Origin of the sequence: Paenibacillus apiarius (assembly GCF_017052585.1) — a bacterium.
In the GTDB taxonomy this organism is placed as follows: Bacteria; Bacillota; Bacilli; order Paenibacillales; family Paenibacillaceae; genus Paenibacillus_B; species Paenibacillus_B apiarius.
In genome coordinates, this window is the sequence record NZ_JAFFHZ010000001.1 from 4203014 (window position 1) to 4318356 (window position 115343).

98 protein-coding genes, 1 pseudogene, 2 CRISPR repeat arrays and 1 other annotated feature (1 of these 102 cut by a window edge) are annotated in these 115343 nt (G+C 51.5%); of the genes and pseudogenes, 83 read left to right on the forward strand and 16 right to left on the reverse strand.

The window, feature by feature from the left end; all coding sequences use genetic code 11:
* Positions 1-893 precede the first annotated feature (893 nt).
* The 14 genes from JSQ80_RS18810 to cas2 all read left to right on the forward strand — a co-directional run bounded on the left by JSQ80_RS18810 (position 894) and on the right by cas2 (position 15134).
* A complete protein-coding gene (locus JSQ80_RS18810) occupies positions 894-1610 on the forward strand; it encodes a hypothetical protein (protein ID WP_206096305.1) in 717 nt (238 codons plus the stop codon).
* A gap of 19 nt (positions 1611-1629) precedes the next feature.
* A complete protein-coding gene (locus tag JSQ80_RS18815; RefSeq protein WP_206096306.1) occupies positions 1630-2328 on the forward strand; it encodes an ATP-binding cassette domain-containing protein in 699 nt (232 codons plus the stop codon).
* Positions 2329-3029: 701 nt separating this feature from the next.
* Positions 3030-3527: direct repeats of the CRISPR family, unit length 32 nt; unit sequence GTCGCATCCTACGCGGATGCGTGGATTGAAAT.
* 276 nt (positions 3528-3803) lie between these two features.
* Positions 3804-4313, forward strand: a complete 510-nt coding sequence (locus JSQ80_RS18820; protein WP_206096307.1) for a PH domain-containing protein — start codon at positions 3804-3806, stop codon at positions 4311-4313.
* Positions 4297-5520 carry a PH domain-containing protein gene (locus tag JSQ80_RS18825; RefSeq protein ID WP_206096308.1) on the forward strand — a complete coding sequence of 408 codons (1224 nt, stop codon included), beginning with the start codon at positions 4297-4299 and terminating at the stop codon, positions 5518-5520. The genes JSQ80_RS18820 and JSQ80_RS18825 overlap by 17 nt, the downstream gene beginning before the upstream one ends.
* Entirely contained in the window at positions 5424-5777 is a 354-nt protein-coding gene (locus tag JSQ80_RS30040; RefSeq protein ID WP_418888878.1) for a PH domain-containing protein, read from the forward strand. Before JSQ80_RS18825 ends, JSQ80_RS30040 begins: the two co-directional genes overlap by 97 nt.
* Positions 5778-5876: 99 nt before the next feature.
* Positions 5877-6080: a helix-turn-helix transcriptional regulator gene (locus JSQ80_RS29785; protein ID WP_336245792.1), complete on the forward strand. Its 204-nt coding sequence runs from the start codon at positions 5877-5879 to the stop codon at positions 6078-6080.
* Between the two features lie 27 nt (positions 6081-6107).
* Entirely contained in the window at positions 6108-6833 is a 726-nt protein-coding gene (locus JSQ80_RS18835) for a helix-turn-helix transcriptional regulator (protein ID WP_336245793.1), read from the forward strand.
* Between the two features lie 91 nt (positions 6834-6924).
* A complete protein-coding gene (gene cas3, locus JSQ80_RS18840; RefSeq protein WP_206096310.1) occupies positions 6925-9405 on the forward strand; it encodes a CRISPR-associated helicase Cas3' in 2481 nt (826 codons plus the stop codon).
* A gap of 251 nt (positions 9406-9656) precedes the next feature.
* Entirely contained in the window at positions 9657-10376 is a 720-nt protein-coding gene (gene cas5c / locus JSQ80_RS18845) for a type I-C CRISPR-associated protein Cas5c (protein WP_206097658.1), read from the forward strand.
* Positions 10373-12292 (forward strand): type I-C CRISPR-associated protein Cas8c/Csd1, encoded by a 1920-nt coding sequence (cas8c, locus tag JSQ80_RS18850; RefSeq protein ID WP_206096311.1) that lies wholly within the window; start codon positions 10373-10375, stop codon positions 12290-12292. The genes cas5c and cas8c overlap by 4 nt, the downstream gene beginning before the upstream one ends.
* A complete protein-coding gene (gene cas7c / locus JSQ80_RS18855) occupies positions 12289-13152 on the forward strand; it encodes a type I-C CRISPR-associated protein Cas7/Csd2 (protein WP_206096312.1) in 864 nt (287 codons plus the stop codon). The genes cas8c and cas7c overlap by 4 nt, the downstream gene beginning before the upstream one ends.
* Positions 13142-13819 carry a CRISPR-associated protein Cas4 gene (gene cas4, locus JSQ80_RS18860; RefSeq protein ID WP_206096313.1) on the forward strand — a complete coding sequence of 226 codons (678 nt, stop codon included), beginning with the start codon at positions 13142-13144 and terminating at the stop codon, positions 13817-13819. Before cas7c ends, cas4 begins: the two co-directional genes overlap by 11 nt.
* Entirely contained in the window at positions 13803-14834 is a 1032-nt protein-coding gene (gene cas1c, locus JSQ80_RS18865; protein ID WP_206096314.1) for a type I-C CRISPR-associated endonuclease Cas1c, read from the forward strand. The genes cas4 and cas1c overlap by 17 nt, the downstream gene beginning before the upstream one ends.
* 9 nt (positions 14835-14843) lie before the next feature.
* Positions 14844-15134, forward strand: coding sequence for a CRISPR-associated endonuclease Cas2 (cas2, locus tag JSQ80_RS18870; RefSeq protein WP_206096315.1), 291 nt, complete (start codon positions 14844-14846; stop codon positions 15132-15134).
* Between the two features lie 188 nt (positions 15135-15322).
* Positions 15323-16891: a CRISPR direct-repeat array (repeat unit 32 nt; unit sequence GTCGCATCCTACGCGGATGCGTGGATTGAAAT).
* A gap of 188 nt (positions 16892-17079) precedes the next feature.
* On the opposite strand, the gene JSQ80_RS18875 is transcribed toward cas2, so the two are convergent.
* Positions 17080-17715, reverse strand: a complete 636-nt coding sequence (locus JSQ80_RS18875) for a pyridoxamine 5'-phosphate oxidase family protein (protein ID WP_206096316.1) — start codon at positions 17713-17715, stop codon at positions 17080-17082.
* Positions 17716-17841: 126 nt separating this feature from the next.
* On the opposite strand from JSQ80_RS18875, the gene pdxR reads away from it, so the two are divergent.
* Positions 17842-19323 (forward strand): MocR-like pyridoxine biosynthesis transcription factor PdxR, encoded by a 1482-nt coding sequence (pdxR, locus tag JSQ80_RS18880; protein WP_206096317.1) that lies wholly within the window; start codon positions 17842-17844, stop codon positions 19321-19323.
* A 292-nt stretch (positions 19324-19615) separates the two neighbouring features.
* On the opposite strand, the pseudogene JSQ80_RS18885 reads toward pdxR, so the two are convergent.
* Positions 19616-19952 (reverse strand): annotated as a pseudogene (locus JSQ80_RS18885) (Tn3 family transposase); the annotation flags it as partial.
* Between the two features lie 549 nt (positions 19953-20501).
* On the opposite strand from JSQ80_RS18885, the gene JSQ80_RS18890 reads away from it, so the two are divergent.
* From JSQ80_RS18890 to JSQ80_RS18910, 5 genes are all read left to right on the forward strand, one after another.
* A complete protein-coding gene (locus tag JSQ80_RS18890) occupies positions 20502-22013 on the forward strand; it encodes a monooxygenase (protein WP_206096318.1) in 1512 nt (503 codons plus the stop codon).
* Positions 22014-22125: 112 nt separating this feature from the next.
* The gene (locus JSQ80_RS18895) at positions 22126-22611 is read left to right on the forward strand and encodes a MarR family transcriptional regulator (RefSeq protein ID WP_206096319.1); all 486 of its coding nucleotides are present in this window, start codon (positions 22126-22128) and stop codon (positions 22609-22611) included.
* A gap of 685 nt (positions 22612-23296) precedes the next feature.
* Entirely contained in the window at positions 23297-24004 is a 708-nt protein-coding gene (locus JSQ80_RS18900) for a DNA alkylation repair protein (protein ID WP_087432519.1), read from the forward strand.
* A gap of 598 nt (positions 24005-24602) precedes the next feature.
* On the forward strand, positions 24603-25430 hold the full coding sequence (locus JSQ80_RS18905) for a helix-turn-helix transcriptional regulator (protein ID WP_206096320.1): 828 nt from the start codon (positions 24603-24605) through the stop codon (positions 25428-25430).
* A 270-nt stretch (positions 25431-25700) separates the two neighbouring features.
* Entirely contained in the window at positions 25701-27005 is a 1305-nt protein-coding gene (locus JSQ80_RS18910; protein ID WP_206096321.1) for an NtaA/DmoA family FMN-dependent monooxygenase, read from the forward strand.
* Between the two features lie 246 nt (positions 27006-27251).
* Here the strand turns inward: JSQ80_RS18910 and JSQ80_RS18915 are convergent, their stop codons facing one another.
* Positions 27252-27515 (reverse strand): hypothetical protein, encoded by a 264-nt coding sequence (locus JSQ80_RS18915; protein WP_206096322.1) that lies wholly within the window; start codon positions 27513-27515, stop codon positions 27252-27254.
* A 239-nt stretch (positions 27516-27754) separates the two neighbouring features.
* Here JSQ80_RS18915 and sigK point away from each other — a divergent pair, with 239 nt between their 5' ends.
* Positions 27755-28462, forward strand: coding sequence for an RNA polymerase sporulation sigma factor SigK (gene sigK / locus JSQ80_RS18920; protein WP_087432523.1), 708 nt, complete (start codon positions 27755-27757; stop codon positions 28460-28462).
* A gap of 174 nt (positions 28463-28636) precedes the next feature.
* Complete coding sequence (locus JSQ80_RS18925; RefSeq protein WP_206096323.1) at positions 28637-29305, forward strand: carbohydrate-binding family 9-like protein; 669 nt, start codon at positions 28637-28639, stop codon at positions 29303-29305.
* Positions 29306-29991: 686 nt separating this feature from the next.
* On the opposite strand, the gene JSQ80_RS29170 is transcribed toward JSQ80_RS18925, so the two are convergent.
* Positions 29992-31368 carry a hypothetical protein gene (locus tag JSQ80_RS29170; protein WP_240463720.1) on the reverse strand — a complete coding sequence of 459 codons (1377 nt, stop codon included), beginning with the start codon at positions 31366-31368 and terminating at the stop codon, positions 29992-29994.
* On the reverse strand, positions 31319-32242 hold the full coding sequence (locus tag JSQ80_RS29175; RefSeq protein ID WP_240463721.1) for a hypothetical protein: 924 nt from the start codon (positions 32240-32242) through the stop codon (positions 31319-31321). Before JSQ80_RS29175 ends, JSQ80_RS29170 begins: the two co-directional genes overlap by 50 nt.
* A gap of 413 nt (positions 32243-32655) precedes the next feature.
* Here JSQ80_RS29175 and spoVAC point away from each other — a divergent pair, with 413 nt between their 5' ends.
* The 16 genes from spoVAC (at position 32656) to leuS (ending at position 48816) form a co-directional block, all read left to right on the forward strand.
* Entirely contained in the window at positions 32656-33153 is a 498-nt protein-coding gene (spoVAC, locus tag JSQ80_RS18935) for a stage V sporulation protein AC (RefSeq protein ID WP_206096324.1), read from the forward strand.
* A 44-nt stretch (positions 33154-33197) separates the two neighbouring features.
* A complete protein-coding gene (spoVAD, locus tag JSQ80_RS18940; RefSeq protein ID WP_206096325.1) occupies positions 33198-34205 on the forward strand; it encodes a stage V sporulation protein AD in 1008 nt (335 codons plus the stop codon).
* Between the two features lie 9 nt (positions 34206-34214).
* A complete protein-coding gene (gene spoVAE, locus JSQ80_RS18945) occupies positions 34215-34565 on the forward strand; it encodes a stage V sporulation protein AE (protein ID WP_087433049.1) in 351 nt (116 codons plus the stop codon).
* Positions 34566-34782: 217 nt separating this feature from the next.
* A complete protein-coding gene (locus JSQ80_RS18950; RefSeq protein WP_206096326.1) occupies positions 34783-35739 on the forward strand; it encodes an AAA family ATPase in 957 nt (318 codons plus the stop codon).
* A 2-nt stretch (positions 35740-35741) separates the two neighbouring features.
* Complete coding sequence (locus JSQ80_RS18955) at positions 35742-36995, forward strand: DUF58 domain-containing protein (protein ID WP_206096327.1); 1254 nt, start codon at positions 35742-35744, stop codon at positions 36993-36995.
* Entirely contained in the window at positions 36992-39268 is a 2277-nt protein-coding gene (locus JSQ80_RS18960) for a transglutaminase TgpA family protein (RefSeq protein ID WP_240463722.1), read from the forward strand. Before JSQ80_RS18955 ends, JSQ80_RS18960 begins: the two co-directional genes overlap by 4 nt.
* A gap of 173 nt (positions 39269-39441) precedes the next feature.
* Positions 39442-39966, forward strand: a complete 525-nt coding sequence (locus tag JSQ80_RS18965; RefSeq protein WP_176392741.1) for a YqeG family HAD IIIA-type phosphatase — start codon at positions 39442-39444, stop codon at positions 39964-39966.
* Between the two features lie 5 nt (positions 39967-39971).
* Positions 39972-41081 carry a ribosome biogenesis GTPase YqeH gene (yqeH, locus tag JSQ80_RS18970; RefSeq protein ID WP_206097660.1) on the forward strand — a complete coding sequence of 370 codons (1110 nt, stop codon included), beginning with the start codon at positions 39972-39974 and terminating at the stop codon, positions 41079-41081.
* A 42-nt stretch (positions 41082-41123) separates the two neighbouring features.
* Positions 41124-42008 (forward strand): shikimate dehydrogenase, encoded by an 885-nt coding sequence (gene aroE, locus JSQ80_RS18975; protein ID WP_206096328.1) that lies wholly within the window; start codon positions 41124-41126, stop codon positions 42006-42008.
* Positions 42009-42162: 154 nt separating this feature from the next.
* Positions 42163-42453: a ribosome assembly RNA-binding protein YhbY gene (yhbY, locus tag JSQ80_RS18980; protein WP_087432532.1), complete on the forward strand. Its 291-nt coding sequence runs from the start codon at positions 42163-42165 to the stop codon at positions 42451-42453.
* Positions 42454-42473: 20 nt separating this feature from the next.
* Entirely contained in the window at positions 42474-43082 is a 609-nt protein-coding gene (gene nadD / locus JSQ80_RS18985; RefSeq protein ID WP_206096329.1) for a nicotinate-nucleotide adenylyltransferase, read from the forward strand.
* Complete coding sequence (gene yqeK, locus JSQ80_RS18990) at positions 43054-43638, forward strand: bis(5'-nucleosyl)-tetraphosphatase (symmetrical) YqeK (protein WP_206096330.1); 585 nt, start codon at positions 43054-43056, stop codon at positions 43636-43638. The genes nadD and yqeK overlap by 29 nt, the downstream gene beginning before the upstream one ends.
* A gap of 15 nt (positions 43639-43653) precedes the next feature.
* On the forward strand, positions 43654-44001 hold the full coding sequence (gene rsfS / locus JSQ80_RS18995; RefSeq protein ID WP_206096331.1) for a ribosome silencing factor: 348 nt from the start codon (positions 43654-43656) through the stop codon (positions 43999-44001).
* Positions 43998-44951, forward strand: a complete 954-nt coding sequence (locus JSQ80_RS19000) for a CvfB family protein (RefSeq protein ID WP_206096332.1) — start codon at positions 43998-44000, stop codon at positions 44949-44951. The genes rsfS and JSQ80_RS19000 overlap by 4 nt, the downstream gene beginning before the upstream one ends.
* A gap of 102 nt (positions 44952-45053) precedes the next feature.
* Entirely contained in the window at positions 45054-45830 is a 777-nt protein-coding gene (locus JSQ80_RS19005; RefSeq protein ID WP_206096333.1) for a class I SAM-dependent DNA methyltransferase, read from the forward strand.
* A 184-nt stretch (positions 45831-46014) separates the two neighbouring features.
* Positions 46015-46245: a binding site (T-box leader), on the forward strand.
* A 129-nt stretch (positions 46246-46374) separates the two neighbouring features.
* Positions 46375-48816 carry a leucine--tRNA ligase gene (gene leuS / locus JSQ80_RS19010; RefSeq protein WP_206096334.1) on the forward strand — a complete coding sequence of 814 codons (2442 nt, stop codon included), beginning with the start codon at positions 46375-46377 and terminating at the stop codon, positions 48814-48816.
* Here leuS and comER read toward each other — a convergent pair.
* Positions 48797-49642: a late competence protein ComER gene (gene comER / locus JSQ80_RS19015; RefSeq protein WP_206096335.1), complete on the reverse strand. Its 846-nt coding sequence runs from the start codon at positions 49640-49642 to the stop codon at positions 48797-48799. The two genes, leuS and comER, sit on opposite strands and share 20 nt — an antisense overlap.
* A gap of 243 nt (positions 49643-49885) precedes the next feature.
* On the opposite strand from comER, the gene JSQ80_RS19020 reads away from it, so the two are divergent.
* The 6 genes from JSQ80_RS19020 (at position 49886) to holA (ending at position 57238) form a co-directional block, all read left to right on the forward strand.
* A complete protein-coding gene (locus tag JSQ80_RS19020; RefSeq protein WP_206096336.1) occupies positions 49886-50488 on the forward strand; it encodes a ComEA family DNA-binding protein in 603 nt (200 codons plus the stop codon).
* 94 nt (positions 50489-50582) lie between these two features.
* Positions 50583-51101: a deoxycytidylate deaminase gene (locus tag JSQ80_RS19025; protein ID WP_087432541.1), complete on the forward strand. Its 519-nt coding sequence runs from the start codon at positions 50583-50585 to the stop codon at positions 51099-51101.
* 168 nt (positions 51102-51269) lie between these two features.
* Positions 51270-53885: a ComEC/Rec2 family competence protein gene (locus tag JSQ80_RS19030; protein WP_206096337.1), complete on the forward strand. Its 2616-nt coding sequence runs from the start codon at positions 51270-51272 to the stop codon at positions 53883-53885.
* 226 nt (positions 53886-54111) lie between these two features.
* A complete protein-coding gene (locus JSQ80_RS19035) occupies positions 54112-54660 on the forward strand; it encodes an RNA polymerase sigma factor (protein WP_087432543.1) in 549 nt (182 codons plus the stop codon).
* A complete protein-coding gene (locus JSQ80_RS19040; protein ID WP_206096338.1) occupies positions 54657-55931 on the forward strand; it encodes an anti-sigma factor family protein in 1275 nt (424 codons plus the stop codon). Before JSQ80_RS19035 ends, JSQ80_RS19040 begins: the two co-directional genes overlap by 4 nt.
* A 257-nt stretch (positions 55932-56188) precedes the next feature.
* Positions 56189-57238 carry a DNA polymerase III subunit delta gene (gene holA, locus JSQ80_RS19045; protein ID WP_087432545.1) on the forward strand — a complete coding sequence of 350 codons (1050 nt, stop codon included), beginning with the start codon at positions 56189-56191 and terminating at the stop codon, positions 57236-57238.
* A 59-nt stretch (positions 57239-57297) separates the two neighbouring features.
* On the opposite strand, the gene rpsT is transcribed toward holA, so the two are convergent.
* Positions 57298-57570, reverse strand: coding sequence for a 30S ribosomal protein S20 (gene rpsT / locus JSQ80_RS19050; protein ID WP_087432546.1), 273 nt, complete (start codon positions 57568-57570; stop codon positions 57298-57300).
* Positions 57571-57811: 241 nt separating this feature from the next.
* Between rpsT and gpr the strand changes: the two genes are divergently transcribed.
* A complete protein-coding gene (gpr, locus tag JSQ80_RS19055) occupies positions 57812-58813 on the forward strand; it encodes a GPR endopeptidase (RefSeq protein ID WP_206096339.1) in 1002 nt (333 codons plus the stop codon).
* A gap of 149 nt (positions 58814-58962) precedes the next feature.
* Here gpr and JSQ80_RS19060 read toward each other — a convergent pair whose 3' ends face one another.
* Positions 58963-59856, reverse strand: a complete 894-nt coding sequence (locus tag JSQ80_RS19060; protein WP_206096340.1) for a M23 family metallopeptidase — start codon at positions 59854-59856, stop codon at positions 58963-58965.
* A gap of 372 nt (positions 59857-60228) precedes the next feature.
* Between JSQ80_RS19060 and JSQ80_RS19065 the strand changes: the two genes are divergently transcribed.
* The 6 genes from JSQ80_RS19065 (at position 60229) to hemW (ending at position 67946) form a co-directional block, all read left to right on the forward strand.
* A complete protein-coding gene (locus JSQ80_RS19065; protein WP_272491142.1) occupies positions 60229-61011 on the forward strand; it encodes a response regulator transcription factor in 783 nt (260 codons plus the stop codon).
* Positions 61008-62771, forward strand: a complete 1764-nt coding sequence (locus tag JSQ80_RS19070) for a sensor histidine kinase (RefSeq protein ID WP_206096341.1) — start codon at positions 61008-61010, stop codon at positions 62769-62771. Before JSQ80_RS19065 ends, JSQ80_RS19070 begins: the two co-directional genes overlap by 4 nt.
* A 120-nt stretch (positions 62772-62891) precedes the next feature.
* Positions 62892-64238 (forward strand): stage II sporulation protein P, encoded by a 1347-nt coding sequence (locus JSQ80_RS19075; protein ID WP_206096342.1) that lies wholly within the window; start codon positions 62892-62894, stop codon positions 64236-64238.
* 18 nt (positions 64239-64256) lie between these two features.
* Complete coding sequence (locus tag JSQ80_RS19080; protein WP_206096343.1) at positions 64257-64694, forward strand: DUF3679 domain-containing protein; 438 nt, start codon at positions 64257-64259, stop codon at positions 64692-64694.
* A 127-nt stretch (positions 64695-64821) separates the two neighbouring features.
* A complete protein-coding gene (gene lepA, locus JSQ80_RS19085) occupies positions 64822-66639 on the forward strand; it encodes a translation elongation factor 4 (protein WP_087432552.1) in 1818 nt (605 codons plus the stop codon).
* A gap of 104 nt (positions 66640-66743) precedes the next feature.
* Positions 66744-67946 (forward strand): radical SAM family heme chaperone HemW, encoded by a 1203-nt coding sequence (gene hemW / locus JSQ80_RS19090; protein WP_087432553.1) that lies wholly within the window; start codon positions 66744-66746, stop codon positions 67944-67946.
* Positions 67947-68118: 172 nt separating this feature from the next.
* On the opposite strand, the gene JSQ80_RS19095 is transcribed toward hemW, so the two are convergent.
* Positions 68119-68301 (reverse strand): hypothetical protein, encoded by a 183-nt coding sequence (locus JSQ80_RS19095; RefSeq protein WP_087432554.1) that lies wholly within the window; start codon positions 68299-68301, stop codon positions 68119-68121.
* A gap of 193 nt (positions 68302-68494) precedes the next feature.
* Here JSQ80_RS19095 and JSQ80_RS19100 point away from each other — a divergent pair, with 193 nt between their 5' ends.
* The 7 genes from JSQ80_RS19100 to JSQ80_RS19130 all read left to right on the forward strand — a co-directional run bounded on the left by JSQ80_RS19100 (position 68495) and on the right by JSQ80_RS19130 (position 77493).
* Positions 68495-68956, forward strand: a complete 462-nt coding sequence (locus JSQ80_RS19100; protein WP_206096344.1) for an N-acetyltransferase — start codon at positions 68495-68497, stop codon at positions 68954-68956.
* Between the two features lie 105 nt (positions 68957-69061).
* The gene (hrcA, locus tag JSQ80_RS19105; RefSeq protein ID WP_087432556.1) at positions 69062-70090 is read left to right on the forward strand and encodes a heat-inducible transcriptional repressor HrcA; all 1029 of its coding nucleotides are present in this window, start codon (positions 69062-69064) and stop codon (positions 70088-70090) included.
* Between the two features lie 37 nt (positions 70091-70127).
* A complete protein-coding gene (locus tag JSQ80_RS19110) occupies positions 70128-71732 on the forward strand; it encodes a TCP-1/cpn60 chaperonin family protein (RefSeq protein WP_206096345.1) in 1605 nt (534 codons plus the stop codon).
* A 64-nt stretch (positions 71733-71796) separates the two neighbouring features.
* Entirely contained in the window at positions 71797-72414 is a 618-nt protein-coding gene (grpE, locus tag JSQ80_RS19115) for a nucleotide exchange factor GrpE (protein ID WP_240463723.1), read from the forward strand.
* Between the two features lie 98 nt (positions 72415-72512).
* Positions 72513-74351 carry a molecular chaperone DnaK gene (gene dnaK / locus JSQ80_RS19120; protein ID WP_206096346.1) on the forward strand — a complete coding sequence of 613 codons (1839 nt, stop codon included), beginning with the start codon at positions 72513-72515 and terminating at the stop codon, positions 74349-74351.
* Positions 74352-74435: 84 nt separating this feature from the next.
* On the forward strand, positions 74436-75557 hold the full coding sequence (gene dnaJ, locus JSQ80_RS19125; protein ID WP_087432559.1) for a molecular chaperone DnaJ: 1122 nt from the start codon (positions 74436-74438) through the stop codon (positions 75555-75557).
* A gap of 274 nt (positions 75558-75831) precedes the next feature.
* Positions 75832-77493: a glycerol-3-phosphate dehydrogenase/oxidase gene (locus tag JSQ80_RS19130; protein ID WP_240463724.1), complete on the forward strand. Its 1662-nt coding sequence runs from the start codon at positions 75832-75834 to the stop codon at positions 77491-77493.
* A 106-nt stretch (positions 77494-77599) separates the two neighbouring features.
* Here the strand turns inward: JSQ80_RS19130 and JSQ80_RS19135 are convergent, their stop codons facing one another.
* From JSQ80_RS19135 to JSQ80_RS19150, 4 genes are all read right to left on the reverse strand, one after another.
* A complete protein-coding gene (locus tag JSQ80_RS19135) occupies positions 77600-78322 on the reverse strand; it encodes a glycerophosphodiester phosphodiesterase (protein ID WP_240464177.1) in 723 nt (240 codons plus the stop codon).
* Positions 78323-78412: 90 nt separating this feature from the next.
* Positions 78413-79750 carry an ABC transporter substrate-binding protein gene (locus JSQ80_RS19140; RefSeq protein WP_206096347.1) on the reverse strand — a complete coding sequence of 446 codons (1338 nt, stop codon included), beginning with the start codon at positions 79748-79750 and terminating at the stop codon, positions 78413-78415.
* 50 nt (positions 79751-79800) lie between these two features.
* Complete coding sequence (locus tag JSQ80_RS19145; RefSeq protein WP_087432562.1) at positions 79801-80622, reverse strand: carbohydrate ABC transporter permease; 822 nt, start codon at positions 80620-80622, stop codon at positions 79801-79803.
* A complete protein-coding gene (locus JSQ80_RS19150; RefSeq protein ID WP_087432563.1) occupies positions 80619-81530 on the reverse strand; it encodes a carbohydrate ABC transporter permease in 912 nt (303 codons plus the stop codon). The genes JSQ80_RS19145 and JSQ80_RS19150 overlap by 4 nt, the downstream gene beginning before the upstream one ends.
* A gap of 300 nt (positions 81531-81830) precedes the next feature.
* Here JSQ80_RS19150 and JSQ80_RS19155 point away from each other — a divergent pair, with 300 nt between their 5' ends.
* From JSQ80_RS19155 to deoC, 9 genes are all read left to right on the forward strand, one after another.
* Positions 81831-82412: a glycerol-3-phosphate responsive antiterminator gene (locus JSQ80_RS19155; protein WP_087432564.1), complete on the forward strand. Its 582-nt coding sequence runs from the start codon at positions 81831-81833 to the stop codon at positions 82410-82412.
* A gap of 161 nt (positions 82413-82573) precedes the next feature.
* A complete protein-coding gene (locus tag JSQ80_RS19160) occupies positions 82574-82768 on the forward strand; it encodes a YfhD family protein (protein ID WP_206096348.1) in 195 nt (64 codons plus the stop codon).
* Positions 82765-82965 carry a hypothetical protein gene (locus tag JSQ80_RS19165; RefSeq protein ID WP_206096349.1) on the forward strand — a complete coding sequence of 67 codons (201 nt, stop codon included), beginning with the start codon at positions 82765-82767 and terminating at the stop codon, positions 82963-82965. Before JSQ80_RS19160 ends, JSQ80_RS19165 begins: the two co-directional genes overlap by 4 nt.
* Before the next feature lie 154 nt (positions 82966-83119).
* Positions 83120-84097, forward strand: a complete 978-nt coding sequence (prmA, locus tag JSQ80_RS19170) for a 50S ribosomal protein L11 methyltransferase (RefSeq protein ID WP_206096350.1) — start codon at positions 83120-83122, stop codon at positions 84095-84097.
* A 15-nt stretch (positions 84098-84112) separates the two neighbouring features.
* Positions 84113-84796 (forward strand): site-2 protease family protein, encoded by a 684-nt coding sequence (locus JSQ80_RS19175; RefSeq protein ID WP_087432568.1) that lies wholly within the window; start codon positions 84113-84115, stop codon positions 84794-84796.
* Positions 84797-84882: 86 nt separating this feature from the next.
* The gene (locus JSQ80_RS19180; protein WP_206096351.1) at positions 84883-85662 is read left to right on the forward strand and encodes a 16S rRNA (uracil(1498)-N(3))-methyltransferase; all 780 of its coding nucleotides are present in this window, start codon (positions 84883-84885) and stop codon (positions 85660-85662) included.
* A 3-nt stretch (positions 85663-85665) separates the two neighbouring features.
* The gene (gene mtaB, locus JSQ80_RS19185; protein WP_206096352.1) at positions 85666-87021 is read left to right on the forward strand and encodes a tRNA (N(6)-L-threonylcarbamoyladenosine(37)-C(2))-methylthiotransferase MtaB; all 1356 of its coding nucleotides are present in this window, start codon (positions 85666-85668) and stop codon (positions 87019-87021) included.
* A gap of 113 nt (positions 87022-87134) precedes the next feature.
* Positions 87135-87569 carry an NUDIX hydrolase gene (locus JSQ80_RS19190; RefSeq protein ID WP_206096353.1) on the forward strand — a complete coding sequence of 145 codons (435 nt, stop codon included), beginning with the start codon at positions 87135-87137 and terminating at the stop codon, positions 87567-87569.
* Between the two features lie 75 nt (positions 87570-87644).
* Entirely contained in the window at positions 87645-88358 is a 714-nt protein-coding gene (gene deoC / locus JSQ80_RS19195; protein ID WP_087432571.1) for a deoxyribose-phosphate aldolase, read from the forward strand.
* On the opposite strand, the gene JSQ80_RS19200 is transcribed toward deoC, so the two are convergent.
* Positions 88291-89256: a Na/Pi cotransporter family protein gene (locus JSQ80_RS19200; protein ID WP_206096354.1), complete on the reverse strand. Its 966-nt coding sequence runs from the start codon at positions 89254-89256 to the stop codon at positions 88291-88293. The genes deoC and JSQ80_RS19200 overlap by 68 nt on opposite strands.
* Before the next feature lie 133 nt (positions 89257-89389).
* Between JSQ80_RS19200 and JSQ80_RS19205 the strand changes: the two genes are divergently transcribed.
* A complete protein-coding gene (locus tag JSQ80_RS19205; RefSeq protein ID WP_206096355.1) occupies positions 89390-90796 on the forward strand; it encodes a class I SAM-dependent rRNA methyltransferase in 1407 nt (468 codons plus the stop codon).
* 63 nt (positions 90797-90859) lie between these two features.
* On the opposite strand, the gene JSQ80_RS19210 is transcribed toward JSQ80_RS19205, so the two are convergent.
* Entirely contained in the window at positions 90860-91837 is a 978-nt protein-coding gene (locus tag JSQ80_RS19210) for a DUF1835 domain-containing protein (RefSeq protein ID WP_206096356.1), read from the reverse strand.
* Positions 91838-92131: 294 nt separating this feature from the next.
* Here JSQ80_RS19210 and addB point away from each other — a divergent pair, with 294 nt between their 5' ends.
* From addB to JSQ80_RS19235, 5 genes are all read left to right on the forward strand, one after another.
* Positions 92132-95716: a helicase-exonuclease AddAB subunit AddB gene (gene addB, locus JSQ80_RS19215; RefSeq protein ID WP_206096357.1), complete on the forward strand. Its 3585-nt coding sequence runs from the start codon at positions 92132-92134 to the stop codon at positions 95714-95716.
* Positions 95697-100052 (forward strand): UvrD-helicase domain-containing protein, encoded by a 4356-nt coding sequence (locus tag JSQ80_RS19220; protein WP_206096358.1) that lies wholly within the window; start codon positions 95697-95699, stop codon positions 100050-100052. The genes addB and JSQ80_RS19220 overlap by 20 nt, the downstream gene beginning before the upstream one ends.
* A 123-nt stretch (positions 100053-100175) precedes the next feature.
* Positions 100176-101369: an exonuclease SbcCD subunit D gene (locus tag JSQ80_RS19225; RefSeq protein WP_206096359.1), complete on the forward strand. Its 1194-nt coding sequence runs from the start codon at positions 100176-100178 to the stop codon at positions 101367-101369.
* A complete protein-coding gene (locus JSQ80_RS19230) occupies positions 101366-104968 on the forward strand; it encodes an AAA family ATPase (protein WP_206096360.1) in 3603 nt (1200 codons plus the stop codon). Before JSQ80_RS19225 ends, JSQ80_RS19230 begins: the two co-directional genes overlap by 4 nt.
* A gap of 353 nt (positions 104969-105321) precedes the next feature.
* Positions 105322-105768: a hypothetical protein gene (locus JSQ80_RS19235; protein WP_240463725.1), complete on the forward strand. Its 447-nt coding sequence runs from the start codon at positions 105322-105324 to the stop codon at positions 105766-105768.
* 51 nt (positions 105769-105819) lie between these two features.
* On the opposite strand, the gene JSQ80_RS19240 is transcribed toward JSQ80_RS19235, so the two are convergent.
* Positions 105820-106593 (reverse strand): alpha/beta hydrolase, encoded by a 774-nt coding sequence (locus tag JSQ80_RS19240; protein ID WP_336245794.1) that lies wholly within the window; start codon positions 106591-106593, stop codon positions 105820-105822.
* 106 nt (positions 106594-106699) lie between these two features.
* On the opposite strand from JSQ80_RS19240, the gene JSQ80_RS19245 reads away from it, so the two are divergent.
* The 10 genes from JSQ80_RS19245 to JSQ80_RS19290 all read left to right on the forward strand — a co-directional run.
* Positions 106700-107050 (forward strand): histidine triad nucleotide-binding protein, encoded by a 351-nt coding sequence (locus JSQ80_RS19245; protein ID WP_087433058.1) that lies wholly within the window; start codon positions 106700-106702, stop codon positions 107048-107050.
* Positions 107051-107219: 169 nt separating this feature from the next.
* Positions 107220-107393 (forward strand): 30S ribosomal protein S21, encoded by a 174-nt coding sequence (gene rpsU / locus JSQ80_RS19250; protein WP_005547957.1) that lies wholly within the window; start codon positions 107220-107222, stop codon positions 107391-107393.
* Between the two features lie 15 nt (positions 107394-107408).
* Positions 107409-107852, forward strand: a complete 444-nt coding sequence (locus JSQ80_RS19255; protein WP_019422501.1) for a GatB/YqeY domain-containing protein — start codon at positions 107409-107411, stop codon at positions 107850-107852.
* A gap of 157 nt (positions 107853-108009) precedes the next feature.
* Positions 108010-109392, forward strand: coding sequence for an NfeD family protein (locus tag JSQ80_RS19260; protein WP_087432580.1), 1383 nt, complete (start codon positions 108010-108012; stop codon positions 109390-109392).
* A 115-nt stretch (positions 109393-109507) separates the two neighbouring features.
* Positions 109508-110506, forward strand: a complete 999-nt coding sequence (gene floA / locus JSQ80_RS19265; RefSeq protein ID WP_087432581.1) for a flotillin-like protein FloA — start codon at positions 109508-109510, stop codon at positions 110504-110506.
* 10 nt (positions 110507-110516) lie between these two features.
* The gene (locus tag JSQ80_RS19270; protein ID WP_206096362.1) at positions 110517-111056 is read left to right on the forward strand and encodes a hypothetical protein; all 540 of its coding nucleotides are present in this window, start codon (positions 110517-110519) and stop codon (positions 111054-111056) included.
* 176 nt (positions 111057-111232) lie between these two features.
* Entirely contained in the window at positions 111233-111526 is a 294-nt protein-coding gene (gene yqfC / locus JSQ80_RS19275; protein WP_087432583.1) for a sporulation protein YqfC, read from the forward strand.
* Positions 111523-112737 carry a sporulation protein YqfD gene (gene yqfD, locus JSQ80_RS19280; protein ID WP_206096363.1) on the forward strand — a complete coding sequence of 405 codons (1215 nt, stop codon included), beginning with the start codon at positions 111523-111525 and terminating at the stop codon, positions 112735-112737. The genes yqfC and yqfD overlap by 4 nt, the downstream gene beginning before the upstream one ends.
* A 29-nt stretch (positions 112738-112766) precedes the next feature.
* Positions 112767-113756 (forward strand): PhoH family protein, encoded by a 990-nt coding sequence (locus tag JSQ80_RS19285; RefSeq protein ID WP_411829567.1) that lies wholly within the window; start codon positions 112767-112769, stop codon positions 113754-113756.
* A 15-nt stretch (positions 113757-113771) separates the two neighbouring features.
* On the forward strand, positions 113772-115343 hold the 5' portion of the coding sequence (locus JSQ80_RS19290; RefSeq protein ID WP_206096364.1) for an HD family phosphohydrolase. It continues 768 nt past the right edge of the window; 1572 of the gene's 2340 nt are visible here — the first part of the coding sequence; the start codon lies at positions 113772-113774; its stop codon lies off the right edge, out of view.

A 115343-nucleotide genomic window follows, 5' to 3' on the forward strand; every position in this document is an offset into this window, starting at 1 on the left:
CTTCTTTAAAAGAACATATGGGCAGAATTTGGACGTTTATTTAACAGGTTACGTGTATCATAGGTGAGATTCGTACTACAGTCAAAGGCTGCATTGAAGAAATAAGTAAAAATCCTATGCGAATTGTAAATCGCCTATGCATTGATATATAACAACAAAACAGAAGAAATTTCAGAAGAAATTTGTTTGAATTCAAACTGTAAGGCAGTTAGAGAAAATTTTTTATAGTGTATAAACTCAAAAATCCAATCTATTGAGTTTGGAACATAGTTTTGGAATGATAGTTCTTATACAAAGTATGCAATGAGGGAGGTGGAAAGAAATGGAAGTCGTTTATGGAAAAGAGGATAAGAGTCATAATACCCAACAATTTCTTATATACATAAGGACATCGTGAAATTATTGACGCTTGTCCAAATACTTGGGATTGGATCGAGATCCATACTAGCAAAAAAATGCGCGGCGAAGAGGGATTAGTATACTCATTACTAACGAGCCCTGTTCTATATAGAGAAGGGGGGGGATTACTGTTTAAACTTTCAAGCCCATCAAAGAATGGCATGGATAGAATCCTAAGCGTTTTTAAAAGTACGGTATACCATGTGGTTCAGAAAGGTATATCTGACGATGATTTTTTGAGAGCAATCAATACAATAAAGAGTCATTTGATATTCAGTTCGGAAAATAATCAGTACCGAATGCTAGAATCGGGTAAGCGTTTACTACTAGGCATAGAAACAGAGAAACATTTTGATGTATTTGATTTTGAAAAATCCTTCGCATTATTTGAAGAATTAACGGTCGAAAACCTGAATACTTTTGCAAGTAACCAACTCCACGATGAGCCTTCTTACTCAATACTCCTATCGAACTGAAGAGAAGGAAGTGAAATCATGTTCAAAAAAATTTATGGATTTACGGTCTTGAATTTAAAAATCCTCCTGTCAGAGAAGGTTGTTTTCCTGTGGACGGTGGCACTTCCTGTAATTATAACGCTTTTTTTTCAAAAAAGTACGACGGACAGCCTATCGATTCATGATAGCAAGATTTGGTATATGAAATGGTTTTGGTGCTATATTATCATTGCGTCGTTTGTAAATGGAATTGGATTACAGCTTGCCCGAATGCGAGAATATGGGCTATTGAAGACGTACGTCTTAATCTCCGGGAGTAAATCTCCATTTGTTATCGCTACTTTTCTGACTCAGATCATATTTAGTTTGCTTAGTCTTTCGCTTTATAATTTAATTGTGGGACTTTATTTCCATGTATTTTCCATTGATCTCATCGTCCAATCCTTTCTATTAATATGCTTAAGCATTCCTTTCGGGCTTTTTACTCTTTTACTTACCGTACTTCCGCTCAAAATAGGCAATCTTGGTACCGTAATTAACATCATTCTATACCCATTATTTATTTTGGCATTTAAAGACGAGCATTTATCCTCGATTTGGAACCTATTAAACCCGTTTAGCTTTATATATCAAATGAATAAGGCTATTAGCTTTGGAACGGTTCAGTTTTCGCTAATAGTAGTTGGTCTTGTCTATTTACTCGTTGGTGCGCTATCGTTCAAAAAAATGAACCTTATCTCGTATGTACAAAGATAAGGTAGGCGGGAGGGATGAAATGAAGGCAGAACATATTACCTTTACATACAAGCAAGCAAAAAAAGTTTTGTTTGAGGATGTCAGTTTTCGTCTGCATCCGGACAAAATTAATGTGTTAGTCGGTCCGAATGGGGCGGGGAAAACAACATTGTTCGACTGTATCTCAGGCATTTTGCATCCACAAGCTGGCAATATGGTTTTTCCTGGGATGGACGATATTTTATACGTTACACAATCCGTTTTTTTCTCACCGGAATTGAAAGGGAAGGATTTCCTGAAGTTTATAAAGCGGATCGGCAATCAGCCGGCAAGCTCCCAACCCTTGGATTACCTGAAATCTGACGATGAAAGGGAGAAGGAATTATTACTGAAGCTGTGGGATCTGAAAATTGGTAAAATGTCGGTTGGCGAGAGGAAATGGTTGTTTATTATGATGCTTACACAAATCGAGAGGGAATTATATTTGTTGGATGAACCGACGAGCGGAGTCGATCCGACGTCAAGAAAAAGGATTTTCAATCTAGTTAATCACTTAGTAGCACGGAAAAAGACAGTGGTGATTTCCACGCACCAATTGAACGAACTGTTGCATCTTGATTGCCACATGATCCTTCTTCATAAAGGAAAAATCCGCTACGAAGGGAATATTGACAAATGGTTGGAAATGCATGATACGGACGACCCGGATCATGCGTTCGATTTAGCTACATCTTTGTAAAGCGTTAAGGAGAGCATAGAATTTGAGAAAACCAAGAGGATCCTTATGGCAGGGCTCTTTTTTTATTGTTGAAAAAAGTTTTATTTTGTAGATTTTCCTAAAATTGAGATCAAGAGAGGGGAGGAAATTAGTGATAAATTTGCACCAAGAGCAATTATTTAATGAAAGAGTCAAACGGTTAGGAAGAGATTGTGGCAACGATCCGGAGTTAGCCATATTTTAGAACTTATCTCAGGAGAGTTAGCGTCATAGGAAGCAAACGAAGCAATCTACTTTGGCTCGCGGTGAAATTGATTTTATATCAAGTATGTATTATCGTGTAAGTAAAAGATGGAAAACTGATTGTATCTGAATGATACTTGCTTATGTTCGAATGTTGATGAGAAAATCATCCATTCATTCTCCGGTGCGAATGTATAGTGCACATGAATTTCCCGGGGGATTCGCACCAAATTAATGCCAATATGTGTAATTTTAAAGTGTTGGTAGTTAACGTTTTATCATTGGGTGATTGGAAACATTGTTTTTATGAACCCGTCGATCATTTTTATGTAGAAATTTGACTTTATTTATCAAAATTCGCTGTCGCATCCTACGCGGATGCGTGGATTGAAGGTAAAGTAATTGCCCTCAGTCGCATCCTACGCGGATGCGTGGATTGAAATTCAGCAGGTTAGTGGGGCGAGTTTTTATGATTTGAGGTCGCATCCTACGCGGATGCGTGGATTGAAATGAGTAATGCCCAACCAACGTAATCCCAACCGTAGTCGCATCCTACGCGGATGCGTGGATTGAAATAGCATTTTCAGAGAAATACCTAAGGCAGGGGAGTCGTCGCATCCTACGCGGATGCGTGGATTGAAATTTGATGTCTGGATACTCTTTTCCCACTCGGTTACGTCGCATCCTACGCGGATGCGTGGATTGAAATCATTGCAGGCACACCCGGTTACACCATAGCGGAGGGGTCGCATCCTACGCGGATGCGTGGATTGAAATCGTTATCTCCCCGAAAGGATTCGTTTGCGTTTTAGTCGCATCCTACGCGGATGCGTGGATTGAAATCGTGAAATGGGAGCATTTGATAAATGGGATTAAAGTCGCATCCTACGCGGATGCGTGGATTGAAATATTGAATCGCTGAAGCGTTTCGTTTCAATGTGTCAGGTCGCATCCTACGCGGATGCGTGGATTGAAATTGCTAGCCCAAAAAGGTGAACAAAATCAAGCAAAAGTCGCATCCAACTCGCATTCGTGGACCGCTCAAGCGCACATTGAGCGTCGCATCTTGCACGGACGCGTAGAAAACATTATGAAACCAAAAAAGCATCTACCCCCGTGTCAAAAGATGACGCGGGGGCAGGATTCTTGTCTTTTTTTGTAGAACATATGTTCCCTGACAGGCTGTTGTCACTTTCTTCAACCATAATAGAATTTATAGTATCAGTACGAAGGAAGGTAGGATGTACGCAGCTATGAATACGACAGTTAGCGAGCAGCAACAATTGCATCCAAATGTGGTGCCATATTGGCGAATTTATCGGCTTTTCTCTGCATTGAAGCGGACTGCGCTGGCAAGCATCCCGATCATCGTTTATTTGATGTGGTTGCCCCAATGGAAGTGGATCCTATATGTTGCTGCCGCCTATCTCTTGTTTCATTGGAGCAAAGACGTATTCTATATCATATATGGAGTTCGCTTCAGCTATGCCCGAAGAAGTTACGTCCTGACAACGGATGAGATTGTGATTCGGTGGGGCAGCATATGGTCCGGCAATTCATCGGTTATTCCGCTTAGCCGTGTTCAGCATGTAGATATTGACCAGGACGTCATCCAGAAAAAGCTGGGCATATCGGAAGTCGTTATCGTAACGGCAGGTGATGCGACTGGCATCGTCGGTTTATTGGAAGATGATGCGAATAAACTGCGGCGGCAGGTCATTGAACTGGCGAAAATAGGTGAGACTGATGCGTACAATCCATAGACAGCATCCGATCAAGATTGCCGTACATTTGTATCGAACGATCCGCTATATGATCATCCCCTATACTCTCTTGCTATTCAGGGAGATCAAGGCCGGCACAGGTCAACAGCCTTATTGGGTATATGGGGTGGCTGTCATCATTGGTCTATCTATCTTGCTGTGGTCTATTATTTCCTGGTGGAAAGACACTTATCAGATCGGGGAGTCAGAGATCGTCATTCAAAGAGGAGTGCTTATCACTACCCAACGAACAATTCCGCTGGAGCGAATAACGAATATATCGATAGAACAGACTTGGACCGATCGACTAGTAGGTTCGGCGACTGCCGAATTGCACACTTCAGATTCGAACGAAGAGGCTGATGCCAGGTTCGTGTTAACGCAAGGCAACGCAGACATGCTCCTTGCCAGAATGAATCGACCCGTGTCGCGTGTCTTGAACCAAGCAAAGCCGAATTGGGTACTTCAACCTAAGGATCTTTTGATGAGGGCGATTAGTTCGAATTCATTCTGGCTGGGAGTTCCCTTGTGCCTCACTATCGTAACGTATGTATGGGATTGGGTTGAACCAAGCACGGAAGAAGAAGTAAGCGTGGTCCGTTTTTTTCAAGATGAAAGATGGAAAGAATTATTGACGACGGAGCTTATACCCGTTCTGCTTGCGCTTCTTGGCATTATTGCCTTGTGCGTATTAACGTCCTGGTTGTTGTCTCTGGTCATGATGCAAATTCGCTATCATAAATGGTCCGTTATCCGAGACAGTGCCTATATTCATATCCAGTACGGATGGTATGAGAGGAAATCAACCTCCCTCCATACTGTGAAGATTCAGTCGATCCGGGTCAAGGAGCAGTTGTTCAGCCGTTATTTTGGTTATGTGTCCATCTGGATGGATTGCGTTGGGTATGCAGGGGAGAAGAAGGTGAAACTGCTGCTGCCCGCGATCCACAGGTCAGAGATGCATGCTGCATTGGAGATGCTGTTGCCCGAATTTACAATCGTGAACCCGCAGCGTCATTTACCAGCCGGAAAGGCGATGTATTTTGTGTGGCTTCCCGTCATTGCTGTAAACCTTGTCATATTAGTCTCCGCAATTTTGTCCCCGTGGGCATGGTTGACGCTCCCGTTTCGCGGCAGCGTTATATTGGCGGGGGAGCCGAAAATATTTCGGGAACGCTATGGGAAGTTCATGGCAATCAATCTGTGATCGCGAAGCCGGGTCTTACGCGAACTACAGTCTATGTACAGCGCCAAGCGATCCAATCGATAACCTGTCGTCAAACCTGGATCCAATGCCTATTTGGCATTTTCCAGATTGAACTCTTGATAGATTCGCCATCGAAAGCGAAGGAATACGTATTTATCGGCGCATCCCAAGAGGATGTACAGCAGTTATTAAAATGGTATAAAAATACAGACAATTCCAAGTGCCCATACACTGTGAACAAGGAAGAGGTTATTTAGTCCGATTTTTTTGAAGGAGTAGGCAGGTAGACCTATAGATGGTGTCGAATATCCAATATTTATAGGATATTATGAGAGCATCTGGAGGAGAGTACAACGATGTCGGATAGAATGATTCGGCTCATGAAAATGGTCATAGCCATACAGGCGAACCCTGGCATATCGGCGCAGGAACTGGCCGACAAATGTGAAGCTTCGGAGCGAACCATATACCGGGATCTGCGAACACTAGATCTTGTCGTGCCTATAACGAATGATGGATACGGAACAGGATATCGCTTTATAGGCAACTTCGCGATGTAACCGCTTAATTTTACAGAAGAAGAGGAGATGGTCTTCTCTGTCCTCCCTTCCATGTTGGATAAAAGCAAGCTTTCGCCTCTGTTCGACTCGGTTTACGACAAAGTCATGGCGACGCATGTCAAGGAGAAGCAAAAACGCAGGGAAGCAATGGAGAACTTCACGAATCTAATTCAGGTGGGGACGCCTGCTTACAAGGCAGATGATGATAGTCCAAATTACCTACTCCCTGTGATGGAAGCGATTATAGCCGAGAAGACACTCCGTGCAGTATACCATACCCAAAGCCGCAATACAGTTACAGAGCGCGAGATCGATCCGTACTGTCTTGTGCCTCGCGAGCAACGCTTCTACTTAATCGGGTATTGTCATCGGAAGCAGGACATTTTGATGTTCCGCATGAGCCGGTTTCATCGCGTCGAAATAACGACTAATAACTTCGACAAAGGCGACTTCGACATCCACCACTATATGAAGCATACTTGGTCGGTACATCGGGGCGAATCGCTTATTACGTTCAAGGTCAAATTTCAGCCCGATGTGGCCAGATATATCAAGGAAGAGGAAATGTTCGTGCGCCCCAAAATGACGGACTTGCCCGATGGAAGCTTATTGTTCGAGGCGACAGTCAACCATGAGCAAGGCTTCCTGAATTGGCTCGCCCAGTATGGCCCGTCTGCCGAAATTCTGGAACCGCTATCAATAAGGAAGCAGTTCATCGAGCGGTTACAGCGTTGGATGGAGATGTATAACTAATGCATCATCTGGAATATTTAAGTTCCCTGACATTTAGTTGTTACCTGTGCGCGGTACAGTAAATACGAGCGGTGTAGAAAGGAGTGCTGAAATGCAATCAATTGCTCATATTCGGGTGAGTGATATGAAGGTGCAAACCGTGGAACGGCATTTGCTGGAAGTGAAGACGCTGGCGGAAGAGTACGGTAAGAAATTGAATATTCCTCATGTCACCGGGCTGGCGGGCATGCTGCATGATATGGGGAAATATACGGAGAAGTTCAGGACATACATATTGGCGGCTGTGAACGGAGCCGAGGATCGGCTGCGCCGGGGGGATGTTGATCATTCTACGGCCGGAGGACGGTTGCTTTATGATCGTTTTCATGCGGATGCGAAAGCGCCTTATAAAACGATTTTGGCTGAGGTTGTAGGCAATGCGATTATTTCGCATCATTCCTATTTGCATGATTTTCTGGATCCGGATTTGGAATCTCCTTACTTGAGACGGGTTGCTTGCAAAAAGTTGGAGGAGTTTGATCAGAGCGTCGAAGCCTTTTTTACACATGTCATGAGCGAGCAGGATTTTCAACAATATGTGAAGCAGGCAGCCACTGAAGTAGAGCAATTTCTTGCCAGAGAACCTGCAAAAAGTATGGAACTGAAGCTGATGTTCCTGACCAAGTTCGTGTTCAGTGCCTTGATTGATGCCGACCGGACGAACACGCTCTGGTTTGAGATGGGAGAGCCGGACGAGCCGGAACAGAACGTGATGGCATTGTTTGAAGGTTACTATGACAAGTTGATGGCGCAACTTCGTTCTTTCGAAGAAAATAAAGACGCTGATACGCCAATTGCGCTGTTGCGCAGCGAAATGTCCGAGCTATGCGAACGTTTTGCCGCGAAGCCGTCTTCTATTTATACTTTGTCGATTCCAACCGGTGGCGGCAAGACGCTGGCTAGCTTGAGATATGCTTTGAAGCATGCGTTAACCTTTGGCAAACAGCGGATTATCTATGTCGTCCCGTTTACGACAATTATTGAGCAGAATGCAGCCACGGTGCGCACAATATTGCAGGATGATGCGAATATTCTGGAGCATCATTCCAACGTCATAGAAGTGGAGGTGGAGGAAGACGACGAGGAGCAGGACGGGCTGGCGCTGACTGCGCGGCAAAAGGCGAACCTGGCTAAGGACAATTGGGATGCGCCGATTATTTTTACGACGATGGTGCAATTTCTGAACGTGTTTTTTGCCCACGGGAGCCGGAACATACGCAGGCTCCATAACTTGTGTGATGCAGTCATTATATTTGACGAAGTGCAGAAGGTGCCTACGCATTGCATTTCGCTGTTCAACCAGGCGCTGAACTTTTTGAAGGAGTATGGCGGCTCCAGTGTCGTGCTGTGCACGGCGACGCAGCCGGCGCTGCAGTTCGTGGAGCAGAAGCTTGACATCGGGACGGACGCAGAGATGATACAGGATATTAATCGCGTAATCGATGCGTTTAAGCGCGTCGAGTTAATTGATCAAGCTACCGACAAGGCTTGGGGTACGGAAGACTTGGCAGACTTTGTCCGGGATACCGTTCAGGAAGCGGGAAATATGCTTGTTATCTTGAATACGAAATCAGTCGTCAAGGCGCTGTATGAACGATTGCAAGCGATACAGGAACAACGTCAGTTCGGCTCGGATGGGAATATACATTTGTATCATTTAAGCACGTCGATGTGTCCCGCTCACCGGTTTGCGATTTTGGACAAGGTCAGGGTGCATCTTCAGCAGAAGGAAAAAGTGATTTGCGTCAGCACACAGTTGATTGAAGCAGGCGTTGATGTCAGCTTCAATTGTGTCGTACGGTCCCTGGCCGGATTGGATTCGATTGCGCAGGCGGCGGGACGGTGCAACCGGCATGGGAAGGATGAGATGCGGAATGTCTACATTATCGATCATGCGGAAGAGAATCTGAAGCACTTGAAAGAGATTCAAGTAGGGAAGGAACTGACGCGCGCGATGCTCGTCGATAGAAAGCGCGATCCGGCAGTTCATGGCGGCCACCTGCTGTCGCGGCAGGCGATGGAATTTTATTTCCAGAAGTTCTATATGAGGCTGGAAGCGGATTTGAATAATTTTGTGCCTAAGCTGCGCAAAAATATGACGGACTTGCTATATGCTGGACGGTATGAAACGGACAGCTATTTCCAGGCCTATCACAAGAAGAAGGAAGAGGAGAAGGCGAAGGACACATGGCTGCCGCTAGGTCTCGCTAATAGCTATGGCACCGCCGCGAAATATTTTCATGTTATTGACGATTATACCCGCGCTGTTATTGTTCCCTATGGAGGAGGCACAGAAGTGATTGCCGACCTGAACGGAAGCGGCACGATCGATGATTTGACGCGTCTGCTGAAGCGGGCACAGCAGTTCACGGTCAATTTGTATGAACACGAACTGCATCAGTTGGATCGCAGCGGCGGATTGGAGAGCCGTCTGGACGGAAAGGTGCTCGTGTTGAAGGATGGGGCTTACAGCGAGCATTTTGGAGTTGATCTGAACAGCGACAGCGCTATGGGATTTTTGGGTTGTTTCTAGAGGAGTGAAGCCTATCTTTTAGCGATAGGCTTCTAATAAAATACTATATTTTTCAATCCGCGCTATTCCAGCGACAACTTAAGCCATTATAGCACAATTAAGGTATATGATGATGCGTAGATTTTTTGGTTTTACCCTCAGGTCTGAAACAAAATGTTCATATAATATTTTATTAGATAAGATTGTTATTTCTTGTTGGAGAAGATAGAATGAAGTTGTAGGGAAATTGTGGAAAGGGGGCGACGCGTTTGATTCGGAACAGCATTGAGTTCGAGGTGTTCGGGAATTATGCGCTGTTTACAGACCCGTTAACGAAGCTGGGCGGGGAAAAGATGTCTTATCCTGTCCCAACCTATCAAGCGTTAAAGGGAATCGTCGAATCGATCTACTGGAAACCGACGATATTGTTTGTTGTGGATGCCGTTCGCGTTATGAATCCGATTCGGATGGAGTCCAAAGGGGTTCGCCCGCTTGACTATGGCGGCGGCAATACGCTTGCATACTACTCCTATTTGAAAGATGTTCGTTACCAATGCCGGGCTCATTTCGTGTTCAACCCGAATCGGCCGGATTTGGAGTATGATCGCGACGAAAATAAGCACCACAATATTTTGAAGCGCGCGTTGCGGGCGGGAGGACGCCGGGACATTTTCCTGGGAGCAAGAGAATGTCAAGGTTACGTAGAACCATGTAACTTTAACACAGGAGAGGGCTTCTATGACAATTATGGCGAACTTCATCTCGGAACGATGGTGCACGGCATTAATTATCGCGACGAGACAGGAAGGCAGCAGATGGAGACGAGGTTATGGAACCCGGTCATGAAGGATGGCATCATTGAGTTTATCACGCCGGAACAATGTAAGCTTGTTCGCCCTGTGGCGCAGATGGAACCAAAACGATTCGCGACCGGGGAGATCGAGTCGGTTGAGGAACTGGAGGTCCGGCTGGAAGCGGAGGGAAGCCGATGAGTTGGTTGCAGCAATTATATGAGACGTATGAGTCGAACCTGGATCGGGTCGGGGTTGTCGAGAAGAGGCATAACGGGCAGGAATTTACGCTGCTTCCGATTTCTCATACGACACAGACGGCACATATTGAAGTTCGTGTTACGGAAGACGGGGAATTCCATTCAGCCATCGTCGTTGACAAGAGCGATGCCAGTACTTTGATTCCTTGCACAGAGGACTCCTCCAGCCGTTCGGGGACTGCCGTATTTCCTTATCCGCTGCATGATAAGTTAAGCTATGTGGCTGGAGACTACATTGACTATGGCGGACAAGCCAAGAAAGCGGATCAGTTCAAAGCCTATATCGAAAAGTTGGAAGAATGGGCTTTATCGCCATTTCGCCATCCTCATGTCGCCAGTATCTTTAAGTACCTGAATAAAAAAAGGCTCGTTCGCGATCTGGTTGAAAAAGAGAACCTGTTGTCCCTAGATGGGAACGGTTGTCTGCTTGGCAAATGGGATAAAAAATACGGTGACGAGAAACCACCGCTGTTTGGCGTGCTCAATGGCGAACAAGAAAGCGCATTCATTCGGTTTACGGTCTACTCCCCGGTTCGGCCGCTTAAGGAAGTGTGGAAAGATCCGGAGGTCTATGATTCGTTCATCCGCTACTATAACAGTAAGCTGGGCAATAACAAACTGTGTTATGTGACGGGGCAATTGGTGCCAGGTACGGACAAGCATGCGAACAAAATACGAAATCCGGCAGACAAAGCGAAGTTGATCTCGGCCAGCGATACAAGCGGCTTTACGTTCCGCGGCCGGTTCAGCAGCAGCCAGGAAGCGGCGGGCATTAGCTATGAGGTATCGCAAAAAGCCCATAATGCGCTGAAATGGCTGATTAACCGCCAAGGGAAAATCATTGATGGGCGCGTATTTCTCATTTGGTCGAACGATGCGGTAGACGTGCCGGCTCCCGGAGAAGATACCTTCGCTCTCTTTCCGGAACAATCCGCTGCGCACAAAAGGGAGTCTTTCACGAACGAAGGGCTGGCGCGAGACATTGTCAGTGCTTTGGCTGGATATGGAACGGAACAGAAGCTTTCGCTTACGAATCCCGCTGTAAATCTGCTTATCCTTGATTCTGCCACGACCGGGCGTATGGCTGTGCTATATTATCGCAATCTGGACAAGAAGCATTACTTTGAAAAGCTGGTGGAATGGCATTCCACTTGTGTATGGCTGCACCGTTACCGCAAAGATGAGCAAGGCGACTATGTTCAATTTTTCGGCACACCGGCGACGAAAGATATTGCCTATGCCGCTTATGGATCTACGGCAAGTGATAAAGTCGTGAAAGGGCTGATGGAACGCATGCTGCCGTGCATGTTAGACGGCGTCAAAATTCCGGCCGATATTGTTAGCAGCGTCGTTCGCCGCGCATCCAACCCGGTAGCGATGGAAAAATGGGAATGGGAGAAGACGCTTAGCATCGCATGCGCTTTAGTAAATAAGTTCTACCAGAAGGAGGGGTATAAGGTGGCGTTGGATAAAGAAAATGATGACCGCAGCTATTTGTTTGGAAGATTGTTGGCAGTGGCCGATATTTTGGAGCGGCGTGCACTAGGTTCGGAAGAAACGCGCGCAACGAACGCGATTCGCTATATGAACTCGTTCGCGCAACATCCGGAGCGGACGTGGAGGGTGATTCAAGCGGGGTTGCACCCGTATCAGGCGCGCTTGGGCGCGAAATGTACTGATCTGACGAAATTGATGGATGAGATTCTATCCAAATTTAAATATGAAGACTTTAATGACAAGCCATTATCCGGAAAGTTTTTGCTGGGACTCTCCAGCCAAAGACATGACTTTTTCCAAGGGAAGAAGAAAGAAGAAAATCAAACCAAACAATCCAACGAAGGAGTGAACGAACAATGACAATTCTCGATCATAAAATTGATTTTGCTGTTGTATTTTCTGTGACCAAAGCCAATCCGAACGGCGATCCGTTAAACGGCAACCGCCCGCGTCAAAACTATGACGGGCACGGCGAAGTATCGGATGTGGCGCTAAAGCGGAAAATTAGAAACCGGCTGCAAGATATCGGTGAGTCTATTTTTGTCCAATCTAATGATAGAAGCGATGATCAACTCAAAAGCTTGCGCGAGCGCGCAGAAGGAAACGAGGCACTGGCGAAAATATTAAAACAAAAAGACGGTTCCGGCGAAGAGTTTGCGAAAATCGCTTGCGAGCAGTGGATCGATGTCCGCAGCTTCGGCCAGGTATTTGCCTTCAAGGGCAGTGGAGATAAAGGGGTCTCTGTTGGTGTGCGCGGTCCGGTGTCGATACATACGGCAACGAGCGTTGATCCGATTGATATTACGAGTATGCAAATTACAAAGAGCGTCAACTCGGAGCCAGGCAAGGAGAGAGGGTCGGATACGATGGGGATGAAGCACCGCGTAGACTTCGGCGTGTACGTATTTTACGGCAGCATCAATACGCAGTTGGCGGAAAAGACAGGCTTCACTACGGAAGATGCGGAGAAAATCAAGCAGACGCTTGTTACACTGTTCGAAAATGATGCTTCTTCTGCCAGACCGGAAGGAAGTATGGAAGTGCACAAAGTGTATTGGTGGGAGCACAGCTCCAAGTTGGGTCAATATTCATCTGCGAAAGTGCACCGCTCATTGCATGTTAGCAAAAATAAGGAAGAAGCGAAATCGTTCCAAGAAGATTATGATATTGCGTTGGACGAGTTGGAAGGCTTGAAGGTAGAGATCATCGATGGCCTATAATGATGAGGCTGAGGATAGCTATTTAATGCTATCGGGCATCCAGCATTTTCAATTCTGCAAGCGGCAATGGGCGTTGATTCACATAGAACAGCAATGGGAAGAAAATGTGAAGACGATCGAAGGGCAACATCTTCATCGCAATGCAGATCAACCGTTCACGAGGGAAAAACGCGGCGACAAGCTTGTCGTTCGCGCTATGTCTGTCAAGTCGCATGAATTGAAATTGGCAGGTATCTGCGATGTGGTCGAGTTCGTACAAGACAGCTGCGGAGTAGAGATTCGTGGGGCTGAAGGCAAATATATCGCTTATCCTGTTGAGTACAAGCGCGGCAAGCCGAAGACGGATGAATCAGATGTATTGCAACTGGCTGCGCAAGCGCTCTGTCTGGAAGAGATGCTGTTGTGCGATGTACAGACCGGATATATTTTTTATCAAGAGTTGAAGCATCGAATTGAAGTTCCGCTTACGGATGATGTGAAGCAGAGGGTCAGAGTTGTCGCAGCGGAGATGCATGATTATTACAAGCGCAACCATACACCCAAAGTAAAAGGCGGGCCATATTGCAAAAACTGCTCGCTGCAATCCATCTGTCTCCCAGCTCTGATGAATAAACGGACGGTAAAAAGTTATATTGAGGGGAAGATCAGGGATGAAGCGTCTTCTTAACACGTTATATGTAAACCAGCCGGACGTTTATATGGCATTGGACGGGGACAATATTGTGCTGCTGAAGGGAGAAGAGAAGCTGGGCCGTCTTCCGTTGCACAATCTGGAAGCTATCGTCGCTTTTGGTTATACAGGAGCAAGTCCTGCGTTGATGGGGTATTGTGCGGATCGGAATATAGCGATCACCTTTATGACGATGAGTGGGCGGTTTTTGGCGCGTGTCATTGGACAGAGCAAAGGGAACGTTGTTCTGCGAAAAAAACAATATCTTGTCTCCGAGAATGAGACTTCGTCAGCCCAAATTGCACGCAACTTTATAGTGGCCAAAATTTTCAATCATAAATGGATGATTGAACGAATGACGAGAGACTACCCGCTAAGGATAGATGTCGCTCAGTTCAAGGAGATTTCCGGGCAGTTATCATCCCTTATGCTGGAAGTGAGAGAGTGTGAGGAGCTGGAGCGGTTAAGAGGCTTGGAAGGACAGGCTGCGGTCAGTTACAATAAGGCGTTGGGTCAAATGATTCTGCAGCAGACAGACGATTTTTATTTTCGTTCCCGTTCGCGCAGACCACCGCTGGATAATGTGAATGCGATGCTGTCCCTTGCATATACGTTATTAGCGAATGATATGGCAGCAGCCCTGGAAGCGGTTGGTCTGGATGCATATGTTGGGTTCCTGCATCGGGATCGTCCGGGACGGGCTTCACTGGCGTTGGATGTTATGGAAGAATTGCGGGGAATCTATGCAGATAAATTTGTTCTAACTATGATCAATAAGAAAATCGTGAACAAAGATGATTTTTATAAAAAGGAAAATGGCGCTGTTCTTATGACAGATGAGGCCAGAAAGAAATTTTTGACGGCATGGCAAAATAAAAAACAAGAGAAAATCATGCATCCGTATTTAGGCGAGAAAATAAGCTGGGGCTTAGTGCCACATGCCCAAGCATTGTTGCTGGCGCGTTATTTGCGCAATGATCTGGATGAATACCCTCCATTTCTATGGAAGTAGGTGTTTAGATTGCTAGTGTTAATCACATATGATGTAAAGACAACGACCAGTGCGGGCCAACGAAGGCTGCGCAGAGTCTCAAAACTGTGCCAGAACTACGGCCAGAGAGTTCAAAACTCCGTCTTTGAATGTAATGTAGACGCTGCTCAATTCGCCAGCCTGAAGATTCAATTGACGGATATTATAGATCAAAAGGAAGACAGCCTGCGCTTCTATCAATTTGGGAACAACTATAAAAACAAGGTTGAGCATATCGGCGTGAAAGAATCTATTGATATGGAAGGGCCACTAATTATCTAGTGCGAATGTATAGTGCACATGAAATCCCCGGGGGATTCGCACCACGTTTTTTCTATAATTATAGGTAAAGTCCATTTTATGGTTTGTTGCAAAATGAAAAAGACCTATTTTTAGCTTGATTCTATAGCTCTTTTGATTAGTTACATCATATTAAGAACGAAATGTGATTTTCACAATCATTTTTCGCTGTCGCATCCTACGCGGATGCGTGGATTGAAATTTTCACTTGCTCAGAGTCTGTCATATCCGTCCAGTCGCATCCTACGCGGATGCGTGGATTGAAATTGTAATACAATATGCTCATTCAGCAAACCAATGCTCGTCGCATCCTACGCGGATGCGTGGATTGAAATAGCAACTGGATCAGCTATTTGTCATTCGGGGTCAAAGTCGCATCCTACGCGGATGCGTGGATTGAAATCAATATATAGTATACCATAATGCGGAAGATTATTAACTGTCGCATCCTACGCGGATGCGTGGATTGAAATCCTGTAGTAAATAACGATGATCCAGAGCGTATACGTCGCATCCTACGCGGATGCGTGGATTGAAATACAAATAAGAATCGCCGTACAGAAGTCATTCGCCGTCGCATCCTACGCGGATGCGTGGATTGAAATACCTTGGACTTGCATTGAACCCTGATATTTTTTAAAGTCGCATCCTACGCGGATGCGTGGATTGAAATTGGTGAGCTTAACAAAGCCCTTAAAGATTTAACCAGGTCGCATCCTACGCGGATGCGTGGATTGAAATAGATGATTGATGACGGCTGCTGCGCGACATCGAGGTCGCATCCTACGCGGATGCGTGGATTGAAATTGGATGCCGCCAGCGATAACATCAAATGCGCCGGTCGCATCCTACGCGGATGCGTGGATTGAAATTTTAAATTCGGTAAAGAATTCCCTATCGATTTGGTCGCATCCTACGCGGATGCGTGGATTGAAATTCGGTTTCTTTCGCACAATTAAGGGCCTTTTATGGGTCGCATCCTACGCGGATGCGTGGATTGAAATAATAACGTCTATTCCAAGGAATTCGAGGAGCTAAGTCGCATCCTACGCGGATGCGTGGATTGAAATATAGCTAGTCCAACTGTTTAGATGGTAAGCGTTGTCGCATCCTACGCGGATGCGTGGATTGAAATTCCAGACTCTATGATTTTTACTAACATCTTCAGCGTCGCATCCTACGCGGATGCGTGGATTGAAATTCGTTTGTTTGTCAGTAGTAGTATCGATGGATATCCCGTCGCATCCTACGCGGATGCGTGGATTGAAATCTCATATATATTCGGCGAGAACAGAATCATTATAACGTCGCATCCTACGCGGATGCGTGGATTGAAATCGGTATAGGTCGCCTGTAATGACGCCTTGAATGTCGTCGCATCCTACGCGGATGCGTGGATTGAAATATCCAAGACAATACCGTGTACAAGGCGACATCTCGAGTCGCATCCTACGCGGATGCGTGGATTGAAATTATATGGACCTGTCAGGTTTGCGGCGAAGATATTGTCGCATCCTACGCGGATGCGTGGATTGAAATGCAATCATCAAGAAGGTGAAGGGAGCATGATTGAGTCGCATCCTACGCGGATGCGTGGATTGAAATCTCAAGATCGGCTACGACAAGTGGTCGGCTATATAGTCGCATCCTACGCGGATGCGTGGATTGAAATAAGGCGTTTGTGCTCTCGGACATGGACACAAAAACGTCGCATCCTACGCGGATGTGTGGATTGAAATATTTTTCTCGTATTCATTTACACTGAGAATTGTTGAACGTGCTCTCCGACCACGTAATTAAAAATGTGGCTTTTATGGATATGGGTTGCTGTCATGCGCACGTACCCGGCAGGAAAAGTCTATCTGAATCAGATCTCTCTACCGGGTATGACTCCTAATATAGCGCCATCTTTATTCCTTCGCCCTGCTTATGTCAGAGCATCGCCGTTTTTTTGATGATGCGGACAAAAGGCTTGCATCATGGCAACGGTCTCTCTGTCCATCTCCTTATTCCGCTTCAGCAATCCATCCGTGACTTTTTCAAAGTCAGACGAATTCATATTTTGACCAAATTTGTACTTAGCAGAAAGATCGTGAACGGTAACACGGACAACGGAGGTACTTTTAATCTGTCCGGTATAATCAGGGTCCGCCGGATCGATCGGGTCATAGCCTCCCTCTGGCTGAAGCTTGTGCATAAACGCGGATAGCGCCTTGGCTTTTTCCGTAAGGTCCGACAATATTTCTGCATAGCCCTTGATAAGCACCGATTTAAAGAAAGCTGTAGCCGGGCAGGCCAGCTTCGGATCCTTAAAGTAGGATGGAATGATTGCATATTCTTTTGCCACGGCAAAAGTAACCTTCTGATCAGCTTTAAGATTTTTCATTTTTTGTCCGGCTACGCTGCCGTGGAAATAAAGATAGTTATCATGATAGACAAAATTAAGCGGGGTAAGCTCCGGCCAGCCATCCTGGTTGATGGTTCCCAGAATGCCAAAGCTCATCTCCTGTAAAAATTGTTCGGTTTCCGTAGTATCCATCACTTCAAATTCTTTTCTCCGCATGGATGAAGTCCTCCTCCGACAATGACAGTAAATCATTATTTAGAACCCAGCTTACTGCACTTATTGACAATTAAAAAGATCCAATTTAGATTAATTTTATTAGACCATTTGAGGCGGGGGCCCAGTATGCAATTTCATATTCCTTACCATGTGTACACCGACAAGTATCCATCCAAGCGTCTCGCGCTCTACCATGCCATACGAGACTGTATTACCTCGGAAGTGCTTGTTATGAATACTAGACTTCCGTCGAGCCGGGAATTGGCCGCGTTATATGGCGTCTCTCGCGGGACAGTCAGCCAAGTATACGATATGTTGTCCTCTGAGGGGTATATTACGAGCGGGGTGGGGCGTGGCACCTTTGTATCTTTCCAGTCACCTAAGCAGAGGTCTCATGAATTCCCCCATCTAGGAGTATATTTATTATCCGACTGGGGCAATCGACTGGATGAGTTAAAGGGCTGGAGGACAGAAAATATATGGGATCATCATTGTGAAGGGTTGAGGATTGTCGACTTTCAGGCGTTTGGCCCCGATTCGCAATGGTTTCCGGATAAAGAGTGGAATCGCTGCTTGTATGCCCAGGCCAGATTGCTGGCCAATAATGAACAGAAGCATACCGATATTTCGACCTTGGGGGACGAAAGCCTCAGAGAGAGCATTGCGCAATATGTAAGGCGAGCCCGAGGAATCGCAGCTGATGCGGACCAGATTGCTGTCTTCAATGGCTCAAAACAGGCGCTCGCCCTTACTGCTCAGTTGATTATCAATCCTGGAGACCGAGTTGTCGTGGAGAATCCCGGTTATACAGGGGCGGTTAAAGCATTCCAGGCTTTAGGCGGAATCTGTGTGCATGCTCCAGTAGATGCACAGGGGATTATTCCGGACAACTGGGAGGCTAAACTGCTTCTTGTCACTCCTAACCGTCAGTTTCCTACAGGCGCTGTACTGACAATGGAGCGTCGGCAGCAACTGCTGGCATGGGCTTCCGAGAACAACTCGCTTATCCTGGAAGATGATTATGACAGTGTATTCCGTCATCGCGGCAAATCGTTGGAGCCGTTGAAAGTATTGGATCGAGAAGGGCGTGTCATTTATGTAGGGAGCTTCAGCAGTACGCTGCTTCCCCATGTCCGCATCGGCTATGCCGTTCTGCCTGCGTCCCTGATTCAGTTATTTTCCAGTGCCAAGACATTGTTTGAGCCATATCCAAGCAACTTGCTGGAGCAGCGCACGTTGGCTGCCTGGATGCAAAGTGGACAATATGAGCGCCATCTGCGGAGAATGAAAAGAGTGTATGGCAGAAAGTTCAAGCTGCTGCGCGAGCTGTTGACCTCGCGTCTATCGTCATTGTTTATGTGGATCGAGGGGGATGCGGGGCTGAGTATGTTCGGATGGTGGAGGGGCTCGGCTGAGCAATATATCAAGTTTCGCTCCCGTTGCTTTGAGGCGGGGATTCGTTGGTCAGACACAAGCGTCCAAGAAATGGCCCATGGTTCAATCCGTTACGGAGCTTATTTTTATTTTCCTCGTCTGTCAGAAGAGGCAATGGTTTATGGGGTCAACAAAATGCGGGAAATTTGGCTGGCCATCGAGTCGCAGATGTAAATGATAATTTCCGGTGGTTTAACAGGTACATGAAGATGGTTCCCAGAATGCCAAAGCTCATCTCCTGTAAAAATTGTTCGGTTTCCGCAGTATCCATCACTTCAAATTCTTTTCTCCGCATGGATGAAGTCCGGCGGGGGCCCAGTATGCAATTTCATATCCCTTACCATTGTACACCGACAAGTATCCATCCAAGCGTCTCGCGCTCTATCATGCCATACGAGACTGTATTACCTCGGAAGTGCTTGTTATGAATACTAGACTGCCGTCGAGCCGAAAATTTCCACGTTGGGTCCAGCTCGTCAATATGGTCCGAAACCCAGTTTAATCTTTGAAGAAGTGATTCAGTCCGTTCTTCAAGATATTCTTTTGCGGACAAGCTGACGGCAAGCTGTGTAGCGTTAGTATCGATGCCATTCCAATCCGCTTTCGGTACAAGGTACTCTTCGAAATCTTTATGCTGACGGCTCCCGACAATGGATACGTCCCCGGAACGAACGTAATTCCGCAGCTCTGTCAGAACGGCCATTTCGTAGTAATGCAGGTTGATAGTTCCGTCATCGTCGTAAACGTGCTTTTTGCCAGCGGTTTGAAACGAAATTCAGCGGCGCGCCTTCCGGAACTTTTCGATTCCGGTTTCAAAGTAAACAACCTTTTCTTTGATCGATTTACCGTTTTGCTTTTGAAGTTCCTCGTGGGCTTTTCTGGATCATTAAATCGGCGGAAGGAGTAAGGTCCGTATCGTGAACCAATTTTTGAAAGCTGCCACTGCCTTTCAGGTGTAGAAATCACCAATGCACAAGGGCAAGCAATTAGGGGAATTAGCATTAACCCATAGGTCAATACAAAAGAGCGTGTCGTAGACCCCAGAACCGGTCATCCTCCGCTTTACTGAGCAGCCATTCAGGATCAACAACGGTATTGTAAAAAAACAACTGATATGGTACTGTTAAATTGTTTCGCACAAAACAATCTGATTTTGTTTTGTGTGAAACAAAATCAGAAAAATTGTTTCAAATACTTCGACGGTATCGTGACTCAGGCGTCTTGCAAATCAAGTTTGTCCAACCAAACGCTTTGGACTGAGCAGCGTTGGATGAGAAGGGGAGCTAACTGGTGCGGGTGATTATGGAGTTCAAGCGCCCATGACTATTTAAAAAGTAAAGGAGCGGATAAGAATGAATTACGATGTTATTGTAGTAGGCGGAGGACCGGTAGGCATGATGTTGGCATCGGAACTGGCTTTGGCTGAAGTGAAAGTGTGCATCCTGGAGCGTTTGAAAGATACCACTCCATATTCTCGTGCCCTCACTCTTCATCCTCGAACATTGGAAATTATGGATATGCGAGGATTGAAACAAAAATTATTGAGCAAAGGGAAACCGCTCCCTACTGGACATTTTGCGGCACTGGATTGCCGTCTTAATTTCTCGGAATTGGACTCATCCTCCAATTACACACTTGTTATTCCTCAATATGACACGGAGAAAGTACTGGAAGAATGGGCCAAAAATCTTGGTGTGGAGTTACGACGAGAAGAAGAGGTTATATCCGTCCGGCAAGATGAGAAAGAGGTCGAGATAGTTGCAGTTGGTCCCAAAGGTGAATCCAGACTGACGGCAGAATATGTTGTTGGAGCAGACGGTGCAAGAAGCACGGTCAGAAAACAGGCCGGTATCCCATTCACGGGAACTAACGAGACTTTCACTGCAATGCTTGGAGACGTCGTGTTGTCAAATCCTACAGAATCGAATGTGGTTTCTCATTTCAGTGAGCAGGGTCTTGTTATGATTGTTCCCTTTACGTCCCAAATGCATCGGATAATCATGATAGACCGGGAGAGGATGGCAGTGCCAAAAGAAGAACCAGTTACGATAGAGGAGTTGCGGTCTGGATTAATTCGTATTCTAGGAAGCGATCTAGGCATTTCTGAATCATACTGGCTATCCCGCTTTGGAAATGCGACTCGGCAAGCGGAGAGCTATCGGGAGGGGAGGATTTTTCTCGCGGGGGATGCGGCACACATTCATCTTCCTGCTGGTGGACAGGGTCTGAACGTTGGTTTACAGGAAGCTATGAATATAGGGTGGAAGCTGGCAGCTAAGCTGAAGGGCAGGGCTCCGGATTGGCTACTGGATAGTTATCATCAGGAACGGTTTCCCATTAATACGGCTTTGCTCCGAAATACAGAGATTCAAGCGTTGCTGATGACCGAATTCTCACCAAGAGTGCTAGCACTTCGCAGCATGATGTCTGAACTGCTTCAGATACCCAAGGCTAATCACCTTATTTCAGCCCAAATCTCAGCATTAGATGTTCGTTATACGCCGGATGCGTATTCACCACAACACGTGTTAAACGGTAGTCGCTTAACCGATTTAAAGTTGAGCCTGGAGAACCACACCACAAAGAATGCATACGAGTTGCTTCACTCCGGTTCATTTCTGTTACTTCACCTTGCTTCGGATGAACGTCTACTAAACGCTTCCATTGAATGGTCACAATACCCTCATCTTCAGTTTGTCTGCGCATCGCTTACCGGAGAAGCATCAGAATGGGACGATGTCCATACGGCGTTGATTCGCCCGGATGGGTATATCGCATGGGCGGTTTCCCAACTGGCGACGGAGCATTTGGAAGTCATTAAGCAGGGAATTCGTCGCTGGTGCGGGGGGGACGATTTTTCATAAAAACACGATGTCGAAGCAAGGAGGAACTGATATTTCCAATCGAATTGTTTTGCGTAAAACAATTGTTGTATAATAGGAGGAGATACGTACAAAGAGGAGTAGAAAATAACTGATGCAAAATACAGATATTTCCAAACAGTGGATTTTAAAGCTTTTCCTTCAGCTCATCACACAACAAGATATGAGAGAAAGTAAATTCATGGTCAGATTCGAAGAGCAGTTGAGAATAATCGAAGCTGAATTGAATGTAAAGTTAGATCTCATTTTATCTGAGATTCATTTAATCGCATGTATTGGTGAATATGGACCGATTAACGTCACAATGATTTCTGAGAAGACTAATTTGACCAAGGGGTCTGTCACTAGAATAAGCAAAAAACTGTTGAAATTAGATCTTATTAAACGGCAGCAGCTTATTGATAATAAAAAGGAAGTATATTTTCGATTAACAGGAAAAGGAGAGAAACTGCACAAAATCCATAACCGTCTTCATCAGGAGATTGAACAGCGGTTTATGGTTTTTCTTGACAAGTATACACCCGAGCAGTTGGCTTTTTCCAGAGAGTTATTACAAGATCTGTTGGAATGGAATTATTGAAGGTACGATAAATTGAAATAAAAAACTCATCTAACAGGATTTAATAGTGAGAGAAAAGAAGGCCAGCCAGCACATGAGGGAAAAAGTGTTAGGCTGGTTTCCCATGCGATTTACACAAATCCGGATAAAGTAATGTTGAAAAAAAGTGGACCTATTGTAAGGAAGGTAACGGATAACATTTGCTCGGAAAAGAGCCGCTACGAATGGATGAGTGTCCTATCACTGACGAATGGGGGCTTGCTACTTACTGCACACTCTTGCAACTTCATTTGGGAATAAGCTTTGCCTTCCAACTAGCACAACTCCGTTATCTAGGATTGAGCCAGGAGTTTTTAGCGATGTTGAGTCAACCTTGAGATATTTAGAGAATGAAGGTGAATACGAACATTCATTCGGCAGTAAGGTGTTTAGTCACCAGGGCGATTCTGGCAATGAGAGTTCGATCTATAAAATTGATTGAAGCATAGGAGCGTCTAGCCAAGGAAATTCGAAAAGCGTCTGAAAAGTTTCCGCATTTTAGTAAGTAAAGTTCGGTCCTTCTGGCAGCTAGCAAGCGATGTCAACAGCATTAATGTATAATTGATGTAAACTTCAACAGAAACCATCGGCTGTGGGGATATTTGGCTAGTGTTTGATGGCTTAAATCTTAAGGGCAAAACCTCCAAAAAGAAGGAAGTGTTAAACAATGAATTTAGAAATGGTTATGCAGGAGCTTGAAGCTCTTGGCAAGGAACGAACCAAGAAAATTTACGGATCCAATGGCGCGCACGAACCGCTTTTTGGCGTGGCTACAGGCGATATGAAGCCCATCTTCAAGAAAATTAAAAAAAATCAACCTTTGGCTGAGCAGCTTTACAACACAGGGAACTACGATGCAATGTACTTTGCCGGCATAATTGCAGACCCAAAAGCAATGACTGAAGCGGATTTTGAGCGTTGGATGGATGCGGCTTATTTTTATATGCTATCCGATTATGTGGTTGCAGTAACCTTGGCAGAAACAGATATCGCACAAGAAGTTGCCGATAAATGGATTGCAAGCGGCGAGGAGCTGAGAATGTCAGCGGGCTGGAGTTGTTACTGCTGGCTTTTGGGTAATCGACCGGACGGTGAATTTTCCGAAAGCAAAATTGCTAATATGCTTGAAATTGTGGAAAATACGATTCACGATTCTCCCGAACGAACTAAATACGCTATGAATAATTTTATTTACACAGTGGGGGTATCCTATTTGCCGCTCCATGATAAGGCGGTCGAGACCGCAAAGACAGTAGGGCCAGTAGAAGTCAAACGGGACAAGACAAAAAGCAGGTTCCTACTCGCTTCCGAAAATATTCAAAAGGCAGTAGATAAAGGGCAACTTGGTTTTAAACGCAAATATGTAAGGTGCTAAACAATAGCCTCACCTCGCGAAGTGGCGGGGTTATCTGGACTTACCGTAGTCAAAGAAGTTGAATATTGTATTGGTTTCAAAGTGGTCTATTCAAATATCGACACTTGGTTGTAGGATGGTGAGGCATCGTAAAAGATTACAGCAACGAAAACATTGTTCCCGTTTCTGAAGATGTTCGCCGCAATCACCTGGCCGAACAGGGAGTACATATTCGGCGCTAGCTCCAGGCGCAACGCTTCCTCGTTCGACCAAATGAGGTTAAAATAGATCGTATTCTTTATTACGCTCCCTCGATACGATAGTTGAATAACACACATTGTGAGCAGGCTCTGAAGCCTGCTTATTTTTATTAACCTAACGGGCAGGATAACGCAACTTATCGTGTAAGTTTCGCGTATAATAAATGGGATAAAATGTAATTTAGATGGACTTTTATGAAAGCAAGAAGAGTGTTCATCACCTTTGTCACCGATTTCGTCTCGCAATTGGTATAGCCCGGCCGATCCCGAACAAATAGCGGCCAGGCTGACACCTCGAGGAATAGATGTATCTTTTGGCATTATTGAAAGTAACCCAGATAGGAAGCAGGTGTAGTACAATGATAGATTTGGATAAATTAGCCGAGATATTTGCTAGTGGTTCCTGTGATATAGAAGATGCCTACCGTTTAGTCATCCAGCCGAAAAGTATATTGCGTGACTTTAGGACCGTAAGGCATGGATTTCTTTTTACCATTCGTGGAGAAGCTAAAATGTGTGTGAACGGAACTGTCTACGAATTACTTCCAGGATCCGTATTTCATGCGGCTCCAGGCATGCAACTGGACTCCCAAGTTATAGGACAATCAGAGTTCGAGTACTATTCACTTTTTTATCGATTGGACAAGTTAGGTGATGAAAATAGAGGTCATGAATGCGACTCTCATTTCAAGCTTGAACCTGGAGCAAATCCGAGAGTGATAGAATTACTGATCATGCTCCATCAGAATGCCCATACACTTGGAGGGATAGCGAAACTTCGTGTCAAGGAATTATTCTTAAGCATCGTGTATCAAGTTCTGGTGGGTTGCAGGTATCGGGAGAGTGGCAGTTTTCCAAGTAAAAGGGTGATAGAGGAGGCCATTGCATACATTAACGGGCATTATATGAATCCGTTGACACTCGACGTGTTAGCTGAGTTGCATGCAATGAGTCCCAAACGCTTCTCATACTTCTTTCACAAATATACGGGGTTCCGTCCCATCGACTATGTCATTAATTATCGTATGGAAAGAGCGAGTGAATTACTTAAAGCAGGCCAGTTTCCGATCCGCGATATTGCTGTCAGTGTCGGTTATGCCAATCAGCTATATTTCAGTAGAGTATTTAAAAAGAAATTCGGTGTGTCTCCCTCCGCATACACACATAAAATAGATAATCATAAATAACCACACAGCAAGCCTAGATTAGATAATCATACATATAGCATTCGCGATTTGTGTATTTGCATTTATATTCGTCCTTGCTACACTATATATTGATAATGAGAATCATTACTAATATTTCTAGGAACGCATTATGATCACTGGGGCGTTTGATGCCGTGGAGAGGCGTGAGTTATTGATGACCAATCGGTCTGCTTCGTCTTCTTGAACATGCACGGATCGGAGTATCTCCTAGGCGCAAAATTATTATTATATATAGAAAGGTTGATAGAATTGACTACAAATAGACAATTATGTATTGGATTATCCTTATCCGCGACTTGGATGAAAGGAGTGGGCTGGCGGCGCCCAGACAGCGATGTGGAAAAAATGGAGTCAATTGACTATTACATTGATTTGGCAAAAATGGCGGAGAAGGCAAAGCTCGATTTTCTTTTCAAGGCGGATTATCTTTATGTTAGCCCGCAGATGCTGGGCGATTCCGCTAATTTTGGCAGCCCAGACCCTACAATGATGTTTGCGGCGATTGCTCGTGAAACCGAGCGGATTGGACTGGTTACAACTGTTTCCACCACTTTTAATCCACCGTATATTGTTGCAAGGCAGCTTCAGTCGTTGCATTGGCTCAGCAACGGACGTGCTGGCTGGAATATCGTAACTTCAATAGAAGGCGCAGAAAATTTCGGTGATTCACCTATGCCTTCACCGCAAGAAAGATATGCGAAAGCAATGGAATTTACGGATGTCGTACGCAAGCTCTGGGAAAGCTTCCCGAATGAAGCAATTGTGATTGACCGTGAGTCAGGTATCTTTTCTGATACGGATAAGGTTTCCTCCATTAATCATTCAGGTGAGTTTTTCAGTGTCCGGGGACCGCTTACTTTGCCTGCCCATAAATCGGGATCCATTCCTTTATTTCAAGCAGGCGCGTCAGATACAGGACGAAATTTTGCCTCTTCAGTAGCGGATGCTATTTTTGCGGCGATGCCAGACCTTGAGTCCGGAGTGGAATTGCGAAATGATTTGAGAAGAAGAGCCAAGGAACATGGACGCAATCCGGACGCCATCAAAGTTTTGCCTGGATTATATTTTTTCTTGGCTGAAACTCGCGAGGAAGCGCATGAATTACATAGGGCTGCACACGCACATTTGAGTATGGAGCGCAGACATGCATCGCTCCAATCAGTGCTGGGCCTTGATTTAAGCAGCTTTGCTTTGGATCATCGCGTAACTGCCGATATGCTCCCCGATCCGAATCAGCCAGTCCGCAGCCGGACACATGCTGAGCTGTTGCGCCGGTATATTACAAACTATCAGCCTACAGTGGAAGAGGTATTGGCAAGGCCGGAGGTCGTCGGATCTGCTCACTGGGTTTCTGTTGGAACGGTTGAAGACGTGTCGAACGATATTATTGAGCGATTTGAGGCTGGAGCGATTGACGGATTTATAGCTCTTCCAGGCGGCTCAGAACAATCGATGGAAATATTTTTTGAAAAACTGATGCCGCAGCTGGTTGAAAGAGGCTTGTTCAGAAGCGAATATGCAGGCTCGACTTTGAGGGCACATTTGAGTATTTAACATCTGATACTTATTAAAACATAGGACAGCCCTTCTAAGCTGAAAGCTTGGAGGGGCTGCCCAGTTTGTTTAAATAGGAAGCCGATGTTATCACCATAAAATTGTTGATTCGATGATGCCGCAATTAGATAATTATACATAATGATGTTATTGAATACACTCCGTTTAATCTCATATTATCCCCGTACATGAGATATCTTTCAGACTCTACTGCAAACATCTTCAAATTGAAAAATACTTTTCAAATTAGTTTGGAGAGACTGTATCGCTTGCATTAAATCCAACTTTCCAAAGCTCCCAATTAACCTCAGCTGTCTCAATCGTGCCCTGTTCAACTGCAGTCTCAGCATACCCACTATAAGAAAGTTGGAGTTGATCAGTTTGCATGAACAGTAGTGCATATTTTGCTGGAAAAGTGTTTGGAATAGTTACTTCTTCGGGAGCAGAAGCAGGAGCGGGACCTAACACAACGGAGGCACCTAACAATGCAGACAAAAACAATTTCTTCAATTGGTACATATTCTCCCGTTGGTTTATTTTGGAACCTTAATGAATCGTATTCTCCAGCGTGTCTCCAAAACGAGACTAACACCGTATATAGAACGATTAAGAGATGAACTTGACTTAAATCACCGGACTTTTAAAGCGATTCATTTTGTACATGCACTTCTAGGCCGCCGCCCACATACAATGTATAACTGTGTTGGGATAAATACCGAACGTCGTCAGACTTCTGGAGGTGGCATGGCATGACCGGATTGTTTGCGACGATTGTCTTGTTCATCAAGCAATTGTCGCTCCTTGTGTCCTACGTAAAGAACAACGCCTTCCCGCAACCACTGGCCGAAGAGGATGAAATGAAGCATTTGCAGCTCATGGCAGCAGGCAACGCTCAGTCGCGCAACACGCTCATCGAACACAACCTCCGGCTTGTGGCACACATTGTGAAGAAATTTGACAACACTGGCGAAGATTTGGAAGATTTGATTTCCATCGGCACGATCGGATTGATCAAAGCGATTGAAAGCTTTCAACCGAATAAAGGGACGAAGCTTGCGACGTTTGCCGCGCGCTGTATCGAAAATGAGATTCTGATGCATCTGCGTTCCTTGAAAAAGACACGCAAAGACGTGTCGCTCCACGACCCAATCGGGACCGATAAAGAGGGAAATGAAATTACGCTAATCGATATTCTTGGAACCGAAAGCGATGAAGTGGTTGAAAAGGTGCAGTTGAAAATCGAAAAGAGTAAAATATACCGCAATCTGGACATATTGGACGAACGCGAGCAGGAGGTTATCCGGGGCCGCTTCGGTCTGGACGGGGGCGGGGACGAACGCACCCAGCGGGAGATTGCGAAGGAACTGGGCATTTCCCGCAGCTATGTGTCACGGATTGAGAAGAGGGCGCTTATGAAGCTGTATCATGAATTTTATAAAAATAAAGGCCAAATTTGACCGGAATCCCCTGCCTGATACCAGGTGGCGGCGTCAGAGCGGGGCTTTCCATTTCTCAAACTGGCGCTTCCCGGCGGCTGCCTGATTCACATATTGCTTAAGAATCGAAATTTGCTATAATGGGGCAATAAATCGTAACAATCCACTTTGCTGCAACGAGGGGAGAACAACAACATGAATGCAAGCCAGGATGAACATAGCGATGTAAAGCAAGAAGGCACGGCGGCACTGCCGCCGCTTCCGGAATACCGGTGCAGGCACATTAGCGGAGACGCTCCCGATTGGGCCGGGATTGCAGCGATAGAGCTCGCGGATGTGGCGGCCGGAACGAGACCGCGAATGCGCACCGCCGCCCGCTCGTGCTGGTCGGACACGACACTGTATATCCGCTTCGAATGCGAGGATGATTGCGTGGTTAGCCCGTATACGAAACGCGACGATCCGCTCTATGAAGCGGATGTGGTGGAATGCTTCATCGACACGGCCGGAATGGGCCGGGCTTATTACGAATTCAATCTCAGCCCGCATAACGTCGTATTCGATTCATACATAACGAACAATCCGGGCGAGCCGATAGCATTCCATCCCGAGTGGGATGCACAACAGTTGGTCACATCCGTTGTTTATGCATCACAGCCTAAGCGCCAGGTCATTTACGAGTATGCCATCGCATTTTCTGATCTGCAGGCTACGCCGAATACGGAGACAGAATGGCGTATTAACTTGTTCCGCATCGACGAGGATGAGCTGGGAACGCGTGAATATACCGCTTGGTCCCCGACCGGCGCGGTCAACTTTCACGTTCCGGAACGGTTCGGCACATTTCGGTTTACGAAGGAGTAGGAACGGAGTGTCTCGTCCTCTCGCTCATGTCAGCGGGAACGAGGCACTTCTTTTTGATCAGGGATGCTTATGCTAATGTGACTTCATTCGAGTGCGGTGAGCGCTAACAGGCACTTCCCTCACTCTTCCTATCGTTCAGGAAGGGATGGGGAGGCTGTCTTTGGCGTATATGTCTCATGTCAATTGATTCTCAGACGATGCAACATGACCGTTAAATCACGCGGCCTAGCGCTAATCCGTTCGATCTATCGACCTTTTGAGAGACGTGCAACCTGTTGGGGGAAATGGCTTTTCGACTGAGGTGGGGAAGACAGGAGTGAAGCTCACGAACTGTAAATGTGCATTTGTATTCGCGAATTAACGCCCTTTTCGGCATTTGAACTGCAAATATGCAGTTTAAATCGTGGGTGTTCCCATTATTTATGCGATTATGCAAAAATGAACTGCACGATTGCAGTTTAGTGTCATGAAAGACGTAAAAAGGGAACTCTCAAATGTAGAATTGCAGTTGGAGAAGCGCCCTCTCCCTCTTACATCAACTGCTCGACCACGCCGCAGAGCGGATCGGTGATGCCGGAATCGTTGTTACTGATCGAAGGGGAGAGTGACACAAAGAGGCCAAAACAGAACATGACAACACCCCGAGTCATTCCTTGAGGTGTTGTCACATGAAGCGTTAACGAGTTCTAGCCCATTTCCATCGTCAAACGAACACCGCCTGCAGGGTGCAAGAACGATACGGCAAAGGTGGAGGATGCAGCCTCCCACTCCCACTCGTGTGGATACGGCTTCCCGTCCCGTTCGACCGTCACCCGGCCTGGAGCGGCTGCTGCAGCGAAGCGCAGCATGGCGCGCACCCCCTCTGGCCCGCGTATGGAATAACGGCACATGCTGCACGCCCCTTCATTGCCGCTGCTGTCTACCGCAGGCAGTTCCGTCACCCGTCCCGCGGCCGCTACCAGCACAGGCCGATCGTTCATGGCCGCGTACGCATGATTGAGGTCGACCAGCAGCGCTTGATCCCCCGGCTGGATCACCACGTGAGCGCGTACGGCGAGTCGGCCGTCGAACAGGTCGACGAACGGCCCCTCTAACCGGACGGGCTCGTTGCTGACGCTTTCGTCTAGTAGGGCGGCCGCCACGTAAGGCCCGCGATAGGCGATGAGCGCATGGCTGCGATCCCACCGCGCCTCTGCGCCGTGAACGGACTGCAGCGCCGCCAGCACTGCCTCGCGCAGCCGATCCGCCCCGGCTTCCGAGGCGGCGAATGCCGCCGGATGCTCATGCAGGCAGGCGAACGCTCCCTTGCCGACTTGCGTAATCCGGGCTTCATTATCAGGCGGCGCTTCCGATGATACGCCTAGCGTCTCGAACAAGTGATGCGCCGGATTGGCATACACCCGCGCGCCTTCGTTCCACCATTCGCGCACGCCATGATATGGATCGCTGCCGTCGCCGACATACAGCAATACGCCTCCAGCTTGTACCCATTGCGTCAGCGCATAATGGACATCCATATGCTCGGGCTTCATGAATTCATAGCTTAGTAGCAGGATGTCGTAAGAGGATAAATAATGCGGGATGCGGCGGATATTGTCCAGCTGTACCGGACGAACAGGAGCGCCGTGCTTCAAGAGCGGCAGCGCAAGGCCGAAGAAGGCATCCCACGTAATATGCTCCATCTCGGAAGCAAAGCGCTCATCCTCCTTAATATTGTGCCAGTCAAGCGCTAGATCGAGCCGTTGGTACATGCAGGAATCGGCGACGAGCACACCCATGCGCGGCTGGCTTGACTCCTCCAGCTGCGTACCGCCAGCTGCGTTGCCGCGCGTGTTGAGCAGTGGGCCGACAGGAGCGCTGACCGTGCCGCCAAGTGGCATATGGTGCAGCGAATCGATGACGGTGAGCAGCGTCGTGCCGTAATCCTCCGGAAGGGGGACCTTCTTGCTGCGATCGGAGCCAAGATATTCTCCCATATATATCCGGTGCGGCCAAGGCGTTACCTCATAATGATCAATATGTGGATGCAGCAGGGAAGCGACGACCGTTTTCTTGTAGTTCATCCGGTAATCGTCCCAGGTGATCTTCGATCGGATCATGCAGCAGCCACATGCGCCGATCACTGCCGCGAACGAGCTCCTGCATAACGCCGTACTCCAAATAAGCGGTCTCAAAGGTGCGTTCCTTGCGCACGCCCGCGTACACATTCGGCACCCGTGACGTGCCGGTCCACACCTGCGCAATGTAACCGTCGATGCCGCTTACGTCCATCAGCTTCGATTCCGGGCTTACGATGCGCCATTGACAGTAATTGATCAGGCTGTGCGTCGGCACGAAGAAGCGGATTTGGCGTCCGTATGTATGCTTGGCGTAAGACTTCAACGAGGAGCAAATGCGCTCAAGCGCCTTTTTGTACAGCTCCGCCTTGAGCTTCGACGCGCGGTACTGGGCATCGGGCGATTGATGCGGAGGCATCCACGGCTCGTTATAGAATAATTCCCACTCGCGTTGAAAGGCGGGGGAATAGCCAGCTTCCACCCAGAACTCGGGCTCTTCCATATAGAAGGCCTCTACACCGGCATCGACGGCTTTCTTCAGACGGCCTGCCACGAAGTCGGAAAACGATACGGTCGGCACCATGTACGGCACATCATCGGTTTCATGAATAAGCCGGGTGCCGTTGGCTCTTGTCTGTGCCTCGTCCCAATGCGGCTTGCCGTCGATTTGACCGGTCAAATAGGGCTGATATTCCCCCCATGCCGTGCCGGTCATCAAGCCGACGCGGTACCCTTCGTCCGTCCAGCTTCGAATTCGTTCCTCCATCGTGTCGTCAATACCGTATACAAGCGCCATATCTGTCTGCAGGTTGATCGCAGCTTCATATGGAGCTATTTCTTGAAAGACCGTCTTTTCGCCGGGCCGTTGACGTTGCAGCATGCCGCATTCCTTCTTTCCGTAATATTCTCAGTTGAATAAACCTGCGCTTGATTGCATTGTACACCAATTCAGCAGATGAAATCCTCCGCTCTAACCACTATACATCTTGTTGAAGATGAGGAACGAATGAACGCTTTCTTCCCGCATGCATACACTAACCTATGCCCATGCATTTTGATGCTGATGGAGGCGAAAAATTCGAGAGGATGGATTACGATGAAGCGGAGCAATGTGTCATTTGACTGTCTCGCCCTTGTGCTGTTTGTGCTGCTTGCCCTGTGCTGCCTGCTGTTGTTTCATATACAAAATGTTACATTTTAACGATTGCCATGCCTAGACATATTCCGAATCGAAAAGACAAATACTGTGATGGAATAGAAATAGAACCATAGTTTGACGCAGGAGGTGGGGGCATGGCAGCATCTAGCAAATCCCAGTCCGCAAAATGGAAGCTGGGGAATTGGACCCTGTCGGAGCAGGAGTACAAAAAAATCGCCAAACAGCGTGAGCCGTCCCGGTCCGTATTCAAAAATTGCATACGGGCTTTTTTGGTCGGCGGCACGATCTGTCTAATCGGACAAGCCTTACAACAGATGTACATGACGTTCTTCCATATGAGCGAGAAGCAGGCAACCAATCCGACCGTAGTGACATTGATTCTGATCTCTGTCATTCTGACATGCTTCGGAGTGTACGACAAAATTGCGCAGTGGGCCGGAGCGGGCTCGGCTGTTCCCGTTACCGGATTTGCCAACTCGATGTGCTCGGCGGCCTTGGAGCATCGCGCAGAGGGGCTGGTGCTTGGCGTTGGGGGCAACATGTTCAAGCTCGCTGGTTCCGTTGTCGTGTTCGGGACGGTGGCTGCCTTTATTGTGGCGCTCGTCTATTATCTGTTCGGTCTTCAGCATTAAGGCGAGGACGGACATTCCGACAAGAGGAAGGAGGAGGCATTCCGATGCAAGTAGGTCGCACATGGCAGTTTGCGAACCGACCTGTCATTATCGGCACCGCAACCGTCGTCGGGCCGGATGAGGGAGAGGGGCCTCTCGCAGCCGATTTTGATTTCATTCACGATGATTTGGATATGCAGGAGAAAAGCTGGGAGAAGGCCGAGCGCAAGCTATTGGAACAGGCCACCCAGTTAGCCGTTGTGAACGCCAATATTACGCAGGATCAATTGAACTTTTTTGTCGGCGGCGACTTGATGAATCAGATTATAAGCAATTCATTTGCCGCCCGGACGCTCGGTGTCCCTTATATCGGCGTCTTCGGCGCGTGTTCCACTTCGATGGAGACGCTCGCGATAGCCTCGCTGCTCGTTGACTCCGGCAATGCGAACTATGCGATGGCGGGGACGTGCAGCCATAACTGCACAGCCGAGAAGCAGTTCCGCTATCCGACGGAATATGGCTCCCAAAAACCGCCGACCGCCCAATATACAGTAACAGGATCAGGAGCGGCGGTAGTGGCCAAAAAAGGAGTGGGTCCGCGAGTGACTGCAGCGACAATCGGGAAGATTGTCGATCTTGGCATAACGGATCCCTTTAATATGGGAGCGGCGATGGCGCCTGCGGCAGTAGATACCATATTGACGCATCTGAAAGACTTGAACCGCTCTCCTCAGGACTACGATCTCATCGCGACGGGCGACTTGGCCAGCGTCGGGCATCCGATTGCAAGGGACTTATTCAAAAAGCACGGCGTGCCGATGGATGAAGCCAATTTTCAAGATTGCGGACTCATGATGTTTGACGTAGAGAAACAATCCGTGCAAGCCGGCGGCAGCGGATGCGCCTGCTCCGCCGTGGTGACGTACGGACATATTTTGAAGCGCATGCAAAAAGGAGAACTGCGGCGCGTGCTTGTTGCAGCAACGGGGGCGCTGCTGTCTCCGTTGTCTTACCAACAAGGGGAGACCATTCCCTGCATTGCGCATGCCGTCACGATTGAAATGGAAGGATGATATGTAATGATGACTTATTTATGGGCCTTCATTATCGGGGGACTCATTTGCGTAATTGGCCAGCTTATGTTTGATGTGGCAAAGCTGACTCCGGCGCATACGATGAGCATTCTCGTTGTGACAGGCGCGATAGTCGATGGCTTGGGTTGGTATGAGCCGCTTATCGACTTTGCCGGCGCAGGCGTTACCGTGCCGATTACCAGCTTCGGGAACTCGCTTGTCCACGGTGCGTTGACGGACCTGAAGTCAGATGGCTGGGTCGGAGCCGTGAGCGGAATTTTCAAGACAACGAGCGCAGGGATATCGGCAGCCATCGTCTTTTCCTTTCTGGCAGCCCTGGTCGTGCGTCCCAAAGGCTAGTCCTTCTCCTTCAATACCCATAATGATAAGCTCCGAGCCACTGGCAGCGGGGCTTATTTTTTTGCCAAAGCTTCCAAATCTATTCGGATGATCCGTACATGTACCTTATTCCTCGAATGGTGTAAAATGAAAAAATGTAAGCGAAACGCATCTGATTAAGCTCATCAGACGTGTTGTGAATCCGCCAAATTTTTATATGGAAGGGGAGGTCGTTGCCATGCCAACCTATCATTCGCTGCATTCCGTCATGAAGCAGATGCAATCGACATTGGAACGATGTATTTTGGGAAAGGCATTTGAAATTGAATTGCTGTTAACCGCCTTGCTGGCCGGCGGCCACGTCCTTATTGAAGATGTGCCGGGCACAGGCAAGACTCAACTTGTGAAGTCACTCGCCCGTACGATGAATGGACAATTCCGCCGGGTTCAATGCAACCCGGACATACTGCCTACCGATATTACCGGAGTTTTTATTTTTCATCCGAAAGAGCAGGAGTTCGTGTATCGGCCGGGTCCGGTGATGACGAACGTGCTGCTCGTCGACGAGATTAACCGGGCGACGACGAAGACGCAGTCGGCGCTGCTTGAAGCGATGGAGGAGCACCACATCACAGTAGACGGCGAGACGTTCGACTTGCCTTCGCCGTTTGTGCTCTTCGCGACGCAGAATCCGATTGAATTCGAAGGAACCTTCATGCTGCCGGAAGCGCAGCTTGATCGCTTCATGTTCAAGGTCCATCTCGGGTATCCGGACGAAACGACCGAACGGACGATGCTGGCCCGTCACATGGAAGGGCTGCCTTCGGAGAGAGTAGAACCGGTGACGGACATAGCCGCGATCAAAGAAATGCAGGAAGCTGCTCGCTGCGTGCATATTGATGACGCTGTTGCAGCTTATATTATTGACATTGTGCGCGCGACTCGCGAGCACCCTCATATCGTCTTGGGCGCAAGCCCGCGCGCTTCGGTAGCTTTGATGCAAGCTGCCAAAGCCAGGGCCTGGATTCGCGAGCGAAGCTTCGTTACGCCGGATGATGTGAAAATTTTGCTTCCTTATGCGCTGAACCACCGCCTTGTGCTCGGCATGGAAGCGAAGATGGACGGGATAAGCGGCAATCATATTTTGCGGGAAGTGGTGCAGAACATACCGGTGCCGATTCGAATGGAGATATGAGCATGAATAACATGGAACTTATTCCACGCCAAGGTCGTTCGCGCAAGCGGCCGATTGTTATCGCGGTTGGAATCTATGTCTCGTGTCTGTTCTATTTTCTGTTTCAAGGCGGCAAGACCTCGTTCATGCTTCTGTCGATGGCGACGCTGCTTGCGGTCTACTGGTTGTCCGGACTGGCGGGAGGCATTCGCAGAGTACGCGGGGAACGAACGCTAGGAACCGGGATGAGCAAGTTCGTCCCTGCACGGTCCAGAATCAACGTATCCGTGCGGATTGCCGTTCCAGGCTGGTTTCCGCTGCCATATCTCATTGTGCGGGAACAATTGTGGCGCTTCGGAGAGCGTTATTACGATGAAGAAACCGTCGTCAGCTTGGATGCGAAGCGTAGTGCCGTGTTGTCCTATCGCACGCCGTTTTTACAGCGGGGCTGGTATCGTTATGAGGCGACTTCTTGCTGCTCGAGGGATTTATTCGGTGTGTTCGAGCATCACGGCAAGTTCGAAGCTCCCGCAACCTTCTATGTGATGCCGGCAACCGTGTCGATTCCGAGGTGGAATCAGGCGGAGCGGCAGGACGGTCAAGGCCATCTGGCGCAGAGCCGTCAAATGAGCAGAAGGGAATCCACACAATTAAACGGAGTGCGTGAATACGTCCATGGCGATCGGCTCTCGCGCATTCATTGGAATGCGACAGCAAAGACGGGGGTATTGAAGTCGAAGCAGTTCGATCGCGAATCCTCTTCGCCTATTCTCATCGTGATGGATGTGAGAGCTGAAGTATATGAGGAGGCGCACACCTTTGAGACAGCCATAAGCGCGTCCGCTTCATTGGCTGATTATGCCAGAATGAATGAGCGGCCGGCTTACATCGCTGCTATTGGCAACGGCCTGAAATGGTGGGATGCAGATACAGTACGCACGCAGCCGCTAGCCTTCAAGCAATGGCTGTCAGCCGTACATCAGGAGCGGCCAGAGCAAGAAGAAGGCCGTCTTTACAAGCAGCTTATAGAGCGTGGCTTGCGCTTAAACGGTGCTGCGATTGCTTGGATTAGCGGCCGCTTGACAGACGAGGACGCATCCGTTGCCAGCTCTTTGTCCAAGGCAGGGGGATATGGCACTTACGTCCAGGTTCAGGGCGGCGGAGACGCACCGGCAGACAATGCCCGGATTCGAATGCTTGGCAAGCATCGATTTCAATATATTCCGCTTGGCCAGCTCCAACAGTTGCCTCAGCTGCTGGGAGGTGAAGCGCGTTGAATCTCGCGAGGCGTTCGAACGCGGCAAAGCGTCCGCTGTCACAGAAGCCGCCTTCGTCAACGAAGCGATTACAGCGGTTTCTGTTTTCTCACTGGAATGAAAGGTTGATATGGACATGCCTTATCGCAATGTCCTGGCAGTGGATCGTCATGCTTGAGCCGTACTGGTTCGACGAGACGATTGTTATGTCCAAAGCTGCCTTAATTGTGCTCTGGGGCGCTTCCGTCATCTTTCCCATGCATTTTGCCGGGAGACTCTTAATCGGCCTGCCTCTTATTTTGTGGGTTGTCTATAGAGAACTCATTCAATACGATCTCTGGGCTTCCGGCAGCAAACTATCGGAATCGTTTGCTTCTTTTCATCCTTATATTTGGTTTGTGCTCGGCTTGTGGCTGGTCTATGAGGCAATCGGGCAAATTGTGAGAGGATGCGGCAGGGTCATTATTTGGCTTCTTGTGCAAATTATTGTATTTGGAATACTGGACTCCTTTACGGAAACGATGCTCTGGCAGCAGGTGGCTTGGATTGTCGGCGCTTCATTGGTGTGGCTCATTACCTTGCATTTTGGACAAATGAAGCAGCAGTATCCTCATATATGGCGCAATTCATTGCGTTATCCGCTCCAAATGGCGATGAGCGCCTTCTTTATCATTGCCGTTATTATGTCTATCGGAGTCAGTGTGCCGGAGTTCGAACCGATATTAACGGATCCATATACGGCATGGAATAACCGGTACGGCGACGGCGGCAACATCGTCGAACGCATTATGGCGGACGTCACGGGATCCGGCGATTCTGCGCGTACGAGCACATCGGGGTATAGTCAGCAGGATAGCCAGCTCGGAAATGGATTTCAAATGGACTATATGCCGGTTATGACCGTGGAATCAGATGCGAGAGGATACTGGCGGGGCGAGGCGAAGGAGCTATACACCGGGCAAGGGTGGCGGGATTTGAACCGGACCGACGCTCAGGAGCAAGTGCGAACGGATACGCGCATTGAAGCGGAAGGCGCGCCATCAAGCGGAATACCGACCCGTGAAATCAAGCAGACGTTCCATATGGCGAGCGGGCAAGCGTATCCGGTGCTGTTTGGCATGCAGGCAATTGAATCCATTAACGACATCAAGAGCGAAAATATTGGCGAGCTCTGGTGGAATGGAAGAGATAGCGAAATTCATTATTTGGGTTCGCCAAGCTCACCGTATCCGGATAGCTATACCGTCGTCTCGCGGGTTCCTGTCGTGTCTGAGGAGAAGCTGCGCCAAGCCTCGGCAGGAGATGGCAACGCCGCAGAACGTTTCGGCTTCAGCAAGTATGTGCAGCTTCCAGAGAAGCTGCCCCCGCGCGTGCGCGATCTTGCCGAGCAGTTGACGGCGAATGCGACGAACGATTACGATAAAGCGAAGCAAATCGAGAACTATTTGCGCAGCCAGTTCAAATATACGAATACGCCCGACATCTCATTGCGCGCCAGTGAAGATTTCGTGGACGGGTTCTTGTTTGAAGTGAAGGAAGGGTATTGTGATTATTTCTCAACGGCGATGGCCGTGATGCTGCGTTCGGTCAATGTGCCGACCCGTTGGGTCAAAGGATACGCCCCCGGAGTTCGTGAAGGCATGAGCGATCATATGATGCTGGGCCAATTCGATCCTGATTCCGGTGGCACTTTCCGTGTCACGAACGCAGATGCCCATTCATGGGTGGAAGTGTATATGGGCGATTACGGCTGGATTGCGTTTGAGCCAACGCCTGGATTCAGCATGCCTCGATGGGAACCGAAGGAAGAAGAGAAGACGGAGCCAGCTATCGAACAAGAAAAAACGAAAGAAAAAGTGCAGGACAAAGAGACGCTCAGCAAGCAGGAACAGACGCAATCGTCTTTGCCGGCTTGGGTGACGACAGCGGCTCGTATGATTGTTTTGGCCATCCTTATTGGTGCGCTGGCGTTTTTCTTGTGGAGATGGCGGGCGGTAGGTTTCTCGCTTCGGTGGATTCGCAAATGGAGACGCAATTTAACGCCGAATGAAAAAATTGTTCTGGAGACCGAAATGTGGATCAGTTATTGCCGCCTGAAGGGGATGCGCAAAGCGCCGCACGAAACGGTGCGGGAAGCGGCTTACCGTTGGTGCAAGGGCAATGACGAACGTTATGCCTCCGTCAATACGATCGTTCCGTTGTTTGAACAAGCCAAATATGGTCACGATGTTGCTCAGGAAGCGGACGTAGAACGATTGAAAGTCGCCGTGCGCCAATTTAAGCAGGCGGGATGAGTATGGAAGGTTTCCGAAAGTTAACGGCAAAAGAGACGGAATGAAAGCGGGAAAGCTAGAGAATGGGCGCGTGAATGTGACGATTGCATGCCGTTCCGTACAGGAACGGCATTTTTTTGCACGAAAAACAAAGAATATGGTATAGTTTTTCGTATGAAAACGAGGTGACTGCTTTGTTGGAAGGGCTTATTCCCCGTCTTCGGGTGAGCACGGTCTATGACATCGATCTGGCCATGCTGAAGGAGAAAGGGATTCAAGGGATTATTACAGACTTGGACAATACCCTTGTAGGTGCGAAAGACCCTCTGGCGACACCGCAACTGGCCGCATGGCTAGAGGAAGTGAAACGCCAAAAATTTAAGGTGGTCATTGTATCGAACAATGATCATACACGCGTATCCCGCTTCGCAACGCCGCTTGATATTCAATTTGTTCACGCGGCACGCAAGCCAGCGCAACGAGCCTTTCATAAAGCGCTTCAGCTAATGGGGCTTACACCTGATCAAACGGTCGTCGTCGGCGACCAGATGCTTACGGATGTTCTCGGGGGCAATCGCATCGGTATGTTTACAATATTGGTCCAGCCGATAGCCATTCAGGATGAAGGCTGGATGACACGCGTCAATCGACGCATCGAGCGCATCGTTACGGCTCGACTGCGTAAAAAAGGATTGTGGCACGAGGAGGAACGACATTGAGTGAAATGAAAGAGGCACGAGCTTGCAGCGGCTGTGGCGTGACGCTGCAGACGGAGCGCTCGGAACAACCGGGTTACGTGCCGGGCAAAGCTTTGGAACGGACGCCGATTATATGTCAGCGCTGCTTCCGGATTAAACATTATAACGAAGCGGCTTCTGTCGCAATAGACCAGGATGAATTTTTGCGTATGCTGGGACGCATCGGCGAGGAGGACGCACTCGTCATTCATATCGTTGACTTGTTCGATTTTGACGGGAGCGTCATCTCGGGGCTGCAGCGCTTCGTTGGCAACAACCCGGTGCTGCTGGTCGTGAACAAAATCGATTTGCTGCCGAAAGCGACGAACTGGAACCGCATTACCAACTGGGTGCAGCGTCAGGCGAAGGAGCACGGCTTGCGCATCGTAGACGTCATTCTCGTCAGCGCGAAGCGCAACCAAGGGTTTGAACGCCTGGTTGACCAGGTCGGGGAGTGGCGTCAAGGACGCGATGTCTATGTCGTCGGGGCAACCAATGTCGGAAAATCGACTCTCATAAACCGTCTTATCAACGATTACAGCGACATGGAGCAAGAATTGACGACGTCGCGCTATCCGGGCACGACACTCGATGTCGTGCATATTCCGCTTGATGACGGCAAGCATATTATCGATACGCCGGGAATTGTATACCCGAGCCGCATGACTGAGCTGGCGCATCGTGAAGATTTGGGCGCGCTGCTGCCCGACAAGCCGCTGAAGCCTGCAGTATATCAGCTGAATGCAGGGCAGACGTTGTTCTTTGGCGCTTTTGCGCGTTTCGACTTCTTGGAAGGGGAACGCCAATCCTTTACTTGCTACGTCTCGAACGGGCTTCCTATCCATCGGACAAAGCTGGAACGGGCCGATGAATTGTATCGTGACCACCGGGGCGAGCTGCTTGCTCCGCCTACGCGTGAGCGTGCGGACGAGCTTCCTGCCTGGACGAAGCATCAATTCCGAATTGCGCGGGGGGGCGAGACCGACGTCTTTATTTCGGGTCTCGGATGGATAACCTGCAACGGAACAGCCGGGGCGCTTGTGGAAGTCCATGCTCCAAAGGGAGTCAAGGTGCTTACACGCCGTTCGTTGCTATAAACGGCATTTTATAATAGAACTTGGGCAGAGGAGCGGAGAACGATGGAAGCGGAAGCGGCAGATGCAGTGGGCAAGCAGGTGCGGGCGCTGGACAGTTCAACGGCGTTGTATGCGGTCATCGGCGATCCGATTAAGCATTCCAAATCGCCGCTCATGCATAACGCGGCTTTGAGAAGCATGAATGTGAACGGGATCTATGCCGCATTTCATGTGCTGCCGCATGAGCTGGAGCAGGCCGTGCAAGGAATTCGCGCGCTGGGCATCGGCGGAGTTAATGTGACGATTCCGCATAAAGAACGGGTCATGGCATATTTGGATGATATCGACGAAAGCGCGCAAGTCATTGGAGCGGTCAACACGATCGTCCGCCGGGGCGGGAAGCTTATCGGATATAATACGGATGGTCTCGGCTATGTGCGTTCCTTGAAGGAAGAGATGATGCCGGATCTTTCTGCGGCCCGGATTCTGTTAATCGGTTCCGGAGGGGCGGCGCGCGGAATTGCTTACGCGTTGTTGAAGGAAGGCTGTCAGGAGCTGAGCATTGCTAACCGGACGGTCGAAAGAGCGCAAGCGTTAGCCGACGATTTGTCCCCATACGGTCAGATACGGGTCGTGCCGTTGCTGGAAGCTCCGGACATCGATGCGGAGCAGGCCGATATCGTCATCAACACGACATCTGTCGGCATGCATCCGGATGTCGAAGCCATTCCTCTCAACCCGGATTGGCTGCAGGCGCATTTGATCGTGAGCGATATCGTCTACAATCCGCTCGACACCGCGCTCTTGCAAGCCGCGCGGCGGACAGGCTGCCGAACGCATAGCGGACTAGGAATGTTCGTCTATCAGGGCGCGATCGCATTTGAAATGTGGACAGGCAAGCAGGCTCCGGCGGAGCTGATGAGACGGGAAGTGCTGCGCACGCTATAATAACCTGTGGATGGCTCGTTCGGCATGTCAATGCCGGATTGGAAGATAACGAGGCGGCAGGTTGCTTCAAGTGCGAGTTCAAATGGTCCCTTTTCAAACAAGATCATCTTCATGAATTTCATACTAATAAGATACAGATAAGGCAGGTAAACATATGCTAACGGGTAAACAGAAACGTTATTTGCGATCTCTCGCTCATCATATACAGCCTATTTTTCAAGTAGGCAAGGGCGGCACGAACGATCAACTCATTCGCCACATTCAAGAAGCATTGGAAGTGCGCGAATTGATTAAAGTATCGATCCTGAACAATTGCTTGGACGATCGTTATGAAGTGGCGGAACAATTGTCTTCGCGTTCGGGTGCAGAGCTCGTGCAGGTTATCGGCAAGACGATTGTCCTGTACAAAGAGTCTGAAGAGAAAAAACAGATTGAACTGCCTTAATCGGCACAGGAGGCCTACCCATGAAACATATTGGCATCATGGGCGGTACGTTCGACCCGATACATCTGGGGCATCTGATCGCTGCGGAGTGTGCGCGGGAAGCGGCATTGCTGGATGAAGTGTGGTTCATGCCGGCAAGCGTTCCCCCGCATAAATCCCGCCAACCGGTGGCAGCCATTGAGCAGCGGTTTGAGATGACGAAGCTTGCGGTACAGGGGAATCCGTGCTTTCGTGTAAGTGATTGGGAGTATGCGCGCGGGGGAGTATCGTATACAGCCGATACGGTATCCGGCTTGCGGGAGACGCACCCGGGTGTGGAATGGTCGTGGATCATCGGAGGCGACATGGTCGCTTATTTGCCGCAATGGCATCGGATCGATGAGTTGATGGCCAGCATTTCTTTTGTCGGTCTCCGTCGCCCGGGAACGCCATGGCAATTGGATATGCTGCCCTCTGTGTGGCAAGAACGCATTACCCCTGCGGACATGCCGCAGATGGATATTTCATCCACGATGATTAGACAACGCCTTGCCGAGGGCAGATCCATTCGTTACTTGGTGCCGGATGCGGTTGAACATTATATTGCAAGGTGGGGTCTTTATGAATCAAGCACGGGAAAAAATGATTGAATCCGTCCAAGCCCAAATGCCGGAACAACGCTGGCAGCATACCCAAGGAGTAATGAATACGGCGATCCGGCTCGCGAACAAGTACGGAGCAGATCCGCTCAAGGCGGAACTCGCAGCCATTTTGCATGATGTAGCCAAATATTGGCCGACGGCTCGACTGGAAGAGATCATCCGCAAGCAGCATATGCCGCCGGAGCTGCTGCTGCATGACAAGCAGTTATGGCACGCTCCAGTAGGAGCATATGTCGCTCAGCATGAATACGGGATCGAAGACGAAGAAATACTGGATGCCATACGGTATCACACATCAGGACGCGTTCACATGACGCTGCTGGACAAGATCGTGTGCTTGGCGGATTACATAGAGCCCGGACGCGACTTTCCAGGCGTCGATCGCATACGCGAGCTGGCAGAGCGTGATGTGAACACGGCGCTCGTAGCGGGGTTTGATTCGACGGTGAGCTTCTTGCTTGCCAAGCGCCGGCGCGTCTTTCCCCTCACGATATTGGCAAGAAACAGTTTGATTGAAGAACTGGAACAAGAGCTTTCCCAATGAAATGGAGGTTGAACAATGGCAATCAGTGCAAAACAATTACTTGAAATCGCCGTGGACGCGGCTGAAGATAAAAAAGCGATGAATCTGGTCGTCCTTGATTTGCAAGGCATCTCTCTTATAGCGGACTACTTTGTCGTATGTCACGGGAATTCGGACACTCAGGTTCAAGCCATTACGAATGAAATCCGCAAGCGCGTGCATGAAGCGGGCGCTCACATTCGCGGCACGGAAGGCTTTGATTCCGCCCGTTGGGTTCTTTTGGACTTAGGCGATGTTATCGTGCATGTGTTCCATCGCGACGAACGGGAGTACTACAGCATCGAGAAGCTGTGGTCCGATGCGAAAGTTGTGGAAATGGCATGACCTTGATTGCGGGCAAGATTCAACAATTAACGGTTGCGCGTGAAGTTTCTCCGTACGGTTATTTTTTGACCGACGGCGAGCTGGATGTGCTGCTGCATTATTCGGAAATGACCGGATCGGTAAAGCCGGGCGAACAAGTGGAGGTATTTCTGTTTTTCGATACGGAAGACCGGCTGGCTGCCACGATGAAGCGCCCTTATTTGACGCTTGGCGAAGTCGCTTGTCTGAAGGTGGCTGACATCCATCCGAAATACGGCTGCTTCTTGGAAATGGGCATTGGCCGCCAGCTGCTGCTGCCGATGGGCGAGCTGCCGGATTACGAACCCCTGCATCCGCAGCTGGGTGATGATGTGTATGTCAAAATGGCTCATGACAAGTTTGGCCGCCTTGTCGCCCTGCCTGCGCGGGAGGATGATGTGCTCCCGCTCGTCTTTCATGCGCCGGAAGCATGGCTCAATACTTGGCATGAGGCGATTGTGTACCGTCCGCTGAAGATGGGGACGTTCTTCGTGGTCGACGGCGCTCCGATTGGCTTCGGCGTCATCGGCCTGCTGCACGAGTCTGAGCGCCTGCGGCCGCTTCGGCTTGGCGAACGGATTCGTGTGCGAATTACGCACGTGCGCGAGGACGGGCGTGTCAACGTCACGACCGCGGAACGCAAGGAAGTCGGGATGGATAAGGATGCGGATCGGTTGTTCCGCTTCCTGAAGGATCGTCCGAACGGAACGATGCCATACTCGGACGAGACGCCGGCCGATATCGTGAAGCAGCGCTTTAGCATGAGCAAATCCGCATTTAAGAGATCGATCGGGCGTTTGATGAAAGCGGGATTGATTAGCCAGAACGGAAGCTGGACGGAGCTGACCCAAGCAGGGAAGGATCTGGCCATGGACGAATTGGCGGGCGTGCTGCAGCAGGCGCAATCGGCGCCGCGCAAGCCAAGCCGCTAATGGAGGCTGTTCAAGTTTAAATGCAGGATTCGATGTGGGAATGAATGATCACTTGGGAATGCTTCGCGCTCAAATGGGAACGGATGAGGAAGGACGAGAGTTATGGAATCGTACGGCCGATTTGCCGAGGTATATGACCGCTTAATGGCGGATATGCCATATGAAGAGTGGACTGCATTCGCCGAAGAGGCATGGCGTCGATACGGAGGCGGGAAGCTGGAACGCGTTGTCGATCTCGGCTGCGGAACAGGCAATATCTCGTTGCCGTTGGCGGCCCAAGGCTACGAGGTTACCGGGATTGATCTGTCGGAGACGATGCTGGCCATTGCCCAGAACAAGACGGTTGCTCATCCTCCGCTGAAGGGGAACGTGCAATGGGTGTGCCAAGACATGCGCCGCTGGTCGGTCCCTGACTCCGTAGATGCGGTCGTGTCCTTTTGCGATTGCTTGAACTATATTACGGAGCAAAAGGAAGTCATGCAGGTGCTCCAATCGACATACGATCAATTGCGGCCAGGCGGAATGTTTTTGTTCGATGTGCTGTCTGTCCGCCTATTCGAAGAGTATGCAAATACGCAGCCCTTTGCCTATGATGAGGAAGATATCGCCTATATTTGGTTCTCCGATTTTGATGAGGGCCGCAAAGAGATTGAACATCAGTTGACGCTGTTCGTTCGCCAAGAGAATGGCGGGTTGTTTGAACGTGTGGATGAAGCCCACGTGCAGCGCGCCTATGATATTACGTGGCTTGCACAGTGTCTTAGAGATGCGGGCTTCAATCAGGTTGAGACGTTTGCCGATTTTACTTGGGAACAGCCGAGTGCGGACGCGCAGCGGATTTTCTTCGTTGCGGTGAAAGAAGAAGCAGCGAGCTCTTGATGTGATACACTTCCATTCGTTATTGAGAATGCTGAGACTGAAGGACGTTATCTGAGAATGGCGAGACTGCTGTAAGAAGCATAGTATCCTGATGCGACAAACGTTGACAATATGCGTTTTTTTCTTTATGATATAGCTACTTGCGACTGATCGCAGGCACATGCGTAATATTCGAATAAGTGTAGCAAAGACAACGAAGAGGATTAGTAGCTTATCGACCATCTGTCAGAGAGCCGGTGTTTGGTGGGAATCGGTGGTGGAAGAAGGTGAACTCGCCTTAGAGTCGCGCAGCGGAAGCGGAAGGGCTTATGCTGCGACGCGTCACCTGCGTTACAGGTGTAGAGGGAGTGAAGGGCAAAGCATGCCTTTCGCTAACTAGGGTGGTACCACGGGAATTATGCCTCTCGTCCCTAGCGATTAACGCTACGGACGAGGGGCTTTTTTACCATTAAGGGACTGTTCAAGTTCGAACCTGCATTATTGCTTAGGCACTTCAATGTGGTTTGCGCGTGCAGCCACATGGTGCATCATGAGGAGGCTAAGTATGAGTCAAGAAGTGAAACAACCGCACGGCTATCAGCCGCAATCCATCGAGCCGAAGTGGCAAGCGTACTGGGATGAGCAGAAGACGTTTGCGACGCTTGAAGATGAAGATAAACCGAAGTTCTACGCGCTCGATATGTTCCCGTATCCATCCGGCGCGGGCCTGCATGTAGGTCATCCGGAAGGGTATACAGCAACCGATATCGTCTCCCGTTATAAGCGGATGCAAGGATATAATGTGCTTCATCCGATGGCATGGGACGCCTTCGGACTGCCTGCCGAGCAGCATGCGCTCGATACGGGAGAGCATCCGCGCGACATTACGGTGAAGAATATCAACACCTTCCGCCGCCAAATCAAATCGCTCGGCTTCTCGTACGATTGGGACCGCGAATTCAGCACGACTGATCCCGATTATTACAAATGGACGCAATGGATTTTCATCCAGCTGTACAAGAAGGGGCTTGCATACGTCTCGGAGCTTCCGGTGAACTGGTGTCCTGCACTCGGCACGGTGCTGGCGAATGAAGAGGTTATCGACGGCAAGTCCGAACGCGGCGGCCATCCGGTCATCCGCAAGCCGATGCGTCAATGGGTGCTGCGAATTACGGAATACGCGGAACGGCTGCTGGAAGATTTGGAAGAGCTTGATTGGCCGGAAAGCATCAAAGACATGCAGCGCAATTGGATCGGCAAATCGAAAGGCGCGGAAGCGCGCTTTGCGATTGACGGATTCGAGGATGAACTCGTCGTCTTCACGACACGTCCCGATACGCTGTTCGGCGCGACCTATTGCGTGCTGGCGCCGGAGCACGAGCTCGTAGAGCGAATTACGACTCCGGAACAGCAAGCTGCCGTGAAGGCTTACCAAGAGCAAGCTGCGCGCAAGAGCGACCTGGAGCGCACGGACTTGGCGAAAGACAAGACCGGCGTGTTCACGGGCACATATGCGGTGAATCCGGCCAATGGAGCTAAGCTGCCTATCTGGATCGCAGACTATGTGCTTGCCGGTTACGGTACGGGAGCGATTATGGCCGTTCCAGGCCACGACCAACGGGACTGGGAATTCGCGAAGCAGTTCGAGCTTCCGATTGTGGAGGTCGTCGCAGGCGGCGACATCACGAAGGAAGTTTATTCCGGTGACGGCGCTCACGTCAATTCCGGCTTCTTGAACGGCTTGTCGAACGAGCAGGCGATGGCTCGCATGATTGAATGGCTGGAAGCGGAAGGCAAAGGGAAAGGCAAAGTCACGTACCGTTTGCGCGACTGGCTGTTCAGCCGTCAGCGCTACTGGGGCGAGCCGATTCCGATTCTTCATCTGGAAGACGGCACGATGAAGCCGGTACCGGAATCGGAACTGCCGGTCCTGCTGCCGGATATCGACCAGATCCGTCCTTCCGGGACGGGAGAATCGCCGCTTGCGAACGTGACCGAGTGGGTGAATACGGTCGATTCCGAGACGGGGCTCAAGGCGCGCCGCGAGACGAACACGATGCCGCAATGGGCGGGAAGCTGCTGGTATTACCTGCGCTTCATCGATCCGAAGAACGAGAACGAGATCTGTTCGAAGGAAAAGCTTGCGAAATGGCTGCCGGTGGACTTGTATATCGGAGGAGTGGAGCATGCGGTGCTTCATTTGCTCTATGCCCGTTTCTGGCACAAGGTGCTCTACGATCTCGGTGTCGTGGAAACGAAAGAACCATTCTATAAGCTGGTCAACCAAGGGATGATTCTCGGCACAAACGGCGAGAAAATGTCTAAATCCCGCGGCAACGTGATCAACCCGGACGATATTGTGAACGAGTTCGGCGGCGACACGCTCCGCATGTATGAAATGTTCATGGGGCCGCTGGAAGTGACCAAGCCTTGGAACACGAACGGCGTGGAAGGCATGTTCCGCTTCCTGAACCGGATCTGGCGCTTGTTTGTAAATGAAGAGGATCAATTGAACAGCAAAATCGTTGACGGGAACGCGAACGATGCATTTTTGCGCACATGGCACAAGACCGTGAAGAAAGTGACGGAAGACATGGAGAACTTGCGCTTCAACACGGCGATTAGCCAACTGATGATTTTCATCAACGAAGCGTATAAGACCGATGTTCTGCCGCGGCAGGCGATGGAGAATTTCGTGCAAATGCTGTCGCCGCTGGCGCCGCATATTGCCGAAGAGCTGTGGCAGCGTCTTGGCCATAAGGAATCGATTACGTACGTGTCATGGCCGACTTATGACGAAGCATTGACGGTGGATGCCGAGGTGGAAATCGTCATTCAAGTGAACGGCAAAATAGCGGAGCGCATGAAAGTAGCTGCCGATGCTGACGAAGCTGCAATGCAAGAAAAAGCGATGTCTCTGCAGAGCGTTCAAAATGCCATTGCTGGCAAGACCGTTCGCAAAGTCATCGCAGTAAAAGGCCGTCTCGTCAATATTGTGGTCGGTTAATTTCATGGTCGAAGAGTTGAGCGTGGACCTTCTCCAGGTCCTCCTCATATTTCGCATGGGTAACTCCAATGAGCTTCTGGAACACACCTTCCAGCTCATCATTTAACAGCCGCAGCGCCTCGGCGGTAATGCCGCCGGGGACCGCTACGCGCTGCTGCAGCTGCTCCAGCGTAAAGCCGCCCTCCGTTAACAGCTTGCCTGTTCCAAGCAACATTTCGCACGCCAGACGCGAAGCTTCTTCCCGATCAATGCCAGTTTCCTCGACGGCGGCGCCCACCCATTTCTGTAAGAAAAATGCAAGAAATGCCGGTCCGCAACTTGCCAAATCTGAAGTGATGCGGGTGAACTGCTCCGATACTTGCAGCGGGCGACTGATGGCCATCATCAATTGCTCCAGCAGCAGCCGATCCTCGGTCTGAATGCGGCTCCCATACATACATAGCGATGCCCCGCTCCATACATAATTCGTAATGCTCGGAATAATTTTTGCGATTTTACATTTTAAGCTGCTTTCCAAATGCTTGATCAGAACCGGGCTTGTGATGGATACAAGAATGAGCGCAGCATCCGCTGTCTCAGCGATTTCGTCCAGCACATGCTTGAATTCCGATGGCTTCACGCACAGGAAGACGATGTCGCTCTGTTCCACCGTCTCCGTATTGCTGAGTGCCACTTGAAGTCCGGGGTATTGAGAAGCAAGGTTGTGCACTTTTTGTATCGTACGGTTGCTGGCGATAATCTGCTCCGGTTCCAAGGCGCCCGATTGAATGAGTGCTTCAATGAGCGTTGAACCCATACTGCCCGTACCGATAAATCCGACCTTCACGGATGTTCCCTCCTTTGCTACACACTATTTGTTTAACGCTGTAAATCCACATCATACCATTAGCTTATGTTTCTTTACGTGCATGTACAAAAAGGTCACTTTTTGACGCCGAGAAGTACAATTCTTCGCGAGAAAACTACATCGGGACCGACAAAAGGAAAGCTTTTTGAGCAACTTCTTCAAATTATATGATGGATTGGTTGACCATTATACCCTTATCGTCATGTCGAAAGGAGTAGTAGCATGAAAGATTTCAAAATGCTGTGTTCTTCTTTTCTGTCGCGCTGGTTCATGGGAACCGGCATCGCAATTATCGGGTTAGCCGTATGTATGTGCCTATGGCTTAGACCGCAATGGGAACAAGAGACTGGGATATGGCAACCTGTTAATGATGAAATTGCCCAGTTGCTGGGCCCGTCCCAAGAGACAGAGCCGAATGAAGCGGATAAATCGGTGCCGGTCCGTACGAAGGCTGGCAAGGAAGGGCCGGACGAGCCCTCATCTTCGCCACAGTCTGCCAAGCCTGAGCTCAACGCATCCGCACGATCGGCAGATCCGGCTGCTTCATCCAGCCCGCGGGCTATCCACTCAACGCAGCAGACTGACGCAAGATCTTCCGAACTCACGGATTCCCATAGAGCCGGTTCGGGGAACTTAATAAATATCAATCAAGCCGATGCTAATCTGCTGACAGAGCTGCCGGGGATTGGACCGAGCAAGGCGAAGGCGATTATCGCTTACCGCGAGCAGCATGGACCTTTTAACAAAGTGAGCGACGTAACAAAAGTAAAAGGCATCGGCCCCAAAATGTTTGCCAAGCTGCGCGGCAAAATAAGTGTCGAGTAAGGAGCGGCAGTTGCATATCCGGGCAGGCCTGCTTACAATATAGGGTACAAACACATGAGAACCAAGGCAGAACGAGACAGGGGATTGTGATGACATGACAACGACAACGCGCAAAGATTGGGACACTTACTTCATGGACATTGCGTATATGGTTTCTACACGTTCGCGCTGTCCGAGACGGCATGTCGGCGCAGTGCTTGTGCAAGGAAAGAAGCTGCTCGGCACAGCTTACAACGGGGCGCCTATGGGCGTTCCAGATTGCAGTGAAGCGGGCTGTATGATTGCGGAGCAATATGAAAAGGTCATCGTAGACGGCCAGGAGCAAATGGTGAAAAAGCAGCGCTGTATCCGCACGATTCACGCAGAACAGAATTTGCTGCTGTTCACAGATCGGATTGATAGAGAAGGCTCTACCGTATACGTGACCGATCAACCGTGCTGGACATGCGCCAATATGCTGGCCAACAGCGGCGTAACTGAAATTGTGTTTCACCGTCCATATCCGAAGGACAGCGACAAGGTGAAGGCAATGATGGCTCAGAAGGGAATCATATTCCGGCAATTGGACCATTATCAGCCGCCGCGCGAGACGGAGATGGAAACGATAAATTAATGATAGTGGTCGTTCAAAAAGGACTTTTGAACAATCAGCAATAGCATTGATGATGGAGGAAGAACCTCTATGCTGCGATGAACATCGGTTCGTTGACTATGGTTGACGGAGCGGTAAGACATCGGCATGGAGGTTCTTTTTTTTTGTAAAAAGAACAGGAGGCTTGAAATGCTGCAACGACGACCAATCGTGGTCATGGCATGCTGCTTCGTAATCGGCATTCACTTCGGCGCTGCGTTACATGCAGGTGCGGCGCTCACCGCAGCGCTTGGCTTGGTGCTGCTGCTGCCGTTATGCTGCCGATTGCAGTGGTGTGGCTGCAGACATGCTGTGCTCTATGCGCTGACGCTGCTGCTGGCCGTCACCTATTTCATTTGGTTCGTACAGCTTGACCGCAGCTATTGGCCAGTGCCCCAAGGCGAAGACGCCCCTATGGAAGACCAAGCCGCTGTATGGAACGGCTTCATCTCTTCACCGGTCGAACGGGACGGTGATCGCGTACAATTTCATTTCATGTCCACAGATTGGAAAGCGGCGGAAATAAGTGAGCCTGCGCCTGTGCGAGAGAAGCTTCTCGTTCAAGTGCGGTTAACCGTGAAAGAGGAGATCGAAGCCGCCGCGCAATGGAAAAGAGGCCAAAGGCTGCAAATTGCCGGCACAATGAGCATGCCTGGCGAAGCGGAGAATTTTGGCGCCTTCAACTATCGCGATTATTTGCGGACGGCACGCATTCACTGGATCGTTAAAGTAAACGGCGCGGGACAAGTAACTGATGCAGCTTCCACGGCAACGATCTCCTCCTGGGATAGTCAGTGGGCGGTCCAGAAAATGTTGGCGCACATAGACGGCATCAGAGCTGCATTATCCGGACTATTGCACCGGCTGTATGAACAGCCCCATAGCGGATATGTGCAAGGATTGATTCTGGGCAGCCGCAGCGAACTGGACCCGAATACGTATCAGCAGTTCTCAGAACTGGGATTGACCCATGTGCTTGCCATTTCCGGGCTGCATGTCGGTGTGTTCGTAGGCGCGCTGCTCGGTTTATTCCGTCTGATGAGAATGACCAAGGAGACAAGCATTGCAGCGGTGCTATGGCTCATTCCAGTCTACGTGCTGCTTACCGGAGCAGCGGCTTCAGCAGTGAGGGCGGGAATCATGTCTATGACGGCGCTATATGGACTGCGCAAGGGATGGCTCAAGGATGGCCTGCACATCTTGTCGGCAGCCCTGCTGCTCATGCTTCTATGGCAGCCGCACTATGCCCTCCAAGCCGGCTTTCAGCTGTCCTTCATTGTAACAGCAGGTCTTATCATATTCGTCCCGCGCGTGGCGCGTCTGTTTCCGGCTTGGCCGGGCTGGCTTGCTTCATCTATATCCGTGACGCTCGTGGCACAAGCTGTATCATTTCCGATAACGGTTTATTATTTCAACCAATTCTCGCTGTTATCCTTCGGCGCCAACTTCATGCTCGTGCCATTCATAAGCATGGGCGTGCTTCCGCTTGGGACGATTTCATTGCTTGCAGGCGCCATCTATGAACCGTTAGCCCGGCCAATCGCCTGGATTGTGAAGCGGATGAACGAGCTGACATTTACCGTCGTCCATCGCTTGAGCCAAATCGAAGGGACGACGGTCATATGGCCGTCGCCGCATATATGGTGGATTGTTGCCTATTACGCCAGCCTGAGCTTGCTTATCTTGTCTCTGAGCCGCTGGGTTAACACCTATCGGCTCCAACGCCGCCTCCACGGCCATATCCGCACCGCTTCAGAAGATACACAGCCATTAGATTCGTTTATTATACTGCGTACGGATGTATCGCGATTCGCGGTATCCGGCCTGATTGGCGCCGCGTGTCTGTTCGGTTCGCTTATTTATGCGGGATATCATAAGGAACGTTCTTCGGATGCCGTGATCAGTATAATTGATGTGGGCCAAGGCGACAGTATTCTCATTACGACGGCAACCGGACGCCACATCTTGATTGACGGCGGGGGAACCGTAAATTTCCGCAAGCCGGCGGACCGCTGGCGGGAGCGCCGGGTACCGTTTGAGGTGGGGGAGAAGGTCGTCGTGCCCTTGTTGAAGCAGCGTGGCATAAGAAGCTTGGATGCCGTCGTGCTGACGCATGCCGATCAGGACCATGCAGGGGGCCTGCAGGCGGTGCTGGAGCATATACCGACGAAGCGGTTCATCATGAATGGCACATGGAAGCCGTCCGCTTCGATGGAATCGCTCTACCGCACGGCGCTGCAGAAACAAATACCAATCATAAAGTGGAGCCGAGGAGATTCCTGGCTGCTTGATGCATGGACGCAAATCAAGGTACTGTATCCCGAAGCGTCGCCCGCACAGAACCATATCTCGTTATCGGACCGGCAGAACGATTCGTCTATCGTTTTGCATGTGACTTTAACGCATCCGCGCAGCAAGAAACAGACGTCTATTCTGTTGACCGGAGATCTGGAGGCAGATGGAGAGCGGATGATGCTTATGAGTGCGGAGATGCAGGAATTCCTGCCGGTCGATATATTGAAGGTTGCGCATCATGGGAGCAAAACTTCGACGACTCCCGAGTGGCTGCAAGCGTGGCGGCCTCGACTTGCCGTAATTTCCGCAGGCCGCAACAATCGTTACGGTCATCCGCATCCGCTCGTGCTGGAGACGCTGTCGCGTGCGGAGGTTCCGGTGCTGCGCACGGATTGGAACGGCGAAGTTCAGTTTAAGTTGACGCGCAGCGGATTGAAGGTACGCAAAAAGCATGATAGGATATTTCCATAGTATTTTTATAAAGCACGTCGTCTGGCGTGCTTTTCTTCATTCAATTTTTGGATCCGCCTGAATTGAAGCATCTTACAATGAAATCGAGTTGAATTTTTGCTATGCTAGGAATGACTTTCTGCTGTTTATACGAGGATGATAGATTATTCTACAAACTGGAATCGGATGAACTGCAACCATTTGCGTCGTCAACACGTCAATGGATATGCAAGAGAGGGGGATCAAGGTGGTAGAGCCAGAACTCATACGAGCCGCCCAATCCGGCGATCGCGACGCTCTAATCACTCTTTTGCGCGAAATCGAGCAATACGTGTATCGTACCGCTTATTATGTTCTGAATAATGAGCAGGATGCACTGGACGCGTCCCAAGAAGCTTTAATCCGGATTTATACGAAAATTCAATCTTATGAGGAAAAGGCCCAATTCAAGACATGGGTACAACGGATCGTCACGAATATTTGCATTGACAAATTTCGCCGAACCCGGCCAACTGTATCCATCGATGAGCATAACCTCGTATTTCTTGGGGATCAGAGTGTAGAGAGAGAAGTTTTATCCGCATATGCGGCTCAAGATATACGTGCTGCGATTGACCGGCTGCCTGAACATCATCGAGCTGTCGTCGTCCTGCGGTATCTGCAAGATTTCTCCTACAATGAAATAGCGGAAAGTATGAATTTGCCGCTTAACACGGTGAAATCTTATTTATTCCGTGCCCGACAACAGCTGCAGACGATGCTGCAAGATTATGAGAAAGGTGGTGTGCGAGGATGAACTGTTCAGAGGTGATGGAGCTGATACAACGCAAATTGGATCATGATCTGGATGCATCGGAAAAAAACCTGCTGGCAGATCATGTAAGCCGTTGCCCCGCCTGCGCTGAAATGACCCAACGATTGCAACAACTGCACGAAGAACTGGCCCAACTTCCTAAGGTCACTCCACGATTTAGCCTGGTCGATGCGATTATGCCGAAGTTGGATCAGATTGATATGGAGCTGCAGCAGGTGGCTGCGGTCGCTGTCGCTCCGCTGGCCCGATATGAACAACCCGCTTCCACGGCAGAACAGGGGCATGATCCAGCCGTTCGGGAGAAGCAAGTACATGGGGAACCTGGTGCTGCGCCAGAGCGCAAGCGTTGGTTCGGACGGATGAATTGGCGTGCGGCAAGCGCAGTAATCGCTGCGGGAGTTGTGTTCGGTCTATTTGTGATTACATTTAAACCGCCGATGTCGGAGCAAGCTGGAGATTTCCCGGAGATGAATTCTCAACAACAAGCGCCCTCTTCCAGCGATTCCGCTGATTCTACAAATATGACGGCCAGTCCGACGAATGAGCGCGCGACGCCGGAGCCGAAGATGCAGGAGCCGCGCGAGCCGGAGGATAGAGCGGTCGCGGGGGGGCAGACGCCCGATGACAGCGTCGCCGCTGAGAAGAAGGAAGTGACCGCTCCGAAGAAAGACAGAAAGAACATCGGCAACGACAAGCCCGCGAAGACTCCCTTGAAGGAAGAACCGTCCAAAAAACAGCCCGAAGCTCCAAATGAACCATCCCCGTTCAGCAACTCGGCCGGGCAAGATGCGCATAAAGGGATTGCAGGCAATCTGCCGCAGGATAAGCACATACCGGCTGATGAGGAACAAGAGGTTAAAGGAGTCGGAGAGACGACGAGTCCCGATCCGAATCATATAACGAAAGAGCGTGACGGTAACTCCATGAACTTCATGATGAAGGAGTCGATGGAAGCAACGTCGCCGGATGGCAAATGGATGGTGCTGTGGGAGAACGGACAACTGGTTCTGTACAAAGTAGCGGATCAGCAACAGAGTAAAGTCCATACGCTTGCTTTTGCCGACACGCCAACCGAAATATTATGGTCCTCCGACAGCAAGAGCATTGGAGTCAAAACGGTGGCAGAAGACGGCACCGCTCAAGAGAGCAAATACGCCGTGCAGCAGGATAGTTTGGTGCCTGCTTCTGAGGTAGGGGCAAAATCGGAATCAGAGCCGGATGTGATTCAGGGTACAGTCCAAGAGGCGCCTTGATCTACGAAAATGTTTCAAATCATGCACACAATTCATGCTGCTTACGTATAGTATTGTACAATTGCCAAAAGCAATGGCGTTCCCGTACGTCGTATGACCGTGTTGCAGGGAGTTTCTAGAGCTCTTCTGCGGACGTTTATCATAGATGTTAGGGGACAGAGGGACTTCGTAATCTTGTTCAAGATTGCGCAAGTCCCTTTGTTTTTGCGGCAAAATTTGCTATGATGAGGTTCGGAAATGTGAGGGGAGGCATCGCGGTGGATATAAAGGCTGCCATGAAGGAAATTCAGCGGGGCAACCCGCGTTCTATATATGTGCTGTACGGGACGGAGAAATATCGAATGCAGGAGTTTGTTCAATTCCTTGTCCAACATACGGTAGAAGAAGAGAACCGCGAATTGGCCGTGACGAAAATGGACACCGGAGAATCTCCGATTGAGTTGGTGATTGAAGAAGCGGAGACGCTTCCGTTTCTAGTATCGCGCAAATGTATTCTAGTAAAGGATCAGAGTATTTTCGCGTCGGGCAAGGACGGTAAAATCGATCATCGCACAGACCGGCTGCTCGAATATATGGATCAACCGATGGAAACGAGCATCATGGTGTTCCTCGTGCAGGCGGACAAACTCGACGAACGGAAAAAGACGGTCAAAAAAGCGAAGGCCGAGGGGGCCGTCCTCCCGTTTCTGCCTTTAAGCGCGGAAGAATTGGTGCGGTGGGTAAAAAAGCAAATCGAGAACAATCAATGCTCAATAGCAGACGATGCGGTCGAAGCTCTGATTAACAGTGCCGGCACTAATTTGCAGTCGCTATCCGCAGAAATAGAAAAGTGTTGTCTGTTTGCCGGGACGGGCGGCATGATCGACGTGCCAACCGTGGATCGCCTCATTGCTAAAAATACGGAGCAAAATGTGTTTCAGCTCGTGGAGGATATTGTGCGGCGGCGTGCCGATCGCGCGCTTGCCACCTTATATGAGCTGCTGAAGCAGAAGGAAGAGCCGATTAAAATTATGGCGCTGATTGTGCGCCAGTTGCGAATGATGATGCAGGTCAAAGAATTGACGAATCAGAGCTTCAGCCAGCAGCAGGCGGCTTCCCAACTTGGGTTGCACCCGTACGCGGTCAAGATGGCCGCAGAACAAGCCCGGCAATATGATATATCGGTGTTATCGAATTGGATTGCGGAAGCGGCTGAGCTTGACTATGAGATGAAGTCGGGACGCGTGGAGAAGGCGCTTGGCTTGGAGTTGTTCATTATGCGGATAACCGCCGGAGTAACCGGCCAGATGAAAGAAGCCCGAAGATAGACGCAGATGCGTTTATCCTCGGGCTTCTTCGCTTTAAGCTAAGTATGAAAGGCTCGGGCTTACGCTTGTGCAAGCAGAGCGTTCAATTTTTGTGCCAAGCGAGACTTTTTGCGGGCAGCCGCATTTTTGTGGATTAAGCCTTTAGTCACAGCCTTATCCAATTTCTTAGAAGCCAAAGCGACAGCTGCTTGAGCTGTTTCAGCTTCGTTGTTCGCCAAAGAGATGTCAGCTGCTTTCACAGCTGTGCGAAGTGCAGATTTTTGGGAAGCGTTCAACAGACGACGCTTGTCGTTCGTTTTTACGCGTTTAACAGCGGATTTAATGTTTGGCATTGCTTTCACCTCCGTTGCATCGTAGTGCGACAACAGAATCAATTTCCATAGGATGTGTAAAGAAATAGATTCACAACTTAAAGTATTCTATCACGACAAGCGGTAAAATGCAATACATTTACCTCGATCGCATTTGCATCTATATGAATATGAAGTCGTTTACATGAGAAGAATCGCATAAGATTTCGTTCCTTGCGCACAATACAAAACAAGATGTGTTCAAATGGGAGGAAAATGGCCAATGACTGCGGATTTAAGAGCTTATTCGGTCCGGACGGACTTGGCGCTGGAAGCAAGAGAACTGGCGCAACCGGATGCAGCCGTACCCATTCCAGGGGTTCAGGAGGATGTAGAAGACGTTCGCGGGGTGAAGGTGACGAGAATACACGTCCAAACGGAGGAAGGCTCTCGTGCCATCGGACGAATGCCTGGGCGCTATATTACGATTGAAGTGCCGGGATTACGGCGCAAAGATACTGATTTGCAGGATCGCGTCGCGACGAAATTTGCGCAGCTTTTTGAAGCATTCCTCGAGGAAGTAGGGGTGAAGAAGGGCGACAAAGCGCTTATCGTCGGCTTGGGCAACTGGAACGTCACGCCGGATGCCCTCGGCCCATTAGTCGTGGAGAATGTGTTGGTAACGCGCCACTACTTCGAAATTATGCCTGACCAAGTGAGCCCGGGATACCGGGAAGTCAGTGCTGTCGCGCCGGGTGTATTGGGTGTAACAGGCATCGAGTCCAGCGAAATTGTCCAGGGGATTGTGGAACGGACAAAGCCTGACGTCATCATTGCGATCGATGCGCTTGCCTCGAAGGCGCTGGAACGTGTCAATACGACGATTCAGATTGCCGACATCGGGATCCACCCCGGCTCGGGCATTGGCAACAAGAGGCGCGGCCTGACCAAGGACATTCTCGGTATCCCGTGCATTGCGATCGGGGTGCCGACCGTATGCTATGCTTCCACGATCGTGAACAACGCCATTGATATGATGAAGGAGCATTTTAAGCAGGAAACGAGCAATACACGGGAAATTCTCGGCATGCTGGACGATATCGGAGAGCAGGAGCGGCTGATGCTTGTCAAGGAAGTGCTGGAGCCGCTTGGTCATGATCTTGTCGTCACGCCGAAGGAAGTCGATGAATTTATGGAGGATATGGCGAACATTATAGCCAGCGGTCTCAATGCTTCCCTGCACGAAGCGGTTGATACGGATAATGTGGCGGCATATACGCATTGACTGTGATTGGAAAAGAACCAAGCAAGGCGGGAGCCTGCGGCCCCGCCCTGCTTGGTTCGTGTTTAATCTTTAACACAATAACCTAACTTCTATTACATACGGCGAATAGTCCGATATGTAGGGAGGAGTTTGATTTTACGGAACCATTTTTAAGATTGTCCCCGGATGATATCCCCTTGAATAGGATCGGCGTTATTCTCGAATTCAATCGGTAACGATATGCCCTTCGTTAGAGACGGCGCGTCGGACACTTGAAAATGTATGTGGGCTTGACTTGAATTGCCGGAGTTGCCGCACTCGCCGAGCAGCTGACCTGTCTTCACCGTATCGCCTCGTTCGACCTTTATCGTGCCTTGCTTGAAATGGGCAAGCAAACTGTACTCGCCATTTCCGTGATCGAGGATGACATAATTTCCTTCCGGCTGCTGTTCATTCATTTGTCCGACTGGGGAGTTGTCGGGAATATCGTTGGCGACGGCCACAACTTTTCCCCCGAGCGGAGCGACGACAGGCTGACCGAATGCGTAGTAGCTTTCGTTTTTTGCCGGATCGCCCTTGTAACTGACACCGTCGCGAGCAATAACCAGATCGTAGGCATAGCTTTGATTCGGGTAAGCGTAGTGATAGTTGACGAGCACGTTGCGGCCTCCCCAGAATACCAGCCAGTCATCCTGAAACGGCATACGATAGGTGTTGACGGTCGGTTTCTTGTCAGACGAGGCGAGCGGGACAAATTGCATAGAGATGATTTGGTTATCAGCTAACATCGCCATCACCCCCTTCTGAGCGGCAGCGTCCGTCCATACATATCTATCTGCTCCATCCAGTTGCATGCTTGACAATCGTTTCGGAGCTTCCCCTTTCTGCCAAAACGTTTCCAGCAGTTGTCCCACTTCTTGTTGAGAGACTTGTTGTTGAAAACTCGGGGATAAGCTTTGATGCAGCATGGCCGAATCATGGTCTCTAATCCAGTTCTCAATCTGTTCCGCTGAAATGCCGACCACAGGCGCAGACGGTTCCGCTGGTGCTTGTGTCCCCTTCATCGCAGTTTCCCCTTTCTTTTCGGCTTGAAATGAACAGCCTGCCGTCAGAAGGCCAGTACAAATCCATAGTGCGAGCATGCACTTAGTAAGACGGTAATTCACTTCCATCATCCTTTCTTTTTTGTGCCATCGCCTCAAATCAAGGCAATACTGCGCTGCCATTATCATAACGGGCCAGCTTAAACAGAACCGTAACTGATGCTCATTTTTTTCTTAACTTCTCATGGGGGAACAGCCCTCAAATACAATTCTGTTAAGGTTCCGTTAAGATGGCGTTGCGTGGCGTGAAAGGTGAGCATGATAGAATAGAAACGGAATCGTTGCCAAATTTCTTGCCGCGCAGGCAGGAAGAAAGAGAGAGGGAGAGCTCTGATGGATAAAAGTTTGCAAACGGCGCATATCTTGATTGTGGAAGATGAGGCGGCCTTAAGCAAAATGGTGCATACCGTCCTGCAAAAGGAAGGCTTTACTCATATAACTTGCCTGTCGACGGGAGAGGAGGCCGTTCACTGCTGCCGCAGCCAGCCTGTTGATCTGGTTGTGCTGGATGTTATGCTGCCGGGAAAAAGCGGGTTCGACCTTGCTCCATTCATTCGGGAGCAGACGGATGCCCCGATTATATTCGTCACGGCTCGAACGACGGATTTGGATAAGCTGACAGGTTTCGCCTTAGGGGGTGACGACTATATGACGAAGCCCTTCAACCCGCTGGAGCTCGTCGCGCGCATCAAGGCGCAGTTGAAACGTTATATGGCCGTTGCGAGCAGCCAAGCGGACAAGCGGCGTGAACCGGAACTAACCGTATATCAATATGGGCGGTTTCAACTGGATGAAGCAGCTGGAGAATTACGGGTGGAGGGAAGACCGGTTGAGTGTCCGGCGATGGTATTTCAGCTGCTCTTGTTTTTATGCAAGCATCCGAACCGGATTTTCTCTAAAAGCGAACTGTATGAAAGCGTATGGGGACATGATGCGGTAAGCGATGATAATACGGTGATGGTGCACATCCATCGCATTCGGGAGCGTATCGAAGCCAGTCCGAGCCAGCCTGAAGTTCTGCTTACCGTGCGCGGTATGGGCTATAAGCTTGTTCCGCCAGCCACATCGAGCGCGGCACGACCGATTTCACCGGCTGCTGAAGGTGAAGGAAGATGAAGACGAGCAGAAGACTGGCCTGGCATTACGGCTGGCAGTGGCTTGTTGTCGGGGCAGTGTTGCTCTGTACCGTGTTCGCCGCTTTCTTATGGGTTGCGGACCGCATGACAGCGCTCGATCTGAACCGCAGCTTCGCTAGGCACGGTCCGAATCAATTCACCGACTCTTTGTCCTTGGACCTGCATGGCAACATACGCTGGGACGAAGAGCTAGAGCGTCAAGTGAAGGCGAGCGGCGGTTGGATGCAGATTATCGACGAGGAAGGGAATGTGATCAAGTCCTTAGAGACGCCATCCGATGTTCCTGCTCATTACGCGGCAGGCGAGGTTGCCGCATACGCTCAGGGGAAGAGCCCGTTTCCATATCATTTATATATTTATATCATGCCGTTCGATAACCGTGCCGTCACCTTGCTGTACGGCGTGAATCCAGAGTCTGACAGGCTGCTTGACACGTGGTTGGCATCTCGGAGCGGCGCTATCAAGGATGGATCTTCCGCTTCCACGGCCCTGCTGGCGAAGCACCAGGCGTGGGTGCAGAGGCTGGATGCAGACGGTATCGAGCTTGCTTCGTGGAACAAGCCGGAAGATGCGCCTAATCGGTACTCGTTGCAGGATATCGTCTTGCAGACGATGTATGAAGAGCGCTACGGACAGCGCGTGGCATACCGCTATGATACGGCATCGCGCGAAACATGGCTGCTGCACATGCCATATACACCTTCGGTTCCGGGAGTGAAGGCGGCGGGATTCGCGATTGAATCCTATGATCAGCTGTTTGCGATAGCGATTGCCGGCACGGTGGCATTTATGCTGTTCGTATTTATTATGATGGCGTGGTGGCAAAGCTCACGTCTTGCGAGGCCGTTGCAGCATGTCATGAAATGGACCGAGAGCATATCAACGGGACATTATGAGGAGCCGGTCAATGCGCGCGGAATCCCCCATTCGGAACGCAGAAACGGGAAGTTGAAGCGGAATTACCGCATATATGGGGATATTATGCAGTCTCTGCAGCAGATGGCCTTACGCTTAAAGAGCGCCGATGAAGAGCGGATAAGGCACGAAACGCATAGGGAGGAGTGGCTGGCGGGACTATCACATGACTTGAAGACGCCACTTGCATCCATTATCGGTTATGCGCATTTGCTAAGCGCAAAAGAATACGTATGGGAACCGGAAGAAACGTCAGAATTTGTGAACATCATGAAGCAAAAAGCCGAAACGATGGACGATTTGATACAGGATCTCAATTTGACATATCAGCTTCAGAGCGGGAGTCTGCCCATGCAGCGGGAATTGATAGATTTGCGTCATTGGCTGTCAGATACGCTCCGGGACCTATTTGTGCCTCCGCAATTATCCGCAGCGGACTGCGATACGTCCTTCCCCGATGAGGAGGTTCTCTTTTCGATTGATGCGCGTTATTTCCGCCGCATGGTAGACAATGTATGCATGAACGCCTTCTTGCATAATCCGCCTGGAACGAAGCTGAAGGTGGAATTAACGAAGTCGGATAATAAGCTGACGCTCAGCTTTATAGATAATGGAAAAGGAATGGACGCTAACACATTGAAGCGGTTGTTCACCCGGTACTACCGCGGCACGACGACAGACGAGACTGCGAAGGGGAGCGGGCTTGGCTTGGCGATTACGAAGCAGCTCGCCCAAGCGCACGGCGGCTCGGTTGAAGCTCGAAGCGCGTTAGGCAGGGGAACGGTCATCGCTTTTCATTTTTTGCTAGACTCGCACAGGTACTAGTTCTACTTCATAGATTGTCCTCATAGATTCTACTAAATGCACTCTCTTAAATACGGCAATACGGCAGAAGAGCGTTTGAACTGCAGGAAGAGAGGGACAGCAGGCGGAGGAGGACATCGCATGTTTGGGATATTCAATGTAGGGAAACTGAAGCAAAAATGGATGCAGGCGCTCGTGATGGGACGAACGTTTGTGTTATTGTCTATCGGTTCGGCTGTTTTTTTCATTGTGCTCGGTCTGGGCGGATTGGTGGAGCAGAAGCTGGAAACCTCCCCGCTGTCGTCCATGAAGGGGGTAGCGGCACAGCTTTCCACCCGTTTTTTTGTAGACATGATGGCAATGGAATTGCCTAATCTGCCCAAAGGAGAAGGCGAAGCAACGATCTCCCGCAATCAGGTTGCTCAATTTCTCGTCCAACTGGCGACGAATGTCAATCCGTTCGACCCGAAAAGCTTACTCGCCGGCGAGGTTCCGGGGCTTGACCGGGATGCGGCGATTCCGCTCCGGCTCGGCGTCGGCAATCAAGCGGTGAAGGGACCGGTAGATTATCCGTTGCCCGTTGACTTGGGTGATATGCAACCAGATGAACACGGAGGGGAGCCGGCGAACGGACCGGATCAAGAGGGCCAAACGCCGGGGGACGCTGGCAATGAACCAAATCCAGAAACGGTGCGGCCACCGGCGAGGCCGGGCCACAATAAAGGACGGGGCAATTCTGGGAAGCCCAAGTCCAATTTGAACAATTACGTCTTCATCTATCACTCGCACAATCGGGAATCTTGGAATCCTGAGCTGAAAAAGCAAAGCAACAACCCGAATGATGCGAACACGAATATTACACTAGTCGGCAAGCGGCTGCAGGAGCAACTGGAGCAGCGGGGCATCGGAGCCGTTCATTCCAACGAAGATTACTCCTCCACGATCAAAGGGTATAACTGGAACATGTCTTACAAATACTCTAAACAAACGGTAAAAGAAGCGATGGCTCAAAATAAAGAACTGCAATTTTTCTTCGACATTCATCGCGATGCGTTGCGCCGGAAAGATTCGACGGTTGACATCAAAGGGAAATCATATGCGCAGGTGTATTTTATTATCGGTCATCGCAACCCGAATTGGAAAGAGAACGAGAGCTTCGCCAGTGAAATCCATGAGAAGCTGGAAGAGCGCTATCCCGGAATTTCCCGTGGAATATGGGGCAAGACAGCCGCTCAGGGCAACGGGGAATATAATCAATCTTTGTCGCCTAATAGCGTAGTTATCGAAGTCGGCGGCATCGATAATACATTGGAAGAGAATTATCGCACAGCGGATGTTCTTGCCGATTTAATCGCGGAGATCGTGCGTGAGCGCACCGAAGCGAAGCCAGTAAACAAGCCGGTGCCGAAGCCAGCAGAGAACAGAGCCGTCGAGAGCAAGACCGTCCTCAAGAAACCGCAGCAAACGCCCGTTGGGGCAAATGGATAACGGGGAGGCCGCATACCAATGTCGCGTTACATGAAACGGCTTATCGGCATGATTGTACTGCTGGCGCTTGGCGTGTTCATCGGAATGGAAGTTGCTACGGTAGGAATGGATCGGGTGTATGGACCTATCGATGCGGGCCGTGAGGCATTGAATCCGGCTGTGTCATGGCGTGCAGACGAGATTGGCGATGAAGGGGCCGCTCGACAGTCGGGTTCGCAGCCGCAGCGCAGCGGGATGGAGCCGTGGAGCGGCGCGCACGCGAATCAACGCGATACAATCGAAGCGAAGCGGGACACGGCTGCATACGAGGGCGGCGGTATGCCCGATTCCCCATGGCTTCCGCCAGTGGAGGACGCCCCGGTCAACAAGCTGGCAGATAAAACGGCGGGACTGCTGCAGCATTTATCTCAGGCAGGCATACGGGCGGTCGTGGGGTTGTTCAGCGGACTGTTTTAAAGCTTAAATGGTTGTGCTCTTTTGCGGCGGAAATTGAGGATCATGTCGTTCCCATTGCTGTGGCCTCTTCATTTCGGTATAATATATAAATTGAAACTTGGCTCAGTGGTGGGGGTATGGAAATCGAATGACGGAACTGCTGTCACGACAAAAGAAAATTCGCAATTTTTGTATTATTGCGCATATTGATCACGGGAAGTCTACACTTGCCGATCGGATTTTGGAATACACCGGGGCGTTGACGTCCCGCGAAATGCAGGCCCAAGTGCTCGACAAAATGGACTTGGAACGTGAACGGGGCATTACGATTAAGCTGCAGGCGGTTCGCTTGAGCTATAAAGCGGACGACGGCGAGGAATATATTTTGAACCTGATTGACACGCCGGGACACGTCGACTTTACGTATGAGGTATCCCGCAGCTTGGCCGCGTGCGAAGGCGCTTTGCTTGTCGTCGACGCCGCACAGGGCATCGAGGCGCAGACATTGGCGAACGTCTATCTTGCGCTGGATAACGATCTCGAAATATTGCCGGTTATCAACAAGATTGATCTGCCGAGCGCAGAGCCTGATCGCGTCAAGCAGGAAATCGAGGATGTAATCGGACTCGATTGCTCGGAAGCGGTCCATGCATCTGCCAAAGCGGGCATCGGCATCAAGGAAATACTGGAACAGGTCGTCCAGAAGGTGCCATCGCCGACGGGCAATCCGGAGGAGCCGTTGAAGGCGCTCATCTTCGACTCGCACTACGATCCTTACAAGGGCGTCATTGTCTACGTGCGTGTCGTGGATGGAGCCATTCGCTCCGGCAGCAAGATTAAGATGATGGCGACGGGCAAGACCTTCGAGGTTATCGAGGTCGGCGCCTTCAAGCCGAGTATGACGATTGTGGACGAATTGAACGTCGGGGATGTCGGCTTTATCGTTGCGGGGATTAAGAACGTGGGCGACACCCGCGTCGGGGATACGGTGACGGATGCGAAGAAGCCGACGCTGGAACCGCTGCCGGGCTATCGCCGCATCAATCCGATGGTATTCTGCGGTCTGTATCCGATCGAGACCTCGGACTACAATGATTTGCGGGAAGCGCTCGAGAAGCTGCAATTGAACGACGCTTCGCTTACGTTCGAGCCGGAAACGTCTTCAGCGCTTGGCTTTGGTTTCCGTTGCGGATTTTTGGGTTTGCTGCACATGGAGATTATCCAAGAGCGCATCGAGCGCGAATTCAACATTCCGCTCATTACGACGGCGCCAAGCGTAATTTACCGCGTCACATTGACGAATGGCACAACGCTCGATATTGACAACCCGTCCAATTATCCGGAGCAGGGCAAGCTCGAGTATGTCGAAGAGCCATTTGTCAAAGCTTCCATTATCGTGCCGAACGATTTTGTCGGAGCTGTAATGGAGCTCTGCCAAGGCAAACGCGGCGAATTCGTCGACATGCAATATTTGGACACGACGCGTGTTACCATTACGTATCAGATTCCGCTCGCAGAGATCGTTTACGATTTCTTTGACCAACTCAAGTCGAATACGAAAGGCTATGCTTCGTTCGATTATGAGCTGTCGGGATACCGGAAGTCCAATCTGGTGAAGATGGATATATTGCTGAACGGCGAGCAGGTCGATGCTTTGTCCGTCATCGTGCACCGCGACCGTGCGCACAATCGGGGCAAGCTCATTTGCGAGAAGCTGCGTGAGTTGATTCCGCGCCAAATGTTCGAGGTGCCGGTGCAAGCAGCCGTAGGAACGAAGATTATGGCCCGCGAAACGGTTAAGGCGATGCGCAAGAACGTGCTTGCGAAATGTTACGGCGGTGACATTTCCCGTAAGCGCAAGCTGCTGGAGAAGCAGAAAGAAGGGAAGAAGCGCATGAAGCAGGTCGGCAGCGTCGAGGTGCCGCAAGAAGCATTCATGGCTGTTTTGAAAATTGATGACAAGTAAGTGAAGGGGAGGAGGCGGTCGCCTCCTCTTTTTAATAGATGCGGATCCAAAATTGTCCTATAGATCGTGAATTGATTTAGCGATACGAAAGGAGGGTTCTCGCCATGTCGGCGAATCAACCTTCATCACAACTACAAGCTTTTCCAGCTCATGCTCCACGTGCGCTGTATATTCATATTCCATTTTGCACGAACAAATGCTTTTATTGCGACTTTAATTCGTATGTGTTGAAAGGCCAGCCGGTAATGGATTACTTGCGGGCGATGGAGCTTGAAATGAAGCATACGGCAGAGCAATGTCCTCCAGCTGAAATTGACACGATCTTTGTCGGCGGCGGAACACCTACCGTATTGAAGCCGGATCAAATGGCTTATTTTCTCGATTCGGTGCGGAACGCGTTCCCGAGCTGGAGTGAGCAGATTGAATTCAGCATGGAAGCCAATCCAGGCACGACGGATATCGAGAAGCTGCGCGTCATGCATGCAGGCGGCGTGAATCGGATAAGCTTCGGCGTGCAGTCATTCAACAATAATCTGCTGCACGAAATCGGACGGATTCATAACACGGACGATGTGTACCGCAGTATTGAGAATGCGAAGGCGGCTGGCTTTGACAACATGTCCATCGATCTGATGTTCGGGCTGCCGAATCAGACGGTGGAGATGCTGGAGCACAGCGTAGAGAAAGCGCTGGAGCTCGATTTGCCGCATTTGTCCATATACAGCTTGAAGGTGGAGGAAAATACGCTCTTTCATGCGATGTACCATCGCAATGAGCTGCCGCTTCCAAGCGAAGAAGACGAGCTTGAAATGTACATGATTATTATGGAGCGCATGAAAGCGGCTGGTTACATCCAATACGAAATCAGCAATTTTGCGAAGCCCGGCTATGAGAGCCGCCATAACACGACGTATTGGCGCAATGAAGATTATTATGGTATCGGGGCGGGTGCGCACGGCTATGCAAAAAGAGAGCGGCATTTGAACATCAAAGGGGTTACGCCTTATGTGGAGGCCTGCCGCAGCGGGTTGCCGCGCCTGGATACTTTTCGCATAGACGAGGCCGAGGCGATGGAGGATTTCATGATGGTCGGCCTGCGCTTGCTCGAAGGAGTAAGCAGCGATCGCTTTGCGGAGCAGTTCGGAGGGGCGCTGCTTGATAAAGTGTTCGCGGCTCCGCTCAAACGGCTGTTGAAGCAAGGATTGATTGAAGTGACACCGACAGGCTACCGGTTGACCGAGCAAGGGTTGCTGTTCGGGAATGATGTATTCGGCTCCTTTGTGGGCTTGCTGAGCAATGGGGAGTGAACGTGAGAGCAACCTTGGTCCATAGCTTGAAGCGGAGGCTGTACTTGCGCTCACAATAACCTTCTAACAACAAAATGTCGCTGTCACGATAGTAGTGCTGTGCCGCAAGGGCAGGCAATATCGTGCGGCGGCATTTTTATATCCTCAATCCTATCTCGCTATAATCGATCGATTAACGCTTCATTACCATGCGCACGAACAACGAAACAGCTAAAGCCATGCAGAACGACCCGAACAAAAGGCCGAGAAAGGTGACGATGACTATGCCTGGAGTCGCATGATATATTTGAGGAATAACCAACATTGTGCTGATAACCGTAAAAAAAATAGTTAAGATCCCAATTCGTTTTTTCATAAGAAAAATCACCTTACCTTATCGATGTAAATGAGCATGCTTAGTATGTCCAGAACGAAGGCAGGCATGTACTCGGAACGATCAAGGCGTCAAGTGCTTTCCAGGTAAAATAATCCTTGATAATCTATGCATGCTGATGTATATTCATACATAAACGTTATGTGAGTTACATCACGCGCGGAGGGAAAGCACGATGACGGCCATGGTAAGAAAGGCGACGCCAGACGATATTGATAAGTTATTTGAACTTATACAGCATTATGCAGAGCAAGGAATCATGCTTCCGCGTTCGCGGCACATTCTTGAGAAGCAGCTGGAGCATTTTGTCGTCGCCGAGTTAAGCGGACAACTGGTTGGCTGCGGCTCGCTGTGCCAACTTGGCAGCGACCTTGTCGAAATTCGCTCGCTCGGCATTACACCGGAACATAAAGGCAAGGGAATCGGTTCTCTGCTTGTTGACGAGCTTATGGCCGCGGCAAAAGAAAGGGCAATACCGAAGGTGATGGCATTGACGTACGAGGCCAAATTTTTTCAGAAGAACGGCTTTGACATCGTGCAAAAGGAAATATTCCCGGAGAAAGTATGGACCGATTGCGTTCATTGCAAAAAACGGGATTGCTGCGATGAAATCGCAGTGCTCAAAGTACTGAACTGACTTGACAATCGTCTTGTCCGTTTGGTATTTTTGTTATATCGGTTAGCACTCGACTATGATGAGTGCTAACGACCTGGGACAACAAGAAAATGAGGAGGGATGCGCATGTTGACGGAACGCCAACGCATGATATTGAACGCCATCGTAGATGATTATATTCGTTCCGCGGAACCTGTCGGTTCACGCAGCATTTCGAAACGGGGCGATGTCGGCTATAGCCCGGCTACGATTCGAAATGAAATGGCCGATTTGGAAGAACTCGGGTTTCTTGAGCAGCCGCACACGTCTGCAGGGCGCATTCCATCCCATAAAGGCTATCGTTATTATGTGGACCATCTCGTCCGCTTGGATAATTTATCGACCGATGAGGTCGGGCGGTTGAAATCGGTATTTGCCGAAAAAATTACAGCTATGGAAGAAATTGTGCAGCATACAGCTTCCATTCTGTCACAGCTTACGAACTACACGTCGATTGCGCTTGGGCCCGAGGTGTTCAACGCATCGCTTCGCCATTTTCAATTGCTGCCGCTCAATGAAGAGACGGCAGTGGCCATCGTTGTAACGAATACCGGCCATGTCGAGAACAAGACAGTGCCTATTCCGCCGGGCATTTCCGCGTCCGAGCTGGAGAAGGTCGTCAATGTGCTGAATGCGAAGCTTGTCGGCGTGCCGCTCTTTAAGCTGCGCGCTCAGTTATATAGTGAAATCGGGCAAGAATTGAGCAAATATGTGTCTCACGTGCAAGAGATGATGACGATGGTCGAGAGCATTCTCGCCGACGACAGCTCGCACCGGGAAGTGTACTTGAGCGGGACGACCAATATACTTGCACAGCCGGAGTTCCAGGACGTTGACAAAATCAAGACGATTTGGGAGCTGCTTGAAGAGACGCCGGCTTTGATTAAAGTTGTCGGCTCTGCGCCAACGGGAATTCAAGTCCGCATCGGGCAAGAAAATTTGCATGAAGCGATCTCGAATTGCAGCATGATTACGGCAACCTATACGATTGACGGGCAGACCCTTGGAACGATTGGCGTATTGGGGCCGACGCGAATGGAGTACGGGAAGGTCATTAATATGATGAATCATTTATCAGGGCAATTGGCTCTGTTCATGCGGCGTTGGTATAGATGACGCCAATGCATGATGATAAGGGAAGGGGCGCCCGAGGATGACTCAAGGAAACGGACAAGTGCAAGAGACCGAGGAGCGCTACGCGACGCTCCTGAACAATGCCGGTGCCGTGCGTGCGCTGTGCGCGGCCGTAGAAGGCACCTTGGGTCCGAAAGGCTTGGACGTGATGCTTGTCGGCGGGAACGGGGACGTCATCATTACGAATGACGGAGTGACCATCTTGGAGAAGATGGACGTGTCCCACCCGGCGGCGAAGCTGCTCATTCAAGTCGCGCGCGCGCAGCAGAACGAAGTCGGAGACGGCACGACGACGGCGACGGTGCTCGCTGGCGCGCTCGTGCAGGAGGGCGTGGCCCAAGTGACGAAGGGCGTTCCGGCCGCGAAAGTGGTCACTGGCTTAATGCAGGGCATTGCCGCCGCCACGGAAGCGCTCAGGAAGCGTGCGGTTCGTCTGGAAGGCTGGGATGACGAACGTCTGCGCCGCGCCGTACATATAGCAGGGCGAGAGCAGGAGGACATTGTCCGGCTGGTGCTTGAGGCCGGACAGGCGGTGGGCTGGGAACAGCTGCAGGATCCGTATTACCGCTTCGCCGAGACGATAGTAGCGCATGAGAAGGCGAAGAACGAATGGTTCCACGGCGTCATCCTGAAGCAGAAGCCGCTGCAGCGGGATTGGCTTCCCGAGCGCAATTGCTGCCGCGTGCTGGTGCTGCAGGACAGCTTGGAGCCTGATGCGCTCGATGAGCAGCTGCTGACGACGGAGGCCGGCTTCCAGCAGTATATGACGCATCGCGGCGTATTTATGCAGCGGCTTGCGCAGCTGCACGAGCTGGGCGTCGGCTTCATCGTGCTGGAACGCGGCATCCATCCGGAAGCGGAACAATTCTGCTTGGACCACGATATGATGGTCGTGCAGCGCGTTAGCCGCGCGGATATTGCGCGCGTCTGCCGCTTGACGGGCGGCAAGCCCCTCAAGCGCGCGGCGCTCGCGAAGGACGCCGCGGTGCTGGAGCCGCTGCTCGGCCGCACCGCCTGCGTGCGCTACGATGAGCGCCTCGAGCGCGTGCGCCTGTATGCCCCGGACTCGCCGGGACATACAGGCACTGCAGACGCAGCCGTCTCCGGCACGGAGCCGGCTGCGCCGCGGCGCGCGCAGGTGACGCTTATCGTGGGCGCCAGCACGCGCGAGGTCGTGGGCGAGCGGGCGCGCATCGCCCAGGACGCGGCCGCGGCGCTGCAGGCTGCCGTGCAGGGCGGCGTGCTGCCGGGCGGCGGCACGACGGAGCTGGCGCTCTCCTACCGGCTCGAGCGCTATCGCGAGACGGTGCGCGGCATGGAAGCCTTCGGCATCGCCGCAGTCGCACAGGCGCTCCGCAAGCCGATGGCGCAAATTGTGCTGAACGCAGGCTTCAACCCGCTGGAGAAGCTGGAAGAAGCCAGAGCCGCGCAGATGACGGAAGGCAGCGATGCCATCGGCATCGATTGCGACAGCGGAGCGCTGATGGACTATTCCCGCGCCGGCATATTCGATCCGGCGACGGTGAAGCTGCACGCCTTGCATGCGGCGGGAGAAGTGGCCGCAGCCGTGCTCCGCATTCACACCGTGATAAAAATGAAGCCCGATGCACCGACGTCGGCTTGAACATGTTGAAATGAAAGAAGATTAGAATCCGGTCCGGATTAATTACGAAGGGGAGGTGAAGGGGTTGAACCCAGAACAAGAAGAGATGAAAGTTACAGAAGAAGACATGCAGGCTACGGCTGTCCATGATGAACATAGCAATGAAGCAGATAATGACGCCTCGGCTTCTGAAGCCTGCTCCGGCACGCAAACAGCAGGGGAAGGCAATAGGGCAGATGAGAGCAATCCGCTCCACACGGAGCTGCAGCAAGCGAAAGAACAGGCAGAAGAGCATTACCAGCGTTACTTGCGCACGCAGGCGGACTTTGACAACTTCCGCCGCCGCACGATGAAGGAGAAGGAAGACCTTGCGAAGTACGCTTCCGCGAAGGTCGTCACCGAGCTGCTGCCGGTGCTTGACAACTTCGAGCGCGCCCTCGCGACAGGCCAAGAGGCCAGCGAGACCGATTCGTTCGTCAAAGGCGTGGACATGATCTTCCGCCAAATCCAGCAAGTGATGGAGCAGGAAGGCGTGCAGCCGATGAACGCGGTAGGCGAGCCATTCAATCCGGAATACCATCAAGCGATTATGCAGGTGGAATCGGATGAGTATGAAGAAGGCATCGTAGTGGAAGAAGTGCAGAAGGGCTATATGCTCAAAGACAAAGTGCTTCGTCCGGCAATGGTGAAAGTTAGCGGCTAGCTGCAGAGACGGGGCCTAGCTTCGATTATGCCGTAACCGTTAAGTTTAATATATTTTCATGATAAGCGAGTTAGCTAGTTGAGGAGGGTATTTATTTTATGAGCAAAGTAATTGGTATTGACTTGGGAACAACAAACTCTTGCGTTGCAGTGATGGAGGGCGGCGAAGCGGTCGTCATCCCGAATCCGGAAGGCGCGCGCACGACTCCATCCGTTGTCGGCTTCAAAAAAGACGGCGAGCGCATCGTCGGTGAAACAGCGAAACGCCAAGCGATTACGAACCCGGATCGCACGATTATGTCGATTAAGCGCCACATGGGCTCGACCCATAAGACATCGATTGATGGCAAAGACTACACGCCGCAAGAAATTTCCGCAATGATCTTGCAAAAGCTGAAATCTGACGCAGAAGCTTACTTGGGCCAACCGGTAACGCAAGCGGTTATTACGGTGCCTGCTTACTTCAATGACTCTCAGCGCCAAGCAACGAAGGATGCCGGCAAAGTCGCTGGCTTGGAAGTGCTTCGTATCGTGAACGAGCCGACAGCTGCGGCTTTGGCATACGGTGCAGACAAAGAAGGCGACCATACGATTCTGGTCTATGACTTGGGCGGCGGCACGTTCGACGTATCGATCCTTGAGCTCGGCGACGGCTTCTTCGAAGTAAAAGCGACGAGCGGCGACAATAAATTGGGCGGTGACGATTTCGACCAAGTCATCATCGACTATCTTGCGGCTGAGTTCAACAAAGAACACGGCATTGACTTGAGAAAAGACAAAGCAGCAGTGCAACGTCTCAAAGATGCTGCCGAAAAAGCGAAAAAAGAATTGTCCGGCGTATTGACTTCGACGATCAGCTTGCCGTTCATCACGGTTGTTGACGGCGTGCCTCAGCACTTGGAAGTGAGCATGACACGGGCCAAATTCGAAGAATTGTCTGCGCATCTGGTAGAGCGCACGCTCGGACCGACTCGCCAAGCGATGCAAGATGCGGGCATGACGCCTGCCGACATCGACAAAATCGTTCTCGTCGGCGGTTCCACTCGTATTCCTGCCGTTCAGGAAGCGATTAAGAAGCTGACAGGCAAAGAGCCTCATAAAGGCGTCAATCCGGATGAGGTTGTAGCGTTGGGCGCGGCTGTGCAAGCGGGCGTATTGACAGGGGACGTGAAGGATGTCGTATTGCTCGACGTGACTCCGCTCTCCCTCGGTATCGAAACGGCAGGCGGCGTGTTTACGAAGATGATCGAGCGTAATACGACGATCCCGACGAGCAAATCACAAATCTTCTCCACGTATGCCGACAGCCAAACGAGCGTAGAAATTCACGTTCTGCAAGGGGAGCGCTCCATGGCGGCGGACAATAAGACGCTGGGCCGCTTCATGCTGGCGGACATTCCTCCGGCGCCGCGCGGCGTACCGCAAATCGAAGTTACATTTGATATCGATGCGAACGGTATCGTAAAAGTGTCTGCGCTTGATAAAGGCACAGGCAAGAGCCAAAATATTACAATCACGTCTTCTAGCGGCTTGAACGACGAAGAAATCGATCGTATGATGAAGGAAGCAGAATTGCATGCTGAAGAAGACAAGAAACGCAAAGAAATGGTCGAAGTGAAGAACACGGCAGACCAATTGGTATATACAACCGAGAAGACGCTGAAAGATTTGGGAGACAAGGTCGAGCAAGCTGAGATCGATAAAGCGAACGCAGCGAAAGAAAAAGTGAAAACGGCACTTGAAAGCAACGATGCAGACCAAATCAAGGCGGCTACAGAAGAACTGACGGAAATTGTCCAGCAGTTGTCCGTCAAGCTGTATGAGCAAGCTGCACAAGCGCAGCAGGCAGAGCAAGCGCAAGGCGCGCAAGACGGCGCAGCGAAGAAAGACAACGTCGTTGATGCAGATTACGAAGTCGTGGACGAAGACAAGAAATAAGCATTCGACGGTCAAGTCAAAGCCGGGGGCGACTCGGCTTTGACTTTCCTTTTGTAATTCGTGCTACAAGTGTATGGGGGTGGAATGGTGGCGAAACGAGATTATTATGAGGTGCTCGGCTTAGGCAAAGGGGCTAGCGAAGACGAAATTAAAAAGGCGTATCGCAAGCTTGCGCGTCAATATCACCCGGACGTCAACAAAGAAACGGACGCGGAGGATAAGTTCAAAGAAGTTAAAGAAGCGTACGATGTGCTTAGTGATGACCAAAAGCGGGCGATGTACGATCAATACGGGCACGTTGATCCGAACCAAGGTATGGGCGGCGGCGGATTTTCCGGGGATTTCGGCGGGTTCGGCGATATCTTTGATATGTTCTTTGGCGGCGGCGGCCGCAAAGATCCGAATGCGCCGCAGCGTGGCAGCGACCTGCAGTACACGATGCAAATCGAGTTCAAGGAAGCGGTGTTCGGCAAAGAAATGGACATTACGATTCCGCGCACGGAGCAATGCGATACCTGCTTCGGTACAGGAGCAAAGCCCGGCACGAAGCCGGATAATTGTACTGCCTGCCACGGTACGGGGCAACAAGAAGTGGTACAGAACACGCCGTTCGGCCGCATGGTGAACCGCCGTGCCTGTTCCGTTTGCCAAGGGAAAGGCAAGATTATCCGCGAGAAGTGCGGAAAATGCCAAGGCGCGGGCTCCGTAAAAAATCAGCGCAAAATTCACGTGCGAATCCCTGCCGGCGTGGATGACGGCGCGCAGCTGCGCATGAGCGGCGAAGGGGAAAGCGGACTGCGCGGCGGTCCGAACGGAGATTTATATATCGTCATTCGCGTCAAATCGCACGAATTCTTCGAACGTGACGGTGACGATATATACTGCGAAGTTCCACTCACATTCGCTCAAGCGGCATTGGGCGATGAGATCGAAATTCCGACGCTGACGGAAAAAGTAAAGCTGAAAATTCCTGCCGGCACGCAAACGGGCACCTTCTTCCGCCTGCGCGGCAAAGGCGTTCCGCGTCTGCGCGGTCACGGACAAGGCGATCAGCATGTGAAGGTCGTCATTGTGACGCCAACGAAAATGTCCGACGAACAGAAGGATATGCTGCGCCAGTTCGCTGAGCTTGGCGGAGAGCAGCCTAACGGCGGCCATGAAGAATCGTTTTTCGACCGCATGAAGAGAGCCTTCCGCGGCGATTAGCCGAGTAATATAGTTCAACTCAACCACGTGACTCTATCATGAAGATAGAGACGTGGTTTTTTCTATATGTGCTTCATTCTCCCCTATAATATGTTTGTGCAATCTTCAATTCGGTCTATTCGTCTATTGATATAATTGTCAATATCATTTATCATACATGTATAAGTTCATTAATTTGGTCGGAGATATGGATGGGACCACAACTACGCATTGAATGTCAATGCGATTGTTGTGGTCCTTTTCTTTTTTCTCCGTACAGGAAAGGACATCCGCCATGACTCAATCATCATTTTCCAGCTTGAACAGACGTCAAATTCGGGAGCGGCTTCAATCTACAAGCTATGATGTGCTCATTATCGGAGGAGGCATTACAGGAGCCGGCATCGCGCTGGATGCGGCGGTTCGAGGCTTGAATACGGCTATTATTGAAATGCAGGATTTTGCCGCTGGCACGAGCAGCCGTTCCACGAAGCTGGTACATGGGGGTTTGCGTTATTTGAAGCAGGGGGAAATCAATCTCGTGCGCGAAGTTGGACGCGAGCGGGCGATTGTATACGACAATGCCCCTCATGTTGTCGTCCCGGAACGGATGCTGATGCCTATCATTGAAGGAGGCACTTATGGGAGGTGGGCTACCTCGATCGGCTTATATGTATACGATTGGCTGGCAGGGGTAAAGAGAGCGGAGCGCAGGACGATGTTGAGCAAAGAGCAAACGCTTAAAAAGGAGCCGCTTCTGCGCAGCGATAAGCTGAAGGCCGGCGGTTACTATGTTGAGTACCGGACGGATGATGCGCGGTTGACGATAGAAATTATGAAAAGCGCAGCAGCCCGGGGGGTTACGGCGCTTAACTATATCAAGGCGGAGTCGTTCGTCTACGATGATAACGGACACGTAGCCGGCGTTACGGCCAGGGATATGAATGACGGCACGACCATTGCGATTTCCGCCGCCAAAGTGGTAAACGCAGCTGGCCCTTGGGTGGACACGCTGCGCGAGCTCGATCGCTCCAAGACGGGCAAACGGCTGCACTTGACGAAAGGCATTCATATCGTTATCGATCAGTCTCGCTTCCCGCTGCGGCAGGCAATCTATTTCGATACGCCAGACGGCCGGATGGTGTTTGCCATTCCGCGGGACGGCAAGACGTATATCGGCACGACGGACACGAATTACGAGGGCGAGTTGGAGCATCCCCGCATGACGCGTGAAGACTTGCTCTATTTGCTGCGGGCGGCCAATTACATGTTCCCCACGATAGCGTTAACAGAGAACGATGTGGAATCATCGTGGGCAGGGCTTCGACCGCTTATCCACGAGGACGGGAAATCACCTTCCGAGCTGTCGCGCAAGGATGAAATCTTTCTGTCTCCGTCCGGCTTGATTACGATTGCCGGAGGCAAGCTGACGGGATACCGCAAGATGGCGGAGCGCGTCGTCAATCTCGTGACGAATCAATTGGGGACTGCCAGAGGGAAAGCCTATCCGAGCTGCTCGACAGACCGCGTTGTATTGTCGGGAGGGGATGTACCGGGGCAATTTGCCGACTTTTGCTCGGAGTGGACGCGCCGCGGCCAGGCGCTCGGCTTGAGTGAAGCGCGCGCCAAGGAAATGGTGATGTTATACGGAATGAACGTGCAGCATGTGTTTTCCCGTATGGAACATGACCGGCAAGCAGGCAATCCATGCGAATTGCCTGCGGATGTCATGGCCGCGCTCGTCTATGGAGTGGAGGCAGAGATGGTAACGCGCCCGGTTGACTTTATCGCGCGTCGTACAGGTGCCGTGAACTTTCGCATCTCGACAGCGAAGGAGTGGCTGAAGCCGGTTGCGCGCTTTATGGCGGAAATATTCGGATGGGATGCCGTGACTGAGGAACGCTATGTGCGGCAAGCAGAGGAAGAAATCGAATATGCGGAGATACCCGTGGAATAAGGCTGGATACGGTCCGCTCCGATAAGCTGGCATGACAAAGCCGAAGCTTGCGCAATGCAGGCTTCGGCTGGTCTTGGGAAGAGCTATAGCTGCTCTGTAACCCGCCTCAAATCCCCACTTTCACGTAATTCGGGACGTTCGAGAAGATTCCGTCAATGCCTGCGGAACGCAGCGCTACGGCCCATTCCGGACGGTCAACCGTATAGGCGTATACTTTGCTGCCGATGGCATGGCACGCGGAAATAAACGCTTCGTTCGCGAAGGAGAAGTGTGGATGGACGCTGTATACCGGAAATGGCAGCGAGCGAATGTAGTTTTCGGGCTGATACAGCCGATCGCCGAACAGGACGCCAAGCTTAATTCTGGGCTCCAGCTCGGCGATGGCAGCCAAAGAATAGTGGTCGAAAGAAGAGACGATGACGCGATCGATCATGCCGCGTGCGGACAACGCTTGAATAAGCTTTTGCTCGATTCCTTTGTAGAAAAACGGCACGTTTTTAATTTCAATGTTCGTTATTACCCCGGTATCCGCCACAGCGTCCAAATAATCGTCCAGCAAAGGCAGGCGTTCCTTCGCGTAGTCGGAATGGAACCAACTTCCCGCATCCAGCTGGGACAGCTCTTCATATGTACAATCTGCAACATATCCGCTGCCGTTCGTAGTTCGCTTCACGTTCTCATCGTGAATAATGATGAGCCGCCCATCCTTCGTCTGCTGAATGTCGAGCTCGATGCCTTCACAGCCCATGTCGACCGCCTTGCGAAATGCGGCCATCGTATTCTCGGGCGCATACCCCGATGCCCCGCGGTGTGCAAATACGAACAACATCACCACCGACCTTTCCTGATTCAAATTTTGAATGCCGGCAAGCCAGACGGATCGCTGCACCGCTCTGTCATGCCGGCATCGCACGCTGCCTTATTTTGGCGCGTTAATTTTGTTGTCCTCCTCGATCAGCTTGTTGACTTTTGCGGTTAATTCCTCGACGACCTTCTTCGGCTCGTCTCCTTGGTACAGCTTCTCGATAGAGGTCGCTACCTCGTTGCGCGTTTCCGGGAAGACGGAGATGAGGGCGCCGCGTGTGGCCGTGCCGGGCTTGGTAAGCTGCAATTGCTTAACCGTCGTCAGGAACGGAGGGGCCTCTGCATACTTGTCTTTGAGCAGCTGTTCTTCATGCGCCGCTTTCGTAATCGGAAAATATCCGGTGCCAGCCGCCCATTCCGCCTGTACGGAAGGCTCGGTGACGTATTTCATGAAATCCCAAGCGCCTTCCTTCTCTTCCTCTGCCACGCTGTTCAAAAGCCATAGCGACGCCCCGCCGACAATGACTCCATTCGGCTCCTTGCCGTCCGGCGTCGGGAGGAAACCAGTGCCGACCTCGAACGGCGACGCTTTCATGACCCCTGCGAGTCCTGCGGTCGAATCCATATACATGGCGACTTTGCCGGCGCTGAACGCCGCGCGAATGTCATCCCATTTACGGCCGTAATTTCCCAGAGTCCCTTCTTTATTCATATCATTCAACCACTCAAAGATGCCAAGGCTTTCGGGAGAAGCGAGCAAAGATTTAGTCGCAAGCCCGTCACGCCCGTTGCCGTTGTCGACGAAGTCGGCGCCTTGGTTGGCAAGCAGCTGCTCGATGAACCAGCCGTATACGAGCAGGGCGAAGCCTTTTTCATTGTTGGCGCCGTTCGTCAGCTTCTTAGCGGCCGCGCGAATTTCGCCAAACGTGCCGGGCGGGTTCTCCGGATCGAGTCCCGCTTCCTTGAACTTAGTTTTATTGTAAATCAAAATGGCGTTGGAGGTGTTAAATGGAAAGGAGTACAGCTTGCCCTCCACTTGATAGTAGCTTAATATATTGTCCTCCCATTGAGAGAGGTCGAAGTTGTCTTTATCGATAAAATCCTGCACAGGCTGAATGTAGCCGCTGTTAACCATGTATTTCGTGCCTATCTCCTGCACCTGCATCAATGTCGGCGCTTCGGGCGTTCCGCCTACGGTCTTCAGCTTCGTTAACGATTCTTCATAGGAGCCTTGGAAGATCGCGTCAACCGCATATTTGTCCTGCTTCTTATTGTAATCGTCCGCCATCTTGCTGATAAGCTCCCCGCTCTCTCCGCTCATGGCATGCCAAAATGTCACCTTGATGCGGCCATCTTCCGATTTTCTCGCTTCCGAGCTTGACGAATTGCTGCAGCCTGCCGCCGCCAGCACAAGCGCCGCAGACAGCAGCAGCGCCAGCCATGTTTTTTTCATGCAATGAATCCCCCTATTATCATTTTTTGTCCAATGAGGAGCAATTTCTTTTATCCTTTCAATGCTCCTGACATCAAGCCGCGTCTAAGCTGCTTAAGGCTCAGGAACAAGAAAAGCAGCGTCGGGACAAGCACGATAACGACTCCGGCCATGACAACCGGCCAGTTCGTATTCGTTTCTTGCGCCTGCATCATTTTGAGTCCAATCTGTACGGTGCGGACATTGTTGTTCGTCGTCGTCAACAGCGGCCATAAATACATGTTCCAGGTCGTAAGGAATCCATATACGCCCAGTGCGCTCAGCATCGGCATGGAGAGCGGAACGACGAACGACACGAGATACCGCGCACGTCCGCATCCCTCGAGCTGAGCGGATTCATATAGTTCGTGCGGCAAGGTCAGGAAATGCTGGCGCAGCAGAAAGACGCCGAACGCAAGCGCGAAGAAAGGCAAAGACAGCCCTTGATATGTATTCACCCAATTCAGGCCGACAATTGTCAAATAGTTCGGAATCATCGTCGCTTCCCATGGAATCATCATCGTAGAGATGAGCAGAAAGAAAATGAAGTTGCGCCCTCTGAAAGGGATGAACACGATAGCGTAGGCAGCAAGACAACAGACGATGATTTGCCCTATCATGACGGTCAGTGACACGATTAGGCTGTTCAGCATAAATTTCATCAACGGAACGCTCTTTAGCGCAAGCGTGAAATTTTCGAACATGAAGCTGGCGGGAAACAGCTTCCCCGTCATAATTTCCTCTGATGTCATCAAGCTAGCAAGCACGGCATACACGATCGGAAAGAACATGAGGATGGATGCCGCGATAAGCAGAAAGTAGAATATGCCTTTCTGGCAAAGTGACATTCTCATTGATAGTGCACCTTCTTTTCCCCGACTTTGAATTGAATGATGGTGGCAATCAGGACGATGAGGAACAGGATGATGGCTTGGGCGCTCGCGATGCCGAATTTGTAGTGGATGAATGCATTCTGATAGATGGAGTAAACAATGAGATTCGTCGATTCAGCAGGTCCGCCCTTGGTGAGAATATCGATCTGGCCGAACGACTGGAACGAATGGATGACGGTGACAATGATGACGAAGAACAGAGTCGGCGATACCATCGGCAGCGTGATGCGGAACAAGCGGACCCAGTAGCCGGCACCGTCGATTTTAGCGCTTTCATACATATCTTCCGGTATACCTTGCAGTCCGCCAAGCAAAATGATGTAGTTGAAACCGATACCCATCCATACGCTTGTGGCGGCAACGGAAATGAGCGCCCATTTCGGATCGGTCAGCCACTGAATCGGGGCGATGCCGATCCAATCGAGCGCATGGTTCAGAAACCCGATGCTCGGATGGAACAAAAACAAAAAGATCATCGACCCGGCGGCGACCGACACCCCGACGGTGGAGGAGAAAACAATGCGAAAGAACTGGATGCCGCGCAGCCGCTCGCTTGAAATGACGGCTAGAAAGAAAGCGATGGCAACGCCGAGCGGCACGGTGTACAGGACGTAGAGAAAGGTGCCGCGCAAGCTGGTCAGAAAGCTGTCGGATTGAAACAATTGCACGTAATTGTCCAGACCTACAAACAGTACCGGAATACCGCGGGCATTGGTCGTGAAGAAACTGTAATAAAGCGTTTTCAACATCGGATAGAACGTAAATACAATCATAATAATAAGCACAGGACTCAGATACAGCAGACCGGCTGCGAGCAATCGAAGCCCCGAATCTTTGTTCCTAGCCACGTTCCTGCCGGAATGGCTCATGTGGTCGCATCCCCCTTAGGATAAGTCATCGTTATGTCTCTTCAGAAAAAAAGAAGACCACAAGGCTGCCAAATAGCCGTTAAGGCTACCTGAATCATTGATGGTCTTCTCCGCTTCACGAAACCGGAATATTAACTTGCACCAAGTATAATTCACAAAATATTAAAAATCAACATAAATTTAACTTGGAAAATACAAGGATAACGCTTGACAAAATATCAATTGACTCAATCGGAGGCTGGAAGTACGATATTCGTAGATTTACACTGAATAAACCTCTAAATAGGGGAGGCCCAGACGATGTACTTCGCCAATCAGCCAATCCTGCCAGCCGTCCGGCAGATGAAAGACTTTGAAAAGCTGCTTACTAGTCCGTTCGAATACTTGGTCTTGCTCGATGTTCATATTGCGCAATTAAAGCCTATCTTTCAGATGGCCCAGCCGTATCATAAAAAATTGCTGCTGCACGTCGATCTGATTCAAGGGCTGCAAAGCGACAGTTACGCGGCAGAGTTTCTATGTCAGGAATTCAATCCTTATGGATTGCTGTCCACGAAGGCGAACGTCATTATACGCGCCAAGCAGAAAGGTGTCATTGCGATCCAGCGTATTTTTTTGATCGACAACAGTTCCTTCGAGAAGAGCTGTTCCTTGCTTGAAAAAACAAATCCCGATTTTATCGAAGTGCTGCCGAGTCCGATGCTGCACGTCATGAACAATAGCAAGCAGGGCCCTGACATCCCGCTTCTTGCCGGCGGATTCATCCGCACGACCGCGGATGTGGATGAAGCGCTTGGCGCAGGGGCCGTAGCGGTCACCACATCCAGCAAAGAGCTGTGGAAGCATTATGCGGATCACGGCGCCGACCGTGTCAAGGCATAGCACCAGGTGTCACTCCTATAAAATGCGAATTGCCGGGCATGCACGGAACGTGGCAGAGTTACTCAACGAGCAACCCGGAACAGCGCATGGTTTGGCCTGAATTGTGAAATGCTACTCATGTTATGCCAAGCTTGACTTGACAGCATGAGGAGGATGTATTGATGAGCACGTACCGGGACAATAACAGACGCAATGCGAGCAGCTACACAGAACAGGCCGATGCGGTCGTCAGCCGCTCCAACGCGCCCCTTGGCAAAAATGAAGACGTCGAGTTCTCGATGGACCAAGCGGATGCCGCAGATATGAAGGCGTTGGAGCGCGCGCGTCAGGCGGATGAACGGGCTGAGCAGTCATGACTTATGTCGAGGCGCGGTTTGCCGCCGGGGCTGCGGCCGATATGTGCGAACGAAAGCTGAGCGCATTGCGGGCCCATGATATTCGAGTTACCCAGGCTGATGAAGGCTACATCGTAAGCGCCGACGTTACCGACTCAACATTGGACCAAGTATACGCCGTTCTGCGCGAACATGACGGCACTCCGCTGAACGAGTAGAATGAGCGTACGACCCGATGGCTACCGGATTAAAACTCCTGCATTCGAATGACTCTTAATGAGCTCTCGTTGTATGGAGTTTTATTTTTGTGTACAATAAATAGAATGTGTAGACATGATGAAAATAGAATGAGGCATAGGGGGATGTACGATCGTGCATTGGCATGAATTAACGATACATACGACAGAAGAAGCCATTGAAATGATATCGAATTTCCTGCATGAAGCGGGAGCAGGCGGCGTGACGATTGAAGAATCGGGAACGCTGAACAAGGAGCGGGATACTTCGTTCGGACAGTGGTATGAGCTGCCGTTGAACGATATTCCGGAAGGACAAGCTATTGTGCAAGGGTATTTTGCCGACGGGACCGATCTGCGCTCCATTGAAGCGGAGGTGAAAGCTCGTATCGAGGAGCTTCGCACGTACGACATCGATCCGGGAGAGGCAGCTATGTCGTGGCGCACCGTTCATGAAGATGATTGGGCCAATGCGTGGAAAAAATATTTCAAGCCGATTCGTGTAACGGACCGGTTGACGATCAAGCCGACTTGGGAATCCTACAGCCCTACTGAAGGGGAGCGAATTATTGAGCTTGATCCTGGAATGGCTTTTGGCACGGGAACGCACCCGACCACTTCCTTATGCCTTCGCACGCTGGAAAGCGTCATTCAGGGCGGGGAAGATGTGATCGACGTCGGAACGGGCTCCGGCATTCTGGCTATCGGCGCATGCAAATTGGGCGCGAAGCATGTGCTCGCAATTGACTTGGATCCTGTAGCCGTCTCAAGCGCATACGAGAATAGCCGCCTTAACGGCCTGGAATCCGAGATTACGGTTCGCGAGGGCGATTTGCTGCACGTCATCAAGACGAACGGGCAGGAGGAAGGAACCGGCTTCGGCGTTACGCTTCCGGTCCAGATTGTGGTGGCGAACATTTTGGCTGAAATCATTCTGCTCTTTATCGATGACGCGCTTGCGGCGCTTCAGCCTGGCGGTATATACATCGCTTCCGGTATATATAAGAATAAGGAAGAGGCAGTGGAAGAGGCGCTGAAGGCTGGCGGATTTACAATCGAAGCGAAGCATCGGGAAGCGGATTGGGTCGCAATCGTTGCGCGCAAACCTTCCTAGAGGGGCGGAAACGATATGGATTTTTTAAATAAAATATTTTTTGTTGAGTTGGAGCTGCTCCCATTTCTCGTGCTTGTGCTCTTGGTTGCCTTTACCGTGCACGAATTCGCCCACGCGTTTTTCGCGTGGAAGTTCGGGGATCCGACAGCGAAAATGCTCGGCAGGGTCAGCTTGAACCCGACGAAGCACATCGACTTTCTCGGCTTGCTGTTCTTCGTCATCGCAGGCTTTGGATGGGCGAAGCCGGTACCGGTCAACCGCGACAATTTCAAGCATCCGCGTCTAATGAGCATCGTCGTCTCCGCGGCGGGGCCGCTCAGCAACCTGCTGTTGGCCTTTATCGGCACGCTTCTGTTCCATCTCGGCTTGAAATACGGCTTTGTTAACTTGGAATCGTCTGAGCGTTGGCATGCGGCGGTATATTATTTCTTGAATTATTTCATTACATTCAATGTATTGCTATTTCTGTTCAATCTCATTCCGCTGCCGCCCCTTGACGGTTATCGCATCATCGAGGATTTGGCGCCGCGCCAAATTCGGATTCGGCTGCAGCAATTCGAGCAATGGTCTATTTTTATCTTTTTGTTAATCGTGTTCATTCCGGGACTGCGCAATGTAACGATTCAGCCGTTGTTCAGTCTCATTGAGCCGATTGTGTTCGAGTTTTCGAAAGCCGCGTTGTTCCTTGTTGGAAGATAATCCCGAGGATAGCTGCGCCTTGAAAAATGTTGTCAGGCGGTAGCGCATCTCGCGCAAAACATGTATGATGAGGAATGTTGATTACAATGCAAAAATACTTTATTGCCCCGGAGCAGTTCGGGGAACAACACATACAGATTACAGGCAATGACGCGCACCATATTATGAATGTAATGAGAGCGAAGCCCGGCGCCATCGTACTTGTGAGCGACGGCGCCAGCCGCGAGGCGAAGGCGGCGATCGAACGCTGCGAGAACGGCACCGTGGAAGCGCGAATCGTAGAGCTGCTGGACGCGGACCGGGAGCCGGCCGTGCTCGTATCGATTGCCCAGAGCTTGCCAAAAGGCGACAAGATGGAGCTTATCATTCAGAAATGCACGGAAATCGGCGCAGGGCGCTTCATCCCCTTCGTATCGGAGCGCACGATCGTTCAATACGATCAGAAGAAGGAAGCGAAGCGTCTGGAACGGTGGGGCAAAATCGCAAAAGAAGCGGCGGAGCAGTCGCACCGCAACCGCGTGCCCGCCATCGATTCGGCCGTGTCATGGAAGGCGCTCGCGGAGCATTTCAGCGGACACGATCTTGTGCTGCTATGTTATGAGGATGAAGCCGGAACGCTGCTGCGCGATGTGCTTGAACCTTTTTATAAGACGTTTCACAGCGAGACGGCGCAGCCGCAGCAAGCAGCTCGCATTCTGGTCATTATCGGGCCGGAGGGCGGGTTTTCAGCGCGTGAAGTGGAAGCTGCGGTAGCGGCCGGTGCTCGTTGCGTCAGCTTGGGCCGGCGTATACTGCGGGCAGAAACAGCAGGGATGGCGGCATGCGCCTGCATCATGTATCAATTCGGAGAGCTGGGAGGAGTGTGAACGATGCCATCGGTTGCATTTTATACACTGGGCTGCAAAGTGAACTTCTACGATACGGAAGCGATCTGGCAGCTGTTTAAAAATGAAGGCTATGAACAAGTTGATTTCGAACAAACGGCAGACGTTTACTTGATCAATACGTGTACGGTTACGAATACGGGAGATAAGAAGAGCCGCCAAATTATTCGCCGCGCCGTGCGCCGCAATCCCGACGCGATTATTGCGGTTACCGGCTGCTACGCTCAGACTTCGCCGGCGGAAATTCTCGACATTCCCGGCGTCGATCTTGTTATCGGTACGCAGGATCGCGACAAATTGATGGATTATGTGCAGGAGCTGCACGCGGAACGCAAGCCGATTAATGCGGTCCGCAACATTATGAAGACACGCGCGTTCGAAGAGCTGGACGTGCCGGATTTCGCAGAACGGACGCGCGCTTTCTTGAAGATACAGGAAGGCTGCAACAACTTCTGCACCTTCTGCATCATCCCATGGTCCCGCGGCCTGTCGCGCAGCCGCGCAGCAGAGAGCGTGCTGAAGCAGGCGCGCCAGCTTATCGCAGCGGGCTATAAGGAAATTGTGCTGACAGGCATTCATACGGGCGGTTATGGCGATGATATGGAAAATTATGATCTGACCGATCTGCTATGGGACTTGGACAAGATCGATGGCTTGGAGCGTGTGCGCATCAGTTCGATTGAAGCAAGCCAAATCGATGATCGCATGATTGAGGTGCTCAACAAATCAGAGAAAATGTGCCGCCATCTGCACATCCCGCTGCAAGCGGGCAACGATGAGGTCCTTAAACGCATGCGCCGCAAATATACGGTGGAGGAATTCGCCACTAAAATTGCGCGCATTCGGGAAGCGATGCCGAACGTAGCTATTACGACGGATGTCATCGTCGGGTTTCCGGGAGAGACTGACGAGCATTTCCGCCAAGGCTATGAATTCATGAAGCAAGTGGGCTTCTCTGAAATGCACGTATTCCCGTACTCCAAGCGTACCGGCACGCCGGCTGCGCGCATGGAAGACCAAGTGGATGAAGAAGTGAAGCACGCCCGGGTGCATGAACTGATTGATCTGTCCGAGCAGATGCAGCTTGCATATGCGGAGCGGTTCGTTGGCGATGTGGTGGACGTTATTCCGGAACGCTATTCCAACGGCGCTCCAGGAGCTGGCAATCTGATGGGCTATTCGGACAACTACATCCAAGTAATCTTTGAAGGCGACGAATCCCTTATCGGACAAATATGCCGCGTCAAGATTACGGAAGCGGGTGTCAATGAATGCCAGGGTGTGTTGACTCGCGTCTTGGGACAAGGCGTCAACATCACTTCGCAAGCGGCTAACATGTAATTGAGCAACGAGGAGGATTTCAGCTTCCGCTTTATAAGGGGGAGGTGAAATCCTCCTTCTTTTCAGTTAGGATAATAATAATACTTAAGTTATCAATGTTGGAGGAATGCCTTATGAAAGAGATATCAGCCGGTGGTGTCGTATATCGCAAACGTGAAGGGAAGCTGGAGCTCCAATTGATTCAAGATCGTTACGGCAAAATATCGTTGGCCAAAGGAAAAATGGAGCCAGGGGAAACGATCGAAGAGACGGCGCTGCGCGAAATTTGGGAAGAGACGGGAATTCGGGGACGCATCGTTTCCAAGCTCGATACGATTCATTATCAATATGCGCTGCCGCAAACGGGCACCGTCGATAAGGAAGTTCACTATTACCTCGTAGAGGCGGAAACAGGGGATTTGCAGGCTCAGATCGAGGAAATTCGCAGTGTGGACTGGTTCAGTCCACAGGAAGCGTGGGTGAAACAAAAGGGATCCGGCTATGATAATAATGATCATATATTGCTCAAAGCGTGTGAGGAGCTGGGCATTCAGCCGGATCAGCAATAGCCGGCGCAGCGAGCCCGGGAGAGCAATCTGAATCGATTCCAATTCATAAGCAAATTCGATAAGGGGGATTGCAACATGATGGATCCTGCTCAATTGGCGGGTCTGATCGACCATACGCTCCTTAAGCCGGAGGCAAGCCGCAACGATATTGAAAGGCTGTGTGCAGAAGCGAAGCAGCACCGGTTTTTCAGTGTGTGCGTGAATGGAATTTGGGTATCGGCATGCCGGGAACTGCTCTCGGGCTCCGAGGTTCGGATTGCGGCCGTATGCGGCTTCCCGCTGGGAGCGAACGCTTCGCAGGCGAAAGCGTTCGAAGCGGCGCGCGCGGTGGAGGACGGAGCAGCGGAAATCGATATGGTGCTGCAAATCGGGCAGCTGCTTGCGGGAGACTACGAGGCGGTTGAACAAGATATCGCGCAGGTGGTTCGCATGGTGGAAGGCAAAGCGATCGTCAAAGTTATTTTCGAAACAGGCATGTTGAATACCGCGCAGAAGATTGCCGCTTGCAAGGCGGCGGAAGCGGCGGGCGCCCATTTTGTCAAAACGTCAACCGGATTCGGCAAAGGCGGCGCTACAACGGAGGACATTCGCCTTTTGCGGGCGCATGTGCCGCCTCATATTGGCGTGAAGGCGTCCGGAGCTGTGCGAGATACAGCGACTGCATGCGCCATGATTCAAGCCGGGGCGAACCGCATCGGAACGAGCTCCGGCATTGCGATCGTTAACGGAGCCGGTTCCACAGCGGCAAATAACAGAGTGGCAGCGCCAGGAGAGAGCTCCCAATATTGAAGATCGTCTGCGCGCGGGCAATCTGTCCCGCCGCATCGCCGGTCAGCCATGTGGACAGCGCGTGCAGCTGGCCGATGAACGGGTAGAAGAGCAGCGCGCCGCCGACGTTCAGCGCGACGTGGCTCCAGGCGACGAATTGACCGCTGCGGCTGCCGCCGAGGGAGGCGATGAGCGCCGTAAAGCAAGTGCCGACGTTCGAGCCGATCACGATGGCGATGCCGACCTCGACAGGCAGCGCGCCTGTGGCGGATAACCCCATCGCCATGGCGATGATGGCCGCACTGCTGTGCACGAGCGCGGTAATGACCATGCCGGCGGCTACTGCCCAGAGCAGACTGTCGCCGGATCGTTCGAGAAACCACCCGAACAAGCCCCGCTGCTGCAGCGGCTCGCCGATCTGCTTCATCCATTCGATGCCGAGCAGGATGAGCGCAAAGCCTGCGGCCGCAATCGAGCCGTACTGCAGTGGCCTGCACCAAGCTTGCAGGCGGCTCAGCGCAGCTGGACGGTATTCATCGCCCAGCACGGCGGCTATCCAGCAGCCGGCCGCCGTGATTAGCAGCGGGAACGCATAACGATTAATGTCGAGCCCGATGAGCTCGGTCGTCAAGCAGGTGCCGATATTCGTGCCCAAAATGATGCCGAGCGTTCGTGCGAAGCTCATCAGCCCTGCGTTGACAAGACCGATCGCAATGACGGTTATGGCGGTGCTGCTCTGCAGCAGCGCGGTCATTCCGGTGCTGAACAGCATGCCCCGCAGCGGCGTGCGGGTCGATGTATGAAGAAACCGATTCAAATAAGGTCCCGCCCATGCGTGCAGGGCCAGCTCCATCGTCTTCATGCCGAACAGAAAGACGGCAAGGCCTCCGACGAGCGGGTACCAAATTTCTTTAAACATAGAATGCTCCTTTGTCATTTAAAGGTTGTTTAACAAGTCGGGTTCCTGCAACCTTCTGGTGCTGAAAAGGGTCCTTTTTAAACCAGCCGATTATGTTGTCCTTGGTTCAATTTATGCCGCTGACGGGACAACGATGACAAGCTATGAGCCGGAAGGGGAAAAGCAATTGTTAAGACCAAGCATCATATTACACCGTTCGCGGAAAAAACGGATCGAGCGTTCCCACCCATGGGTATTCCAATCGGAAGTGGAGCGCGTGGAAGGAATGCCCGAGCCAGGGGCGCTAGTCGATGTGCTGAGTGCGCAAGGGAAGTATATAGCGACAGGCTATTATAACCCGGCCTCTCAAATCGTCGTTCGTATCGTTGCTTATGCGCCTATTGAAAGCATGGACCGGGAATGGTTTCGGTCGCGCATCGAGCAGTGTCTGGCACACCGTGACCGTTTTCTGCCGAACGCATCTGCTTATCGCCTCATATATGGGGAAGCGGATTTCCTGCCTGGACTTGTCGTAGACCGATTTGATGACGTGCTGGTCGTTCAGATTTTGACGCTCGGCATGGATGTTCATCGGGAAGATATCGCGGGCGCTTTGGTTGACGTGATGCAGCCGCGCGGCATTTACGAACGAAGCGATGTGCCGATTAGAGAACGGGAAGGGCTGGAACAAAAGACAGGCGTGTTGTATGGCGAATGTCCGCGCCATGTCACCGTCAAGGAGAATGAGCTCATCATTGAAGTCGACATCGTGGAAGGACAGAAGACAGGCTATTTCTTCGATCAGAGGGAGAACCGGGCATCCATTGCGCCGCTCATGACCGGCTGGGGCAGACGCAGCGGCATCGTAAGACGGGAAATGGAAAGCGAGAATGGGATCGAGCTGCTTCCTGTCAACGCGAGCGGCAAAGTGGTGACATACCCTTGGTGGGATGGAGCGACAGTGCTGGAGTGCTTTGCCCACACGGGAAGCTTTACGCTTCATGCTTGCAAATATGGAGCCAAGAAGGTGACTTGTCTCGATATTTCTGAGCATGCGATGGAGAGCGCGCGGCGGAATGTCGAATTGAACGGGTTCATGGACCGGGTGGAATTCGTCGTGGCCGATGCGTTTGACTATTTGCGTGGGCAAGTGCGCGGCGTCGAAGAGCGGGCGGAACGAGCGGATGGGCAAAAAAAGACGGATACGTCGAAACCGATGACCGCAGGAGGCGGCCGGACTTGGGATGTGGTCATCCTGGACCCGCCGGCCTTCGCCAAGACACGCAGTGCCGTCGAAGGGGCTTATCGCGGATACAAAGACATCAATCTCCACGGCATGAAGCTGGTCAACGAAGGCGGTTATCTCGTGACCGCCAGCTGCTCCTACCATATGCGCCCGGATAAGTTCATGCAGGCCATTCTCGATGCGGCGCAGGATGCGGGCAAAGTGCTGCGGCTCATCGAGTGGCGGCCGGCAGGCAAAGATCATCCGCAGATCGCGGGAGTAGACGAAGGGCACTATTTAAAGTTCGCTATATTTGAAGTGCGTTCCAAAAAATAATGATGAAAAGAGCACCTTGTCCGCACCGTTAAGATTGTAGTGTGGACGAGGTGCTCTTTGCTATTATTGCTGTGCGGATTCGAGCGGTTCTGTAATAAAAGCGCCGCCAAGCCAGCGGCCATATCCGCCTACAAGGGCCCAGTTCATCTGTCCCGCCAACGTCTGCTCTCCCCAAGAAGTCAGCTCCAGCCGTCCGGCGCCGCCAAGTGGAGGCTGGAACGGTTCGGGAAGCGGGGCGGAATCAGGGGCAAGGCAGAGCAGCGGATGCGTGCCGTCCGTCATTCGTCTTAAGTAACCCCAATATTGCAAATCTCCAAGTCCGTATGCAGGCAATCGCTCTTCGACATAGCGAAAGCAATCCATAAAGGAGGAATATCCTTGAGATACTGCTTCCAAGGTGAGCCGCTCGGCGGCTCCGAGTCCATCGCGTGCGTCTGGGTAGCGGGACAGATGAAAGCGGAGTCCCTCCATGATCGCGCGATATGGAGCGGGCACATCCTGAGAATCGTGCACCCACCGCACCAGCTTCAGCGGATTCGGACATGTATAGGCGAGCCAAGCGCCTTGAAGCCATTCCTTCGCTTCAGGTGTCAACAGGATGGCCTGATCGCGGTAAGGAAGCAGTTGTTCCCCTTGCAGCGCGCCAAACCCTCGATACCGATCGTGTTCCGGATCCGAGGCGATGTCGATCCAGTACAGCTTGGCGTCCGGGTTTTCCCTAACGAGCCGATCGGCCAGACGAAGCAGCATCGTGATGTCGAATAAATCATGCTCGAACCATAGCGCAACGCGGGTGGCGGATTGTATTTCCGATTTCCATGCCCTTTCTTGTTCATTGCTCTTCTGCAAGTAGATGGCTGCCGGAAGTGCGCACATTCGTTCCAATTGCAGGGCGCGGTATGCCAAATAACGTTCGAATTTCGAGTACACAGGCCCTTCCGTCAGCAATTCCGAATATACCCATACGTTTTCGTTCCAATGCTCTTTGGCGAGCGGACGCAGACGTTCTGCGGCACAATCTCCGTTTACGATATGGATCATGGGTATAAGCCTCCTTTACCTAAGTTCTAAAACGAAACCAAGTCAAGCCTCAGCTTCACAGCAAATAACTGGCACCGCTTCCAAACATGTGTTCTAATGCAAGATTGCAATATGCTATAATGGATCCAACTTGAGAATGAAAGTGTACGTTCAAAAATGTCACTTGTCGAACAAACTCTTACCGGCTTAGAGGCTGTTCATGCACTAATAAATATCGTTAGCGACAGTGTAACACAGACCTTGCGTGATCAACAGACGCGATTGGTCGTTACGATTCGAAACGGGGGATAAACATTGCCGTTACATTTTGTTATCGGGCGCTCTGGCAGCGGGAAGACAACGCGCGTATTGAGCCGTATCCGGCAGGAGCTGAGCGAGAAGCCGTACGGACCGCCCGTTATATTGCTTGTGCCGGAGCAGGGGACATTTCAAGCGGAGCATGCGCTAATCTCCGCCGGGGACATCCCGGGTATGCTGCGCGCGCAGGTGCTCAGCTTCCTCCGGCTCGCCTACCGCGTCATGCAGGAAACGGGCGGAACGGCTCTGACGCCGATAAGCGAAGAGGGAAAAAAGATGCTGCTCTACAAAATATTGCAGCGGCGCAAATCCGATTTGCCCCTGTTTGCAGGCGCGGCGGAGCAGTTCGGATTCATCGAGAAGCTTAATGAGCTGTTCGATGAGATGAAGCGGTATCGGATTCAGGCTGGAGAGGTAGACGAGCATTTGGCGTTCGTGGAGAACCATGTGAACGGCCAGCCGCTGTTATCGGCGAAGCTGCGCGACATTGCAGGGGTCATGCATGAGTTCGAAGCGGAGTTGGCCGAGCATTATTTGGATGGAGAGGATGTGCTTGCCCGGCTGTCTGAGGGGATACCTCATTCCAGCTATGTGTGCGAGGCATCGATATGGATAGATGGATTTAACGGGTTCACACCGCAAGAATATGCCGTGCTGGCATCCTTGATGCTGCATGCGCCGAACGTGACCATAACGCTATGCCTGGATCGGGTCTACGAGCCGGGGGATACGCCGCATGAATTGAATTTGTTCCACCCGACGGCCACGACGTTTTTGAAAATGAGAGATATCGCGGACACGCTCGGGGTGGATATCGGCAGCGTAACAACACTCGGCGGCACAGAAGGAACACGGCTGCCGCGATTTGCAGCCTCGGCGATGCTTTCCCACTTGGAACGGCATTTTGAACGGAGAGCGCCGTTCAGGGAAGCGGCCAGCGCTGCGAACAAAGAAGGGAACACGGCGTCTGCGAATGGCGCCGTCACCGTTCATGCCGCCGTGAACCGCCGCGTGGAAGTCGAAGCGGTTGCCCGCGATATATTGCGCCGCGCTCAGTTCGAAGGCGTCCGATGGCGCGAAATGTCCGTCACAGTGCGCAACATAGCAGAATACGGAGAACTGATCGAGACCATTTTCGCCGATGCGAACATCCCCTTTTTTACGGATCAGAAGCAGACCGTGCTGCATCATCCGTTTGTGGAGATGACACGTGCGGCGCTTGATATTTTAATCGGGCATTGGCGTTACGATGCCGTGTTCCGCTTTGTGAAGACGGATTTTTTGCTGCCTGAAGACGGGAGCATGACGCGGGAGCATTTCGACAGACTGGAAAATTACGTGCTCGCATGCGGAATAGAGGGATCTAGATGGACGAACGGCCGGCCATGGCCGGCCGAACCGAGCCTGTCGCTGGATCCAGATGCGCCTGATGTGCCGGGCGAGGCGGAACGGGAGCAGCAGCAGGCAAGAGGCGAAGCGCCCGAGTGGGCGGAGCGGTGCCGTCAAGCCATCGTGGAGCCAGTGTCGGCCTTTGCCCGCTCCCTGACTCGCAGCAAGAACGTCCGCGGCATGTGCGAAGCGATATACGCCTTTTGGATGAACTTGAACGTGCCGCAGAAGCTGGAGCGCATGAGCCAAGAGGCTTTGCTGGACGGTAAAGTGCAGCGTGCGCGCGAACACCGCCAACTATGGGGGGCGATGCTGAACATACTGGATCAGATGGTGGAAATGGTTGGGGAAGAAGAGATGTCTGTCGAGCTGTTCGCCGGAATGCTTGAGACCGGATTTGAAAGCGTAAAGATGGCATTGGTTCCTCCGGCGCTGGATCAGGTGCTCATCGGATCAATGGATCGGACGCGCTCGGGCCAGATTCGGCATGTATATGTGCTGGGCGTCAATGACGGCATCATTCCTGCCCGCCCGATTGAAGACGGGGTATTGACAGAACACGAACGCGACGTGCTGCTGCAGATTGGGATGGAGCTCGCTCCCGGCATTCGCCGCAAGCTGCTGGATGAGCGGTTCGTTATCTATCGGGCGCTGACTTCGCCCAGCGAAAGCTTATGGATGAGCTATGCGCTTGCCGATGAAGAGGGCAAGTCGCTGCTTCCGTCCGAAATCGTGCGCCATGTCCGCAGCTTGTTCCCGCAAGTGCAGGAGCAGCTCATTCTTGCGGAGCCGAACGAATTCATGAGCGAAGAAGAACAAGTCTTCTTCGTATCGCACCCGGAAGCCGCGTTGAAGCATCTGGTCGCCCAATTGAGAGAATGGCGGCAAGGCCGGCCTATCGCTGCAATGTGGTGGGAAGTGTACCGCTGGTTTGCCTCGCAGCCGGCATGGCATGATCGGATGGGCTCCTTGATAAGCTCGCTCATCTATCGCAATCAAGTCGAGCCGCTTGCTTCCAGCACAAGCCGGAAGCTGTATGGAAAGGAGCTGCGCACGAGTGTGTCCCGGATGGAGCGTTTCGTCGCATGCCCGTTTTCTCATTTTGCATCCCATGGCCTGAAGCTGAAAGAACGCCGCTTATACCGTTTGGATGCGCCTGACATCGGCCAGCTGTTCCATGCTGCGTTAAGCCGCTTTGCCATGGATCTGCAGGCGGGCAACCGAACATGGGCCGGCTTGACCCCTGAGGAGTGCCGCGCCGAGGCCGATCGGATCGTGGACCTGCTGGCTCCCCGCCTTCAAGGAGAAATTTTGTTGAGCTCGAAGCGTTACGAGCATATATCCGGGAAGCTGAAACATATCGTCAGCCGTGCCGCTTCGGTTCTGGGTGAACATGCGAAGCGCGGTCAGTTCGAGCCGGTTGCGCTCGAACTGGACTTCGGGCCGGACAAGCCGCTGCCACCGCTCCGCTTTAAGCTCGAAAACGGATGCTCGATGGAAATTATCGGCCGGATCGATCGTGTAGACAAAGCGGTTAATGACCAAGGGGTCCTGCTGCGGGTGATTGACTATAAATCAAGCGCAACGGACTTGAAGCTGCATGAAGTGTATTATGGATTGTCCTTGCAAATGCTGACGTACCTGGACGTGTTGATTACGTATGCAGAGCAATGGCTCGGGACGGCGGCGCTGCCGGCCGGCACCTTGTATTTCCACGTTCATAATCCGCTGTTGCAAGCGTCGAACGGCTTAACTATGGAGCAAGCGTACGATCAATTGCTGAAAAAATTCAAATTGCGCGGCCTCGTCACAGCTGATCGCGACGTCGTGGCCTTGATGGATGAGCCGTTGGAGAAAGGCTACTCGGACATTCTCCCGGTAGCAGTCAAAGCCGACGGATCGTTCTACAGCAACGCTTCCGTCGCGACGACAGAGCAGTGGGACGTGCTGCGCCGCACCGTACGGTCGGTTATCCAACATATAGGCACGCGCATCACGGATGGAGACGTGCAGATTGAGCCGTACCGGCTGGGGACGAAGAAGGCTTGCGATTTTTGTATATTTAAACCGGTATGCCAATTTGACGAACTGGTGGATGGCAATCGATATCATTTACTCCCTCGGTTATCGAAAGAGGAAGCGTGGATGAAGCTGGAAGGAGGGGAGCCGGAGAATGGCACAGCCGAGCAATAAGAACAGTGAAATGGACGTTGACAGCCGCACGCAATCTGGACAGACCGCGAACGCGGACGGGGAGCTCGAACAATTCATGACCCATCCCGATCCCGGGACAGAGGTCGCCGAGGAAGGTCCGGACAACGGCGAGATCGCCGTCCGCGAACTGCCGCCCAAGCCTGCCGACAGCACATGGACGGACGAACAGTGGCGGGCCATCGTCGACGGCGGACAAAATGTGCTCGTTGCGGCAGCTGCCGGCTCGGGTAAGACCGCGGTGCTCGTCGAGCGCATCATCCGCAAAATTAGTGACGAGTCCGATCCGGTTCACGTCGATCAGCTTCTTGTAGCGACCTTTACGAAAGCGGCAGCTTCCGAGATGAGAGAGCGCATCCGGCTCGCGCTTGAACGCGAGCTTGAGGAGAAGCCTGAGTCGGAGCATCTCCGCCGCCAACTGGCTTTATTGAACCGCGCATCGATTACGACGCTGCATTCCTTCTGCTTGGAAGTCATTCAGCGGCATTTTCAGACGGTGTCGCTTGACCCGGCATTTCGCATTGCCAATGAGACCGAGACGGAACTGATGCGCCAAGATGTGCTCGAGGAACTGTTCGAAGAGCGTTATGCCGCCGAGGGGCCTGAATTTAGAAGAATGGTAGATTGGTTCAGCGGGGAGCGCAGCGATGAAGCCGCGTTTCGCTTGGTGCAGCGTCTGTATGACTTCTCGCGCAGCCATCCGTGGCCTGATGCGTGGTTGAACGGAATGGCGGCCGCATTTGAAGTGAAGAGCATCGCTCAGCTCGGGCAGTCGTCCTGGGCAGAGAGCGTCATGGCGGATGCACGGCTTACGCTGAACGGCATCGCCCAACTGCTGCGGCAAGCGAATCGGCTGCTGGACGCGCCGGGAGGACCGGAGCCATACCGCCAGACACTGGAGCAAGAGCTTGCAGGAGCGTTGGCTCTGGCAGAGGCCGCTCGCCGTGAACCATGGGAACAGCTGCATGCCTCTTTTGACTTGCTGACTTTCGGACGATTGGCGGCTTGCCGCGGAGACCAATATGACAAGTCCTTGCAGGAGCAGGTGAAGCGGCTGCGCGATCAAGCGAAAGCACGGCTGCAGCAGTTGCGGGATGAATTGTTCCGGCGCACGCCCGAGGAGTTCTTGAAGGAACTGAACGACCTCGTTCCCATTATGCAGGCGATAGCGGATGCCGTGCGCGCTTTCGGCGAGCGGTTCGAAGAAGCGAAGCGGAAGAAGGGCTGGCTTGATTTTTCTGATCTGGAGCATTACTGCTTGCGCATATTGCGTGGCCAAAACTCGACGCCTGAGCAGGCTATGCCCTCTGAAGCGGCTCTGGAATATCAACAGCAATTCGTTGAAATTTTGTTGGACGAATATCAGGATACGAATATGGTCCAGGAGGCCATCGTGAATTTGATTACGCGTCCCGGCAAAGGCAACCGCTTTATGGTCGGCGACGTGAAGCAGAGCATTTATCGTTTCCGGCTGGCGGAACCGGGACTTTTTTTGCATAAATATCAATCCTATGCCGCTGACGGGAGCGGACGTGGCATCCGTATCGATTTGGCCCGCAACTTCCGCAGCCGTCAAGGAGTCGTTGATGCAGTCAATATGCTATTCCGCCAAGTCATGAGCGCCAATGTGGCCGAATTGTCGTATGACGAAGCGGCCGAGCTTGTGTGCGGGGCATCTTATCCGACGGTGGAGCAAATGGCGGAGGATTTGAACGTCAGCGCGGCCGAGCTTGAGAAGCGGCAACAGTACGCGGCAGAGCTGATGATTATCGAGAAAGGAGGACAAGCCGGATCTGATGCTGCGGGAGCGGAGGACGATGAGGAAGCGGACGCAGCCGCTGACGTGGAGAGCGGGGCGGAAGCGCAAGCCGGACTTGATCCTGCCGAGATAGAGACCGCGCGTTTGGAGGCGCGGGCCATTGCTTCCCGTATCCGGCGTCTGCTGGGGGACGAAGGGGAGCCGCCGTTCCTTGTCTTTGACAAGAAACAGAAGCGTATGCGCCCGGTTACGTATCGTGATATCGTAATTCTGCTCAGAGCTACGCAAGCTTGGGCGCCCCTGATGGTGGAAGAGCTGCGGCTGGAAGGAATTCCGGCTTATGCGGAATTCAACACGGGGTATTTCCGCGCAACCGAGGTCGAGGTCGTGCTGTCGCTGCTGCGGGTCATTGATAATCCGCAGCAGGACATCCCGTTGGCGGCCGTGCTTCGCTCGCCGATTGTCGGATTGACGGCGGAGGAACTGGCTAAAATCCGATTAATGGGAAAAGGCTCTTTCTATGACGCGGTCTGTCTTGCGCTGCAAGCGGAAGCGGATGCCCCTCAAGCTGGCGCCGCGCTATCTGCGGAAGCGGAGCTGCCCGTACTGCCGCTATCTGTCGCGACTGCGGCTGGCCGCGACTGGACAAGCAAGATCCGCCGCTTCATGAGCCGGCTGGAGCAATGGCGCAACGCCGCGCGGCAGGGCAGCTTGTCCGAATTAATATGGCAGGTATACCGGGAGACCGGCTATTACGAATGGGCAGGCGGTTTGGCTGGAGGAATGCAGCGCCAGGCCAATCTGCGGGCATTGTATGACCGTGCCCGTCAATATGAGTCATCGTCCATACGCGGCCTGTTCCGGTTCCTGCGCTTCATCGATCGGATGCGGGATACGGGGGGAGACTTGGGAACGGCCCGCACGCTCGGTGAACAGGAGGATGTCGTGCGCATCATGACGATCCACAAGAGCAAGGGGCTTGAGTTCCCGGTCGTCATTCTAGCCGGCTTGTCCAAGCGCTTCAACCAACAGGATCTGACGGCGCCGTTTTTGATGCATAAGCAGCTCGGCTTCGGCCCGAGATATGTGGATGAGGCTTTGCGCGTAACGTATCCGACCCTGCCGAATTTGGCGATCAAACGCCAGATGCGCATGGAATTGCTGGCAGAAGAAATGCGGGTATTGTATGTGGCCTTGACGCGCCCGAAAGAAAAAATGATTCTCATCGGAACGGTGAATGACGCCGAGAAGGCAATTCAACAGTGGGGCGAAGCATTGGATGTTGACCCGCTGCTGCTGCCGGATTATATGGTGGCGCGGGCCCGGTCTTATCTTGATTGGATCGGACCGGCGGTCATTCGTCACCCGTCTGCGGCGGAATGGCGCCGATATGCAGGTTTGCCGAATCGGAACGGTGAATGCTTGCTGGAGGAACGGGCGGAATGGCAGTTGTCCTTCATGCCGGCATCTGTGCTGGCCGCGGGACTTCCGCTTGAGTCACCCGATGTTGACGAGGAGAGAGCGGCGCTGCTTGAAGCTATCAGCAAGCTGGAGCTGCTTCAGGACAAGCCGCAGTCACCATGGCAGGCATGGATTGAGGAACGGCTCGCCTGGCGCGACCCGCACCGGATTGCGTCCATGCTGCCGGCCAAGACATCCGTTACGGAAATGAAGCGGCTCGCCGCTGCGGAGGAATGGCCGTCGGTCGAGTGGGTCGAACAGCCCGCATCAGGCGAAGAAGCCGCTGCAGACGCGGCTGCGCTTGGGGATGCGGCAATGGAGGCCCTCTATCAATCGGAAGCGGCTGTTGCCACTCAGCCCGTCAGGCACGGGGATTCGGACCGGCTTGGGTATGGGAACGGGTTCACGCTGCATTTGCAGCGTCCGCGCTTTATGGAAGAGCAGCGGGTGACTCCGGCGGAACGGGGCACTGTTTATCATAATTTAATGCAGCATTTGCCGCTGCAGGAGCAGATGACGATCGAGATCATTCAACAGACGCTGGCTCACATGGTTGGCCGGCAGCTCATGACAGAGAAGCAAGCGAAGGCGGTACAAATGGATGCGGTGCTTGCCTTCTTCGAGAGTGAAGTCGGGCAGCAGCTGCTGAAGGCTGACTGGGTGCAGCGGGAACTGCCGTTCAGCTATGGCTTGACAGCCGCTGAAGCATATACGGTTGAGATGAAAAGGCAGTGGCAGGAGAAGCTTACGGCAGAAGAGACGGTACTCGGCGCGTCCGGCGCAGCCGAATCCGCTTCCCGGGAACGGTTCGTTGCCACCTCTACGTTCGCTGCACGCGACGATTCCGGTCTGTTGGATCATGAGACGGTGCTCGTGCAGGGGGTTATCGACTGTCTGTTCGAATGGAATGGGCAGCTCGTGCTGCTTGATTTCAAGACAGATAAGGTGCTGGCCCATCGGGGCGGACTGCCGGCGCTAAGCGAGCATTACCGTTTCCAATTGAATGTGTATGCACGGGCAATTGAACATATTTGGAAACGCCCCATTGACCGCAAGGTGTTGTATTTCTTTGACGCGCGCCAAGCTTGCGAGCTGTAGCGCAGCGTTCGAAGGAATTTTTCTTACGAGGCCGGTGTCCGCTGCACATGGTGCTTGCATATATCGTGCCGCAACAAATGGATGAACTCTACAAAAATGATGGGAGAGAGGAGCTGATATCCCATGCGTATTCTGCACACGGCGGATTGGCACTTCGGGCGTGCGTTGGAGGGAAGGAGCCGCTTGGAGGAACAGGCCGCCTTCGTTGACGAGCTGGTCCGTCTGACTGACGAAGAGCAAGCGGACCTCGTGTTGATTGCCGGAGATGTGTATGATTCAGTCAATCCGCCGGCTGCGGCGGAACTGTTATTTTACGAGGCGGTGGCCAGATTATCGCAGGGAGGAGAACGGCCTGTGGTCATCATCTCGGGAAATCACGATCATCCGGAGCGCGTATCAGCTTCGGCACCGCTCGTAAGCAGTCATGGAATTGCACTTGTCGGGCAACCGGGAATTGTTCCCGTCCTTGTTCCGTGTCAACGAACCGGCGAAGAAGCCGTTATTGCAGCGCTTCCGTATCCTTCCGAGTCCCGTCTCGGGGAGCTGCTGTCCGCCTGCAACGAGGAACAGGTGCTGAGAAGCGCGTACAGCGCCAGAGTCGGCCAACTCCTGTCTTTGCAGGCGCAGCATTTTCGTCCGTCTGCCATTAACCTCATCATGAGCCATCTATATGTGCTGGGCGGAGTCGAAACCGATTCAGAACGTCCGATACAAGTCGGAGGCGCCTATACGGTTGATCCAAGCGTGTTTGCTTGTCAGGAAGCTCCAGGCAACGTCCAATACGTCGCGCTCGGTCATCTGCATCGCCCCCAAGCCGTCAAAGGACCGGGCACGATCCGTTACAGCGGTTCCCCGTTAGCCTACAGCTTCTCCGAAGCGGGTCAGACCAAATCGGTCACCCTGCTTGATATTGCCCCGGGGCAAGGGGCTGTACCTGAAGAGCGTTATCTTGCGTCGGGGAAGCCCCTGGTGGAGTGGAACGCGCGTGGGGGCTATGAGGAAGTGCTGCGATGGATCGAGGAAGGACGCGATGCGAAGGCGTGGCTTGACGTAAGCATTTCTTTGACGGATGCGTTAACGATGGAGCAAATACAGAAGCTGCGCCGCGCGCATGAAGGCATTGTCCATATCCGGCCGGTATATCCGGAAATGGAGCGGATTGAGGCGGAGGAAGGCCGGAGGAGCGAGATGCCTGTGCAGGAGCTGTTCCGGCGCTTCTATGAGCGCCAGACGGGCGGGGCCCAGCCTGATGATGCCTTGGTGGAATGCTTTTTGGAATTAATCGGCGACCGGGGAGAGGAGGACGAAAGCGCATGAAGCCTATTGAGTTGAAGCTGTCTGGACTGCAAAGCTACCGCGAAGAACAGCGAATAGACTTCCAAGCGCTTTGCGAAACGGGGCTGTTCGGCATATTTGGTCCGACGGGTAGCGGAAAATCCTCGCTTCTGGACGCGATGACGCTGGCGCTGTACGGCAAGGTGGAGCGGGCGGCGAACGGCACGCAGGGCATTATGAACCAAGCGGAGGACACCTTATCCGTATCGTTCAGCTTCTCGTTGAACGGGGCGGGGGACAGCCGGACATTCCGGGTGGAACGGCGATTTAAACGAACAGGCGAGGTGACGATTGGCAATACCGTCAGCCGCTTTATCGAGGTGCTTCCCGAAGGAGAGGTCGTCCTTGCGGACAAGCTCGCCGAAGTGACCCGCTGCGTTGAACATCATATCGGGTTGAAGATGGATGATTTCACGCGGGCCGTCGTGCTGCCCCAGGGCAAATTCGCCGAATTTCTGTCTTTGAAAGGCAGTGACAGGAGGCAAATGCTGCAGCGCCTGTTCTCGTTGGAGAAATACGGGGATGAACTTGCGATTAAGCTGTCGCGCAAGGTGAAGGAGACAGAAGGAGAAGTGCGAGCCTGCAGCGCGGAGCAGCAGGGACTCGGCGATGCTTCGGAGGAAGCGGTGAAGCTGGCGGAAGAGGCGCTGCGGGAAGCGTCTGTGCTCGCGGAACGAGCCCGTGAAGCGAAGATCGCGGCCGAACGCGAATACCGGGACTTAGCCGAGAAGCGGGGCTGGATGGAAGAAAAGAACCGACTTGGCAGCCGCATGGCTCAGTTGGAATTGGAGGCGCCACGGCGCGTGCTGGAGCAAGAACAGTTGCTGAAAGCGAAGGAAGCCGAAATGCTCGCTCCCTTCCTGCTTGAAGTCCGAGAGCTTGAATCGAAGCGCCAGACTGCGGAAGCGGAACATCGTGCGGCCGATGAAGCGGCACGCCATGCGATAAGCGAGGCGGAGCGCGCCCAACTCGCGGCAGATGCGGCAATTCGCCGCAAGGAAGCGGAGGAGCCTGAATTGGTTCTCCGCTCTGAGCAGTTGCAGGAAGCGGCTCGTCTTCACGGGGAGAGCGAACGTCTTCGCAAGGAGGCGGAGGGCTGGAATGAGCGGATGGAGGAAGCGAGTGAACGCTATACCCGTGCCGCAGCCGAAGCGGAACGGGCGGAGCAGCAGCTCAAGAAAGCGCTGGAGCGCCAAGCGGAGCTGCGCGGCCTGCTCTCCTCGCACGAGAAGCCGAGCGAGGAACGAGAACTATTCCAGCAAGCGGTAACGGATTGGCAAAGACTGAGCATGCTGGAAGAGCGGTGCAAGGAACTGGAAGAAAACAAAAAGAAGCAAGCGGAGCTTGCGGCTCAAGGGGCGGCGGCTTGGAACCAATCGCTTGAGCATATCGTCATGAGCGCGCAAGAGGTGCGCAAGCAAGTGGATTCCGGAACGGAACAGTCCAGAGCTTGGCAAAGACTGCGGATTGAATTGCAAGACGAGCTGGAGCGAGTCGAGCAGATGATGGAACAGACGCGGCAAGCACAGCGGGAGCAGGAGGAGCAAGAGATTGCCGCGCGGCTAGCCGTTCACCTGCAACCGAACGCACCGTGTCCGGTCTGCGGTTCTGCAAGCCATCCGGCGCCCGCCCGCGTCCCGGTTGATGACCAAGCGGGTTCCGAGCAGGGCTGGAATGAACGCTGGTCACGCTGGGAACAAGTGAAGGACGGACTGAAAGCGATGCTGCTTACTACCGAGCATGAATGGGAACGAAGCAGAACAGACCTGAAGCAGTGGATTGAGCGGCTCCAAGACCTGTCTGTACGCGTCCGCAGCATGATACAAGAGCGATCCGGCGCATCTGGAGCGGATGACGGAGTAGGAGGCGGGGATGAGCTTGCGGCCGCCCTCGGCATTATTGTCTATCAAGAGCATACGGCAGCGGATGAAGGCGCGGAAATCGGAATGGCGAGCATCAGGGGACACTCAGCCGATGTGCAAGCTGACGCTTCCGCCTTCGGCCCGCATTCAATCGTGCAGCGGAAGCATGACGAGATGGCCGCTGCTTCGCGTAATGAAGGATTTGACCGGTTCAATGATAGGCTGCGAACGCTGACGCGGGACACTCGAGCCATGGGGCAACGGATGGAACGCATCATGCAGCAAGTATCGGACAAGCAATGGGAGCTGCAGCAGGCGTTGGCCTCGCATAAGACTTCAGCCAGCGCTTTCCGTGAAGCGGAATTGCTCTGGGATGAGGCAGAGCAGTCCCTGCGTGAGCAGCATGCGAACTGGGACAAGCAGTATCAACGATTTGGATGGCTCCAAGGGGAGATGGAACGAGCAAAAGAACAGTGGCGTGAACGGGAAGCGATTGTTGCCGACTGCCGCGTTCGCTTGGAGAAGAGCGTAGCTTACATCGAGGAGACGCAGCGACATATTCGCCGCCATGAGCAGCTGAAGCAAGCTGCAGATATGGAGCGGGTGAAAGCGAAGGCGGAGTGGAATGGCATCGTGCGAATGATCGCCGATTATGAGACTAGGCTTCGTCCCTGGTTGGGCGGACCGCCGATCGAGCAGTTGGCGGTCGAGACTTCTGCCCGTTTGACCGATATACGGCAGCGAGCGGAACGGACGAGGCAGGAGGCGAATGCCGCCCGCAATGCGAACGAAGCGGCACAGCAACGCGCGGCTTTGGCGGCTCAGGCTTGGAACGGCTTATGCGAGCGGGCCGTCATGGCCGAAGAACGATTGCAGGCTCAATTGAGCCAATCTTCCTTCATCCATACCGATGATGTGCTGGCATCAAGACACTCTTCCGAAGAGCGCAAGCGCATCGAGGCAGACTTGGAGCGTTATCACGAAGAGCTGCGTGATCTGGGCGCGCAACTGAAGCGGTTGGAGGAACGGCTTGGCGGCACGTCCGTTACAGAGGAAGAATGGCAGGCTTGCGCTGCAAGGTGGCAGCAGACTGCAGAGAGTGACGAAGCTGCCTTGGCAGCCCGTGCAAGAGCGGAACGCGACGCAGAGGAGCTGCGCAGCAAACATGAGCGCTGGGCCGCGCTTGAAGCCGAGCGCGTGCGGGGCGAGACGTATTTGGGCCGCCTGCACCAGCTGCAAAGCGTATTTCGAGGCAATGCATTTGTCGAGTTCGTAGCTGAGGAGCAGCTTATGCAAGTAAGCCGCACCGCTTCAGAGCGATTGAAAAGCTTGACCAAGCAGCGCTATGCCCTGGAAGTCGACTCAGGCGGAGGTTTCGTTATTCGCGACGACGGCAACGGCGGCATTCGCCGGCCGGTATCTACCTTGTCAGGCGGGGAGACATTTTTGACTTCGCTTGCGCTCGCATTGGCCTTGTCTGCGCAAATTCAACTGCGTGGGATGTATCCATTGGAGTTCTTCTTCTTGGATGAAGGCTTCGGAACTCTGGATCCGGAACTTCTCGATACGGTCGTGACCTCCTTGGAGAAGCTTCATACGGACCGCTTGTCGGTAGGTGTCATCAGTCACGTTCCGGAGCTGCGCGCGCGATTGCCGCGCAAATTGGAGGTTATGCCTGCCGAGCAGGCCGGAAGAGGATCCCGAATCGTATTGAAGTGAATTGATGTGGTGTGAAATATATCACAGTTACAGTTTCAATGCGCTGTTATAATACAGATAGCCGACATCAATCTTTTATAAACACCTCGGTGACCGTATTGCTTCTGCAAGCATCTGCAGGCATGCAGCCAGGCAGTTGACTGCTTGCAGGCGCAGTACGTTCACAGCGTATAATGCGCTGCCCGCTTTTTAGCGGGGTACGAGGTGTTCTTTTTTTTGCCCGTTTATATGCGAAGCATGCATTGGAACTGCGGCGATTCTTATATCAAATCTTATGTCCTTCATGCACGCTTTCGCCCATAGGCGAATATCATGACTGTATCTCAAGCGATTGCAGAAAGTGGGAGACGTCTATGGAGAAGAAGAAAACCGGCGTTAAGCCGGCACCAACGACAGCGGTGCCCATCCCTGTCGGAACTTCAACCCCGCCTACGGCTGGCGCGACCGTTCAAAAGGAATCGATGCACGAGCTGTGTCGCAAGCATATGCATCGTTATGTGAAAGTGCAGACGGTGGAAGGGTGCGTATATCAAGGAATTATCGAATGCGTGGACGGCGATCATCTGTATTTGGCCGTTCCGATGGGTTGCTGGCCTGTGCCTAATATGGCCCGTTCAGTAACGCCTTACGGGTACTATCCTTATGCAGGCACTCCTTACGCGCTGCCGCCGTATATCGATCCGGCATATCCGGGGTATTATCCGGGCTATTACTATCCATACGGCTACGGCCGCCGCTTCCATCGATTGCTGCTGCCATTGGCGGCGCTAACCGCCTTGGCGTTAATTCCTTATTATTAAGGTGCCCGCAGCTCTGCGCTTCCGCTTAATCCGGAGGGCGGAGCTTACATATCAGTGCGGCGGCAATGAAGTGAGCCAAGACGAGATGATGTCAACCGTTTCACGAATTTGGCTATCGTCGGAAATGCTGGCCGCATAGTCGTGTTTTTGATTGCCGTAATCCCCGAACTGGGCATGGTTAGCTCCCTGAATGACGTGCTCGGTTAGATTTTCCGGAAGATACTTTTTATTTCTGATGTACCGCTCCAAATCTAACACGCCGTCCTTCGAACCATAAACAGATAGTACCGGAATATTGGAATTGGAAATATCGCTGTTTGCATATGACGCTAATAAGATGATGCCATGCACGGAATCCGGGTGTTTTTTCGCAAACTCCACCCCGGCTGTGCCTCCTAAGGAATGTCCTCCGATGATCGTTCTCACTTGCCGGGCAAGCGTATCTATCTTCGGGAGGACTCGTTCTGCCCCGTCGCTGTCCAAGACGGCCAGATTGAGCGGCATCTTCAAAATGTATGTGTTGATTTTGCGCTCGGCCAACCCGCGCGCCAGTACGGCATAGCTGTTGGGCTCGACAAGTCCGCCAGGATATAGGATGAAGTTAGCGAGCGGTGTCCCGGCAGTCTCGAACGCGAACACGCCATTTTCCGAATATACTTTAACATTCTCGTTCGAAATCGATGCTTGCTCCGCTTTGGATCCGGCGGGATAGGGGCGAAGAAATCCGTATATGCCGGCGGCAACCGCAATGGCAAGCGCGATGACGGCCCATAATATCCATCTTCTATTCTTTCGTGGCGTGCGCAATTCTTTCGCAGATGACACTTCTATGCCCTCCTTCGTATTGGACGAGCCTCTTCTTTTTGATATGATAACGGTATACGAACAGAAATGTATACTGATTATGATAAAGTTAAAGGAGGAAAGTCCAATGGACTGTATTTTTTGCAAAATTATCGAAGGAACCATTCCTTCCAAAAAAGTGTACGAGAATGAATCCGTAGTCGCTTTCCACGACATCACTCCACAGGCTCCTGTACATATTCTTATCATTCCCAAGAAACATATTGCAACTATGAATGATGCCGAGAGCGAAGACTTTGCCCTGATCGGCGAGATGCACCGTGCGGCCCAACAGGTGGCGCGTGAGCTCGGCATTGCGGATACGGGATACCGCCTTATCAACAATTGCGGAAAAGACAGCGGACAGGAAGTGTTTCACATTCATTACCATCTGCTTGGCGGTGAACCGCTAGGAGCTTTGGTGGGACGAAAAGCATAGCAGTTACTGCTCACCTGCGGAAGGAGTTATTCGGAAGGTGCGTTCAAAGCGTAAATGTTGACAGAATGCTCCCTCAAGGTTGACACTGACTTTTGCAATCACATATAATGTAGTTTGATGAACCGTGTTTGTTGTTCTTGGACGGTCTGGTCGGAGGGAGGGAAAACTGGTGTCTGAAACGAAAGTTCGCAAAAACGAGACAATCGATGCTGCACTTCGTCGCTTTAAGCGCTCCATCGCGAAAGATGGCGTATTGGCTGAAGTTAAAAAGCGTAAGCACTATGAAAAGCCAAGCGTCAAGCGCAAGAAAAAGTCCGAGGCTGCCCGCAAGAGAAAGTTTTAGGAGGATTACGCACCAATGGATCTTAGCCAAAGATTGAACGAAGATATGAAGCAAGCGATGAAGAGTCAAGACAAGTTCAAACTCTCCACCATCCGAATGGTACGTTCGGCGATCAAGAATGTTGAGATAGATGAAAAGAGAACTTTGAATGACGATGAAGTGCTTGAGATTCTAGGTCGTGAGATCAAACAGCGGAAAGATGCCCTCCAAGAGTTCGAGAAAGCAGGTCGAGGCGATTTAGCGGATAAACTAAGAACGGAAATTGACATTTTGACGCATTACCTTCCTGCTCAGCTTTCCGAAGAAGAGATAAAAGTGATCGTTCAAGAGACCATCCAAGAGACCGGTGCTTCTTCGAAAGCCGACATGGGGAAATTGATGGGTGCCCTCATGCCTAAGGTGAAGGGGCGCGCCGACGGCAAACTAGTCAATACGATAGTTCAACAGTATCTGCAATAAGGATCTCTTGACAACCTATCGACTTAAAACGTAAAAGCACTCCTTGATTACAAGGAGTGCTTTTTCTATTGTTCCGAAGTTGTGAAACGCAAACGACTAAAATTACGTATAATAGCATATACCAACAAGTGAATAGGAAGGGGGGACGTAAAATCTTATGCGAAAGAAAGAGATGCTCGCAAGAGGGTTGAAATGCACCGCATGGATGTTATCGTTAGGTCTTTTCTTCAGCTTAATGTTTGCGTTCGTTCCGCTATCCCATGCGGAGACTAGCGATTCGGCCAATTCTTCGCGCAATGTTGCAGTTATTCCGTTAATCGGGAATGTGGATCCGGTGATGAAGTCATTTATGTTTCGCGCGTTGGACGAAGCGGAAGCGTTGAATCCCGCTGCGATTATCATCGAGATGGACACTCCTGGCGGAAGAGTCGATATTGCGCAGGAGTTGAGTCAACGCATCATCGGAAGTCCGGCCCGCACGGTCGTGCTGGTGCGGGGGAAAGCGGCGTCGGCAGGCAGCTTCCTGGCGATGAGCGCTAACGAGATTGCGATGACGCCGGGAAGCGCCATTGGTTCAGCCGCGCTAGTCGACGGCACCCATAAGTATGTCGACGATCCGAAGCTGGTGGCATTATGGATAAGCGAAATGGTATCGGTAGCGGACAAAAATGGGCGTGACGCCAATATTGCAAGAGCGATGGCGGATCTGCAAGCTAAGATTGAACTTCCCGAGCTTGGCCGGACGAAAAATCCGGGAGAGGTGTTATCGCTCAGCGTGGCTGAGGCAAAGAAAGCAGGATATGCGGAATATGAAGCTAACTCTGTTCAGGATTTAATTTCCAAATTGAAGCTGTCTGATGCTCACATCGAGCGGATTGATCAGACGACAGCCGAACGGATAGCGGCATATCTCGTTCATCCGGCGGTAGCGACACTGCTCTTGTTCCTCGGCATTGCCGGGGTGGCGATTGAGTTGTTCGTTCCTGGCTTTGGCGTTCCAGGCATATTGGGGATTTTAGGTTTCGGATTGTACTTCTTTGGCCATTATATTTCAGGCCTTGCGGGGGTGGAAACCATCGTATTATTCATTGCAGGTCTAGTGTTGCTCGCTCTGGAACTGTTCATTCCTAGCTTCGGCATATTGGGGATATTAGGCTCAATCAGCATGATTGCCGGTGTTGTCCGTGCCGCATACGATACGTCGAATGCGTTCTTGTCGCTTGGCATCGCTTTCACGGCTGCACTCATTGTCATTATTATCGTGATAAGAGTGTTTAAGCATCGCGGAATATGGAATCGATTCATCCTGAAAGATGCTCTCACCACAGAAGAAGGATATGTATCCAATGCCAACCAGACGGCGATACTCGGCAAAATAGGGCGTGCGCTGACTCCGCTGCGGCCGGCAGGCACGATACTCATCGACGACAACAAATTCGATGTCGTTACCGACGGCACCTTCGTCAGCCGCGATGAGCTGGTCGAAGTCATTCAAGTGGAAGGATCGCGCATTGTTGTTCGGCCTCACAATGGGAATTGATTGACCATTGCGATGTTTCATATTATCGTTTTAATAGCGAGTGCAATAAGAAATTTTTTAAATAAGAGGTAATACTGTAAGTCACATAGATTAATAAATGGAGGTTGTGCCACGTATGGAACCAGGATTGATAACTACGCTGCTTATCGGGGCGGTCATTTTGATTGTTCTAAGCGTATTCTTCAGCTTTTTCCCAGTCATGCTCTGGATATCAGCAATCGCTTCCGGAGTCCGCATCAGCATCATTACGCTCGTGGCGATGCGTTTGCGCCGGGTAACGCCGAGCCGTATCGTCAACCCGATGATCAAGGCGACGAAAGCAGGATTAGGCCTGTCAATTAACCAATTGGAAAGTCACTTCTTGGCTGGGGGTAATGTCGACCGTGTCGTCAATGCTCTCATCGCAGCTCAACGTGCAAACATTCACTTGGAGTTCGAGCGTGCGGCAGCGATTGATCTTGCTGGTCGTGACGTGCTGCAAGCCGTTCAGATGAGTGTTAACCCGCGTGTCATCGAAACGCCGATTGTTGCGGCAATGGCGAAGGATGGCATCGAAGTGAAGGTTCGCGCGCGCGTAACCGTTCGCGCGAATATCGAGCGCTTGGTCGGGGGTGCCGGTGAAGAAACGATCATCGCCCGCGTCGGGGAAGGTATCGTAACGACCGTCGGCTCCAGCGCCTCGCACAAGGACGTTTTGGAGAACCCTGATCTTATTTCTCGTACTGTATTGGGCAAAGGGCTTGACGCAGGAACTGCATTTGAAATTCTGTCTATTGATATTGCTGACGTAGATGTAGGCAAGAACATCGGGGCGCACCTGCAAACCGAGCAAGCGGAAGCCGACAAGCGCATTGCGCAAGCGAAGGCAGAGGAACGCCGCGCAATGGCTGTCGCTCAGGAACAAGAGATGAAAGCCCGCGTCGTCGAGATGAGAGCGCGCGTTGTGGAATCCGAATCGCAGGTGCCGCTCGCCATGGCAGAAGCGCTAAGCAATGGCAAGCTTGGCGTCATGGATTACATGAATCTGAAAAATATCGAAGCGGATACGCATATGCGCGGGTCGCTCGGCAAGATGTCCGACGGCGGACGCGATAATAACAAATCGGAAAGCTAGGCGATAAGCCATGAATATCATTGAGAAACTCATTGATTTTGTCATGAGTAATCCGTTGATTGCCATCGTCATTATCGGAGCTCTGTTCTCTGCTATGGGGAAGGGCCAAAAGAAAGACGGGACCAACCGCATGCCGGATTTCGGCGGCAGCGGTCAGGTGGGGACTGCCGGGCAAGCGGAATCCCGCCGTTACGATGATGAGGACGACGAAGTGGAAGCCCCGGTATATATGGATAGCAAGGGACGCACGGATCATTCACGCGAGGGCGCGGATAGGGAAGATGCCGGCGCATGGGCAGACGATCGGATGGCGGAGATGGAGCACCAGCTTGCCGCCATTGAGCGCACGACGCGGCAAATGTCCGCCGGGACATCTGCTTCGCTGCATGGACGAAGCAATTCCCGCTCGGCAGCCTCCTCGTCAATTACAGACAATGAGATTGGCGGCTCGTCCGACTTCATTAACCCGGAAGATGCGCTGAAAGGCGTGGCATGGGCAGAAATACTCGGCCCTCCACGCGCGAAGCGTCCATACGGGGGACGTTCCTGAAGCATAATCAATCGTGTTGAAAAATAGAGCTTTGGCTCTTGCGATAGAACACTGTCCACAGTGCGTCTATTGCGAGCCGAGGCTCTTTTTTGTTTGGGTCATTCGGATCTTCCTGCTTCATAATCACGAGCCTGTGAGCATAAATTGTACAGTACGGGAAGGGGGCCTATCGCAAAATGAGTCGCATTGCCCGCAAACTGCGCCAATGGTCGGCGAACTGGTTCGATTTGCCGCAAGATATTGTAATGGATACGCCCCGATTATCGATGATCGGCAATCGGCATCTTGTGGTTGAAAATCATCGCGGAATTCTTCATTTTTCCAATGATCATATTCGGCTGGCCTTAGTGACCGGTGAGTTGGAGATATACGGAAGCGAGCTTGTCATTCGGACCATTTGGACGGAGGAAATCCGCATCGAAGGGTTCGTTCGCGATATTAAATATCATGGAACGGGGGAATTGACGTGAAAGCACCATCTTTAGCGCGAGTGCGCGGATATGTTCGAGTTCGTGCGCGCGGCAAAAATATTGAAACCTTCATAAATGCTGCCGCGTCTAAACAATTAAGGGTGTGGGATGTAAAAGTGACCACGCCTGGAGTCATGGAGTTTCACGTGCTTATCGCTGATTTTTTCCGCCTGCGTCCGCTTTTAAAACAGACAGGCTGTCGCGTTCATGTAAAGGAACGCTTCGGGATCCCGTTTGCGATGAAACGGATAAGGCGCCGCAAGTTTTTTGTGCTCGGCGCGTTTCTTTTTCTGTTCGGATTGTACATGCTCTCCTCCCTCGTATGGACGATTGATGTCAAAGGCAATGAGCGCATTCCAACCGAGGATGTGCTCTCCGCCGCCAGACAGCAAGGAATTTATCCGTTTCAATGGACGTTCCGCCTTCGCGATCCCGATATGATGTCGAAAGGTATGACTTCCCAGTTGAAGGGGGTTTCTTGGATCGGGGTTCATCGGGAAGGGACGAAGGTATCCATCGAAGTGGTCGAATCGATTACTCCAGATACAAGGCAGCTTGTCAATCCAAGACATCTTGTCGCGAAAACGGATGCCGTCATCACGCATATTATAGCGGATCAGGGCCGGCCGGTCGTGAAGCAGAACATGCGGGTGAAGAAAGGCGCCGTGCTCATTTCGGGAAGCCTCGGAACTCCGGATGCGCCGTTGACGGTGGCGGCCAGAGGGGACGTGCGCGGTCTCGTCTGGCATGAGTATCACATCGTATCGCCGCTCGTCAGCAAGCAGAAGGTATATACCGGAGAGCAGAAAGAAATTACATATTTTGTCGCCGGAGACCGCAGACTCAAAGTTGCTGGATACGGGGACATTCCTTATGCGCACTTTGAGACGATTCAGGATGTCAGCAGAATGAAATGGAGAGAATTAACATTCCCAATCGGCTGGTTAAAAGAGACTGTAATGGAAGTTCAATATGTGTCGGAAGAACGCAGCGCCGAGGAAGCATATGAAGCCGGACTGATGCAGGCGCGCGCTGACGTAATCGCAAAAAACGGACCGGAAGCGCGCATTCAAACGGAAAAAATTTTGCATCGGAAGGCGGACAATGGTAAAGTGGACTTGAAGGTGCTTTTTGAAGTGGAACAATCTATAGCGGAAGAACTTCCGCTTGTTCACCAGTTTGAACCCCATTCTGAATCGAACTCGGAATGAATGTTGAACCAAAATCACAAGGACACTGAATGTTAAGGAGACTGAGGTTTTTGTCGCAACAACAGACTGTCAAAATATCACTGCAAAACGCCGCTGAAGGACTTGCTCTTTTTGGACCTCAGGATAGGCATTTGAGACTTATCCTGGACCGTACAGATGCGCGTGTCATGTCTCGGGAAGCGGAGCTCGTCATTGCCGGCGAATCGGTCGAGGTAGAGAGACTGCAACAGCTCTTTAATGTGCTGCTGCAATTGATTCGCGGCAATATCATACTATCAGAGCGCGATATATTGTATGCGCTCGACTTGGCTCAAGAGTGGAAGGTTGAAGAACTGCTCGATTTATTTAAAGGTGAAATCGCCGTCACGTATCGGGGCAAGCCGATCCGTGTCAAGACCATTGGACAACGGCATTATGTATCGACCATTAAAAAAAGAGATATTGTGTTCGGCGTGGGACCCGCCGGCACAGGGAAGACGTATTTGGCTGTCGTATTAGCCGTCTCCGCACTGAAGGAAGGTTCCGTCAAGCGAATCGTGCTAACACGGCCTGCAGTCGAGGCAGGCGAGAATTTGGGGTTCCTTCCAGGGGACCTGCAAGAAAAGGTTGACCCTTATTTACGTCCGCTATACGATGCGCTCTATGACGTCATGGGACTTGAGCAAGTGGGGAAGGCGCTTGAACGCGGCCTCATTGAGATTGCGCCGCTCGCTTATATGCGCGGACGCACACTTGATGATGCGTTCATTATTTTGGACGAAGCGCAAAATACGACGCCAGAGCAGATGAAGATGTTTTTGACACGACTCGGATTCGGATCGAAGATGGTCATAACGGGAGACATCACACAGATTGATTTGCCGCGGGGCAAACGCTCAGGATTAGTGGAAGCCGGTCAAATTTTGCGGGATATTGAGGAAATCGGATTCGTGCATTTTGCCGAGCAGGATGTCGTTCGTCATTCCTTAGTACAGAAGATTATTACGGCTTACCAGAAGGAAAGCGAAAACCAAGGATAGAGAGGGTTGTTCTCTATGCTAAAGACAATTCGTTCCGGCAACGGAAGCAATTCGCGCCAAGTGAATATGGCAGGTTGGAAGTACAGCGTCGGCGTGCGCTTTCTTCTGTTTTTGTTTTTAACGTTACTGTTTTATTTTAGTTTGGCGCCAAGCATTTTGCCTGAGAAATTCGATATAGAAGTGAATGTGAAGAGCGAGAAGGATATTGTCGCTCCGATTCAGATTCCGGATAAGAAAGCGACATTGAAGGCGCAGGAGCAAGCGGCCGAACGTGTCCAGCCCATATATCAGATTATTTCTCTCAAGAATGAACGGCTCGTGGATAAAATATTTGACCGCATCGAGCAATTGAACTCGGATGATCTGATTTCGTATTCACAGAAGGTGGAGCTCTATCGCAGCGTCGTTCCTGAGATGGTGAACGAGCATATCCGCCAGTTCATAACGATGAGCCGCAATGCCAGCACCTATACGAATGTTATGCTCGATGAGATGAGCAAACGTATCGAGGAACAGAAGTACCCTATCCCGGAAGAAACCTTCATCAAGATGGCCCGGCTGTCGAAGGAAGATATTACGGAAATGAAGCCGGTAGCCCGCGAATTGGTCTCGAAGCTGATGATCGATCCGGTGCCGGAGGCCGCCATTGGGAGAGCGAAGGTTCCGGAATACGTCAATGCCAGTTCGCTGAACAAGCGATCGGCGCGTGAAGTGGTGCAGGAGCTCGTTCGTCTGTCCCTGACGCCGAACAAGTTCTATGATGACGACGCGACGAAGGAAGCAAAGGTTCAGGCCCGGGAAAATACGCCTCCGGTGTTTATCAAGCAGGGGGATATTTTCGTCAAAAAGGGTGAAGTCATTACCCAAGAAATGTACGAGCTGTTGAAGGAGAACGATTTGCTGAAGTCAGAGGTCAATTATTGGCCGCAGTTCGGACTGCTCCTGCTGTCGGCGTTGTTCTCGCTCGTTCTGTTCATGTTTATGCGCCAGGGCAGCCACACGCATTTCAAATTCAACAACGTGCAGCTGCTGATGCTGGTGCTTATCTTTGCGATTAGCATCATTGCGATCCTTATTATCGGCTATGCCCAGACGGAGGATGCCGCCTATATCGGCTTTGTCGCTCCGGTTGCAATGGGCGTAATCCTTATTACGCTATTGATTGATTTGCCGCTTGCTTATATGTGCGCCGTTGTACTAAGCATATTAACGAGCATTATTTTAAATACGCAGCAAGGCACTGTTTTCGACTTCCACTTTGGATTTTTTGCCTTGGTCACATCATATGCGGCTATTTTTGCGACACATCGTGCCAGCCAACGTTCGACGATTTTGAAGGCGGGAATTATGGTGTGCATCTTTGGCAGCTTGACGGTGCTCGTGCTCGGGATGCTCGGTGGAGATCCGTTCAATAATCGCGACCTGATGCTTGCAGTTGCATTCGCTTTTGCAAGCGGTCTGCTGACGGCCGTTTTGGTGCTCGGTTTGATGCCGTTCTTTGAAGTGACGTTTGGCATTTTGTCCGCCCTTAAGCTCGTGGAGCTCTCAAACCCGAACCATCCGCTCTTGCGCAAGCTATTGACGGAG

Coding starts and splice junctions, on each gene's coding strand:
- JSQ80_RS18810 (WP_206096305.1), top strand. CDS start 894: ATGTTCAAAAAAATTTATGGATTTACGGTCTTGAATTTAAAAATCCTC.
- JSQ80_RS18815 (WP_206096306.1), top strand. CDS start 1,630: ATGAAGGCAGAACATATTACCTTTACATACAAGCAAGCAAAAAAAGTT.
- JSQ80_RS18820 (WP_206096307.1), top strand. CDS start 3,804: ATGAATACGACAGTTAGCGAGCAGCAACAATTGCATCCAAATGTGGTG.
- JSQ80_RS18825 (WP_206096308.1), top strand. CDS start 4,297: ATGCGTACAATCCATAGACAGCATCCGATCAAGATTGCCGTACATTTG.
- JSQ80_RS30040 (WP_418888878.1), top strand. CDS start 5,424: ATGGTTGACGCTCCCGTTTCGCGGCAGCGTTATATTGGCGGGGGAGCC.
- JSQ80_RS29785 (WP_336245792.1), top strand. CDS start 5,877: ATGTCGGATAGAATGATTCGGCTCATGAAAATGGTCATAGCCATACAG.
- JSQ80_RS18835 (WP_336245793.1), top strand. CDS start 6,108: ATGGTCTTCTCTGTCCTCCCTTCCATGTTGGATAAAAGCAAGCTTTCG.
- cas3 (WP_206096310.1), top strand. CDS start 6,925: ATGCAATCAATTGCTCATATTCGGGTGAGTGATATGAAGGTGCAAACC.
- cas8c (WP_206096311.1), top strand. CDS start 10,373: ATGAGTTGGTTGCAGCAATTATATGAGACGTATGAGTCGAACCTGGAT.
- cas7c (WP_206096312.1), top strand. CDS start 12,289: ATGACAATTCTCGATCATAAAATTGATTTTGCTGTTGTATTTTCTGTG.
- cas4 (WP_206096313.1), top strand. CDS start 13,142: ATGGCCTATAATGATGAGGCTGAGGATAGCTATTTAATGCTATCGGGC.
- cas1c (WP_206096314.1), top strand. CDS start 13,803: ATGAAGCGTCTTCTTAACACGTTATATGTAAACCAGCCGGACGTTTAT.
- JSQ80_RS18875 (WP_206096316.1), bottom strand. CDS start 17,715: ATGCGGAGAAAAGAATTTGAAGTGATGGATACTACGGAAACCGAACAA.
- pdxR (WP_206096317.1), top strand. CDS start 17,842: ATGCAATTTCATATTCCTTACCATGTGTACACCGACAAGTATCCATCC.
- JSQ80_RS18890 (WP_206096318.1), top strand. CDS start 20,502: ATGAATTACGATGTTATTGTAGTAGGCGGAGGACCGGTAGGCATGATG.
- JSQ80_RS18895 (WP_206096319.1), top strand. CDS start 22,126: ATGCAAAATACAGATATTTCCAAACAGTGGATTTTAAAGCTTTTCCTT.
- JSQ80_RS18900 (WP_087432519.1), top strand. CDS start 23,297: ATGAATTTAGAAATGGTTATGCAGGAGCTTGAAGCTCTTGGCAAGGAA.
- JSQ80_RS18905 (WP_206096320.1), top strand. CDS start 24,603: ATGATAGATTTGGATAAATTAGCCGAGATATTTGCTAGTGGTTCCTGT.
- sigK (WP_087432523.1), top strand. CDS start 27,755: ATGACCGGATTGTTTGCGACGATTGTCTTGTTCATCAAGCAATTGTCG.
- JSQ80_RS18925 (WP_206096323.1), top strand. CDS start 28,637: ATGAATGCAAGCCAGGATGAACATAGCGATGTAAAGCAAGAAGGCACG.
- JSQ80_RS29170 (WP_240463720.1), bottom strand. CDS start 31,368: ATGAACTACAAGAAAACGGTCGTCGCTTCCCTGCTGCATCCACATATT.
- JSQ80_RS29175 (WP_240463721.1), bottom strand. CDS start 32,242: ATGCTGCAACGTCAACGGCCCGGCGAAAAGACGGTCTTTCAAGAAATA.
- spoVAC (WP_206096324.1), top strand. CDS start 32,656: ATGGCAGCATCTAGCAAATCCCAGTCCGCAAAATGGAAGCTGGGGAAT.
- spoVAD (WP_206096325.1), top strand. CDS start 33,198: ATGCAAGTAGGTCGCACATGGCAGTTTGCGAACCGACCTGTCATTATC.
- spoVAE (WP_087433049.1), top strand. CDS start 34,215: ATGACTTATTTATGGGCCTTCATTATCGGGGGACTCATTTGCGTAATT.
- JSQ80_RS18950 (WP_206096326.1), top strand. CDS start 34,783: ATGCCAACCTATCATTCGCTGCATTCCGTCATGAAGCAGATGCAATCG.
- JSQ80_RS18955 (WP_206096327.1), top strand. CDS start 35,742: ATGAATAACATGGAACTTATTCCACGCCAAGGTCGTTCGCGCAAGCGG.
- yqeH (WP_206097660.1), top strand. CDS start 39,972: ATGAAAGAGGCACGAGCTTGCAGCGGCTGTGGCGTGACGCTGCAGACG.
- aroE (WP_206096328.1), top strand. CDS start 41,124: ATGGAAGCGGAAGCGGCAGATGCAGTGGGCAAGCAGGTGCGGGCGCTG.
- yhbY (WP_087432532.1), top strand. CDS start 42,163: ATGCTAACGGGTAAACAGAAACGTTATTTGCGATCTCTCGCTCATCAT.
- nadD (WP_206096329.1), top strand. CDS start 42,474: ATGAAACATATTGGCATCATGGGCGGTACGTTCGACCCGATACATCTG.
- yqeK (WP_206096330.1), top strand. CDS start 43,054: ATGAATCAAGCACGGGAAAAAATGATTGAATCCGTCCAAGCCCAAATG.
- rsfS (WP_206096331.1), top strand. CDS start 43,654: ATGGCAATCAGTGCAAAACAATTACTTGAAATCGCCGTGGACGCGGCT.
- JSQ80_RS19000 (WP_206096332.1), top strand. CDS start 43,998: ATGACCTTGATTGCGGGCAAGATTCAACAATTAACGGTTGCGCGTGAA.
- JSQ80_RS19005 (WP_206096333.1), top strand. CDS start 45,054: ATGGAATCGTACGGCCGATTTGCCGAGGTATATGACCGCTTAATGGCG.
- leuS (WP_206096334.1), top strand. CDS start 46,375: ATGAGTCAAGAAGTGAAACAACCGCACGGCTATCAGCCGCAATCCATC.
- JSQ80_RS19020 (WP_206096336.1), top strand. CDS start 49,886: ATGAAAGATTTCAAAATGCTGTGTTCTTCTTTTCTGTCGCGCTGGTTC.
- JSQ80_RS19025 (WP_087432541.1), top strand. CDS start 50,583: ATGACAACGACAACGCGCAAAGATTGGGACACTTACTTCATGGACATT.
- JSQ80_RS19030 (WP_206096337.1), top strand. CDS start 51,270: ATGCTGCAACGACGACCAATCGTGGTCATGGCATGCTGCTTCGTAATC.
- JSQ80_RS19040 (WP_206096338.1), top strand. CDS start 54,657: ATGAACTGTTCAGAGGTGATGGAGCTGATACAACGCAAATTGGATCAT.
- rpsT (WP_087432546.1), bottom strand. CDS start 57,570: ATGCCAAACATTAAATCCGCTGTTAAACGCGTAAAAACGAACGACAAG.
- gpr (WP_206096339.1), top strand. CDS start 57,812: ATGACTGCGGATTTAAGAGCTTATTCGGTCCGGACGGACTTGGCGCTG.
- JSQ80_RS19060 (WP_206096340.1), bottom strand. CDS start 59,856: ATGAAGGGGACACAAGCACCAGCGGAACCGTCTGCGCCTGTGGTCGGC.
- JSQ80_RS19065 (WP_272491142.1), top strand. CDS start 60,229: ATGGATAAAAGTTTGCAAACGGCGCATATCTTGATTGTGGAAGATGAG.
- JSQ80_RS19070 (WP_206096341.1), top strand. CDS start 61,008: ATGAAGACGAGCAGAAGACTGGCCTGGCATTACGGCTGGCAGTGGCTT.
- JSQ80_RS19075 (WP_206096342.1), top strand. CDS start 62,892: ATGTTTGGGATATTCAATGTAGGGAAACTGAAGCAAAAATGGATGCAG.
- JSQ80_RS19080 (WP_206096343.1), top strand. CDS start 64,257: ATGTCGCGTTACATGAAACGGCTTATCGGCATGATTGTACTGCTGGCG.
- lepA (WP_087432552.1), top strand. CDS start 64,822: ATGACGGAACTGCTGTCACGACAAAAGAAAATTCGCAATTTTTGTATT.
- hemW (WP_087432553.1), top strand. CDS start 66,744: ATGTCGGCGAATCAACCTTCATCACAACTACAAGCTTTTCCAGCTCAT.
- JSQ80_RS19095 (WP_087432554.1), bottom strand. CDS start 68,301: ATGAAAAAACGAATTGGGATCTTAACTATTTTTTTTACGGTTATCAGC.
- JSQ80_RS19100 (WP_206096344.1), top strand. CDS start 68,495: ATGACGGCCATGGTAAGAAAGGCGACGCCAGACGATATTGATAAGTTA.
- hrcA (WP_087432556.1), top strand. CDS start 69,062: ATGTTGACGGAACGCCAACGCATGATATTGAACGCCATCGTAGATGAT.
- JSQ80_RS19110 (WP_206096345.1), top strand. CDS start 70,128: ATGACTCAAGGAAACGGACAAGTGCAAGAGACCGAGGAGCGCTACGCG.
- dnaK (WP_206096346.1), top strand. CDS start 72,513: ATGAGCAAAGTAATTGGTATTGACTTGGGAACAACAAACTCTTGCGTT.
- dnaJ (WP_087432559.1), top strand. CDS start 74,436: ATGGTGGCGAAACGAGATTATTATGAGGTGCTCGGCTTAGGCAAAGGG.
- JSQ80_RS19130 (WP_240463724.1), top strand. CDS start 75,832: ATGACTCAATCATCATTTTCCAGCTTGAACAGACGTCAAATTCGGGAG.
- JSQ80_RS19135 (WP_240464177.1), bottom strand. CDS start 78,322: ATGTTGTTCGTATTTGCACACCGCGGGGCATCGGGGTATGCGCCCGAG.
- JSQ80_RS19140 (WP_206096347.1), bottom strand. CDS start 79,750: ATGAAAAAAACATGGCTGGCGCTGCTGCTGTCTGCGGCGCTTGTGCTG.
- JSQ80_RS19145 (WP_087432562.1), bottom strand. CDS start 80,622: ATGAGAATGTCACTTTGCCAGAAAGGCATATTCTACTTTCTGCTTATC.
- JSQ80_RS19150 (WP_087432563.1), bottom strand. CDS start 81,530: ATGAGCCATTCCGGCAGGAACGTGGCTAGGAACAAAGATTCGGGGCTT.
- JSQ80_RS19155 (WP_087432564.1), top strand. CDS start 81,831: ATGTACTTCGCCAATCAGCCAATCCTGCCAGCCGTCCGGCAGATGAAA.
- JSQ80_RS19160 (WP_206096348.1), top strand. CDS start 82,574: ATGAGCACGTACCGGGACAATAACAGACGCAATGCGAGCAGCTACACA.
- JSQ80_RS19165 (WP_206096349.1), top strand. CDS start 82,765: ATGACTTATGTCGAGGCGCGGTTTGCCGCCGGGGCTGCGGCCGATATG.
- JSQ80_RS19175 (WP_087432568.1), top strand. CDS start 84,113: ATGGATTTTTTAAATAAAATATTTTTTGTTGAGTTGGAGCTGCTCCCA.
- JSQ80_RS19180 (WP_206096351.1), top strand. CDS start 84,883: ATGCAAAAATACTTTATTGCCCCGGAGCAGTTCGGGGAACAACACATA.
- mtaB (WP_206096352.1), top strand. CDS start 85,666: ATGCCATCGGTTGCATTTTATACACTGGGCTGCAAAGTGAACTTCTAC.
- JSQ80_RS19190 (WP_206096353.1), top strand. CDS start 87,135: ATGAAAGAGATATCAGCCGGTGGTGTCGTATATCGCAAACGTGAAGGG.
- deoC (WP_087432571.1), top strand. CDS start 87,645: ATGATGGATCCTGCTCAATTGGCGGGTCTGATCGACCATACGCTCCTT.
- JSQ80_RS19200 (WP_206096354.1), bottom strand. CDS start 89,256: ATGTTTAAAGAAATTTGGTACCCGCTCGTCGGAGGCCTTGCCGTCTTT.
- JSQ80_RS19205 (WP_206096355.1), top strand. CDS start 89,390: ATGACAAGCTATGAGCCGGAAGGGGAAAAGCAATTGTTAAGACCAAGC.
- JSQ80_RS19210 (WP_206096356.1), bottom strand. CDS start 91,837: ATGATCCATATCGTAAACGGAGATTGTGCCGCAGAACGTCTGCGTCCG.
- JSQ80_RS19220 (WP_206096358.1), top strand. CDS start 95,697: ATGGCACAGCCGAGCAATAAGAACAGTGAAATGGACGTTGACAGCCGC.
- JSQ80_RS19225 (WP_206096359.1), top strand. CDS start 100,176: ATGCGTATTCTGCACACGGCGGATTGGCACTTCGGGCGTGCGTTGGAG.
- JSQ80_RS19230 (WP_206096360.1), top strand. CDS start 101,366: ATGAAGCCTATTGAGTTGAAGCTGTCTGGACTGCAAAGCTACCGCGAA.
- JSQ80_RS19235 (WP_240463725.1), top strand. CDS start 105,322: ATGGAGAAGAAGAAAACCGGCGTTAAGCCGGCACCAACGACAGCGGTG.
- JSQ80_RS19245 (WP_087433058.1), top strand. CDS start 106,700: ATGGACTGTATTTTTTGCAAAATTATCGAAGGAACCATTCCTTCCAAA.
- JSQ80_RS19255 (WP_019422501.1), top strand. CDS start 107,409: ATGGATCTTAGCCAAAGATTGAACGAAGATATGAAGCAAGCGATGAAG.
- JSQ80_RS19260 (WP_087432580.1), top strand. CDS start 108,010: ATGCGAAAGAAAGAGATGCTCGCAAGAGGGTTGAAATGCACCGCATGG.
- floA (WP_087432581.1), top strand. CDS start 109,508: ATGGAACCAGGATTGATAACTACGCTGCTTATCGGGGCGGTCATTTTG.
- JSQ80_RS19270 (WP_206096362.1), top strand. CDS start 110,517: ATGAATATCATTGAGAAACTCATTGATTTTGTCATGAGTAATCCGTTG.
- yqfC (WP_087432583.1), top strand. CDS start 111,233: ATGAGTCGCATTGCCCGCAAACTGCGCCAATGGTCGGCGAACTGGTTC.
- JSQ80_RS19285 (WP_411829567.1), top strand. CDS start 112,767: ATGTTAAGGAGACTGAGGTTTTTGTCGCAACAACAGACTGTCAAAATA.